General features: G+C 70.5%; 104 protein-coding genes and 3 tRNA genes (2 of these 107 running past the window's edge). 68 read left to right on the forward strand and 39 right to left on the reverse strand.

Annotation, left to right across the window (positions count from 1 at the left end; translation table 11 throughout):
* The 5 genes from OG303_RS33135 to OG303_RS33155 form a co-directional block, all read right to left on the reverse strand.
* Nucleotides 1-274, reverse strand: partial view of a hypothetical protein gene (locus OG303_RS33135; RefSeq protein ID WP_405873032.1) — the start only. It extends 641 nt beyond the left edge of the window; the window shows 274 of its 915 coding nt (coding positions 1-274); the start codon lies at nt 272-274; its stop codon lies beyond the left edge, outside the window.
* Nucleotides 271-930 (reverse strand): DUF6313 family protein, encoded by a 660-nt coding sequence (locus tag OG303_RS33140; protein WP_405873034.1) that lies wholly within the window; start codon nt 928-930, stop codon nt 271-273. Before OG303_RS33140 ends, OG303_RS33135 begins: the two co-directional genes overlap by 4 nt.
* 561 nt (nt 931-1,491) lie before the next feature.
* The gene (locus OG303_RS33145; RefSeq protein ID WP_405873035.1) at nt 1,492-2,037 is read right to left on the reverse strand and encodes a hypothetical protein; all 546 of its coding nucleotides are present in this window, start codon (nt 2,035-2,037) and stop codon (nt 1,492-1,494) included.
* Nucleotides 2,038-2,412: 375 nt separating this feature from the next.
* Nucleotides 2,413-3,033 (reverse strand): macro domain-containing protein, encoded by a 621-nt coding sequence (locus OG303_RS33150; RefSeq protein ID WP_405873036.1) that lies wholly within the window; start codon nt 3,031-3,033, stop codon nt 2,413-2,415.
* Between the two features lie 273 nt (nt 3,034-3,306).
* Complete coding sequence (locus tag OG303_RS33155) at nt 3,307-4,236, reverse strand: hypothetical protein (protein WP_405873038.1); 930 nt, start codon at nt 4,234-4,236, stop codon at nt 3,307-3,309.
* Between the two features lie 219 nt (nt 4,237-4,455).
* Here OG303_RS33155 and OG303_RS33160 point away from each other — a divergent pair, with 219 nt between their 5' ends.
* Together OG303_RS33160 and OG303_RS33165 are read left to right on the forward strand one after the other, a co-directional pair.
* The gene (locus OG303_RS33160) at nt 4,456-4,917 is read left to right on the forward strand and encodes a GntR family transcriptional regulator (protein WP_405873039.1); all 462 of its coding nucleotides are present in this window, start codon (nt 4,456-4,458) and stop codon (nt 4,915-4,917) included.
* Nucleotide 4,918: 1 nt separating this feature from the next.
* On the forward strand, nt 4,919-5,485 hold the full coding sequence (locus tag OG303_RS33165) for an HD domain-containing protein (RefSeq protein ID WP_405873040.1): 567 nt from the start codon (nt 4,919-4,921) through the stop codon (nt 5,483-5,485).
* Here OG303_RS33165 and OG303_RS33170 read toward each other — a convergent pair.
* Together OG303_RS33170 and OG303_RS33175 are read right to left on the reverse strand one after the other, a co-directional pair.
* The gene (locus tag OG303_RS33170; RefSeq protein ID WP_405873042.1) at nt 5,473-5,946 is read right to left on the reverse strand and encodes an NUDIX domain-containing protein; all 474 of its coding nucleotides are present in this window, start codon (nt 5,944-5,946) and stop codon (nt 5,473-5,475) included. The genes OG303_RS33165 and OG303_RS33170 overlap by 13 nt on opposite strands.
* 2 nt (nt 5,947-5,948) lie before the next feature.
* A complete protein-coding gene (locus tag OG303_RS33175; RefSeq protein ID WP_405873043.1) occupies nt 5,949-6,707 on the reverse strand; it encodes an XRE family transcriptional regulator in 759 nt (252 codons plus the stop codon).
* Nucleotides 6,708-7,678: 971 nt separating this feature from the next.
* Here OG303_RS33175 and OG303_RS33180 point away from each other — a divergent pair.
* The 12 genes from OG303_RS33180 (at nt 7,679) to OG303_RS33235 (ending at nt 18,343) form a co-directional block, all read left to right on the forward strand.
* On the forward strand, nt 7,679-7,972 hold the full coding sequence (locus OG303_RS33180; RefSeq protein WP_405873045.1) for a hypothetical protein: 294 nt from the start codon (nt 7,679-7,681) through the stop codon (nt 7,970-7,972).
* Nucleotides 7,969-8,298, forward strand: coding sequence for a hypothetical protein (locus tag OG303_RS33185; RefSeq protein ID WP_405873046.1), 330 nt, complete (start codon nt 7,969-7,971; stop codon nt 8,296-8,298). Before OG303_RS33180 ends, OG303_RS33185 begins: the two co-directional genes overlap by 4 nt.
* 87 nt (nt 8,299-8,385) lie before the next feature.
* On the forward strand, nt 8,386-8,589 hold the full coding sequence (locus OG303_RS33190; RefSeq protein ID WP_405873047.1) for a hypothetical protein: 204 nt from the start codon (nt 8,386-8,388) through the stop codon (nt 8,587-8,589).
* Nucleotides 8,589-8,972, forward strand: coding sequence for an RRQRL motif-containing zinc-binding protein (locus OG303_RS33195; RefSeq protein WP_405873048.1), 384 nt, complete (start codon nt 8,589-8,591; stop codon nt 8,970-8,972). Before OG303_RS33190 ends, OG303_RS33195 begins: the two co-directional genes overlap by 1 nt.
* Before the next feature lie 4 nt (nt 8,973-8,976).
* Complete coding sequence (locus OG303_RS33200) at nt 8,977-9,993, forward strand: hypothetical protein (protein ID WP_405873049.1); 1,017 nt, start codon at nt 8,977-8,979, stop codon at nt 9,991-9,993.
* Between the two features lie 207 nt (nt 9,994-10,200).
* A complete protein-coding gene (locus tag OG303_RS33205) occupies nt 10,201-11,904 on the forward strand; it encodes an FtsK/SpoIIIE domain-containing protein (protein WP_405873051.1) in 1,704 nt (567 codons plus the stop codon).
* 170 nt (nt 11,905-12,074) lie between these two features.
* Nucleotides 12,075-13,067: an NlpC/P60 family protein gene (locus tag OG303_RS33210; RefSeq protein ID WP_405873052.1), complete on the forward strand. Its 993-nt coding sequence runs from the start codon at nt 12,075-12,077 to the stop codon at nt 13,065-13,067.
* Between the two features lie 3 nt (nt 13,068-13,070).
* Nucleotides 13,071-13,346, forward strand: a complete 276-nt coding sequence (locus OG303_RS33215; RefSeq protein WP_405873054.1) for a hypothetical protein — start codon at nt 13,071-13,073, stop codon at nt 13,344-13,346.
* Nucleotides 13,347-13,352: 6 nt separating this feature from the next.
* Nucleotides 13,353-14,612 carry a hypothetical protein gene (locus tag OG303_RS33220; RefSeq protein ID WP_405873056.1) on the forward strand — a complete coding sequence of 420 codons (1,260 nt, stop codon included), beginning with the start codon at nt 13,353-13,355 and terminating at the stop codon, nt 14,610-14,612.
* 107 nt (nt 14,613-14,719) lie between these two features.
* Nucleotides 14,720-15,793 (forward strand): hypothetical protein, encoded by a 1,074-nt coding sequence (locus OG303_RS33225; RefSeq protein ID WP_405873057.1) that lies wholly within the window; start codon nt 14,720-14,722, stop codon nt 15,791-15,793.
* Nucleotides 15,790-17,955 (forward strand): hypothetical protein, encoded by a 2,166-nt coding sequence (locus OG303_RS33230; protein ID WP_405873059.1) that lies wholly within the window; start codon nt 15,790-15,792, stop codon nt 17,953-17,955. Before OG303_RS33225 ends, OG303_RS33230 begins: the two co-directional genes overlap by 4 nt.
* Before the next feature lie 169 nt (nt 17,956-18,124).
* Entirely contained in the window at nt 18,125-18,343 is a 219-nt protein-coding gene (locus OG303_RS33235; RefSeq protein ID WP_405873061.1) for a hypothetical protein, read from the forward strand.
* Between the two features lie 51 nt (nt 18,344-18,394).
* Here the strand turns inward: OG303_RS33235 and OG303_RS33240 are convergent, their stop codons facing one another.
* Nucleotides 18,395-18,964, reverse strand: a complete 570-nt coding sequence (locus tag OG303_RS33240) for a hypothetical protein (RefSeq protein ID WP_405873063.1) — start codon at nt 18,962-18,964, stop codon at nt 18,395-18,397.
* 23 nt (nt 18,965-18,987) lie between these two features.
* Nucleotides 18,988-19,932: an HNH endonuclease gene (locus OG303_RS33245; RefSeq protein WP_405873065.1), complete on the reverse strand. Its 945-nt coding sequence runs from the start codon at nt 19,930-19,932 to the stop codon at nt 18,988-18,990.
* Between the two features lie 100 nt (nt 19,933-20,032).
* Here OG303_RS33245 and OG303_RS33250 point away from each other — a divergent pair, with 100 nt between their 5' ends.
* The 6 genes from OG303_RS33250 (at nt 20,033) to OG303_RS33275 (ending at nt 25,690) form a co-directional block, all read left to right on the forward strand.
* On the forward strand, nt 20,033-20,734 hold the full coding sequence (locus OG303_RS33250) for an SAM-dependent methyltransferase (protein WP_405873066.1): 702 nt from the start codon (nt 20,033-20,035) through the stop codon (nt 20,732-20,734).
* Complete coding sequence (locus tag OG303_RS33255) at nt 20,731-21,405, forward strand: DNA cytosine methyltransferase (protein ID WP_405873067.1); 675 nt, start codon at nt 20,731-20,733, stop codon at nt 21,403-21,405. Before OG303_RS33250 ends, OG303_RS33255 begins: the two co-directional genes overlap by 4 nt.
* Entirely contained in the window at nt 21,402-22,253 is an 852-nt protein-coding gene (locus tag OG303_RS33260; protein ID WP_405873068.1) for a bifunctional DNA primase/polymerase, read from the forward strand. Before OG303_RS33255 ends, OG303_RS33260 begins: the two co-directional genes overlap by 4 nt.
* On the forward strand, nt 22,246-23,721 hold the full coding sequence (locus OG303_RS33265; protein ID WP_405873069.1) for an ATP-binding protein: 1,476 nt from the start codon (nt 22,246-22,248) through the stop codon (nt 23,719-23,721). Before OG303_RS33260 ends, OG303_RS33265 begins: the two co-directional genes overlap by 8 nt.
* Nucleotides 23,722-24,173: 452 nt before the next feature.
* Nucleotides 24,174-24,362 carry a helix-turn-helix domain-containing protein gene (locus tag OG303_RS33270; protein WP_405873070.1) on the forward strand — a complete coding sequence of 63 codons (189 nt, stop codon included), beginning with the start codon at nt 24,174-24,176 and terminating at the stop codon, nt 24,360-24,362.
* A gap of 92 nt (nt 24,363-24,454) precedes the next feature.
* The gene (locus tag OG303_RS33275) at nt 24,455-25,690 is read left to right on the forward strand and encodes a tyrosine-type recombinase/integrase (RefSeq protein ID WP_405873071.1); all 1,236 of its coding nucleotides are present in this window, start codon (nt 24,455-24,457) and stop codon (nt 25,688-25,690) included.
* A gap of 143 nt (nt 25,691-25,833) precedes the next feature.
* On the opposite strand, the gene OG303_RS33280 is transcribed toward OG303_RS33275, so the two are convergent.
* Nucleotides 25,834-26,280 carry a TIGR03668 family PPOX class F420-dependent oxidoreductase gene (locus tag OG303_RS33280; protein WP_405873073.1) on the reverse strand — a complete coding sequence of 149 codons (447 nt, stop codon included), beginning with the start codon at nt 26,278-26,280 and terminating at the stop codon, nt 25,834-25,836.
* Between the two features lie 141 nt (nt 26,281-26,421).
* On the opposite strand from OG303_RS33280, the gene OG303_RS33285 reads away from it, so the two are divergent.
* Nucleotides 26,422-27,348 (forward strand): oxidoreductase, encoded by a 927-nt coding sequence (locus OG303_RS33285; RefSeq protein ID WP_405873074.1) that lies wholly within the window; start codon nt 26,422-26,424, stop codon nt 27,346-27,348.
* 215 nt (nt 27,349-27,563) lie between these two features.
* Here the strand turns inward: OG303_RS33285 and OG303_RS33290 are convergent, their stop codons facing one another.
* The 5 genes from OG303_RS33290 to OG303_RS33310 all read right to left on the reverse strand — a co-directional run bounded on the left by OG303_RS33290 (nt 27,564) and on the right by OG303_RS33310 (nt 33,211).
* The gene (locus tag OG303_RS33290; protein ID WP_405873076.1) at nt 27,564-28,346 is read right to left on the reverse strand and encodes an SDR family NAD(P)-dependent oxidoreductase; all 783 of its coding nucleotides are present in this window, start codon (nt 28,344-28,346) and stop codon (nt 27,564-27,566) included.
* 75 nt (nt 28,347-28,421) lie between these two features.
* The gene (locus OG303_RS33295; protein ID WP_405873077.1) at nt 28,422-29,006 is read right to left on the reverse strand and encodes a TetR/AcrR family transcriptional regulator; all 585 of its coding nucleotides are present in this window, start codon (nt 29,004-29,006) and stop codon (nt 28,422-28,424) included.
* A 49-nt stretch (nt 29,007-29,055) separates the two neighbouring features.
* Nucleotides 29,056-29,406 (reverse strand): nitrite reductase small subunit NirD, encoded by a 351-nt coding sequence (gene nirD / locus OG303_RS33300; protein WP_405873079.1) that lies wholly within the window; start codon nt 29,404-29,406, stop codon nt 29,056-29,058.
* Nucleotides 29,403-31,997 (reverse strand): nitrite reductase large subunit NirB, encoded by a 2,595-nt coding sequence (gene nirB / locus OG303_RS33305; protein ID WP_405873080.1) that lies wholly within the window; start codon nt 31,995-31,997, stop codon nt 29,403-29,405. Before nirB ends, nirD begins: the two co-directional genes overlap by 4 nt.
* Entirely contained in the window at nt 31,997-33,211 is a 1,215-nt protein-coding gene (locus tag OG303_RS33310; RefSeq protein WP_405873082.1) for an NAD(P)/FAD-dependent oxidoreductase, read from the reverse strand. The genes nirB and OG303_RS33310 overlap by 1 nt, the downstream gene beginning before the upstream one ends.
* Before the next feature lie 215 nt (nt 33,212-33,426).
* On the opposite strand from OG303_RS33310, the gene OG303_RS33315 reads away from it, so the two are divergent.
* Entirely contained in the window at nt 33,427-34,209 is a 783-nt protein-coding gene (locus tag OG303_RS33315) for a sulfite exporter TauE/SafE family protein (protein ID WP_405873084.1), read from the forward strand.
* A 43-nt stretch (nt 34,210-34,252) separates the two neighbouring features.
* Nucleotides 34,253-34,774, forward strand: a complete 522-nt coding sequence (cpt, locus tag OG303_RS33320) for a chloramphenicol phosphotransferase CPT (protein WP_405873085.1) — start codon at nt 34,253-34,255, stop codon at nt 34,772-34,774.
* 12 nt (nt 34,775-34,786) lie between these two features.
* On the opposite strand, the gene OG303_RS33325 is transcribed toward cpt, so the two are convergent.
* On the reverse strand, nt 34,787-35,428 hold the full coding sequence (locus OG303_RS33325) for a class F sortase (protein ID WP_405873086.1): 642 nt from the start codon (nt 35,426-35,428) through the stop codon (nt 34,787-34,789).
* A 136-nt stretch (nt 35,429-35,564) separates the two neighbouring features.
* Nucleotides 35,565-36,083: a hypothetical protein gene (locus tag OG303_RS33330; protein WP_405873087.1), complete on the reverse strand. Its 519-nt coding sequence runs from the start codon at nt 36,081-36,083 to the stop codon at nt 35,565-35,567.
* A 279-nt stretch (nt 36,084-36,362) separates the two neighbouring features.
* Between OG303_RS33330 and OG303_RS33335 the strand changes: the two genes are divergently transcribed.
* Nucleotides 36,363-36,944, forward strand: a complete 582-nt coding sequence (locus OG303_RS33335) for an NADPH-dependent FMN reductase (RefSeq protein ID WP_405873088.1) — start codon at nt 36,363-36,365, stop codon at nt 36,942-36,944.
* Between the two features lie 173 nt (nt 36,945-37,117).
* Here OG303_RS33335 and OG303_RS33340 read toward each other — a convergent pair whose 3' ends face one another.
* Entirely contained in the window at nt 37,118-38,770 is a 1,653-nt protein-coding gene (locus OG303_RS33340) for a M4 family metallopeptidase (RefSeq protein WP_405873089.1), read from the reverse strand.
* Nucleotides 38,771-38,903: 133 nt separating this feature from the next.
* On the opposite strand from OG303_RS33340, the gene OG303_RS33345 reads away from it, so the two are divergent.
* Complete coding sequence (locus tag OG303_RS33345) at nt 38,904-39,314, forward strand: gamma-glutamylcyclotransferase family protein (RefSeq protein ID WP_405873091.1); 411 nt, start codon at nt 38,904-38,906, stop codon at nt 39,312-39,314.
* A gap of 25 nt (nt 39,315-39,339) precedes the next feature.
* Here OG303_RS33345 and OG303_RS33350 read toward each other — a convergent pair whose 3' ends face one another.
* From OG303_RS33350 to OG303_RS33360, 3 genes are all read right to left on the reverse strand, one after another.
* Nucleotides 39,340-40,053 carry a hypothetical protein gene (locus OG303_RS33350; RefSeq protein WP_405873092.1) on the reverse strand — a complete coding sequence of 238 codons (714 nt, stop codon included), beginning with the start codon at nt 40,051-40,053 and terminating at the stop codon, nt 39,340-39,342.
* Nucleotides 40,050-41,252: a hypothetical protein gene (locus OG303_RS33355; RefSeq protein WP_405873094.1), complete on the reverse strand. Its 1,203-nt coding sequence runs from the start codon at nt 41,250-41,252 to the stop codon at nt 40,050-40,052. The genes OG303_RS33350 and OG303_RS33355 overlap by 4 nt, the downstream gene beginning before the upstream one ends.
* Before the next feature lie 176 nt (nt 41,253-41,428).
* The gene (locus OG303_RS33360) at nt 41,429-43,576 is read right to left on the reverse strand and encodes a molybdopterin oxidoreductase family protein (protein WP_405873096.1); all 2,148 of its coding nucleotides are present in this window, start codon (nt 43,574-43,576) and stop codon (nt 41,429-41,431) included.
* 336 nt (nt 43,577-43,912) lie between these two features.
* On the opposite strand from OG303_RS33360, the gene OG303_RS33365 reads away from it, so the two are divergent.
* From OG303_RS33365 to OG303_RS33375, 3 genes are read left to right on the forward strand one after another with little or no spacing between them, the layout of a single operon-like run.
* Nucleotides 43,913-45,436: an amino acid adenylation domain-containing protein gene (locus OG303_RS33365; RefSeq protein WP_405873097.1), complete on the forward strand. Its 1,524-nt coding sequence runs from the start codon at nt 43,913-43,915 to the stop codon at nt 45,434-45,436.
* Nucleotides 45,433-46,680 (forward strand): hypothetical protein, encoded by a 1,248-nt coding sequence (locus OG303_RS33370; protein ID WP_405873098.1) that lies wholly within the window; start codon nt 45,433-45,435, stop codon nt 46,678-46,680. Before OG303_RS33365 ends, OG303_RS33370 begins: the two co-directional genes overlap by 4 nt.
* 24 nt (nt 46,681-46,704) lie before the next feature.
* Complete coding sequence (locus OG303_RS33375; RefSeq protein ID WP_405873099.1) at nt 46,705-47,472, forward strand: enoyl-CoA hydratase-related protein; 768 nt, start codon at nt 46,705-46,707, stop codon at nt 47,470-47,472.
* A 57-nt stretch (nt 47,473-47,529) separates the two neighbouring features.
* Here OG303_RS33375 and OG303_RS33380 read toward each other — a convergent pair whose 3' ends face one another.
* Nucleotides 47,530-48,216, reverse strand: a complete 687-nt coding sequence (locus tag OG303_RS33380; protein WP_405873100.1) for a vancomycin high temperature exclusion protein — start codon at nt 48,214-48,216, stop codon at nt 47,530-47,532.
* 330 nt (nt 48,217-48,546) lie between these two features.
* Here OG303_RS33380 and OG303_RS33385 point away from each other — a divergent pair, with 330 nt between their 5' ends.
* The 4 genes from OG303_RS33385 (at nt 48,547) to dnaG (ending at nt 54,179) form a co-directional block, all read left to right on the forward strand.
* Entirely contained in the window at nt 48,547-49,356 is an 810-nt protein-coding gene (locus tag OG303_RS33385; RefSeq protein WP_405877618.1) for a sirohydrochlorin chelatase, read from the forward strand.
* Between the two features lie 169 nt (nt 49,357-49,525).
* Nucleotides 49,526-50,806, forward strand: a complete 1,281-nt coding sequence (locus OG303_RS33390) for a deoxyguanosinetriphosphate triphosphohydrolase (RefSeq protein WP_405873102.1) — start codon at nt 49,526-49,528, stop codon at nt 50,804-50,806.
* Between the two features lie 161 nt (nt 50,807-50,967).
* Entirely contained in the window at nt 50,968-52,242 is a 1,275-nt protein-coding gene (locus OG303_RS33395) for an NAD(P)/FAD-dependent oxidoreductase (RefSeq protein WP_405873103.1), read from the forward strand.
* A gap of 38 nt (nt 52,243-52,280) precedes the next feature.
* Entirely contained in the window at nt 52,281-54,179 is a 1,899-nt protein-coding gene (gene dnaG, locus OG303_RS33400) for a DNA primase (protein ID WP_405873104.1), read from the forward strand.
* Here the strand turns inward: dnaG and OG303_RS33405 are convergent.
* Both OG303_RS33405 and OG303_RS33410 read right to left on the reverse strand, forming a co-directional pair.
* Complete coding sequence (locus OG303_RS33405; protein WP_405873105.1) at nt 54,150-55,169, reverse strand: nucleotidyl transferase AbiEii/AbiGii toxin family protein; 1,020 nt, start codon at nt 55,167-55,169, stop codon at nt 54,150-54,152. The two genes, dnaG and OG303_RS33405, sit on opposite strands and share 30 nt — an antisense overlap.
* Nucleotides 55,166-55,831, reverse strand: coding sequence for a hypothetical protein (locus tag OG303_RS33410; protein ID WP_405873107.1), 666 nt, complete (start codon nt 55,829-55,831; stop codon nt 55,166-55,168). Before OG303_RS33410 ends, OG303_RS33405 begins: the two co-directional genes overlap by 4 nt.
* Before the next feature lie 101 nt (nt 55,832-55,932).
* Here OG303_RS33410 and OG303_RS33415 point away from each other — a divergent pair, with 101 nt between their 5' ends.
* Nucleotides 55,933-57,234: an RNA polymerase sigma factor gene (locus tag OG303_RS33415; protein ID WP_405873108.1), complete on the forward strand. Its 1,302-nt coding sequence runs from the start codon at nt 55,933-55,935 to the stop codon at nt 57,232-57,234.
* Nucleotides 57,235-57,289: 55 nt separating this feature from the next.
* Here OG303_RS33415 and OG303_RS33420 read toward each other — a convergent pair whose 3' ends face one another.
* From OG303_RS33420 to OG303_RS33435, 4 genes are all read right to left on the reverse strand, one after another.
* On the reverse strand, nt 57,290-59,221 hold the full coding sequence (locus OG303_RS33420; protein WP_405873110.1) for an ABC transporter ATP-binding protein: 1,932 nt from the start codon (nt 59,219-59,221) through the stop codon (nt 57,290-57,292).
* Nucleotides 59,221-60,954, reverse strand: a complete 1,734-nt coding sequence (locus tag OG303_RS33425) for an ABC transporter ATP-binding protein (RefSeq protein WP_405873111.1) — start codon at nt 60,952-60,954, stop codon at nt 59,221-59,223. The genes OG303_RS33420 and OG303_RS33425 overlap by 1 nt, the downstream gene beginning before the upstream one ends.
* A gap of 115 nt (nt 60,955-61,069) precedes the next feature.
* Nucleotides 61,070-62,524, reverse strand: coding sequence for an FGGY family carbohydrate kinase (locus OG303_RS33430; RefSeq protein WP_405873113.1), 1,455 nt, complete (start codon nt 62,522-62,524; stop codon nt 61,070-61,072).
* A 174-nt stretch (nt 62,525-62,698) separates the two neighbouring features.
* Nucleotides 62,699-63,004, reverse strand: a complete 306-nt coding sequence (locus tag OG303_RS33435) for a YtxH domain-containing protein (RefSeq protein ID WP_405873114.1) — start codon at nt 63,002-63,004, stop codon at nt 62,699-62,701.
* Between the two features lie 158 nt (nt 63,005-63,162).
* Between OG303_RS33435 and OG303_RS33440 the strand changes: the two genes are divergently transcribed.
* From OG303_RS33440 to OG303_RS33450, 3 genes are all read left to right on the forward strand, one after another.
* A tRNA-Asn gene (locus OG303_RS33440) sits at nt 63,163-63,235 on the forward strand.
* 6 nt (nt 63,236-63,241) lie between these two features.
* A tRNA-Asn gene (locus OG303_RS33445) sits at nt 63,242-63,314 on the forward strand.
* A 190-nt stretch (nt 63,315-63,504) separates the two neighbouring features.
* Nucleotides 63,505-63,578, forward strand: a tRNA-Ile gene (locus OG303_RS33450).
* A gap of 204 nt (nt 63,579-63,782) precedes the next feature.
* Here the strand turns inward: OG303_RS33450 and OG303_RS33455 are convergent.
* Entirely contained in the window at nt 63,783-64,061 is a 279-nt protein-coding gene (locus tag OG303_RS33455; RefSeq protein ID WP_405873115.1) for an Atu4866 domain-containing protein, read from the reverse strand.
* A gap of 348 nt (nt 64,062-64,409) precedes the next feature.
* Between OG303_RS33455 and OG303_RS33460 the strand changes: the two genes are divergently transcribed.
* The 4 genes from OG303_RS33460 to OG303_RS33475 all read left to right on the forward strand — a co-directional run bounded on the left by OG303_RS33460 (nt 64,410) and on the right by OG303_RS33475 (nt 69,406).
* Nucleotides 64,410-65,168: an Atu4866 domain-containing protein gene (locus tag OG303_RS33460; RefSeq protein ID WP_405873116.1), complete on the forward strand. Its 759-nt coding sequence runs from the start codon at nt 64,410-64,412 to the stop codon at nt 65,166-65,168.
* A gap of 205 nt (nt 65,169-65,373) precedes the next feature.
* Nucleotides 65,374-66,765: an amidohydrolase family protein gene (locus tag OG303_RS33465; RefSeq protein ID WP_405873117.1), complete on the forward strand. Its 1,392-nt coding sequence runs from the start codon at nt 65,374-65,376 to the stop codon at nt 66,763-66,765.
* A 139-nt stretch (nt 66,766-66,904) separates the two neighbouring features.
* Complete coding sequence (locus OG303_RS33470; protein ID WP_405873118.1) at nt 66,905-68,146, forward strand: MFS transporter; 1,242 nt, start codon at nt 66,905-66,907, stop codon at nt 68,144-68,146.
* 651 nt (nt 68,147-68,797) lie between these two features.
* On the forward strand, nt 68,798-69,406 hold the full coding sequence (locus OG303_RS33475) for an FG-GAP repeat domain-containing protein (protein WP_405873119.1): 609 nt from the start codon (nt 68,798-68,800) through the stop codon (nt 69,404-69,406).
* A gap of 167 nt (nt 69,407-69,573) precedes the next feature.
* Here the strand turns inward: OG303_RS33475 and OG303_RS33480 are convergent, their stop codons facing one another.
* From OG303_RS33480 to OG303_RS33490, 3 genes are all read right to left on the reverse strand, one after another.
* Nucleotides 69,574-70,356: an SDR family oxidoreductase gene (locus OG303_RS33480; protein WP_405873120.1), complete on the reverse strand. Its 783-nt coding sequence runs from the start codon at nt 70,354-70,356 to the stop codon at nt 69,574-69,576.
* 139 nt (nt 70,357-70,495) lie between these two features.
* A complete protein-coding gene (locus OG303_RS33485) occupies nt 70,496-71,335 on the reverse strand; it encodes an SDR family NAD(P)-dependent oxidoreductase (protein WP_405873121.1) in 840 nt (279 codons plus the stop codon).
* Between the two features lie 528 nt (nt 71,336-71,863).
* Nucleotides 71,864-72,739 carry a helix-turn-helix transcriptional regulator gene (locus OG303_RS33490; RefSeq protein ID WP_405873123.1) on the reverse strand — a complete coding sequence of 292 codons (876 nt, stop codon included), beginning with the start codon at nt 72,737-72,739 and terminating at the stop codon, nt 71,864-71,866.
* Between the two features lie 323 nt (nt 72,740-73,062).
* Between OG303_RS33490 and OG303_RS33495 the strand changes: the two genes are divergently transcribed.
* The gene (locus tag OG303_RS33495) at nt 73,063-73,935 is read left to right on the forward strand and encodes a helix-turn-helix transcriptional regulator (protein ID WP_405873124.1); all 873 of its coding nucleotides are present in this window, start codon (nt 73,063-73,065) and stop codon (nt 73,933-73,935) included.
* A gap of 162 nt (nt 73,936-74,097) precedes the next feature.
* The gene (locus OG303_RS33500) at nt 74,098-74,664 is read left to right on the forward strand and encodes a flavin reductase family protein (RefSeq protein WP_405873125.1); all 567 of its coding nucleotides are present in this window, start codon (nt 74,098-74,100) and stop codon (nt 74,662-74,664) included.
* Between the two features lie 124 nt (nt 74,665-74,788).
* On the opposite strand, the gene OG303_RS33505 is transcribed toward OG303_RS33500, so the two are convergent.
* The 3 genes from OG303_RS33505 to OG303_RS33515 all read right to left on the reverse strand — a co-directional run bounded on the left by OG303_RS33505 (nt 74,789) and on the right by OG303_RS33515 (nt 79,464).
* Nucleotides 74,789-75,427: an RraA family protein gene (locus OG303_RS33505; RefSeq protein WP_405873126.1), complete on the reverse strand. Its 639-nt coding sequence runs from the start codon at nt 75,425-75,427 to the stop codon at nt 74,789-74,791.
* 32 nt (nt 75,428-75,459) lie between these two features.
* On the reverse strand, nt 75,460-78,138 hold the full coding sequence (locus tag OG303_RS33510; protein ID WP_405873127.1) for a WD40/YVTN/BNR-like repeat-containing protein: 2,679 nt from the start codon (nt 78,136-78,138) through the stop codon (nt 75,460-75,462).
* Nucleotides 78,139-78,219: 81 nt separating this feature from the next.
* Nucleotides 78,220-79,464 (reverse strand): MFS transporter, encoded by a 1,245-nt coding sequence (locus OG303_RS33515; protein ID WP_405873128.1) that lies wholly within the window; start codon nt 79,462-79,464, stop codon nt 78,220-78,222.
* A gap of 265 nt (nt 79,465-79,729) precedes the next feature.
* Between OG303_RS33515 and OG303_RS33520 the strand changes: the two genes are divergently transcribed.
* From OG303_RS33520 to OG303_RS33565, 10 genes are read left to right on the forward strand one after another with little or no spacing between them, the layout of a single operon-like run.
* A complete protein-coding gene (locus tag OG303_RS33520) occupies nt 79,730-81,307 on the forward strand; it encodes an amino acid adenylation domain-containing protein (RefSeq protein WP_405873129.1) in 1,578 nt (525 codons plus the stop codon).
* 55 nt (nt 81,308-81,362) lie between these two features.
* The gene (locus OG303_RS33525) at nt 81,363-82,751 is read left to right on the forward strand and encodes a citrate/2-methylcitrate synthase (RefSeq protein ID WP_405873130.1); all 1,389 of its coding nucleotides are present in this window, start codon (nt 81,363-81,365) and stop codon (nt 82,749-82,751) included.
* Complete coding sequence (gene acnA, locus OG303_RS33530; RefSeq protein ID WP_405873131.1) at nt 82,748-85,297, forward strand: aconitate hydratase AcnA; 2,550 nt, start codon at nt 82,748-82,750, stop codon at nt 85,295-85,297. Before OG303_RS33525 ends, acnA begins: the two co-directional genes overlap by 4 nt.
* Entirely contained in the window at nt 85,294-86,676 is a 1,383-nt protein-coding gene (locus OG303_RS33535) for a DUF6025 family protein (RefSeq protein WP_405873133.1), read from the forward strand. Before acnA ends, OG303_RS33535 begins: the two co-directional genes overlap by 4 nt.
* On the forward strand, nt 86,673-87,689 hold the full coding sequence (locus tag OG303_RS33540) for a mandelate racemase/muconate lactonizing enzyme family protein (protein ID WP_405873134.1): 1,017 nt from the start codon (nt 86,673-86,675) through the stop codon (nt 87,687-87,689). Before OG303_RS33535 ends, OG303_RS33540 begins: the two co-directional genes overlap by 4 nt.
* Before the next feature lies 1 nt (nt 87,690).
* Nucleotides 87,691-88,650 (forward strand): D-2-hydroxyacid dehydrogenase family protein, encoded by a 960-nt coding sequence (locus OG303_RS33545; RefSeq protein ID WP_405873135.1) that lies wholly within the window; start codon nt 87,691-87,693, stop codon nt 88,648-88,650.
* A gap of 46 nt (nt 88,651-88,696) precedes the next feature.
* Nucleotides 88,697-90,049, forward strand: a complete 1,353-nt coding sequence (locus tag OG303_RS33550) for an LLM class flavin-dependent oxidoreductase (RefSeq protein WP_405873136.1) — start codon at nt 88,697-88,699, stop codon at nt 90,047-90,049.
* Nucleotides 90,046-90,543 carry a flavin reductase family protein gene (locus OG303_RS33555; protein WP_405873138.1) on the forward strand — a complete coding sequence of 166 codons (498 nt, stop codon included), beginning with the start codon at nt 90,046-90,048 and terminating at the stop codon, nt 90,541-90,543. Before OG303_RS33550 ends, OG303_RS33555 begins: the two co-directional genes overlap by 4 nt.
* 4 nt (nt 90,544-90,547) lie before the next feature.
* Entirely contained in the window at nt 90,548-91,804 is a 1,257-nt protein-coding gene (locus OG303_RS33560) for an acetyl-CoA carboxylase biotin carboxylase subunit family protein (protein ID WP_405873139.1), read from the forward strand.
* Between the two features lie 22 nt (nt 91,805-91,826).
* Entirely contained in the window at nt 91,827-93,080 is a 1,254-nt protein-coding gene (locus OG303_RS33565) for an ATP-grasp domain-containing protein (protein WP_405873141.1), read from the forward strand.
* Between the two features lie 55 nt (nt 93,081-93,135).
* Here the strand turns inward: OG303_RS33565 and OG303_RS33570 are convergent, their stop codons facing one another.
* The 4 genes from OG303_RS33570 to OG303_RS33585 all read right to left on the reverse strand — a co-directional run bounded on the left by OG303_RS33570 (nt 93,136) and on the right by OG303_RS33585 (nt 96,990).
* Nucleotides 93,136-93,804 carry a response regulator gene (locus tag OG303_RS33570; RefSeq protein WP_405873142.1) on the reverse strand — a complete coding sequence of 223 codons (669 nt, stop codon included), beginning with the start codon at nt 93,802-93,804 and terminating at the stop codon, nt 93,136-93,138.
* On the reverse strand, nt 93,801-94,430 hold the full coding sequence (locus OG303_RS33575; RefSeq protein ID WP_405873143.1) for a sensor histidine kinase: 630 nt from the start codon (nt 94,428-94,430) through the stop codon (nt 93,801-93,803). The genes OG303_RS33570 and OG303_RS33575 overlap by 4 nt, the downstream gene beginning before the upstream one ends.
* Nucleotides 94,431-94,714: 284 nt before the next feature.
* On the reverse strand, nt 94,715-95,719 hold the full coding sequence (locus OG303_RS33580) for a ketopantoate reductase family protein (protein WP_405873144.1): 1,005 nt from the start codon (nt 95,717-95,719) through the stop codon (nt 94,715-94,717).
* A 68-nt stretch (nt 95,720-95,787) separates the two neighbouring features.
* On the reverse strand, nt 95,788-96,990 hold the full coding sequence (locus OG303_RS33585; protein ID WP_405873145.1) for an acetyl-CoA carboxylase biotin carboxylase subunit family protein: 1,203 nt from the start codon (nt 96,988-96,990) through the stop codon (nt 95,788-95,790).
* Nucleotides 96,991-97,186: 196 nt separating this feature from the next.
* Between OG303_RS33585 and OG303_RS33590 the strand changes: the two genes are divergently transcribed.
* The 16 genes from OG303_RS33590 to OG303_RS33665 form a co-directional block, all read left to right on the forward strand.
* Nucleotides 97,187-98,590: an LLM class flavin-dependent oxidoreductase gene (locus OG303_RS33590; RefSeq protein WP_405873146.1), complete on the forward strand. Its 1,404-nt coding sequence runs from the start codon at nt 97,187-97,189 to the stop codon at nt 98,588-98,590.
* Nucleotides 98,591-98,602: 12 nt separating this feature from the next.
* A complete protein-coding gene (locus tag OG303_RS33595; RefSeq protein WP_405873147.1) occupies nt 98,603-99,775 on the forward strand; it encodes a pyridoxal phosphate-dependent aminotransferase in 1,173 nt (390 codons plus the stop codon).
* Nucleotides 99,772-100,740: a 3-methyl-2-oxobutanoate hydroxymethyltransferase gene (locus OG303_RS33600; protein ID WP_405873149.1), complete on the forward strand. Its 969-nt coding sequence runs from the start codon at nt 99,772-99,774 to the stop codon at nt 100,738-100,740. The genes OG303_RS33595 and OG303_RS33600 overlap by 4 nt, the downstream gene beginning before the upstream one ends.
* The gene (gene ectB / locus OG303_RS33605) at nt 100,737-102,026 is read left to right on the forward strand and encodes a diaminobutyrate--2-oxoglutarate transaminase (RefSeq protein ID WP_405873150.1); all 1,290 of its coding nucleotides are present in this window, start codon (nt 100,737-100,739) and stop codon (nt 102,024-102,026) included. The genes OG303_RS33600 and ectB overlap by 4 nt, the downstream gene beginning before the upstream one ends.
* Complete coding sequence (locus OG303_RS33610) at nt 102,023-103,000, forward strand: diiron oxygenase (protein ID WP_405873152.1); 978 nt, start codon at nt 102,023-102,025, stop codon at nt 102,998-103,000. Before ectB ends, OG303_RS33610 begins: the two co-directional genes overlap by 4 nt.
* Nucleotide 103,001: 1 nt before the next feature.
* A complete protein-coding gene (locus tag OG303_RS33615) occupies nt 103,002-104,207 on the forward strand; it encodes an MFS transporter (RefSeq protein ID WP_405873153.1) in 1,206 nt (401 codons plus the stop codon).
* 110 nt (nt 104,208-104,317) lie between these two features.
* Nucleotides 104,318-105,190, forward strand: coding sequence for an NAD(P)-dependent oxidoreductase (locus tag OG303_RS33620; protein ID WP_405873154.1), 873 nt, complete (start codon nt 104,318-104,320; stop codon nt 105,188-105,190).
* A complete protein-coding gene (locus tag OG303_RS33625; protein ID WP_405873155.1) occupies nt 105,187-106,488 on the forward strand; it encodes an ATP-grasp domain-containing protein in 1,302 nt (433 codons plus the stop codon). The genes OG303_RS33620 and OG303_RS33625 overlap by 4 nt, the downstream gene beginning before the upstream one ends.
* Before the next feature lie 7 nt (nt 106,489-106,495).
* Nucleotides 106,496-107,050, forward strand: a complete 555-nt coding sequence (locus OG303_RS33630; RefSeq protein ID WP_405873156.1) for a pyridoxamine 5'-phosphate oxidase family protein — start codon at nt 106,496-106,498, stop codon at nt 107,048-107,050.
* 504 nt (nt 107,051-107,554) lie between these two features.
* Nucleotides 107,555-107,980, forward strand: coding sequence for an STAS domain-containing protein (locus tag OG303_RS33635; RefSeq protein ID WP_405873157.1), 426 nt, complete (start codon nt 107,555-107,557; stop codon nt 107,978-107,980).
* Entirely contained in the window at nt 107,977-108,642 is a 666-nt protein-coding gene (locus OG303_RS33640) for a hypothetical protein (RefSeq protein ID WP_405873159.1), read from the forward strand. The genes OG303_RS33635 and OG303_RS33640 overlap by 4 nt, the downstream gene beginning before the upstream one ends.
* A complete protein-coding gene (locus tag OG303_RS33645) occupies nt 108,639-109,400 on the forward strand; it encodes an ANTAR domain-containing protein (RefSeq protein ID WP_405873161.1) in 762 nt (253 codons plus the stop codon). Before OG303_RS33640 ends, OG303_RS33645 begins: the two co-directional genes overlap by 4 nt.
* Before the next feature lie 79 nt (nt 109,401-109,479).
* A complete protein-coding gene (locus OG303_RS33650) occupies nt 109,480-110,196 on the forward strand; it encodes a GAF and ANTAR domain-containing protein (RefSeq protein ID WP_405873162.1) in 717 nt (238 codons plus the stop codon).
* Nucleotides 110,197-110,858: 662 nt separating this feature from the next.
* Nucleotides 110,859-111,449, forward strand: coding sequence for a hypothetical protein (locus OG303_RS33655; protein ID WP_405873163.1), 591 nt, complete (start codon nt 110,859-110,861; stop codon nt 111,447-111,449).
* Nucleotides 111,450-111,497: 48 nt separating this feature from the next.
* Entirely contained in the window at nt 111,498-112,907 is a 1,410-nt protein-coding gene (locus OG303_RS33660; RefSeq protein ID WP_405873164.1) for a PP2C family protein-serine/threonine phosphatase, read from the forward strand.
* A 367-nt stretch (nt 112,908-113,274) separates the two neighbouring features.
* Nucleotides 113,275-114,471 carry the 5' portion of a ferredoxin reductase gene (locus OG303_RS33665; protein ID WP_405873165.1) on the forward strand. The gene runs 12 nt beyond the window's last position, so only the first 1,197 of its 1,209 coding nucleotides appear in the window; the start codon lies at nt 113,275-113,277; the stop codon falls past the right edge of the window.

The raw sequence follows: 114,471 nt of genomic DNA on the forward strand, positions 1-114,471 counted from the left end.
CCCGGTCCCGAAGGCGCGAGCTGGCTGCCAAGATAGGAGACATGCCGGCGTAGAAGCCGTATTCATCGTCTATGAATGGTTGGGACTCTTCGCCGCCTCCCGGGTCGCACCTGATGACGATCTCGCGGACGGTTTCGGCGGTAATCGCCCCGTCCTCTTGGACCAGGGAGGCGACTTCGGCGGCGAAGCGCTCGACGACTTCGGGATCGGCGTCCGCGGGGGCATGTCTCGCCACCAGCTCCCGGGCGATCTCTGCGGCGGGCTTCTTGGTCACAGCGTCTCCCCGGGCTTGGCCCCTGGCCTGTCGTTCTTCGGTGTGCACCACGCGCAGTAGGCGAACCGAGAGATGGCGGGCACCCACAGGGTCTTCATGGCCTTCTCCTCTGCCCAGGATCTCACGTATTGCCGCGGTATCTGTCCTGCCTCCGTTGCCCTATCTAGATAGCGATTGACGCACGCTCGCCAGCATTGGTCGGCTGCCTGCATTCCCTCCTGGTGTACCGCCACGAAGGCATCCGTGAAGTCGGCATTGAGCCCGGTAAGCATGTCCAGCGTCCGTTCGTACCTGGTGGGGAGCCCCGGATCACTCCCCACCCAAGACGGCCTGGAGACGCCTCCGTTCTCCTGCACCTCCTTGTCGATCTCGCGGGCAGGCGTGTTTCGTCGATCTTCGGCACGTGAAGTGAGCAGATAGGCGACGATGCCAGCAATCAGCGCCGGCAGCACCAGCCAGCCGATGACGGACAGCGGCCAAGTGCTCCACGGGTAGGAAGCGTTCTTTGGACTCCGCCGACCGACCAAGGTCTCCCAGGTGTCAGACCAGCCCACGAGGCACCACTCGGCCACGAAGGGGGCTACGACGATGACCAGGATCCACCATCTCGCTCGCCACAAAACGTGGCTCAGTTTGCCCAAGGTGTGTTCGTCCACCACCTGTGCCTCCGGGGGCAGAACGTGCAGTGCAGTCCCTCGGAGCCGGCGTACCGGCCAATGCGACCGTAAGCCTCCTCCGCACGGGTACGCGACCGGAGAGAGATCCTTCGTGATCACCAAAAGGCGCACATGGGTCTGTTTATGAGCATCGGCGCCGCCCGCCTCAGCCACCTTTGGACAGCCATGGCGCGGCAGACTTACTACGGGCTCCGTCCGTCACATACGACCTGCGATTTCTCCTAGACATGCCCTCCCAGGGGGACGCCTGGGGGCCGAAGGCTCCCCGAGTTGCCTGCACGGCGCGCTTCGTCCGCACTCGGCTCGCGACGCTGCGCACATCCGAGACTGCAGCGCTTCGTCAGGTGCCGGCAGCTTTACAGTCCCCCCAAGACCGCACCACCGCATGCCCTCTGACCTGTGCTTTTATACGCCCCTGCGAGGCCATCACCGAATCTCGTCCACGTATCGTCCTGATCTTGGAGGTCGCCGGACTGAGAGTGAAGGGTGCGGGTGCGGCGAAACCCCCAGCCTGTGATGGCAATCTCGGCAGGCTGATGGCTACTCCACTTCTTGAAGGTCATCGAACGTGAGTTGCCCTGAAGGCTCGGTGCGCTCACGCCACGGGCCTAGGAGGGGTCGAGGGACTTTCAGGATCCACCTGCTCCTGATCCTGGTTCCGTTCGTGAGTGTGGCGGTCAGCCGGGCGCGCTTGATGTCGTCGAGCCGAAAGATTCTGGCTGTATCGGTTTGGGCCGTCCACGCGATGCCGCCGAAGGGCGGGATTTCCTTCGCTTCGTCACCCTTGATGATCTTCAGTCGACCCATCCCCCTGGCTATCCGAGGGGAGCGCCTACGACCACGATCAAATTCCACCAAGAGGCTGGACACCGTCACCGCAGCCTGACTCTTGTTCATAAGGCGGACTGAGAAGTACCCGCGTTGCCCTGCACGGTCCCAGCGCGGAGGAGCCCAAGGGTTCCAGTACACACTCATGTAGACGCGCGGTCGCCCACGGCGGTACGTGGCGAGCGAGACAGTCATGTTGAGCCCCGTGAAGAGGGCACTAACCGACGCTACGACGATGGCGATGACCGGAAACGACATGGGCCAAGGATGCCCAGCAGCACGCCCGTTGGATCCTGACTTGAGCAGCTTCAGCGGTTGGTCATGGCGCTCGTCGTGCCCCAGCTGCCTGAAGCCAGCTAAGCCTCCACGCCACGGCGATGGGCACCAGGTTGCGTCGCCGCCTGGTCGGCGTTCGCCGCTGCTCAGGCACCATCAGCGACAGTTGCGGACGTCAGTGGATCGTCTCGGAGCGACATCTGAATTAGACCGCATGTGAGACCGCGAGCCGCAGCGTATGCCACCCAGGGCCGCAGCCGGCCGGACGGAAACTCCGTAAAGAATTACATTAGCCGCACTGGCACTACACTGGACGCCGCCCCAATCAAGCCACACAATCGCCAGATATTGCCAACCCTAGAGGGAGTAAAGAAAGGCTCGGACCTCATTCAAGTTAACGTATTCGACGTTATCTGGATGAACCACTACCGTGAGTTCGCGCGATACGACACCCTCTCGCGACCGTGCAACAAATGAAAGTATTACCATCTTGATCAGGCTTTCGTGGTCGAGGTTATCCACTCTTGCTAAATCTGATCCCAACACTGGGATCGCTACCGGATTCAGATGACCATGCTCCGCCACGGCCCCCCAAGTACCACCAAGGCAATTCCAGAGGTTATTGACGCTGGACTGCGCCGTAAGATTGTTGCCCATACGCGAGTATGCAACGCAGTAGTACTTTACTGACTGGCGGACTAGTACAGCGACCGTGCCGATCGGGTAGCGCTTTCGCTTACCTCGCGGTTTCGCTTCTTCGCTTTCAACAAAGGAGACTTGATGATTGCGCAGAGCCGCTTCGAGCGCACCTTCCAGACTTCCCTCATCTCCACCGAAAACATTAGAGAGGAGCTGACCTTGCACGCTCCTCGGCGATATAATATCCCCTCCGTTCGTAGTGGTATCAAAGACATCGGTAAATCCAACTATAAGATCAGCCCCTTCGGAGAATAAGTCTCCAACCTTCACGGTGACCATGAAGTTTGGATGCGCAAACCCACGACTAAACTCCCTTCGGGGTGCAGATTGGAGAAATGCCCAAATAGCTGCGATGGCAGAAATAGCGACAATGACCCTGCCCCCCTGAAGCAGGGATACGGGTCGAACCGCAAGGATAAGCTGAGTGAGCCCCGACAGGGCCGCAAATGGAATGGCGAAATTCGTCGAAATCAGCCGCCATCCCCTGCGCGTACACAGCGCCGCCCACAATTGCCCCACGACTGAGAGTACCTGTCCCGGCCTAGGTGGCCGCTAGAAGGGCGGGTGCCCAAAGATATCGCTACCGTCCTCCGACTTGAGGTAAATAGCCGTTTGGTTGGCCTTCGCTACAGTCGCTAGGGCTCCTTCAAATCCCCCCACCTTTCCCGCAGCTCGATCGTTCAAAAATACCTCGACCCCATATTTGTTCACGTTTGCGTTCCTGACGGCATCAGGACCTAGCATCTCCTCAAGTTGGCGAATGGTCGCCATGGCGCGCTGGTTTACATCAGCAGTAACGTCGGTGCTCATGAAAATCACCCTTCTCGAAGGGGCGATGTGAATCTCTCGCGGTTCATTGATCGTGTAATGAGCCGAAGGGCGGTTAACAGAATCGACTCTTCGCTCCAGACCCCCGAGGCGTGTATTCTGCTCACGGACCAGACCAACCAGTTCGTTCAAGATTTCTGAAGTATCCCGTTCAGGGACCTGAGCTTTTGGTTGCTGCCCCCTGATCTCACCGAGTTTACTTTCCAGGTCGCCCCAGAATTTTTCAAAGATCGTACGCAGACGGTCATGCTCAACCTTGTTTTCGCAATTATCATTTATAGATTTGACCATCGACCATACGTCTTCTCGACTCGAACTGTCGGTGGCTTGGAACTGCGTGAGTGGACCGATCAGATCCTTGATCGGCATGTCGAGGAGAAAGGGAGCTAGTGAACTCTCGCCCAACACCCGAGAAATGGCACCGGACTCAAAGTTGATCCATGGGGCTGATTGATTATCACGCGTAACACAAACAATGCCGAAGGAGCACTCCTGTAGTTGGGTAGCGATCGCGTATAGCCCTCGCTCCCCCTTTGAAATGTCCTGAGACGAGACAAATGGTGCGATCTCCTGGTTGATGAAGGGGAGCCACTCTCGAAGGGTCTCTGCACACCGCTTGGAGACATCTCCGGACCAACTGATGAAGACCTGCATGTGCCTCGATCCGTCCTGTGCCGCTCTGGTGACCAGACATAATGCCCCAACTGGTCAGGTGCTGGTTGCGCTTTGAGGTCAACGGCGGCGAACGCGCACGGATTGCGGCGGGTTGGGACCGCCCCCCGCGCTTGCGGGTCGCCGTCCGGACCCCTCCGCAGCGGGCGCGAGCCATGGGATTCTTGGGGGTGACGACCGGCGAACGGAGAGGGAGAGCGAGTGTCGCAGCAGGCCAGCCCTCGGGGAACCTTCCTGAAGATTGCCGACTCAGTGAAGGCACTGATCGAGGGCGACCCGGAGATGACAGAGCTGCCGTCCTTGACTGAGGTCATGCGGGAACACGGCGTCTCACGCGGCGTTGCCATCCGCGCGTACGGGGTACTGCGGCAGGAGGGCTTGGCCGAACCTGCGCCAGGCGAGCGGTGGCGCGTCGTGCGCTCGGGTGATCGAGTCGACCGGCGTCCGCTCGATCAGCGGATCGCAGACATCATCACGGCTGACGGACTCGAGGTAGGGGAAGCGTTCCCGAGTGCTTCTGTGCTCGCCGAACGGTTCGGGGTCTCCCGTCCCACGGTGACCAAAGCGCTGGAAAAGTTGGAGACCGCCGGCGTGCTGGCTGGCGGAGGACAGGGCAGAGTGCGGACGGTCCGCGCCGTGCCGACGCGAGAGGAGCGTTCGTAGCTTGCCGACGTTGACGGAGTGGGCCTATCCACTGGCTGAGTCCCTGCTCGCCGAGCCGCTGCCGCGGCGGTGGAAGCACTGCCTAGGGGTCGCCGAGAGGGCACGTACGATCTCCCTCGTTCTTGGCCATGACGCCGACCTGTTGGAGGCCGCGGCGGTACTGCACGACATCGGCTATGCACCGGACCTGGCCAAGACGGGATTTCACCCACTGGACGGCGCCCGCTACCTCCGAGACGTGGCCAACGCAGACGAACGTGTCGTCAAACTGGTCGCTCATCACTCCTGCGCCTGGTTGGAGGCGGAAGCGCGCGGCCTGCGTGACGAATTGGAGGGCGAGTTCTCCCGCGAGAGCGCCCACTTGAACGACGCGCTCTGCTACTGCGACATGAACACCACGCCGGACGGCACATCCACGAACCCGATCGACCGGATCAACGAGATTGCTGGACGCTACGGGCCCGACAGCCTCATCGGAAGGTTCATCCGACGCGCGGAGCCCGAGATCCATGCGTGCACGTCCCGCGTCCTCGAACGCGTCGCCGCCGCCAAGCGTCAGCCGATGTAGGGAGCGGTACGCGTTCGGTCCATGGCGTGCTCGATACGGAGCCGCATAGTGGGGTGGACGTCCAACTCCCGCAGGTCTGTTGGGTCAACCCAACGGACCTGCGTCGTCTCATTGCTCGTACGCAGTTCGCCGCCGACAGGCTGCGCACGGAAGCAGATGCTGAACTGCTGCCGCACTTCGCCGTCGTCGTACTGCATGACGTGACCAGGGTCTGTGTAGATCCCGGACAGGTCGAGGACTTCGGCCTTGATGCCCGTCTCTTCCCAGACCTCCCGAACCACCGTGTCGCTGATGGACTCGCCCACGTCGTGGCCACCGCCGGGTAGCGCCCAACGTCCGTTGTCGGATCGCTGAATCATGAGCACCTGTCCCTCATCGTTCTCGACGAACGCCACGACCGACGGAACGACCGAGTTGGCCGGCGGTGCATCCGGATCGTGCAGGTAGTCGATGCGTCCCATGCTCAAGCTCCCGTGATGTCGTGTTCGGTTACTGGCCTGGCGCCTTCCCAGGTCTGCTGAACGCTATTGGCAAAGGTGTCGAACAGCCCACCTCCGGGGAGCCGCCGCAGGTGGAACACAGGCGCCATGTAGGCGCCTATGCCGTAGACGTGGGTGTTGGCCAACATCTCGTCATCAGCGCGGTAGATCGAGTTGTAGAGCACCGTGTCGTGCAAGCGGAAGTCAATCTCGGGGTGGCTGGTGAACAGCGGACGGTAGTTCATCAACGCATTACGGATCTTGCCATCCATGATGCGATGCCCTTCGTCGATGCCGCGTCGGATGACGGCTTCGCACTCTGGATCACCCATGAGTACCCGGATGCGGACGCCGCTCTCGGACTTTTTCTTCAGCGTCGAGAAGAAGTGAGGATCTTCCGCCAGGTAGATGCCGGCATACACGAGGATGTCGATGCACTCCGTGGCACGCTCGCACATCTCGCGCCAGAGGTCTGACGGCACCGTGTGGCGATGCGGGTAGGCAGTGACGATCTCGGCCTTCGTCAGGTCCGATGCACTCTCGGCATTGCGGTCGTCGTCCCAGAGCGTCGTCACGTCGACCTTGAGAGCTGCCGCCGTTGCGTACTGATGCCGCCGATACGGCGCCTTGCCTTGCGTGATCCAGCGCTCAACGGTCTTCGGGTTGACCTTGATCTCCTCAGCGAGGCTCTGAATGGTCATGCCTCGCGCCAACAGAGCCGATCGCAAGCGCTCGTTGGACATCTGCCCCCTCCGTTGGACATCTAGGGAGCTCTTGACGGTAGCGAGATCAACCAGAGCTGTCCACGGGTGGGGTGACCAACTCCCCTGACCTGGGGCGATTCTGATTGTGCGCCAAGAAGTCCCGGCGCAAACACCAGTGGGTTCCGTGCAGTACTTGACGGACCCCTATGCAGTACCTGTAAAACAGGTACTGCAACGCGCAAGACCCCGCCTGGCCCGCTTACACGCGGCCCGTGCGGCAGGGGAGACGTAGAAGTCCGTCGTCTTCACGGATTGATCGGTGTCATCGGCTAAGCCGTTGGTCTGACCCTCGGGCGTAGACCCAGGGACCGGATCGGCGGGGATCCCGGTGGTTGGGCTGCACCCGGTCCATGACAGGTAGCCATTCCAGGGAGATCGACTCAGCGAGTGACGACTGAGTGACGCGGTGACCGCGCGCCGTCCAAAGGAGGCGGAGCAAGGCGCATACGGGAGCCGCGAGACGACAGTGACGGGCTTTCCCGTCACTCGTCATGCGGGCAGGGCGCCGGCGTCACGTCGGTGGCCTGCCCGTTTGATGAGGAATCAGAGCGGTCCCCCGGGTCGCACCCCGGGGGACCGCAGCCAGGCACCTGATGTGGAGGCACCTGTGATCACCAGTCTGACAGACGCGGAACGGGCGGAGCTGGCCCGGAAGGCGTCGGAGGCGAACAAGCGCAGCGAGGACAACGCACGTGCCCGGGGCGGCCGTTGATGGCCGGCAACGAGCACGAGAAGACGAAGGACCCGCTGCCGCCGCGTCCGCGCGGTCCGCACCCGTACTGACATCCCAACCGCCCCGATGGTCGCAGGCCGGGTTCGACTCCCGGCCGGGGCGCTCCGGCCCGCCGCCTCGCGCTGCGGCGCCGCACTTCCCGGACTGACCGCCGCCCTCGGGTGGGCGCTCGCGCGGCTTCCGGCTCTTCTCCTATCCCTTCGACATGGGAGCTCCCATGCTCAATTACATCGGCGGCCACCGTGCCGACACCCCGCAGGACTTCGCCGAACTCGCCCTCGGCACCCCCGCCGAACTCTGGCTCGGGGTCGACGGCGAGAGCGACGAAGAACGCGCGGCTCGGCTGGACGCGGCCCGTGACATCCTCGCCGACCCCGAGTACCGAGACCTCCCGGACACCTTGATCCGCTTGGCCGCGCGGGTCGTCGAGGATCACCCGGACCTGTTCAACGTGGTCCCGCTGGCCCGCCCCGCCCGCCGCCGTGCCGTGCACCGGGGAGTTGCCGCATGAGCGATGGTCTGACGCTGGACGACCTGTCCGTGCCGCTGCGGGCGCTGCGCCTGCTGACCACAGACTTCGGGCACCTGCCAGCGCCGTGGGTGCACGTGGACAGCATCTACCCCGACCGGTTGGAGCTGTCGTTCCACGACGACCTGGCCGGCTTCGAGGCATGGCGCGAGGCACTCGGCATCGCCCCGGACGCGGTGGCGCACGGCATGCAGAGCAACGGCGGTACGCGCGTACTCAAGGCGACCGCGGACTTTGCGGGCGCGGTGCTGAAACTGACCGGCTTCGCCGCGATCACCGACCCGACGCCGTCCGGGACGGCGGGCTGATGTCCGCCGTCTACGGCCGGTACTTCCATCCGATGGCGCGGGTTGCGGGACATCGGACTCCAGGCTTGTGAAGGGAGATGGCAGGCAATGTCCTTGCCGGATTGGCTCAACAGCCAGGTCGCGGCGGCCCAGGCCGAAGGTGAGGCCGACGGCACGACCTGGACCGTCTACGTGACCACGGATGACGGCCTTGCCCAGATCGCCGGTGCTCACGACCGAGACGATGCCCAGCGCTGGCTCGACGAGTCCGGGTGCACCGGCCTGGTGGCCCGAAGCCCCAAGGGCGCCTGATGTCCGCGGCGTGGGGCAAGTGCTTCGACCCGACGGGCGCCCGCTACGGGGTGCCCACCTACCCCTGGCGCCTGGCCCCCGACGGCCTGGCCACCCGCCGCCAACTCCGTTCCCGGGGCTTACGGCCGGGCGGGCAGCCGATCGCCGCGCAGGTGATGCGGGCCAACCGGCGGGCCAGCGGAGAACGCGTCAGCTACCTGTACCGGATCGACCGCGCCAAGCCCGTGCGGCCGATGACCTCGCGCAAGTGGGGCGCGCTCGCGCTGGCGATGCTGGCCCGCCGCACCTGCCCCCGCTGCCTGCTCGATGTCGGCTACTGCATCCCACGCTCGCACGGCATCTGCGGCATGTGCCTGGCCACCGAAGAACACGAAAGGAAGTGATCACATGGACATGGAATGGAAGCAAGCCGCCCGCAGGGCGGTGCACTGGAGTCTGCCGGTCGGTCTGACCGGCCTGTCCCTGGGCTGGACGGTCTACGCGGTGGGGGAGATCCTCGCCCACCAGGCCCCGGCGCCGCTCGCCTACACCGTGGCCGGGATCTACGACGCGGTGTGGCTGTACGCACTGGCCATGGAGACCGCGCACCGCCGGCAGGGATCGTCCGGGAAGCTGCCCGCCTCCCTCGGCTGGCTGTTCCTGGTCACCTCAGTCGGGGTGCTGGTCACCCACGGCCTGCTGTACGCCACGGCGGTCGTCGCGGTCATCGGCGCGGTGGTTCCGGCCGCCGCCAAGGCCACCCTGATCATGGCCGTGGAGCGGGACACCACCCGCATCTCCCCCGCGGCACAGCAGCAGATCGACGCCGTGCGCAGCGCGACACGGGATCAGGTGGCGATCGGCCGCGCGGTCACGAGGGCCAAGGCCGACCGGCACAAGACGGCCGCCCACTTGGAGCGCGAGGAGTACACCGCCCGCGGCAAGGCGCACAAGGTGCGCCACGCGGCAGCCGAGAAGCTGGCGGAGCTCACCTCCGAGCACCCGGCCGCGGACCTCCCCGAGGAGGTTCCGGCGCTGTTCTCGGATGAGGATCTGGCCCGGGTGCTGGGCCGGTGGACACAGGAGGGTGTGTCCCCGGGTGTGTCCCCTGTGTCCCCGCAGGTCGGCCCCGTGTCCCCGATCGGGGAACTTGCCGCCTCCAAGGGCGAGGGACACACCCCGCTCGACTGGCCAGCTCTGGCCGCAGTGGCCGCCGTGGCGGGCGTCGACACCCCCGAGCCGGGCGAGCCGCTGAGCGAGGAACAGCTCACGGTCGTGCTGCGGTGGCTGCGCCACTCGGACAACCCCCCGCTGTCCTATCGCAAGGCCCTGGCCGCCTACCGCGGGGCGGGCTTCTCCGCGAAGGAAGAACGGGTGCGCAAGGCGTACGCCGCCCTGATCGACGCGGAGGACGCACAGCCGTAAAACCGGCGTCCGGCACACACCAATGACGGCCAGCCCAGGACTAGTGGGCTGGCCGTCGTTGCGACTGCCGGAAGCAGTCGAACCCAAGTGAAGCAGACCCGGTGAGACCCGGTGAGCGGCACCTTCGCAGACCCGGCGAGCAGACCCCGGCGAGCACCACGCAAGCCAAATCCCATGAATCCGAATGGACGCGCGAGCCATGCCCGCGTGCCCACGATCACCAAGAACGGAGGGGGTGTGGGAAGGAAGAAACAGCAAGGTCCGGGCGAGGACACATACGGACAGATGGCAGGCGGAATCGGCGGTCTCGCCATCGCTTTCGGTTTCCTCGCCACCATCAAGGACAGGTTGGGCCTGTCCTGGCCGGCCACGGTGCTGCTCACCGCCGGCGGGCTGGTAGCACTCGGCTACCTGGCCTGGAGGATCCGTTGGGGCGTCCCGCGTCTGTGGGCGCGCCAACCGGAAACCTCCCCTGCGACCCAACAGACGGCCCTGCAACAGGAATCCCCTGTCCAGGCCATTGTGGCGCAGGCGCCCGGTGAGCCCGTAGGCGAAGCACAGGTGGCTGTCGAGGCATCCCCGAGCGGGGATGAGAGGCACGCGCAACTGACCATGGTGCTCAGTCGGGTTGGGGCCATCGGCAGGGATGAGCGAATCCGTGCCGGTGACGTCACGATCGAGACGCTGCCCGGTATCGGCACCGTCTACGACTTCCTGGTGCCGAAGGGCCGCACCCACGACGACGTGGCCAAACGGCTCGGTCCGATCGCGTCCATGTTCGGCGTCACCCGCCTGCACCTGAAGCTGGAGACAAGCCGGAAGACCGAGCGCCGTGTTCGCCTCCTGGTCCTGAACGAGCCCCCGTTCAGCAGCCCGTTCCCAGCACCGACCCGGCAGGAGATCCAGACGTTCGCGGGGGTTCCCCTCGGACACGAGGTCACCGGCCGACTCGCCGGGGTGCCTACCTTCGACAAGGCCTCCCTGCTGGTCGGCGGCATGACCCAGATGGGCAAGACGACGCTGGTCAACGGGCTCATCACGTGCCTGCTGATCGCGTACGGCGACTTCGATCTGTACCTGCTCGACGGCAAGCTGTGCGGGCTGACCAGGTTCGAAAAGCTCGCCGTGCGCTACGAGGCGTCCGACGACCCGGCCGTGCTGGAGAGCATGCTCGATGAGCTGCTGGTTCGCGTGGACGACCGGTACACACGGTTGCAGGACGCCATCCGCAACCGGCAGCCCGCACCGGTGTTCAAGCCGGTTTTCTTCTTCATCGACGAGGCCGCCGACTTCTACACCGACAACGGCACCAAGGAATCGAGGGAACAGGTTCGCCGGGTAGAGGACAAGTCGCGTTCCCTGGTCGCGAAGTCCCTGGAATCGGGGATCTCCACGGTGATGCTGACGCAGCGCCCGGCCAGAGACGCGATTCCGGTGAAGGTGCGGGATCAGTTCCTGTACCGGATGTGCCTGTACGTGGCGTCGGAGGGCAGTGCGAAGGTCGCCCTCGGGGATTCGTATTTCGATACGGTCGCCCCGATTCACCCGGCGCTTCTCGATCCGGACGTCAAGGGTCAGGGCGTGCTGTTCGCGAACGGCTCATCCACTCTGCTCCGGGGTTTCAATTTCTCGGATGAGTTCATCTGGGGTGTGGTCGACGAAGTCCATGCCCGGCGCGAAGCGGCGATCCCGGATTCTCCGCTGAAGCAGGCCATCGGCCTGTTGCGGGAGACCGGAGTCGATTTCATGGCCACACCCGACCTGGCCCCGCCTCTCGGGATCACAGAAAGCGATCCGGCAGAGCGCGGAAAGCAACTGAACCGGCTGCTCGGTGTTCCCGCGGTCAAGACGGCACAGGGCCGGGGCTACCGGCTGGCCGATCTCACCGCCGCCGCTATGTCCGGTTCGTGACCGCCAACCCGCACCGCCACCACCACCGCCAGGGCACCGCCACACCCGCTTACTCCGTGGCGGTGCCCTGGCGGTCACAGCCCCTCCGGCGGCGGTGCTCTGGCGGTCCGTCATGGCGGTGCTGACCAGCACAGACGATCAACAACCCCAGGAAGGAGGGAGGAGGCCCGTTGCGAGCCTCTACCGCCGTCACCGTCGGCGTGGGAGCGACCGCGGCCGTCCTCGTGGCCGCGCTCGTCCAGGGCGCCGGCGACGACCCGGTGTCCACGGCGCTCAGCCTGACCGTCCCGAGCCAGTACAAATCCCTGATCGAGGACGCGGGACATACCTGCTCCGAGGTCACCCCGAATCTGCTCGCCGCACTTTTGACCCAGGAATCCGGCTCAAACTCGAAAGCACGGTCCCAGGTTGGTGCGGAAGGCATCGCCCAGTTCATGCCGTCCACCTGGCAGACCCACGGAATCGACGGCAACGGCGACGGCAAACGCGATGTGTGGGACCCCGCCGACGCGATCCCCTCGGCAGCCGCATACCTCTGCGGCATAGCCAACGACGTCAAGGACGTTCCAGGAAACACCCAGAGCAACATGCTCGCCGCCTACAACGCCGGAAGCGGCGCCGTCCGCAAATACAGAGGCATCCCGCCCTACAAGGAGACCCAGAACTACGTCAAGTCCATTCAGGCACTCGCCGACCAGTCGTCCCGCGGAATAACCGCGAGCACGACGCAGGCCGAAGCCGCGATCAGCGCGGCGAAGGAAATGATCGGCAAGCCGTATTCGTGGGGCGGGGGAAGCGCCAGCGGTCCCAGCACGGGAACCTGCTGTTCTCCCAAGGGCCGTTCCGGGACAGACATTTCCGGGTTCGACTGCTCCGGGCTCACGCTCTACGCCTACGCGAAGGCGGGTATTTCCCTGCCCCGCACGGCGGCCGAGCAGTACGCGGCCTCGGAGCCCGTCAAGCCCGGTGACGTACGCCCTGGGGATCTCGTCTTCTACGGCTCCAGCCTCACGAGCATCCACCACGTCGGCATCTACGTCGGCGGCGGCTGGCTGATCGACGCCCCCCGCCCCGGCACCCAGGTCCGCTACGACCCCATGGACGTCATGACGGACCTGATCGCCGTCGCCCGCCCCACCTCCCACTCCAACAAGGAGATCTGATCCATGTCCAAGTTCACCGTGCTCGCCAAGCCCATCGACATGTCCGGCGGGTTCAAGGACTTCTTCGACACCATCGGCCTGACCGGCGGCGGCCTGGTCACCAAGGGCATCCCCGCCGTCATCGCGATCATCGCTCTCCTCATGCTGCTCAAGACGCCCAACGACCCCAAGGGGGCGCTGCGCAAGGGCAGCATGGCGCTCGGCACGCTGGTCGTCGCCATCGTGCTCGCCCTGTACGGCGACACCCTGTTCTCCACCGTCACCCAGGCCAAGGGCTGATGCCGCATGAGTGACCCGTGCGACGCCCTCCCCGGGCCCGGCAAGGCCTACTGCGAGCGCGGCACAGATGATCCCCCCGGCACGGGCGGCGGCGGAGGCGTCACCGGTGGCGCCTCCGACCATGTCCGTGCTCTTGCCGACAGCCTCATTGCGAAGATCAAGGGGCTCATCGCGCCGGAGCACGGGTGGGCGCCGGCGAAGTCGGACAGCGGGCTGTACGAGCCGTTCCTGTGGCTCGGTCAGCACCTGGCCGTTGCCATCTTCGTCTGCATAGTTGTCGTGTGCGCCCTGACCGCCTGGCAGGGCGTACCCCGACTGCGGCAGATGGGCGCATCGACCGGATGGACCCTGGTGGCCGTCGCCTGCATGGCGTCGGTCCCCGGGGCCGTCATGCTGCTGAACAAGGCCGTAAGCGGCGCGTTCACGGCCGCGTTCAGCAGCAACGAGTCCACGCTGTTCGGCGCGATCAGCGACGACATGCAGCACGGAGCGGACTCAAGCAACCCGCTCGCCATCCTGGTCATCTTCAGTGCTCTGGTCGTCGCCCTCGCGTTTGCTGCGCTGGTGTTCATGACCCGTCAGCTCGGCATCCTGGCGTTCGTGTGCATGGCCCCGCTGGTGCTGGCGTCACTGGCCCGCGGGGGCGACACGACCGCGGTCAAGGCCTGGGCGATGCGGTTGCTGGGGTTGATGTTCGCCCCGTTCGCGCTGCTGCTGGTCAGTCCCTTCGTCGAACTCGCCAAGGGTTCGCTCATCGTGGACGCTGTCCTGCTGGTCGCCGCGGACGCGGTGATGCTGCGGATGATCTTCCACGGTGTGCCGTACTTCGGGCCCAAGGTAGGCCGCGCCGCCCGGACTTGGGTGGAAGGCCGGACCCCAAGCCCGCTGGCTCACGCCGTGGTGCGGGCCGGTGTCCCCGACTTCTACGAGAAGGAGAACGCCCCGCGCGGTCACCGCACCGTGGACACCCCGGGCCGGGCCATGTCCCGGGATCGCGGTGTCCTGTTCGCCGCTTACGGCCTCAACAAGCCGGAGCGGTCTGGGCGGTTGACCACCACGTCGGCCGTTGCGAAGGAGCGGCGGGACGCGAGCGAAAGCGCAGCCCGCCGGCAGCAACTGCGGGAGGTACGCCAGCAGTACCGGACCACCCCGCCGCAGGCGACGGCCCCCGCAGGCCCGCCGGCCAATCCCCCCACCCCGCAGCCGAGCCCCCAAGGCCCGGCGCCGACTCCACGGCCGACCCCGGGCCAGCCGAACACCCCGTAGAGCCGGTTCCTGGCCCCCGGTGTCGCTCCCTTCCCCGCCCTCATGCGGCAGTAGCGGCGCCGGGGGCCAGGGGCTCACCCCCTCACAGACTTCAGGAGGTTGCTCCCGTGTACTCCCTGACCCCCGGCTACCGCATCCCCGCCGTGCAGCGCGGACTCAGCCGCGCCGAAACCCTGCTGACGAAGGTGAACGCCGGGCTCGGGAGCGCCGCACTGATGTCGGCGATGCTTACCCCACCCCCGGTGTGGACGTTCGGCGCCGTGGGCGCCACGGCCGCCGTGCTGAACCTCGCCCCGGGGCCGCGCTCGATCGCCCGGTGGGCAAGGGTCGGCTACCGGCACCTGCGCGAGCGCACCGTGCCCGACAGTATGGCCGCCCATCCCGGCGAGACCGCGAGTTGGGCGCTGTACCCGGAGCACGGCACCATGCAGGACTCGCAGCGCCGGGCCGCGTTCCACGACGCGTTCGCCCGCGCCCTCACGTTCGCCGGCGGGCAGGCCCGCACCGCGGGCGTCCAGGTCCATGTCACCCACCACACCACCGCCGACGACTACACCGACCACACGCAGACCGTCACCGTTCACGTCCCCAAGGGACTGATCGCCCACCCCGCCCGGGTCATCGACAGCCTGCACGGCGAGTTCGCCGGCCTCGGGACGCTGAGCCCCCTCACCCCCGAGCCGCTCCCCGCAGTGACCGAACGCGGTCCGGGCTGGGCCGGTCTGGACGACGGCCGTTACGTCGCCACCGCCAGGATCACGGCCTGGCCGGAGGAGACTGACGGCGACCTCATGCCGAACCTGCTCCTCGGACCAGGCACGGACCGGTCACTTGCCGTGCTGTTCCGGCCCCTTCCGTTGGGCTTGTCGCGCCGGTCCGCGAAGTGGCAGCGCGCCGCCTCTGAGGCCTTCACCGCCGACAAGGTGAAGGCCGACGCGCACGACCTCGCCAATGGGACCACGCACGGCGCGCTCGTCCAGGGCGCCACCCTCGTCGACCTGGACGCCTACCTCACGGTGTTCGGCGACGATCCCGAGAGCGTCACCGAGGCCCGCTGGCAGGCCTCCCTTGCGGCCGACCGGCACCGCATCCGGCTGGACTGGCTCGCCGGCCAGCAGCACCGCGCCCACGTGATGACCACCCCGCACGGAGCCTCCACCAGGAAAGGGGCCATCCTGTGATCCGTCTGCCCACCACCCACGCCGCGATCACGGCGCCACTGGTCGCCTCCAGCACCCGCTTTCCCGGTATCGCGATCGGCCGGTCCCTGCTGGACGGACGGCCCTTCCGCCTTTCCCCCGTCCAGACGTCGGCCGCGCTGCTGCCATCGACCAACTCCCTTGCGCTGGGCGGGCTCGGCTCCGGCAAGAGCACCACGGCCAAGACGCGCATCCGCCGCGAGATCCTCAATCATGGCCACCAGGCCGTGGTCATCGACAGCTTCGGCGAGGACAACAGCGGCGAGTGGGCGCCGCTGGTGCGCTCCCTGGGCGGCCGAGTGATCGAGGCTGGCACCTTCACCCTCAACCCCGTCAGCACCCTGTTCCCGCCCGAAGTGCGTGAACAGCTGGTGCGGTCGCTGATCCTGGCGGTCGAGCCCGGCGCGCTCACTCACCAGGCCACCCACGCCCTGCAACACGCGCTGAACCACCCGAAAGCCACCTCACTCAACGGCCTGGTGGACGCCCTGGTCAGCCCGGAAGACGGTCGCTGGCCGGCGGCCAAACTGACCGAGTGGGGCGAGGGCGCCGCGATCGGCCTATCCCGCTACACCGAAGGCAGCCTGCGCGGCCTGTTCGACGGCCAGGGCGCGAGCCTGCCAGAGACGGATCTGCCGATCATCTCCTTCGACTTCTCCCACCTAGACCGCAACTCTCCGGCGATCCCTTCGCTGATGGCCGCGGTCAGCTGCTGGGCAGAGCACGTGTGGCTGCTCCAGTCGACCGCCGTGCACAAGCACCTGGTGCTGGAAGAGGCCTGGCAGATCCTGCTGTCCCCGGCCACCTCCGAGCTGATCCAGCGGCTGCTGAAGAACTCCCGCAAGGCGGGGCTGTCGCTGGACGTGCTGATGCACACGCTGTCCGACCTGGGTGAGGGCAAGGCGCGGGACCTGGCCCGGCTGTGCGAGATCGCGCACGTCGGACGCCTGAACCCGGAAGAGGCCGCCATCGTCGGCGCCCTGCTCGGACTGCCCGCCTGGGCAGTCGACAGGATCCCCACGCTCGATCCGGGACAGGCCGTGTGGAAGGTCGGCCCGGACTACGTCGACATCGTCCAGACCGTCCTTAGTGACGAGGAAGCCGCGCTCACTGACACCTCGTCACGGCGCCGCATGGCACAGCAGGCCCTGGCCGTCGAACAGGACACCACCGCCACGGAAGAGCCGCTCACGGAACCGAGCGAGGACACCGGCGTCAACGCCGGCCCGAGCGAGGATCTGTACGCGCCGTTCACGGCCGCCGACGACACCTGGGACTGGGAGACGCTGCCGCCCAACGTCATCGGGGCGGAGCACTTCGACCTTGCCCGGCACGAGAGCGTCATCCAGGCCGCGATAGAAGGTCGATTCAGCGAAGCCGCTGAGCTGGCTGCCGTTCTTGAGCGCGAGGACATCACCAGCCACGGCCTCAACTCCCCCCAGGCCCTTGCCTGGTTGGAGACCCGAGCGCAGGTGGCGGATCTGGCCGGTGACCCCGGACAGGCGGTGCAGCTGCGCGCTACCGTCGCCCGCATGGGCAACGACGACGGCGAATGGTTCGAGAAGAGCGGCGACGGCACGTCCCCGGCCTGGCACAGCGTGCCCCAACCGCCCACCCCCGCACCGACACTGGACGACGAACAACCCGCCCGGCCCCGGCGGCGCACCTGGCCCTATGTCGCCGCGGTCGCGGGGCTGTCGATCGCGGCGGCTGGCGTGTGGACGAACGCCCAAAACGAACACCACACCCAGGAACGCCAGCAGAAAGCCGCCGCCTACAAGGGTCGATCGGGCGCAGCGCTCACCGTCGACGGAGTTAAGACCGACGTCGTGGCGCAGTGGACCACGGACAGGGACAACGTCATCGTCGAACTGCGCTCGTACTTTGACAAGAACGCCAGGTACCTGCGGATCGACGGGTCCGGCGAGACAGCCAGCAGTGTCCGGGAAAACGGATGGTTCCCCAAGGACCCCGAAATCAAGCTGCCGGTGACCGATCCCCTCGCCGACGTGACAGTCCATGTAGCGGTCGGCGGTCGTACCTGGAAGGAAGGCTCCCGAGCCGCCTCCCGGACCGTCCGACTGTCCCCGACCGGGATCGCCTACGACGCAGAGACCGGAGGAAAACTCCCCTCCGACCTCTGACGCACTACTGCCACTGAGGGCCCCCACCCCCGAGGGTGCGGGCCCTCACGCGTGCTCGCCTCCGGACGCTCCGTCCAGTCCTCGCCCACCCGCCCCGGCGTAGTGAGCGAGGACTGAACAGGCCGCCCGGCCACCCCGCAGCACCCCCGAGAGACAAGGAAAACCCGTTGTGGCGAACATCAACGGCACCAGCGGTACCGACTTTCCGTGGCGGCGCTTCCTGTACCCGTTCGCCATCGCCGGCGCGGTCGTCGTCGGCGCCTGGGGACTGGTCGCCGCCCTGGCCTGGCTGCTCGACATCGCCGCCCACACCACAATCGTCCTCGCGCACGCTGCCGGGCCCATAGGCGTCGGCGGCATCACTCTCAAGCTCTTCTCGAAGAAGTAGCTACCCTGAGGGCGGCCCCCTCGTCTCGCCTACGTCACGGGGCCGCCCATGTCAGCCAGCACCCGCGATCGGCGGGGAGTTGGGGACCCCCAGGTCCGCGCGCATGACGGCGCGCATTTCCTCCCACCGCTCCCAGATCCACTGAAGGTACGTCTCGATCACTTCGAAGGTGTCGCCCTCATCGGGGTGCCCTTCTTCCATGCACTTGGTCCTGCGGTATCCCTCGGACAGTGCCTTGGCCACCGCATCGAGCTGGGCAAGCACGTCGGGTGCGGCGACCATCTGGGCTTCGGCGAATGCGGCATGGTGCGCGTGGCGGGCTGCTTCCAGCCGCTCGCGGCCTGCTTCGGTGACCTCATTGCGGTGCACGTGCCACAGGTAGTTCATCAGCTCGGTGCGGTAGCGGCGGTAGGCCGCGTTCGTCTCGATGTAGCAGGCCCGCCGCACGACGAGTTCCGCGTGCTGCTGCTCGCGTTGCCACTGCGCGTGGGCTGCCTGCTGCTGGCGCTTGAACTCCGCCTGCTGCGCTCTCGCGCCGGACCTCTGCGCGAGGATCGGCGCGAGCAGGGTCCCGGTGACGCCTACGACCGCTGCAACCAGCGCGATAGCGGTGCTTCCCACGGCATCCCCCTGATGCGTGACGGCTATGAACCGGCCCGGTGCGCGTTCCAGTGCGCCGTCAGCCACACCCGGTGCTCGGGACGCAGGGCCAACGCGAGTGGCTTGCCGTGCAGTTCGGCGTAGACCGGGTAGGCGTCCAGCTCGGGGGCGACGTCCAGCAGGTCCGTTTCCGGGTCGACGGCGATGCGGCCGTTGTCGAACAGCCGGTGCACATCCCGGCGCAGCAGCAGCCCCCCGAAGTCGTGGTGCTCGCCGCTTCCGGCATAGCTGTACAGGTGCGCCGCCTCCAGCACGTCGGCAGGGGCCGGGCCGGTGATGGCGCACTGCTGGCCCTGCTCCTCCAGCAGTGCGGCCCTGAACTCGGCCTGTCCCACCCGGGCGCGGACCCTGGCGAAGCGGTGCCCGCCCGCGATGGGCGCCCGCCGGTACCTGGGGCCGGCCAGAGCGGACACCGCCGCGGCATCCGCCCGCCCGGTCGCCAGCAGCGCATCGCGCAGCTTCTCCCACCGGGCGGGGCGCATGCTCAGCTGCGAATTCGGTGAGTCGCACAGGGTGCGCAGCTGAGGGCCGGTCAGCAGGCCGCGCCCGTCAATCCAGCGTTGGCCGTAGCGGGACAGGTAGGTGGTGACCGGCTCCACCTTCTGTCCCGGCGTGTCGAAGGTGGCCCCGCACTGGTTGCAGCGGCAGGCCGGGGTCATCCGCGAACGCCGCTTGAAGTCGGCCTTCCCGCACTGGGGGCAGAAGTACCGGGTCTTGTCTTCGGTGCCGGTGTCGATGCCGTCGATGACCGAGACGCCGATCAGTTCCCTCTTGTCCCACAGCGCGACGACATCCCCCACCGCCAGACGGGCGTGGTTGGGCACCGTGCTGTCCCAGCGGTAGTACTCGCGCGGGTTGTCCTCATAGCCGTCATTCCCGCCGTGCTGGCGGGCATCGCCCACGGACAGCAACAGCCACGCATCTGTCATTGCGCCCCTCCTCATCCCACAGGCCGGGGCAGCCGCTCTCTCGGCAAAAGACCGCGGCTGCCCCTCACCCAGCTCAACCACAGAACTGGAGAGGTCAAGCATGACCCAACCCACTGACATCCGGCATCGTGCGGGCCAACTCCCGCGCCTGCTCGACCTGTTCTGCTGCCGGGGCGGTGCCGGAAAGGGCTACGCCGACGCCGGCTTCGACGTCACCGGCGTCGACATCGCTCCGCAGCCCCGCTACCCCTTCGCCTTCGTGCAGGCGGACGCGATCGCGTTCGTCCTCGAACACGGCACCGAGTTCGACTTTATCCACGCCTCCCCGCCCTGCCAGCACGACACGAACTGCCAGCGGATCCAGGGCAACCCCCACCCCGACCTGACCGCCCCCACCCGCGCAGCCCTGGAGTCGGCGGGGCGCCCGTGGGTGATGGAGAACATCGGGGGCGCCGTGCCGAAGTTGCGCGGTCCGGTGATGCTGTGCGGGCAGATGTTCGCCCTGGCCAACTACCGGCACCGGTTCTTCGAGCCCGGCGGCGGCTTCCGTCTGGACCAGCCGGGGCACCCGGCGCACCTGGTGCCGCAGGCCAAGATGGGCCGCCCCGTGCCGCCCGGCCATTACGGCCAGTTCGTCGGCAACTTCTCAGGTGTCGACCTGGCCCGACGCGTCCTCGGGGTGCCGTGGATGAACCGCGACGGCATCCGTGAATGCGTACCCCCCGCCTATACCGAGTGGATCGGCCGTGCGGCCCTTGCCGGGCTTGCCGTCCCCGCTCCGGCGCTGGGGGTGGCCGCGTGAACGCGCATCTGCTGCCGCTGCGACGGCCGAACGGCCTGCGGATACTGGACCTGTGCTGCGGTGCCGGAGGCCTGTCCATGGGCTACCACCTCGCCGGATTCGACGTGACCGGCGTCGACAACCGCCCCCAGCCTAACTACCCTTTCACCTTCCACCAGGCCGATGCCCTGGAATACCTCGCCGATGTCACCTCGTCGGGGGAAGTCGAGAAATACGCGTTCATCCACGCCTCTTGGACCTGCCAGTACTGGGCCCGCGTTACTTCCTGGCGCGGCGAGCGAACCGACCACCCTGACCTCCTCACCCCGGGCAAGAAGCTCCAGGAAGCCTGCGGCCGGCCGTGGGTCATCGAGAACGTCCCCGAAGCCTCCTGGTATGGGCCGCTGCGCCCGGACTACATCCTCTGCGGCTCCCAGTTCGGCCTGAAGGTCCGCCGCCACCGCGTCTTCGAAACCTCGTGGGCAGGCGGCGGCGAACTCCTCCCGCCGTGCTGGCATCCGAAAGGCCGCAACAAGCTCATGGCGTTCGAGCACAAGGGCGAGCGCGCCTACGCCGACGCCATGGGCTGCACCTGGATGACCAAAGTCGAAGCCCGCCAGGCCGTACCCCCCGCCTACACCCAGTGGATCGCCGCACAGTTCCTCGCCCTCGAAGGGAGCGCCGCCGCATGACCACCAGGATCACCCACCTGCGCACCGCGCTCCATCTGGCCGCGCGCGGTATTCCGCCGCTGCCGCTACGGGCGGGGAAGGTGCCGTTCGGCAACTGCCGTACCTGCGCGAAGAACGCGTGCAGCGGCCGGCCGAACATGAAGACCCCCGGCCCGTGCACGTGCCCCGCTCCCTGCCACGCGTGGGCCGCCGCCACCACCGACCCGCGCGTCCTCAACTCCCCTCAGTGGGCCGCCGCATGGCGGCAGGCGGCGGCGGTCGCCTACCACCCTGGAGGTGCCGGGCTGACTGTGGTCGACCTGGACAACGCGGCGGCCATCGCGTGGGCCTGCGCGACGCTGCCCGCGACCCGAACCGTGCCGACGACTCGGGGTCAGCACTGGATCTACCGGGGCGTCATGTCCTCCGCCAACGCGGTACGGCACGGCGTGGATATCAAGTCGCGGATGGCTTACGCCCGTTGGCTCGGACCGGGCACCGGGCACCTGACCGCGCTGCCGGACGTAGTGCGCGCGCTGATCGTGAAGGGGCCCGCCCTGGCCTGGCCGGTGGCCGTCGCCGTGCCTGCACCCGCTGTGGGCGGACGGTGCCCTCACCGCACGCCCGCCTATCTCGACCGTGGCATCGCCATGGCCGAGCAGCAGATCACCGAGGCCCGTGAGGCGGTGCACGCCACCGTCTACCGCACATTCCTCGCCGTGCTGTCCACGCACGGCCGGTGCGGCTGCCTGACCGAGACGCACACCGCGCGTCTGTTCACCGCGGCGCAGGCCAGGGGCGAATCGCCCCGCCACTGCACGGACGCGTGGACCAACGCCCTGACCACGTTGGGACTGAGCCATGTCTGAGGACGACAAGACTCCCGGCCGCGAGGTCATCGCGGACTATGCGCAGGAGCACTTCCGCTACTTCCGCACCGCTGACGGGACCGTCTACGCACAGAAGAAGGACCACCCCGTGGCCCGCCCGATCCGCTCCCAGGGCACGACTGGCAGCCACCGCCAGGAACTCATGGTCGGCCTGTTCAAGGACGGCATCGGCGTCTTCAACGGCTCCGCGCTCAAAGAGGCGTTGGACCTGATCGAAGCACTCGCGCTGACCGAGGCCGTCCAGCCGGTGCACATCCGCGTCGCCCCCGGCTTCGACGGGGCGACGTGGCTGGACCTGGGCCGCGACGACGGGCAGTCCGTCCGCATCCACCCCACTGGGTGGGACATCACCGTCCCCGACCCGCGCGAGGTGTGCTGGCGGCGCACCCAGCTCACCGGGGAACTGCCCCTGCCCGCCAAGGACACGGGCGGCAAGGGCATCGACCTCCTGATGCGGCTGTGCAACTTCGCCACCGCGGAGACCGAGTGCCTGGCCATCGTGTGGCTGACCGGCTGCCTCGGACCGTCCGTGCCCGTGCCCGCGCCGTTCCTCACCGGACCGCAGGGAGCAGGCAAGTCGACCGGCGGCCGGATGCTCACCCGGATCATCGAGGGCATGAGCGGCGACCTGCGCAGGGCCCCGAAGGACGAGGAAAGCCTGATCGCGGCCGTGGCGGCGGGCTGGGTCACCGCCCTGGACAACCTCTCCCACGTGACACCCGACCTGTCGGACGCGATGTGCTGCATCGTGACCGGAGCCGAAAGCGTCAAGCGCGCCCTGTTCACCGACGGGGACGTCTTCCGCGTCGGCTACCGCCGCCCCCTGCTCCTGACCGGAATCGACGTCGGCGTCATCCGCCCCGACCTCGCGGACCGACTCTTGCCCCTGCGCCTGGAACGCCCCCGCGTGAGGCGCACCGAGGCCGAACTGTGGACGGACTACGCGGAAGTCCTCCCCGTCGTCCTCGGCTCGCTCCTGGACCTCACCGTCAGGGTCCGTGCAGCCGAGGCAGAGACCCCGACCGACCTGCGGATGGCGGACTTCGCCCACCTGTGCGCGCAGTTCGACGCGGCAACCGGCCTGGGGGCGCTCACCGCGTACCGGGCCAGTCTGGACGACCTGAACGACGACGTCATCGAGGGCGACCTCCTCGCGCAGACCGTCCTCAAGTACGCCGAGACCATTGAGCCGGGCGGCGCGCAGCGGATGACGTCCACCGAGTGGCTGTCCTGCCTCAGCCGCCTCTACAGCGGCGACGACTGCCGTCCTCTGCCCAAGGGGTGGCCGACCACCGGCAAAGTCCTCTCCGACCGCCTCAAGCGCCTCCAACCGACGCTCGCCGCCCGGCGCGTCCTCGTCGACTCGGGCCGCACCAGCGCGGGCCGCTACCTCGAAATGACCCACACGCTCCCCCCGGCCCCGCACGAGCAGGCACGGGCGTTCTGACCGAACGCTCGCCCGGACAAGCAAGAGGAGCACCACCTCGCCGCGACGTGCTCCTCTTGCTGTTCGGCGCCTGCGCCGCCCCAAGGACGTGCCGCGCAGCGGCTCCTTCTTCGCTCTGTGAGCCGCAACTACGACAGGCAGCCCCTTCTTTGTCCTAAGAAGGAAGACGCTGCGTCATGCGCGTCATGCGAGCCGGGAAACGGCACGTGACCTGCGGCAACAGGCGTGACGCAGACGGCTTGCTCTGCGTCATCCAGCGTCACCTGCGTCATCCGATGACGCACCCCATGACGTCGGCATGACGCACGCCCTAGCCACTACGTCAGGCAAAACCACAGGTCAGAGGCCTAAGTGACGCTCATGACGCCATGACGCAGAAATCCATACCTCGGACACAGCCCGGAATACCGGGGCGGGATTCACTCCCTCCCCTTCCACGCAGGGAGGACGTCGTGAAGAAGTACCTGACGACTGCGGAAGTCGCCGAGCGCTACCGCACCTCACCCGCAACCATCCGCTACTGGCGATACGCCGGAACCGGCCCGCAGTGCTTCATCAGGCGCGGTCGACATGTTCTGTACGACGGTGAGGCGCTCGACAAGTACGACGCCGAAGAGATCCGAGGCCGACGCGCGGCCTGACCCGGAACAGCATGAACCCCACCAGGAGCCGGCCACTTTGTGGCCGGCTCCGCTAGCTCCCTGCTGCTTCCGCAACAGGCGAAGAGGAACTGATGGCTGACGTGTACGACCGCTGGCACCTGTCCCGCCCGCCGGCCGACGCCGAGCCGTGCGAGGCGCACAGCAGCAAGACCCAGACCGTGTTTCCCAGCTCCGAGCATGGCGTAGGGCAGCGATGGCAGGTGCGCTACCGGGATTTGTCCGGCAAGCAGTGCAAGGAGAACTTCGAGAAAAGGACGGCTGCGGATTCCCGGGCCGCGAAGGTGAAGGCCGAACTCGACGACGGCACGTTCGTGAACCGGGAGCTGGGCAAGCAGAAGTTCCGGGACATCGCTGAACGCTGGCGGGAGATGGCCATACACCGTGAGCGGACCGAGACGAACGTCGAGCGGGCCCTACGGCTGCACATCTACCCGACGTTCGGCAATCGGGAGATCGGCCGGATCCAGCGGTCAGACGGACAGAAGTGGATCAAAGAAAGGTCTGGGGTCATTGCTCCGTCGAGCTTCGCGACACCCTGGAACGTCTGCACCAGCATCCTGAAGATGGCCCACCAAGAGGGGATCATCCCGAAGTACCCATGGGAGGGGTTGAAGCCCCCCGAGGTCTTCTATCCGGAGATTCACCCGCTCCACCCGGAGGCAGTGAAGGCGCTGATCGTGACCGCGTCTCCCCGCTACCGCGCGTTGGTGAGGCAGGCTGCATCGACGGGTCTGCGGCAAGGTGAGTTGTTCGGGCTGGAGGACGAAGAGCCTGCCGAGACCGTGACGGTCAAGCAGCAACTGATTGGCCCCGACAAGGGGGTGCCCTACCTCGGGGAGCCGAAGACCAAGCAGAGCTACCGGTCTGTTCCCCAAGGGCGTTCAGTCGTGGACGAGATCGCCCGGCATCGAGAGGAGTTTCCGCCGCGGGTCGTCTACATCGAGGATCGGACGAATCCGAGAAAGCCTGTGTGGCGCCACGCTCGCTTGCTCTACACCAGCGCGACCGGTGGGGCGATCCGGCGTGGTAGCTGGGCGAAGTTGTGGGCCCGCAACGTGAAGCGGGCGAACACCTACTTGGAGAAGTCCGGCAGCAAGGTCCGTGTCCCCGAGGACACGACCCTTCACGATCTGCGGCACTTCTACGCCTCGGTCCTGATCAAGAACGGGGCGACACCGAAGCAGGTGCAGATGAGGCTTGGTCACGCCAAGCCATCAATCACGCTGAACGTGTACACCCACTTGTGGGAGGCGGAGGCGGACCGGACTGCCGACATGATGGAGGCGGTCCTGAGCAATGTGCCCTGACTGTGCCCTCTGACGCCTCGGTATGGTCGACTTCCCAGCTCAGGAAGTCGGCCATACACCCTGTGCGGGGGTGCCGCCCTCTTTGATCATGCTGTTTCGACGAGTACGGCCTCGTACGTACGCCCGTAGCCACTCGATGTGCGTCACCTCGGGCTCGGTCCCTCCGCGCCAGGCTGTTCGAAGGTCCAGCCGCTCCACCGCTCGACCCGGACGGCGACCACAGGGCCCTGGGGCGGGGATTCCTGGTACTGCTCGTACTTGCCGCACAGTGACGCCACCGCGCGGTGGCGCTCCTGCTCGTCCTCAAGCACCTCGCCGCGGCCGTCTGCTCGTGCCCACCACAGGTGCGACCAGTTCTCGTCGTAGTGGTCGACCAGGACCGCCACCGAGGGGTTCGCCCGGATGTTGGCCAACCGGCGCAGCTTCCACGTGCTTTTGGGCTTGTGGTCCACCGCGAAGTACAGGACCTCGTCCAGCACGACGAAGGTCACCGGTACCGCATGGGGTACGCCGTCGGCATCCGCGGTTGCCAGCCGGGCAACGGGGGACGCGACGAATCGGTCCCGAGCTTCGCGCGGTGCGAGTTTCATGGGTTCCACCGTAGTGAGGCGTCCGTGGCGCCCGAGTGCACCCGCGCCCACCTCTCGTAGGTTCCTGGGCTCCCGGCCCCCGGGCCTTCTACGCTGGACCACAGGACGGCACCGCACATGCACTCCGAAGGGAGTTCGGTCATGGCCGGCTGGAGCGTGGACGACATTCCCGACCGGGCCGGCCGCGTCGCCGTGGTCACCGGGGCCAACAGCGGGATCGGGTACGTCACCGCGCGGGAGCTCGCGCGCAAGGGGGCGCGGGTGGTGCTCGCGTGCCGGAGTGAGGTGCGGGGGAGCGCGGCCGCCGATCGGATCGTCGCCGAAGTCCCGGGCGCGGTGGTCGAGTTCGCCCGGCTCGATCTCGGGGACCTGGGGTCCGTACGGGAGTTCGCGGCCGGATTCCCGTACGACCGCCTCGATCTGCTCGTCAACAACGCCGGGGTGATGGCGCTGCCGTACGGGACGACGGCGGACGGGTTCGAGACGCAGTTCGGGGTCAACCATCTGGGGCACTTCGCGCTGACCGGCCTGCTGGCACCCTCGCTGCTCGGGACGCCCGGTGCCCGTGTCGTCACCGTTGCCAGCATGGTGCACGCCCTGGCCAACATCGACATCGACGACCTCAACAGCGGGCGCCGGTACCGGCGTTGGATCGCCTACGCCCGCTCCAAGACCGCCAACCTGCTGTTCACGCACGAGCTGGCGCGCAGGCTGGCGGCGCACGGCGCGGACGTGGTGGCGGTCGCCGCGCACCCTGGATACGCGGCCACCAACCTGCAGGGAGTCGCACCCCGCATGGAGGGACGCCGGCTTGCCGGGCGGGTGATGGAGATCGGCAACCGGGTCTTCGCGCAGTCGGCCGAGGCGGGCGCTCTGCCCACGCTGCACGCGGGGACCGCCCCCGACGTGTCGCCCGACTCCTTCACCGGACCGTCGTTCATGATGTGGCGCGGATCGCCCGCCCCGTCGTGGCGGGCGCCGTGGACGCTCAACGACGAGGCGGGGGAACGGCTTTGGGGTGCGTCCCAGCGGCTGACGGGTGTCTCGTACGAGCAGCTGAAGGCCTGACGCGACAAGGCTCCCGTCCCGGCCGGTGACCGACGGTCTGGACGGTCACCAGGACGTCGTATCTGACCAAGCTGGTCGTCGACACGGACGCGGTGGTGCGGGCGCCCGCCGGCAGGAGCCTCCCCCTCACCGTCGACGGCACGGTCACCGCCCTCGACCCGGGCGCCACGCACGCCGGGGCCCTCGTGCTCACCGTCGACTGAGCACGCCGCCTCTCAGGCCGTCGCCCCGCTGTCCACCACCAGGTCCGCGCCCACCACCGACGCCGCGTCGTCCGAGGCCAGGTAGAGGATCGCCGCGGCCACCTCCTCTGTGGCCGAGATACGGCCGAGGGGGAGCGTGGCCCGTGCGCGCTCGGTGCGGTCGGGCACCGTCTCGCCGGGGCGCAGGGACATGGGGGTGTCGGTCGCGCCGGGGCTGACCACGTTGATGCGGACGCCGTCGCGGATGTGGTCGAGGGCGGCGCCCCTGCTGAGCGCGGCGACGGCGGCCTTGGAGGCGGCGTACGCGGCGGCTCCGGGCACGCGCGTGTGGGCGCCGAAGGTGGAGGCGACGTTCACGATGGCGCCGCCGGACGGCTGGGCGCGCATCCGGTGGATCTGGGCTTTGAGGGCGAGGAAGACCCCGGTGACGTTGATGTCGAGTTGAGTGCGCCAGTCCTCCTCGGACAGGTCCGCCAGGGGGCCGCCGCGGAAGACGCCCGCGTTGTTGACCGCCACGTCGAGCGAGCCGAAGGCCTCGACCGCCGCCTCGACCAAGGCCTCGGCATCCTGTGCGCGCGAGACGTCGGCCGTCACCGCGAGCGCCTTGCCGCCCTGGTCCTCGATCAGCCGGACCGTCTCGTCGAGCGGTTCCCGCCGGCGTCCGGCCACCACGACCCGCGCTCCCTCGACGGCGAACGCGAGGGCGGTGGCGCGGCCGATACCGGATCCGGCACCGGTGACGAGAACGGTCCTGCCGGAGAAGCGGGTGCCTCCGGTGCGCGTGGTGATGGTCATGATCTCCCCTTTTCTTGACTGATCGGTTCAGTATGAGAGCAGAGAAAGGCGCCCCTCCTGGCGGGAGGGTGGGTGTCAGTCGAGCAGTGTCAGCGCCTGCTCCGCCGCGTCCCGGACGCGGGCCGGGTCCGCGGACGCCTTGCCGACGACGCGCAGGCCCTGCAGCAGCACCAGCAGCATGCGGGCGAGGGTGAGCGGATCGCGGCCGGCCGGCAGTTCGCCCTGGGCCTGCGCGCGGACCAGTGCCGAGTGCAGCACGGTCTCGAGCTGATCCCAGTTGCGCTCGACGCGCCGGGCGGCCGCCGGGTCGTGCGGGGCGAGTTCGCTCGCCGTGTTGGTGACCAGGCAGCCGTGCAGGCGCAGTTGCCCGTCGGACGCCTCGGCGGCATACCGCCGTACGACCGCTCGTACGGCGGGCAGCGCGGGGCCCGGCTGGGACAGCTCCCGCACGATCGGCGGGAGCCCTGCCCGGTCGTAGCGCTCCAGTGCCTTCAGGTACAGCTCGTGCTTGCTGCCGAAGGTCGCGTAGATGCTGGCGCGTCCGATGCCGAGGTGGTCCACCAGGTCGGACATCGACGTCGCCTCGTAACCGCGCTGCCAGAACAGCTCCAGGGCTGCCTGCAGCGCGGCGTCCGGATCGAACTCCTTGGTCCTGGCCACGTACCGCAGCCTAGATCCAACGAGAACGATCGGTCAATAAAAGGCTTCGTCAGCTCGCCCGCACCTCGTACGTCGCCACCCGCACCGACTCGTCGTCCAGGCACTGCCCGGAGCGCAGGTCGAAGCGCTGCTTGAGCAAAGGTGAGGCGACGAACGAGCCGCTCTGGTGGGTGCCGATCAGGCCGCGGGAGAGGACCGCCGCGCCGCCGAAGGGGTCGCGGTTGTCGATGGCGTACAGCTCTCCCGCGCGGTCGCGGAACAGGGCCACCTGGCGGCCGTCCGGCAGCAGGGCCGCGACGCCGCGGCCCGGCAGCAGCGCGCTCAGGTCGCAGACCGTGAACCAGCCGTCCTCAAGCTGCAGTTGGACCTTCAGGTCGGTCGTCTCGGGTGCCAGAGTCATCGCTGGGCGCTTCCTTCCAGGGGGCGGTGGCCGATGGTCAGCAGCGGCAGGTCGGGCTTGATCTGGTCGCGCTCCGGGACGAAGCCGACGACCGGGTCCGGGGTGTCCGGTGCGTTCACGAAGGACACGAACCGGGCCAGCTTCTCGGGGTTGTTGATGGTGGTCGCCCACTCGTCGGCGTAGTTCGCGACGTGCGCGGCCATCAGGGACTCCAGCTCCTCGCAGATGCCGAGGGAGTCCTCCACGACCACGTCCCGCACGTGGTCCAGGCCGCCGGGGATCCGCTCCAGCCAGGTCGACGTGCGCTCCAGGCGGTCGGCGGTGCGGATGTAGAACATCAGGAACCGGTCGATCAGGCGCACCAGTTCGGCGTCGCTGAGGTCCTGTGCGAGCAGGTCGGCGTGGCGCGGGGTGGCGCCGCCGTTGCCGCCGACGTACAGGTTCCAGCCGTTGGCGGTGGCGATGATGCCGAAGTCCTTGGACTGCGCTTCCGCGCACTCGCGGGCGCACCCGGAGACCGCGGACTTGAGCTTGTGCGGGGACCTGAGCCCCCGGTAGCGCAGCTCCAGGTCGATCGCCATGCGGACGGAGTCCTGGACGCCGTAGCGGCACCAGGTCTGGCCCACGCAGGACTTGACGGTGCGCAGCGCCTTTCCGTAGGCGTGGCCGGACTCGAAGCCCGCGTCCACCAACCTCGCCCAGATCAGCGGCAGTTGTTCGACGCGTGCGCCGAACATGTCGATCCGCTGGCCGCCGGTGATCTTCGTGTAGAGGCCGAAGTCGCGGGCGATCTCGCCGATCACGATCAGGCCCTCGGGGGTGATCTCACCGCCGGGGATGCGCGGGACGACCGAGTACGAGCCGTTCTTCTGCAGGTTGGCGAGGAAGTGGTCGTTGCTGTCCTGCAGGGAGGCCTGCTCGCCGTCCAGGACGTAGCCGCTCGCGCCGATCGTCGGGGCGAGGGAGGCGATGATCGAGGCGGCCGCCGGCTTGCAGACCTCGCAGCCGTCGCCGCCCTTGGCCTCGTCGCGGCCGTAGCGGTCCAGCAGGTCCTGGTAGGTGTTGATGCGCAGGGCGAGGACGATCTCGTAGAGCTCCTCGCGGGTCTGCGAGAAGCAGCCGCACAGGCCCTTGTCGACCTCGACGCCGCTCGCCTCCAGCTCGGCGGTGACCAGCTGGCCGAGGACCTTGACGCAACTGCCGCAGCCCGTACCGGCCTTGGTGCACTTCTTCACCTCGGGCACGGTGGTGCAGGAGTGCTCCGTCACCGCGCCGCGGATCGCGCCCTTGGACACGTTGTGGCAGGAGCAGATGATCGCCTCGTCCGGCAGCGCGGACGGGCCGAGCTGGGCGCCGCCGCCCGAACCGGCGGGCAGGACAAGGGACTCCGGCGAGACCGGCGGGACCGAGCCGGTGAACGCCTTCAGCGTGCCGTACGCGTCCGCGTCGCCGACCAGGATGCCGCCGAGCAGCGTGCCGTCGCGGCCGATGACCAGCTTCTTGTACAGGCCCGAGCGGGAGTCGGAGTAGACGACGTCCAGGCAGTCCTCGGTGGCGCCGTGCGCGTCGCCGAAGGACGCCACGTCCACCCCGAGCAGCTTCAGCTTGGTCGACAAGTCGGCGCCGACAAAGGCGGCTTCGTCGGACGCGATGGTCGCGGCGGCCGTCTCGGCCTGCTCGTAACCGGGGGCCACCAGGCCGTACACCCGGCCGTCGGAGGCCAGCGCGCACTCGCCGATCGCGAAGACGTGCGGGTCGGAGACCGTACGGCACTGCTCGTCGACGGTGATGCCGCCGCGCTCGCCGACCGTCAGGCCGCTGTCGCGGGCCAGTTGGTCGCGGGGGCGGACACCGGCGCTGAACACCACCAGGTCGGTGGCGAGTTCGGAGCCGTCGGACAGCTTCATGCCGGTGACCGCGCCGTCCTCGCCGACCACGATCTCCTGGGTGCCCACGCCGGTGTGGACGCTCAGGCCCATGTCCTCGATGGTGCGCAGCAGCGCGGCGCCGCCGCCCTCGTCGACCTGCACCGGCATCAGACGCGGCGCGAACTCCACGATGTGGGAGGTGAGTCCGAGACCCTTCAGCGCGCCCGCGGCCTCCAGGCCGAGCAGACCGCCGCCGACCACGGCACCGGTGGTGCGGGTCTTCGCGTACTCCTCGATCGCGAGGAGGTCCTCGATCGTGCGGTAGACGAAGCAGCCCTCGGCGTCCTTGTTCGGGACGGGCGGTACGAAGGGGTACGAGCCGGTGGCGAGGACGAGGGTGTCGTACGCGAAGACCTGGCCCGACCTGGCCGTGACGTTCTTCGCCTCGCGGTCGATCGTCTGAGCCGGGTCGCCGACGTACAGCTCGATGCCGTGGTCGTCGATGAACTCCATGTCGGTCATGGAGAGTTCCTCGGGCGTCTTCCCGGAGAAGTACGAGGTGAGCTGCACGCGGTCGTAGGCGGGACGCGGCTCCTCGCACAGGACGACCACGCGGTGCGTGGCGGTCAGGCCGCGTTCGGCGAGCGCTTCGAGGAAGCGCTGGCCGACCATGCCGTGGCCGACGAGCACGATCGTGGGGGTGGCCCCCAGGGTGGCGGTCATCAGGAGCCTCCATCGTTGGTGAGCAGGTGGAGCAGTGGCCCGCCGTCGGAGGGGAGCGGCTCTGCTCCCTCCCAGGCGCGGGCGAGCGCGCCGACGGTGCCGAGTTCGCCGACGAGGACCCCGCCGACCAGGCGGTCGTCGCGGACGACGACCTTGCGGTAGGTGCCGCGGGTGGCGTCGGCCAGCTGGACGACGTCGTCGCCGGGGCGGGCCTCCGTCTCGCCGAACGCGGCGAGGTCGAAGGCGCTCTGCCCGGCGAGCGTGAGCCGGGTCAGCGCACGGGTGCCGGTGTACCGGGCGTCCGCCGTACCGGACAGCAACTCGGCCAGGACCTCGGCCTGTTCGAGCGCCGGGGTGGCGAGCCCGTACACGTTCCCGTCGTGCTGCGCGCAGTCGCCGATCGCCCGGATGTGCGGGTCGGAGGTGCGCAGTTCGTCGTCGACGACGATTCCCTTGCGCACCTCGAGACCCGAGGTCTGCGCGAGACCGACACGGGGGTGGACCCCGCAGGCCAGGACCACGAGGTCGGCGTCGAGGGCGTACCCGTCGGCCATCTCGACCGAGCGGACCACACCGCCCACGCACCGCACGTCCCGCACGCGGCACTCGGTGTGGATCTCGACGCCGAGGTCCTTGAGGTGCCGGCGCACCAGCTTCGAGGCGCTCGGGTCGAGCTGGCGCTCCATGAGCCGCTCGCCCTGCTGGGCCAGGACGACCTGCGCCCCGCGCTGGGCGAGCGCGCGGGCCGCGGAGACCCCGAGGAGCCCGCCACCGATGACGACCGCCCGCACCCCCGGCCGTACGGCCTTGGACAGGCCCAGGCAGTCGTCCATCGTGCGGAACGCGTGCACGCCCTCGGGCAGCACGTGGTCCGGCGTGAACAGACCGCGCAGGGGCGGCAGTACCGGGTTCGAGCCGGTGGCCAGGACCAGCGTGTCGTATGCGATCTTCGAGCCGTCCGCGCAGTCGACGGTCCGCCCGGCGCGGTCGATGCCGGTGACCTGGGCGCGGGTCAGCTCCGCGGGCGACGGCAGCGCGATCACCTCGGGGCTGTAGCGTCCGGCCAGCACCTCGGCGAGCAGCACCCTGTTGTACGGGCGGTGCTCCTCCTCGCCGACGAGCGTCACGGGCGTGCCTAGCTCACCGAGCCGCCGGGCGAGACGGACGCCCGCGAGGCCGGCGCCGATCACCACCACACGCGTATTCGAGGTCATGTCCAGGAGCGTGCGTTGCCGGTGTTACCCGGCAGCATCACCTCTGTTTCCCGCGAGGAACGCTGCCCTCAGCGGCAGCCGGGCGAGGGTGTGAGGGTTCGGCGTGCGCGTCGGGGGCGTGGTGTGAGGTGGGCGGTGCCGGCCGTTTGCCGTGGACGGTGCGCGCCCACAAACGCGTGGACGGTGCACCCATCCCGTCCTTTAGGGTCGCGATCATGCCCGAGATATCGCTGACCATGCTCGCCGTCCTGTGCCTCGCCGCCCTGGCGGCAGGCTGGATCGACGCGGTGGTCGGCGGCGGGGGGCTGCTGCTCCTGCCCGTACTCCTCCTCGGGCTCCCGGGCGGCACCCCGGCCGCCTACGCGCTCGGCACCAACAAGGCCGTCGCCATCGTCGGCACCTCGGGCGCGGCGGTCACCTACGCCCGCAAGGCCACCGTGGACGTCCGCCTGGCCGTGCGCATCGGCCTGGCGGCCCTCGCCGGTTCCTCCGCGGGCGCCTTCTTCGCGGCCGGCATGAGCACCGACGTACTCAAGCCGGTGATCATGGTCGTCCTCCTCGCGGTCGCGGCCTTCGTGATCGTGCGCCCCGCCTTCGGCACGGCCCCCGCGACGGGCCCCGCCACCCGCCGCCAGATCCTCGCCGCGATCGCCCTCGCGGGCCTCGGCATCGGCTTCTACGACGGTTTCATCGGACCCGGCACCGGCACGTTCCTGGTGCTGGCCCTCACCGCCGTCCTCCACCTCGACCTGGTCACCGCCTCAGCCACCGCCAAGATCGTCAACTGCTGCACCAACGCGGGCGCCCTCGCGACCTTCGCCTGGCAGGGCACGGTGCTGTGGAAACTGGCCGCCCTGATGGCCGTGTTCAACCTGGCGGGCGGCACGGTCGGCGCGCGCACGGCGCTGAAGAAGGGCAGCGCCTTCGTACGGATCGTGCTGCTGACGGTGGTGTTCGGGCTGGTGGCGAACATGGCGTACGGACAGTGGCTCGCCTGAAAACGGGTGGAGGGCCCGCGCGCGGCCCCCTACCGTGACCCGCGTGACGACTCAGGTGATCGTGCTCAACGGCGGCTCCAGCTCCGGCAAGTCCGGGATCGTGCGGTGTCTGCAGGCGGTGCTGCCGGATCCGTGGCTGGCCTTCGCGATCGACGGGCTGGTCGACTCGATGCCCGTGTCCCTGCGGGACTCGCTGGTCGCGCCGGACGGCGGGGTGAGTGTCGGGCCGGAGTTCCGGAGGCTGCAGGACGCCTGGATGGCGGGGGTCGCGGCGACCGCGCGCGCCGGCGCCCGGATCGTCGTCGACGACGTGTTCCTCGGCGGCCCGCACTCCCAGGAAGGGTGGCGCAAGGCACTGACCGGCCTGGACGTGCTGTGGGTCGGCGTGCGCTGCGAGGCCGCGGTGGCCGCGGGCCGGGAGATCGGCCGGGGCGATCGCGCGCGCGGGATGGCCGAGACCCAGGCCGAACTGGTCCACAAGGGCGTCGTCTACGACCTTGAGGTGGACACCACCCACACCGAGTCCCTGGAGTGCGCGCGAGCCATCGCCGCACGCGTGGGCTGACGGCCGTACCGCTCAGCGGCTCCCCGTGAGGTGCGCGAAGACGACCACGTTCCCCTGGTAGCCGGTCGACCGCGAATAGCCCCCGCCGCAGGTGATCACCCGCAGCTCGGGGCGGTCGGCAGCGCCGTACACCTTCTCGTCGGGGAAGTGCTCGGCGTCGTACACCTCGACCGCGTCCACCGAGAAGAGCGCCGTCCCGCCGTCCCGCCGGTCCACCTCGATGCGGCTGCCCTTGCGCAGAGCGCCGAGGTCGTAGAAGACGGCGGGCCCGTCGGCGTTGTCGACGTGCCCCGCGACGACGGCGGTCCCCCGCTCGCCCGGGGTGGTGCCGGCCTCGTACCAGCCGGCGAGGTTCTTCTTCGCGGCCGGCGGTACGTCGAGACTGCCGGACGGGGTGAGGGCGAGGCCCGTGAGGGGGGCGTTCACGCGGATCGACGGGATGCGGATGCGGTCGGGCGGGGAGGGCGGCAGCGCGCGGGCGGCGGGCGGTTCGCCGTCCTGGCCTTCCTGGCCTCCTTGGCCCGCGCGGGCCGCCTGCGCGGCGGACGGCTGCGGCGGGGCGTGTGTGCCGGTGCCACCGCCGAGCAGCCATGCGCCCGAACACAGGGCGACCGCGGTGACGGCGCCTATCGCGGCGTTGCTGACTCTGCGCACGCGAGCCTCCTGCCTGGGGAAGCGGGTGGACCCTGGGGGAGTGGGTGGACCCGGTCCCCCTCCGGGCCGCGAGGGGCGTCGGACCCGGAGGGGGAGGGACTTGCGGTACCGGCGGACGGACAGCGGAGGGTGTCCGTCAGATCCCGTCGCCTCTCGCCCGGCGATGCAGGAGCCAGGTACCGCCCGCGGCGGCGACGGCGAGAGCCGCCACACCGGCCGCGGTCTGCACGGGATCGGGGCCCAGAGCGCCGCCGACCCCCGTCTTCACAATGCCCCGGGGCTCCTGCCCGCGTGCCGCGGTCAGGGTCACCACCAGGTCGCCCTTGACCTGCCGGCCGCCCTCGGCGCACTTCGCGACGATCTCGTACGTCCCCGGCTGCGCGCTCGGCGGCACCCGGAACTGCCCGATCGCCTCGTCCTCGTGTGTGCTCGGCGCCAGCGTGAAGGCACCGGCCCCCACCGCGCTGGCGTCGCCCGCGGCCGTACCGGCGTCGCAGTCCGCGGTGTTCACCGTGACCTGGCCGCCCGGTTCGGCAAAGGACGGGAACACCTCCAGGCTGCCGTCGCCGTCGTCCGCGTAGGCCGGCCCGGCCACGAGACCCGCGGCGGCGACGGCGAGCGCGGTACCGGTCAGCAGACGGGCGGTACGTCGCATCGGTGCTCCTTCGAGCTCTCTTCGGTGTCCTCTGCCCTTCCGAGGTAAGTCGCAGCGGCGCGAACCCGCTTCCTGAAGGTGCGTCAGAAATGTGGTGAATGGGTGTCAGATCGGCGCCCGGCAGGGGCGCTCGGGCGGACTTCCCGCAGGTCACCGGCGTAGCGCGAGGGCTTCGCGGAAGAGCACCCGAAGGGCGCAGGCCGCGCGTGTGAACGGGTGACCCGGCGATCGCGGCACGGGCTTGACCTCAAGGAAGGTCGAGGTACGAGGCTGTGGCGCATGGAGATCACAGATGCCCCTCTCGCCGTCACCCTGGTCGTCGGCAGCAACCGCCACGGCCGCTTCGGCCCCGTCGTCGCCGACTGGCTCCTGGACCGCCTGCGCGACCGGGACGACCTGGTCCCGGAGGTCCTCGACGTGGCCGACACGGACCTGCCTACGACCTTCGCCCCGACCCCCGAGGCGACCGCCGCCCTGACCGGGGTCACCCCGAAACTGGCGGCCGCGGACGCCTTCGTGGTCCTGACCCCCGAGTACAACCACTCCTACCCGGCCGGCCTCAAGAACCTCATCGACTGGCACTTCACCGAATGGCGCGCCAAGCCCGTCGCCCTCGTCTCCTACGGCGGTGTCTCGGGCGGTCTGCGCGCGGTCGAACACCTCCGCCAGGTCTTCGCCGAACTCCACGCGGTGACCCTCCGCGACACGGTGTCCTTCCACAACGCGGGATCGTCCTTCGCCGAGGGCAGGCTCAAGGACCCGTCGGGCCCGGAGGCGGCGGCGAAGGTGATGCTGGATCAACTGGTGTGGTGGGGGAGGGGGTTGAGGGAGGCTCGGGAGAGGCGGCCGTACGGGCAGTAGGCGGCTGCCGCACCTCTGCCGGCACCTCGACACCGCCCGCCGCCCCACATGCGGCTCCGTGGGGTGCGGACGGGAAGGCGGGTGGCAGCGGAGCCCAGCCATGCGCAGGACGCCGCTGCCACCGTATTTCCGTACCCGGACGGTCAGTTCAGGGACCGTCGGTTCACGGATGGTCAGTTCACATTGACGGCGCTCCAGGCCGCCGCGACCGCGTTGTACTCCGTACTGCCGGCCCCGTACAGATCCTTCGCCGCGCTCAGGGTCGCCGTACGCGCTCCCGCGTAGTTCGTCGACGAGGTCATGTAGACCGTCAATGCCCGGTACCAGATCTGGCCCAGCTTCTCCCGCCCGATGCCCGTCACCGTCTTGCCGTTGTACGTGGGGGAGTTGTAGCTGACGCCGTTGATCGTCTTCGCGCCGCTGCCCTCCGCCAGCAGATAGGCGAAGTGGTTCGCCACCCCGGACGAGTAGTGGACGTCCAGGTTGCCGACCGAACTGCTCCAGTAGTCGGCCGAGTTGCCGTCCTTGGACGGCTTGTCCATGTAGCGCAGGGCCTCACCGCCGAAGCCGGAGCGGACGATCTTCTCGCCGATCAGGTAGTCGCCGGGGTCGGAGGGGTTGCTCGCGGACCACTCCACCAGCGTGCCCATGATGTCCGACGTGGCCTCGTTGAGACCGCCGGACTCGCCCGAGTACGTCAGCGCCGCCGTCTTGGACGTCACGCCGTGCGTCATCTCGTGCCCGGCCACGTCCAGCCCCACCAGCGGCCCGAGCGTCGTACCGTCACCGTCGCCGTACGTCATGCAGAAGCAACTGTCGTCCCAGAAGGCGTTGTTGTACTTGTTGCCGTAGTGCACGCGGTTGTACGAGCCCTTGCCGTCGCCCGCGATGCCGTTGCGGCCGAACTCCTTCTTGTAGAAGTCCCAGGTCACATCGGTGCCGTACTGCGCGTCCACCGCGGCGGACGCGCGGTCGGCGCTCGTCCCGGTCCCCCAGTGGTTGTCCGCGTCGGTGAACACCGTCGACGGGGCGCGGGAGATGCAGATGCTGGTCAGGAAGCACAGGTCCGACTGGTTCGCCGCGTCACCCGTGTACGTGTTCCCGCGCGTCGGGTCCTTGAGCTGGTACGTCGACCCCGACAGCGTCGTGTTCAGCGGAACCGTGCCGCTGTACAGCGACTTGCCGTCGCCCGAGGCGGTCTCGATGTCGTCCCAGGCGTCTATCTGCGCGCCGCTGCGGGCGTCCGTGAGGACGGTGCGGGAGACCGGGTTGCCGAGGGAGTCCTTCGCCGCGACGCTCGTCCGCCACGCCAGCTTCGGTGCCCCGTGCAGGGCGTCGACGACCAACTGGGGCCTGGCCGTCAGCTTCTTCAGCGTCTCGCCGAGATTGACCGCGCGCAGGGCGTTCGCCGCGAGGTCGGCGGCCTTCGGGGCCGATATGGAGGGCACGATCGAGGCCAGGGATATCTTGGCTTTCGTCGCCCGGTTCGCGCTGCGGTACGCCCCGTCCGGCGCCAGATGGACCACGAAGTCGCCGCCGAGCACCGGAAGTTGACGGTACGTCCGGTCGTAGCGCACATGCTGGGTGCCGTCCTTGTCGACGACGACGTCCCGCACCTTCGTGCCCTCGTCGGAGGTGAGCCCGAGGCTCGTGGCGTGCTCCAGAAGCGCCGATGCCGCGTTCTCGATCGCGCCGGTCCTGGTCGGTCTGTCGGCCGCGACGGCGGCGGGAGAGAGCGCGGCGGCCAGCAGGGTGGCGGCGGTCGCGGCCACGCCGGCGGTGGCGAGACGACGGGAACCCCGGACGTCGATCCGTATCCGACTCAAGCGATCTCCTCGGGAAGGCGCCAACGGGCGCGTGGGGGGAACGGCGCTGGTGTTGACCATGATTTAAGGGGCCATGACAGACCAAGGTCCATAGCGCGTACGAGGAGGTATGTGAGGAGAGAGAATCGTTTTTGTGAGACTCCCGTTCTTCGTCTACGGCACCCTCCTCCCCGGCGAGGTCAACCACGACCTGTTCCTGCGCGGCCGCACGCGGACCGAGGAACCGGGGCGTCTCGACGGCGCGGTGCTGTACGACGGCCCCGGCTACCCGTACGCCGTGGAGGAGCGCGGCGGCGTGGTGTACGGGGAACTCGTGACCGCGCGCCCGGAGGAGTACGAGCAACTGCTCGGCGCACTCGACCGGTTGGAGGACTACGCCCCCGGAGACCCGCGCAACCTCTACGAGCGCGTCGAACGCGAGGTCACCCGCGACGGCGCCGGCACCGCCGTACGCGCCTGGGTGTACGTGGCCGCACCCACCGTCGCCGCCCGCCTGCGCGCCCACGGAAAGCTGATCGAGAGCGGGGACTGGCGGGTCGGGTGAGTCGGCCCGGGCGAGCCCCCGGCCGTCAGCTCTGCCGTCCGTCGCAGACGGCGGTTCCGTCCACCGTGCGCGGGACCCGCGACCCGCAGGCGACCATCTTCCAGTCGAGCCGCAGCGTGTACGGGTCTCCGTTCACGTGGTAGTCGATCCACGCGGTGTCGATGTAGCCGCCCTGCCTGCCCACGTCCAGGACGAAGAGCAGCTCGGTGAAGCCCGTTCCTTCCTTGTCCTGGTCGGCGCAGCTCTGGGTGATACGGCTGCCCGCCCGGGCGTCCTTGTAGTCGCCGGGTGCCTTGCGCTGCTGGAAGTGCGGCGGTGTCCCCAGGGCGGCGCCGATCTGGCCGGCGTCGACGGTCGCCTTCCACAACTGCGGGGTGACGGTGCGCAGTTTCAGTGAGACCGACTTCGGCTTCACCGGCGTGCGGTAGCGGATGCCGTCGATGGTGATCGGGTCCCCGTCGGTCGAGCAGAGCAGATAGCTGCCGAAGGTCACCGCCCACGGAGCCTTCTTCGGTGCGTAGACCGAGGTGGTGCCCGTGTCGGTGTGGGACTGCAGCGGGCCGTCCCCGCTGACGTGCTCCACGCGGTCGTCACCGAACGGCCAACCGGTCAGCAGGGACACGGTCACCGCCACGGCCGCCGCGGCGGCGGCCAGGATCAGCACGGTCCTTCCCCTGCGGCCGCGACGGAGCCGCCGTGCGGGCACGGCGGCTTCCTCGCGCGTGGAGCCGGTGGTCACAGTTCCTCTTGGATGCGGTTGTAGTACTGCTGCACCTTGGACGCGTAGGCCGGCTTGTCCGTGTTGCCGCACAGCGAGTCGTGCCCGGCGTCCATCTTGTAGCTGAGTGTGGAGCCCTTGGTGTAGGTCCGCGAGGTGCTCAGATCGATGCCGATCACCGAACTGAACTTGACGCCGCCGGAGGCGGAGTACGCCTTGCCGGTGGACTTCGTCCAGGTGCCGGCCGGCATGTCGAAGGTGCACTTCGCACGGGACAGCCAGTACGGCGGGTTGGCGTTCACGTGGATCGTCTTGACGCCGCCGGTCTCCGAGACGGCCTTCACCTTGCGGTTGATGATCACGCCGCCGCAGTCGTACTTGTACTTGAAGTAGCGCACCTCGGCCCGGTACGCGATGTTCGGGTTGGTGTCGGGGTCCCACTGGAAGTCGAAGCCCTTGGTGTTGGCGACCGAGGCGCTGCCGGACGCGGACCACTTCGTGCCGTCCGTGGTGATCCCCGCGCCGTAGGTGACCTCGGAGCCGTTGCTGTGGGTCATCCAGGCCGTGCCGCGCTTGGTGCCGAAGCCCGGGGCGGCCGGGAAGCCCTCCCCGATGGTGCCCCAGACGTCGTTCTGGCCGATCTTCGTGGTCGTGCAGGTGTCGGCGCGGGACAGGAAGGCGGCCCTCGCACCCTTGGGCGCCTTGCCCAGGTGCACCTTGACCTTGGGTGCCCGGCTCGCGGCGGAGCGGGCGGTCGCGGTCCGGCCGGAGGCGAGCGGGTCGGCCCAACTCCGGGCCGTGGCGGACCGGGTGGCCGCCGCGCTGCCGACGAGCCGCACGGACTGGGTCGTCCACGCGTAGCTGTCGCTCTGCGGGTCGTAGATTTCCAGTTCCAGCGACACCAGGCCGTTCGAGCCGATGTAGCGGTCCGGCACATCGGCGGGAGCAACCGCGACGCTGAACGAGTTGCCGGTGGTGCTGATCCCCGCCGTGGGCAGCTTCAGCATCGCCACCTTCGCACCGTCGGCGAGATCGGCCGTCTGCGTGGCCGGCAGGTCGGCGCGCAGCGTGAACCGGGCCCGGTCCAGCGGTATCTGCGTGTCGATCGTCCCCGTGAACGCCACCGGGTCCCCGGTCGCCGCCTGGGAAGCCGGCACGTTGACGAGGCCGGCGACGGCCAGGGTGCCCAGTGCGAGCGCAGCGAGTTTCCTCGCGGTCATGTGATGTCCCCCTTGAGGCGCACGTGGAGAAGAAGCGCGCCGGAAAAGTGCGCGAGTGCGCAGAAACCAGAAGGGTGGTCAGCCCTTCCGGCCATGTGGTCGTCGTGAACATATCAGGCCACTGTGACCACTTAGTGTGTCGCGAACCACATGCGCCCCGTGCGGTCGGCCCTCGGCTACGACGGCGTCACCGTCTCCAGCCGCACCGCGCACGTCTTGAACTCCGGCATGCGCGAGGTCGGGTCGAGGGCCGGGTTGGTCAGGGTGTTGGCGCGGCCCTCGCCCGGCCAGTGGAAGGGCATGAAGACGGTGTCGGGGCGGATCGAGGTCGTGATGCGGGCCGGTGCCACCGCGCGACCCCGCCGCGACACCACCGTCACCGGGTCGCCCTCCGCCGCCCCGAGCCGCGCCGCCAGCCGCGGGTGCAGCTCCACGAACGGGCCGGGCGCCGCCGCGTTCAGCTCGTCGACGCGGCGGGTCTGGGCGCCGGACTGGTACTGGGAGACGACCCGCCCGGTCGTCAGCAGCACCGGGTACTCGTCGTCCGGCTCCTCGGCGGACGCCCGGTGCGCGACGGGAACGAACCGGGCCCGGCCATCCGCGGTGGCGAAACGGTCGAGGAAGAGGCGGGGGGTGCCGGGGTGGGCGCCGTCGGTCCCCTCGTCCCGTGCGGGGTCGTCCGGCAGCACGTCGAGCGCGGCGTCCTCGGCGTCGTCCGGCCCCGCCGGGCACGGCCAGAACACCCCGTTCTCCTCCGCCAGCCTCCGGTACGTGATCCCGGAGTAGTCCGCGAGCCCGCCCGCGCTCGCCCGGCGCAGTTCCTCGAAGACCTCCTCGGGATCGGTCGGGAAGCCCTTCTCCACGCCGAGCCGGTCGGCCAGTTCGTGCATGACCTCCAGGTCGCTGCGGATGCCCTCGGGCGGCGTGATCGCGCGCCGGCGCAGCAGCACCCGGCCCTCGAGGCTGGTCGTCGTGCCGGTCTCCTCGGCCCACTGGGTCACCGGCAGCACGACGTCCGCCAGGGCCGCAGTTTCCGACAGCACAACGTCACATACCACCAGAAAATCCAGCGACTTGACGCGCTCCTCGATGTGCCCGGCCCGCGGCGCCGACACCACCGGATTCGACCCCATCAGCAGCAGGGACCTGATGTCCGTACCCAGCGCGTCCAGCAGCTCGTACGCACTGCGTCCCGGTCCCGGAAGGCTGTCCGGGTCCACGCCCCACACCTCGGCCACGTGCCGCCGCGCCGCCGGATCGTCCAGCTTGCGGTAGCCGGGCAACTGGTCGGCCTTCTGGCCGTGTTCGCGTCCGCCCTGTCCGTTGCCCTGTCCGGTCAGACAGCCGTACCCGGACAGGGGGCGGCCCGCCCGGCCGGTCGCCAGGCAGAGGTTGATCCAGGCGCCGACCGTGTCCGTGCCCTTGGACTGCTGCTCGGGCCCGCGGGCCGTGAGCACCATGGCGGCCTCCGGCTCGCAGAACAGCCGTACGGCTTCCCGGAGTTGGGGAACGGACACACCCGTGATCCGCTCCACGTACTCCGGCCAGTGCGCCATCGCCGCGGCCCGCGCGTCCTCCCAGCCGGCCGTGCGCTCTTGGACGTACGCCTCGTCGACCCGCCCCTCGGCCACGATCAGGTGCAGCAGACCGAGCGCCAGGGCCAGGTCCGTGCCCGGGCGCGGGGCCAGGTGCAGGTCGGCCTGCTCGGCGGTCTTCGTGCGGCGCGGATCGACGACGATCAGGGTGCCGCCGTTCTCGCGCAGCTCGTTGAAGAACCGCAGTGCCGGCGGCATCGTCTCCGCGAGGTTCGACCCGACGAGGATCACGCAGCCCGTCTTCGGGATGTCCTCCAGCGGGAACGGCAGCCCGCGGTCGAGCCCGAACGCCTTCATCCCGGCCGCCGCCGCCGAGGACATGCAGAAGCGCCCGTTGTAGTCGATCTGCGAGGTGCCGAGCACCACCCGCGCGAACTTGCCGAGCGTGTACGCCTTCTCGTTCGTGAGGCCGCCCCCGCCGAAGACACCGACCGCGTCCGGGCCATGTTCCGTACGCGTTCGGCGCAGTTCCCCGGCGATCCGGTCCAGTGCCTCGTCCCAGGTGGCGGGCACCAGCTCGCCCTCGGAGCGCACCAACGGGGAGGTCAGGCGCACCCGGGACGAGAGCAGGGCCGGCGCCGTACGGCCCTTGCCGCACAGCGCACCCCGGTTCACCGGGAAGTCCGCGCGCTCGCTCACCTCGACCGTGCCGTCCGGCGCGGGCGTCAGGTTCATCCCGCACTGCAGGGCGCAGTACGGGCAGTGGGTGGGCGTCACGGAGGTCTGCATGCCCTTCAGCGTGCTTCGGCCGTGTTACGTGCGGGACGGCTCCCTGTTACGCGGGCGCGACGGCGACCTCCCCACGCGGGCCCGGCCGGCGTGAGACGCACAGTGATCCACCCCTGAGTCGTCGCAGGCCGGGACGGAAGTTGCCCATGGGGCAGAAGACGCCACATGTGGCTCATTCCGTCCCGTGGTTGGCCGATCACGCCTTGTTGAGAGTTGAAGAGCCGCTACTACAGTCGTCCCGCGCAAGACCCCGCACGGCGTTCGAAATACCGGGCATGCGGCCGCTCCCCCCGGACATGTCACCGACTCTCGAAGCAGCCTGGAGGTCCCCCGATCATGCCTCTGCGCCATCTCACCCCCCATGATCAGCACCGCTTCCGGCAGTACGGCCGCGGCCCCGCCGTCCCCGTCCCGGACCCCCTGATCCACCGTGCCGTGGAACGCCGGGCCGCGGCCGCCCCGCACGCCGTCGCCGCCGAGCACCACGGCGGAACGATCACCTACGGCGAGCTGAACCGCTACGCCGACGCCCTCGCCGCCCGCCTGGCCCGCGAGGGCGTACGGCCCGGCGATCACGTCGGACTCTTCGTACGCCGCTCGATCCCGATGCTCGTCGGCCTGCTCGGCATCCTGAAGGCGGGCGCCGCCTACGTCCCGCAGGACATCGGCCTCGCGCCCGCGGCCCAGCTCACCCACGTCATCCGCACCGCCCGCACCCGCGTGATCCTCACCGTCGCGGACCACGCGTCCCGCGTGCCGCTGCCCGCCGGGCACCGCCTGATCTCCCTCGACACCGAGCCGCTCCCGCACACCCCCGGCCCCCGACCGACGATCCGCCCCGACGACGGCTGCTACGTCCTGTTCACCTCCGGCACCACCGGCCGCCCCAACGGCGTGAAGGTCACCCACCGCAACGTCGCCAACATCCTCCTCACCGAGCCCGGCGCCCTCGGCATCCGCCCCGGCGACCGCGTGGCCCAACTCCTCAACATCGCCTTCGACATGGCCGCCTGGGAGATCCTCGGCTGCCTCGCCCACGGCGGCACCCTCGTCATCCGCGGCAAGGACATCGCGGCCGCCGCCCGCACGGCGGACGTGATCGTCGCCACCCCGACCGTTCTGTCCGGCATCGACCCGGCGGCCTGCCCGCGCGTCCGCGCGGTCGCCGTCGCCGGTGAGCCCTGCCCGCGTCCGCTCGCCGACCGCTGGGCGAGACGGGCGGCCTTCTTCAACTGCTGCGGCCCGACGGAGACGACGATCGTCAACACGATGAGCCGCCACGACCCGGCAGCCCCGCTCCTCACCATCGGCCGCCCGACCCCCAACAACACCGTGTACGTCCTCGACGCCGACCTCCGCCCGCTCCCCATCGGCGAGACCGGCGAGATGTGGGCGGGCGGCGACGGTGTCTCGGCCGGCTACTTGGACAACGACCGCCTGAACGCCGACCGTTACGCTCCTGACCCCTTCCTCGGCCCCGGCCACCGCATGTTCCGCACCCGCGACCTCGGCCGCTGGACCGCCGACGGCGAGCTCGAACACCTCGGCCGCACCGACGACCAGGTCAAGGTGCGCGGCTTCCGGGTCGAACTCGACGCCGTCTCCTCGGTGTTGGAGTCCTTGGGCGGCTGCGTGCGTGCGGTGACCCTGAAGCGGGACGCGCGCAGCCTCGTCTCCTTCGTCTGCCCCGCCGACGTCGACCCGGACGCGGCCCGCCGGGCGGTGGCGGACGCGCTGCCGTACTACTGCGTGCCCTCGGAGGTTCTGCCGCTCGCGTTCCTCCCCGAGACCGACCGTGGCAAGATCGACAAACCGGCGCTGCTGAGGCTGGCCGAGGAGCGCACGGCGGTGGCCCGATGACGACGGCACCCGCGCGGAAGACCGTCGAGCTCCCGCCGCTCACCTCCGCACCCGGACGGCTCCTCAAACACCCGCGACTGATGCACCACAACCGGCTGGCGGCGCTGGTCCTGGTACTCAACGCGACGTACGCGGTGGTGAGTTGGCCTCTGTCTGCACGGGAGCTCGCGCACGCGTCCCTCGCCGGCCTCGCCCTCGCCGTCCTCGTCCGTCAGCAGTACGTCATCAACCTGCTGTTCAGGATGGCCACTTGGCCGTCGACGAACTGGCCGCTGAAGGTCCGCTGGACGCTCGGCAAGGTGTACCACTTCGGCGGGCTGCATGTCGGCGGGGCGTTGGCGGGGTCGGTCTGGTTCCTCGCGCTGACGGTGCAAGAGGGCAACGAGCCGTCGGCGGTGGTGGGTTGGGCCCTCGTGGCCCTCCTGGCGGTCATCGTCGCCACCGCGCTGCCGCCCTTCCGCACCCGCCACCACGACCACTTCGAGAAGATCCACCGGTTCGGCGGCTGGACGGCCCTGATCCTGTTCTGGGCGCACACCCTGCTGTCCGGAGCCGGCCCCGTCTCCGTGACCGTGCTCGCCGTGGTGACCTTCAGCGTCGCCCTGCCCTGGCTGCGTCTGCGCAAGGTCGACGTCCGCCTCGAACGCCCCTCCTCGCACGTGGTGTTGGCCCGCTTCGACCACGGCGAGACCCCCTTCGCGGGCTCGTCCACAGCCATCAGCCGCAGCCCGCTCAGGGAATGGCACTCCTTCGCGAACGTCCCCGCCCCCGGCCGGCCCGGCTTCCGGCTCACCATCTCCCGGGCCGGCGACTGGACGGGCTCCTTCATCGACGACCTGCCCGAGCGCGTCTGGGTCAAGGGCATCACCACCGCCGGGGTCGCCAACATCGAGACCCTGTTCACGAGGGTCGTATACGTCGCGACGGGCAGCGGCATCGGCCCCTGCCTGCCCCACCTGCTGGCCGCCGAGGTCCCCTCCCGCCTGGTCTGGGCGACCCGCGAGCCCCGCACGACCTACGGCGACGCACTCGTCGACGAGATCCTCGCCGTCCAGCCGCACGCCCTCATCTGGGACACCTCCCGGCACGGCAAGCCCGACATGGTGCGCCTCGCGTACGCCGCGTACCGCGACTTCGGGGCCGAGGCGGTGATCTGCATCTCCAACAAGAAGCTGACCTGGCAGGTGGTGCACGGCCTGGAGCAGCGCGGCATTCCCGCGTACGGCGCCATCTGGGACTCGTAACTCCCCCGTCCGGAAGGGAAGTCGATGAACAACCTCAAACTCGAACGTCATGGCGGCGTCGTCACCGTCCGCCTGCACCGCCCGCACGTCCTCAACGCGCTCAGCGCGGAACTGCTCGCCGAACTCCTCGATACCCTGCGCCCGTTGGACGAGAACCCGGAGATCGGCTGCTTCGTCGTCACCGGTTCGGAGAAGGTGTTCGCGGCGGGCGCCGACATCAAGGAGATGTCCTCGAAGACGGCTGTCGAGATGGCCGCGGAGGACTACTTCGCCGCCTGGGAGGACTTCGCCGATCTGCGCACCCCGAAGATCGCCGCCGTCAACGGGCATGCCCTGGGCGGCGGTTGCGAACTGGCGATGATGTGCGACCTGGTGATCGCGGGGGAGTCGGCGGTCTTCGGGCAGCCGGAGATCAAGCTGGGCGTGATCCCGGGCATCGGCGGCACCCAGCGGCTGACCCGGCTGGTCGGGCGTGCCAAGGCGATGGACCTCGTCCTCACCGGCCGCACGATGGACGCGAGGGAGGCGGAGCAGTCGGGCCTCGTGTCCAGGGTCGTCCCCGACGAACGCGTGCTCCCCGAGGCCCTGGAAGCCGCCGCCACCATCGCCTCGCATGGCCGTACGGCGATCCGGACCGCCCGCGAGTGCGTCGACCGAGCCCTGGAGACCGGCCTCAGCGACGGCATCCGCTTCGAACGCCGCGTGTTCCACGCCCTGTTCGCCACACACGACCAGAAGGAGGGCATGAACGCGTTCCTGGAGAAACGCGCCCCCCGCTTCAACGGGCGCTAGCCGTCGGCTTCGACGGACGGCTGGACGGCGGCTTCGACGGACGGCTGGACGTCGACCTCAGCGGGCACTGGCGAGCGCCTTCGACACCCCCGGTTCCTTCGGGCCGAGGAACCGGGGATCGGGGTGGAACACCGCGTCCAGGGCCGCCTTGCCCGCCGCGAAGATCTCGCGGGTACCGCCGTAGTACCAGGTCACGTCGTGCTTCGCGTCGACCCCGACGCCGTACGACGTCACGCCCGCCGCCTGGCAGAGCGCGACCGCCCGCCGGATGTGGAAGCCCTGGCTGATCAGTACGGCCCGGTCGACACCGAAGATCTTCTTGGCGCGGACGCAGGAGTCCCAGGTGTCGAAGCCCGCGTAGTCGCTGACGATCTGAGAGTCCGGTACGCCGTGCCTGGTCAGGTAGGTGCGCATGGCGTCGGGCTCGTCGTAGTCCTTGCGGCTGTTGTCTCCGGTGACGAGCACGACCTCGATACGGCCCTCGCGATACAGGTCGGCCGCCGCGTCGAGGCGGTTCGCGAGGTACGGGGAGGGCTCGCCGTCCCACAGGCCGGCGCCGAAGACGACGGCGACCTCGGTGCGGGGTGCGTCGGCCGTCGTGCGCAGCCGGTCGCCGGTCACGACGTACATCCACGTCGCCGGCAGCAGCGCGAGCACGCACCCGGCCGTCACGGCCTGCACCAGCTTCCGCTGCCCGGCACGCGTGCGTGGCAGGCGCGGTCTGCGCAGCTTGGGTCGGCGCATCGGACGGTCCCCTCCCGGTCGGCTCCTCAGCCCGTATTTCGACAGTCAGAGACGTCCTGTCAGGCCCCGCGGTTCGATGCGCGATACGTGACCAGATTCACTCCGGAGAGTGAAACCGCTGGTCACATCACCTCACACACCCCCTACGCCCCACCGTGAACCGCCGGAAAACACCCGTCATTCCCGCGCAACGGAGCGGCAACCTCCCGCCGCCACCATCGGTCCATGACGCCGACGCGTAAGTCTCAGGCTCCTCGCGACGAGTCCACGACCCAGCCCGGTGCGGCCCTGCCACTCCAGGCGGCCCACCTCGACAGTACGGCGCACCTCATGAACCGGATCAGCAGCCAGCTCGCCAGCCAGCTCAGCCTCGTCTCCCTCAACGGCAGACGGCGCCCCGGCCCGCCCGCGCTGGTCGTCGTGGCGCACGGCAGCCGCGACCCGCGCGCCCTGAGCACCGTCCGCACGCTGCTGGACCGCATCCGCGAGCAGCGCCCCGGCCTGCCGGTCCACCTCGGCCACATCGAACTGAACGACCCCCTGCTCCCCGACACCCTCGCGGGCCTCGGCACCGGCGAGGCGGTCCTCGTCCCGCTCCTCCTCAGCCGCGGCTACCACGTCAAGCAGGACATCCCCGAGATGGCCGCCGCGTCCGAGGCACGCACGCGCGTGGCCGCCCCGCTCGGCCCGCACCCCCTCCTCGTGGAGACCCTGACCGCACGCCTCGTCGAGGCCGGCTGGCGCACCCGCATGGACGCGGCGACCCGCCGCACCAGCGCCGTGGTGCTGGCCGCCGCGGGCTCCCGGGACCCCGAGTCCAAGATCGACACCAACCGCACGGCCCAGCTGCTGGCCGAGCGCCTGGGCGTCCCGGTGGTCCCCGCCTACGCCAGCACGGCCGCACCCAGGGTCGAGGACGCGGTCCGCGCCCTCACTGCGAGGGGCCGCCACCGGGTCGCCATCGCCTCGTACTTCACCGCCCCGGGCCGCTTCGCGACGGAGTGCGCGGAGGCAGCCCCCGGAATCGCCTCGGCCCCCCTGGGCACGCACCCCGCGATGGCCCAGCTGGTCCTCCACCGCTACGACCAGGCATGCGCAACCCCGGCTGCAATCACGGAGCCCGCACTGGCCTCGGCTTGAAACCCCGGTGACAGAACCGCCGGATCTCTTGAGGGGCGCGGGCCTGTGTCACCATGCGGCTCCGCCGCGGGTCGCGACCAGTCCAAGACACCCGCACTCGCCACACAACAGATCGCGGCAGACGAACGGGCGCACCCCAATTGTCAGAACGTGCCCGTACTGTCGAGGCATGGAAGGCACCTCACTCCCCGCTGCTTACGACCCGACGTCAGTCGACCGCTGGGCCCCCGAGCCGGACAAACGCCCCGGCCGCACAGCCTTCCAACGCGACCGCGCCCGCATCCTGCACTCCTCGGCGCTCAGAAGGCTCGCCGGCAAGACCCAGGTGGTCACCCCGGGAACCCGCAGCCAGGTCTGGGACGCCAGTCCCCGCACCCGCCTCACCCACTCCCTGGAGTGCGCCCAGGTGGGCCGCGAGCTGGGCGCGGCCCTCGGCTGCGACCCCGACCTCGTCGAGGCCGCCTGCCTCTCCCACGACCTCGGCCACCCGCCCTTCGGCCACAACGGTGAACAGGCCCTCAACGAATTCGCCGAGGACTGCGGCGGCTTCGAGGGCAACGCCCAGTCGCTGAGACTCCTCACCCGCATCGAACCCAAGCGCTTCACCGCCGAAGGCTCCGTCGGCCTCAACCTCACCCGAGCCGTCCTGGACGCCGCCACCAAGTACCCCTGGCCCCGGGGCACCCACCCCACCGACCCCGAGTCCCCCAAGTTCGGTGTCTACGAGGACGACCGCCCCGTCTTCGACTGGGTCCGCAAGGGCGCTCCCGGCTCCCGTACCACCTTCGAGGCCCAGGTGATGGACTGGTCGGACGACGTGGCGTACTCGGTGCACGACGTCGAGGACGGCCTGCACGCCGGCCACATCGACCCCAACTGCCTGCACGCGGAGCCCGAGAGACAGGCGGTCTTCGCGGTCGCCATCGGACGCTACGTGCCCGCGGACACCGACCCCGCCGAACTCGGCGCCGCCCTGGACCGCCTCCAGGACCAGGAGTGGTGGCCGCACGGCTACGACGGCTCCGCGGTCGCCCAGGCCCGCCTCAAGGACGCCACCAGCCAGCTCATCGGCCGTTTCTGCCTCGCCGCCGAGGCCGCCACGCGCGCGGCGTACGGCACCGGCCGCCTCACCCGCTACGGCGCCGAACTCGTCGTACCGCACGAGACCCGGCTGGAGTGCGCGGTCCTCAAGGCGGTCGCCGACCGGTACGTCATGCAGCGGGCCGAGCAGGAGCGGCTGCGCGCCGACCAGCGGATCGTGGTCGCCGAGCTGGCCGAGGCGCTCACGGCTCGCGCTCCGGACGGCCTGGACCCGCAGTTCCGGGCGCTGTTCGACCAGGCCCGCGACGACCGCGCCCGCAAGCGGGTGATCGTCGACCAGATCGCCTCCCTGACCGACGCCTCGGCCCGTTCGCTTCACGCGCGCCTGACGGGGCACCCGAGAAACTGAGGGGGCGCGGGTGACTCCGAACGAGCCCGATTGTGACCCTCCGTGGCCTGATCGGGCCACTCCCTCTTCCCCCATCACGCTGCGTGCGGGACGCTCGCATGTGGCGGCACCCGCTGTGTTCTCTGGGGAGACCCCCCCAGACCCCCCGTAGGAGGCATCAAGTGGTCGACGCGGATCAGACATTCATCATCGTCGGAGGCGGCCTCGCCGGCGCGAAGGCGGCCGAGACGCTCCGAGCGGAGGGCTTCAGCGGCCGCGTGATACTGATCTGCGACGAACGCGACCACCCGTACGAGCGCCCGCCACTGTCCAAGGGCTACCTGCTGGGCAAGGAGGAGCGCGACAGCGTCTTCGTCCACGAGCCCGCGTGGTACGCACAGAACGATGTCGAACTGCACCTCGGCGAGACCGTCGAGGCCATCGACCGCACGGCCAGGACGGTCCGCTTCGGCGGGGACGGCACCCTCGTCCGCTACGACAAGCTGCTGCTGGCGACGGGCGCCGAGCCGCGCCGCCTGGACATCCCGGGGACCGGCCTCGCGGGCGTCCACCACCTGCGCCGCCTCGCCCACGCCGAGCGGCTCAAGGGCGTACTGGCCGCGCTCGGCCGGGACAACGGGCACATCGTGATCGCCGGGGCCGGCTGGATCGGCCTGGAGGTCGCGGCGGCGGCCCGCGAGTACGGCGCCGAGGTCACCGTCATCGAGCCCCTGTCGACCCCGCTGCAGGCCGTTCTCGGCCCCGAGCTCGGCAGCATCTTCGCGGACCTGCACCGCGAGCACGGCGTCCGCTTCCACTTCGGCGCCAAGCTGACCGAGATCGTCGGCCAGGACGGCATGGTCCTGGCGGCCCGCACCGACGACGGCGAGGAACACCCCGCGCACGACGTTCTCGCGGCGATCGGCGCGGCCCCCCGCATCGGCCTCGCGGAGGCGGCAGGCCTGGAGATCGCCGACCGGGCGCACGGCGGCGGCGTCATGGTCGACGACCGGCTGCGCACCTCCGACCCCGACATCTACGCGGCCGGTGACGTCGTCTCCTTCCCGCACGCCCTCTTCGACACCCGCCTGCGCGTCGAGCACTGGGCCAACGCCCTCAACGGCGGCCCCGCGGCGGCCCGCTCGATGCTCGGCCAGGACCTCGCCTACGACCGCGTGCCCTACTTCTTCTCCGACCAGTACGACCTGGGCATGGAGTACAGCGGCTGGGCGCCCCCGGGGTCGTACGACGAAGTGGTGATTCGAGGGGACGCAGGAAAGCGTGAGTTCATCGCGTTCTGGGTGAAGCAGGGCAGGGTGCTCGCCGGGATGAACGTGAACGTGTGGGACGTCACAGAGCCGATCCAGCAGCTGATTCGTTCCAAGGCACAGGTGGACACCGAGGCGCTTGCGGACCCGCACGTTCCGCTGGACAGCCTGGGCAGCCCGGCATCCTGAGCGTCACTGCTGTCAGTCCACCACCGTAGAATCACCGCGTGGCAGGACGGATCAACGACGAGGACGTGAAGGCGGTACGGGACGCGGTCCCGATCGACGCCGTGGTGTCCGAGTACCTCCAGCTGCGCAACGCGGGCGGTGGCAACCTCAAGGGCCTCTGCCCGTTCCACGACGAGAAGTCGCCGTCCTTCCAGGTCAGCCCCAGCAAGGGACTCTTCCACTGCTTCGGCTGCCAGGAGGGCGGCGACACCATCACGTTCGTGATGAAGGTCGACCACCTCACCTTCTCGGAGTCGGTCGAGCGCCTCGCCGGCCAGGCGGGCATCACGCTGCGGTACGAGGAGGGCGGCTACAACCCCGCCCACCAGCGCGGCGAGCGCATCCGCCTGGTCGAGGCCCACAAGGTCGCCGCGCAGTGGTACGTGGAACAGCTGGCCACCAGCCCGGAGGCCGACACCGGCCGCAAGTTCCTCGCCGAGCGCGGCTTCGACCAGTCCGCCGCCGAGCACTTCTCCGTCGGCTACAGCCCGCAGGGCTGGGACCACCTCACCCGCTATCTGCGCGGCAAGGGCTTCACCGACAAGGAACTCCTGCTGTCCGGCCTCTCCCAGGAGGGCCGCCGCGGCCCCATCGACCGCTTCCGCGGCCGCCTGATGTGGCCGATCCGCGACATCGGCGGCGAGGTCGTCGGCTTCGGCGCCCGCAAACTGTACGAGTCGGACAACGGCCCCAAGTACCTGAACACTCCGGACACCGCGATCTACAAGAAGTCCCAGGTCCTGTACGGCATCGACCTCGCCAAGAAGGACATCGCCAAGGCCAGCCGCGCGGTCGTGGTCGAGGGCTACACGGACGTCATGGCCTGCCACCTGGCCGGCGTGACCACGGCGATCGCGACCTGCGGCACGGCTTTCGGCGGCGACCACATCAAGATCCTCCGCAGGTTGTTGATGGACAACGGATCGGCCCGCGTGATCTTCACCTTCGACGGTGACGCGGCCGGCCAGAAGGCGGCCCTGCGCGCCTTCGAGGACGACCAGAAGTTCGCCGCCGAGACGTACATCGCCATCGCCCCCGACGGCATGGACCCCTGCGAGCTGCGCCTCGCGAAGGGCGACGAGGCGGTGTCGGACCTGGCCGAACCCCGCACCCCCCTCTTCGAGTTCGCGCTCCGCCAGATCGTCGTCCGCTACGACCTCGACACCCCCGCCGGCCGCGCGGCCGCCCTGGACGAGGCCGCCCCGATCGTCGCCCGCATCAAGAACAGCGGCGCCCAGCACGAGGTCGCCGTCCAGCTCGCCGGCATGCTCGGCATCCTCGACACCCAGTTCGTGGTCAAGCGGGTGGCGCAGCTGGCCCGTTGGGCCCGCGACCGCGGCGGCAAGGGACCGGCCCCGACCCGGGGCCCGCAGCCGTACGACGCCGCCCCCCGCCCCACCACCTCCGGCCCGGCCCTCAACCTCCGCAACCCCGTCTACGCCACCGAACGCGAGCTCCTCAAACTCGCCCTCCAGCGCCCGGAGTTGGTCTCCCCGGCCTTCGACGCGTACGGCATCGACGAGTTCACCGCCGCGCCCTACGCCGCCGTACGCCAGGCGATCATGGAGGCGGGCGGCGCCGAGTACGGCGTCCAGGACGCGCAGGACTACCTGGTCCGGGTCCGCGAGGTGGCACCGGACGACGCGGTCCGCGCGATGGTCACGGAGCTGGCCGTCGAGGCGATCATGCGCCGCACGGTCGACGAGACCTATGCGGGCGACCAACTGGTGACCGTCCGCCGCCGCGCCGTGGAGCGTCGGGTCCGCGACGTCCAGAGCACCTTCACCCGCCTCGGCACACAAAGCGACCCCGCACAACTGGCCGCCGTACAGAACGAGTTGTGGGTGCTTCAGCAGTACGACCAGGCGCTACGGGAGCGCGGGGCCGGCGCCCTCTGAGCGTCCGGCGAAGGTCGGTGCCACGGCCCGGACCAGCCGATCCACGAAGTTCTGCTCGTCGTTCCTGTACTGCGGGTACTCGACGACGAAGTGGTTCCATTCGACGTACTGCACCAGCTCCACCACGTTGTCGAAGGTGATGTACTCCTGGTACGGGTAGGGCCACTCGCCGGAGAGCCGGAACACCTCGTGCAGCAGCTCGTAGGGCAGCGGGTACCGCTCGGCCAGCAGCACCGCGTCGTAGAGGTCCTTGCCCTGGGCGTAGGCGTCGTTGAGCAGCCACATCATCTTCCAGGCCAGCGACAGTCGCGGCGTCGCCGCCTGTACGACGGCGCCGCCGCGCAGCTCCACCGGCTCGGGCTCCTCGGGCAGTTCCTCGTTGAAGACGAAGTCCAGCTGGACATGGCCGCCGGGCAGCCCGGGCGAGCCCCAGGGCAGGACCATGCGCCGGCCCGGCACCCGCTCGTAGGTCCAGATGTCCTCCACCACCGCGCCCCGCGCCGAGATCCCGACCTCGTCCCGGCCGCGGGCGTCGGCCAGCGCCTGCGCCGCCGCCGCGATCCCCGCGAGCATCCGGTCGGTGCGCCCGTCCTCGATCCGCCACGTGTGCGGCACGACGACGAAGTCCAGGTCACCCGGCTCGCGCGCGGCATCGCCGAACCACTGCGACATCAGCACGCTGCCGCGCAGCACCAGCGCGTCCACCCACTCCGTGCCGGCGATCGCGGCAAGCACAAGATCCAGGGCCTTTCGCCGGGCCGCGCGCCAGGCGTCGCCCCGGACCGGGTCGGCGAACGCGGGATCCGTGGCCCGGTAGGCGTTCTGGTACTGCTTCAGCGCGGGCTCGAACACCAGCCGCTGTTCGGCGTCCTCGCCGGCCGTCGTCCGCAGCGTCCTGGGCAGCCTCTTGGCCTCGCGCGTCGCTTCGTCGAGCTCGTCGTGCGGGGCCGGAAACCCCGACCACACCGGCTCCTGCCACGTCCCACTCATCCCGGCACCCCCTGTACGCCCACCGTCTCCTCGATCCACCCGTCGTCCACCGACACATCGCTGTCGTAATGCACGAACTCCCGCTCCACGCTCACCACTTCGTACCCGGCCAGCTCCGCCAGCAGGGCTTCCAGCGCCTGCCCCGCGCCCTCGGCGTCCACCCCGCGGCACCGCTGGGTCACGAACCGCTCCGCCCGGCCGTCGGCCCGTACCCGCCGCGCGTTCCACGACAGATGCGCGCCGTGCCGTACGGCCCGCGCCGTCAGGGCGGCCACGTCGGTGCCCGCGGTGAGCCGCAGCTTCACGTGGTGCTCGAAGTACCGCTCCCCGTCGCACGGTTGGCGCGGTACTTCCGGGGCCCACGGCGTCGACTCGATCTTCACGCGCACGGCCTCGAAGCCGCCCGCCCGCAGCCGCGCCAGGACGTCTCGCGCCCGAGCCGATTCGACGGCGTAGGTCTGGGAACCCGACAGGGTGAGCATCGGCTGGTCGCGCATCCGCCCTCGGGCCAGCACGATGTGCGTCAGTTTGAAACCGGCGGCCGCCGCCCACCGGCGCAGCCGTTCCGACTCGCCCGCACCTTCACAGCGAACGGTCACGTGAGTTTCGTACAACGAAGCGGACACGCGGGGATCGTGCCAGATCAGGGCACGCACAGGCATCCGGGTTTCCGTGAGGGTAACCACCCGGTCACGGCCCGATTGCAAAAAGTCACCGCACGCCCCTCGTGGCGGCGATGTGTCGTACTCCACACTGGGTTCCGGTGCCTGAGTCCTCGGAGCGCGGCCGATCCGTCCCACACGGATCCCACACCCCCGCGGTTCCGCTCAACGCGTACGGGACGGACAGCGGTGAGGCCGCCGACTCCGCTCCCGAAGTAGCGCTGCCGCACACCTCAGCAGCGATCATCCTGGAGGTCGCCCCCGTGCAGACCCAGACCCTCACCCAGACCGACACCAGTACGGACGGCACAGAGCCGGACGCAGAGACCGACGTTCTCGTCGCGGTCCCCCCGCAGTCCCGTGTCGTGCACCACCCCGAGGCGGACCCCGAAGGTCCGCCCGAGCCGGCGGAACCGCCCGCAGAGGCGCTGGAGGCCACGGAGGCCCCCGAGCCGGTGGTACCGCCGCGCGCCCGCACCGCCGACACCAGCAGCCCGTCCTCCGACCTGTTCCGCCAGTACCTGCGCGAGATCGGCCGCATCCCCCTGCTGACCGCGGCCGAGGAGGTCGACCTCGCCCGCCGCGTCGAGGCCGGACTGTTCGCCGAGGAGAAGCTCAGCACCGCGCCCGACCTGGACAGCCAGCTCGCCCTCGACCTGGACCGCCTCGTCGTCATGGGCCGCATGGCCAAGCGCCGTCTCATCGAGGCGAACCTGCGGCTCGTCGTGTCCGTGGCCAAGCGGTACGTCGGCCGCGGGCTGACCATGCTCGACCTGGTCCAGGAGGGAAACCTGGGCCTGATCAGGGCCGTCGAGAAGTTCGACTACGCCCGCGGCTACAAGTTCTCCACGTACGCCACCTGGTGGATCCGCCAGGCCATGTCGCGGGCCCTCGCCGACCAGGCCAGGACCATCCGAGTCCCGGTCCACGTCGTCGAGTTGATCAACCGCGTCGTCCGCGTCCAGCGCCGCATGCTGCAGGAACGCGGCTACGAGCCCACACCGGAAGAAGTGGCCGACCACCTCGACCTGGCGCCCGAGCGCGTCAGCGAGGTCCTCCGCCTGGCCCAGGAACCGGTCTCCCTCCACGCCCCGGTGGGCGAGGAGGACGACGTGGCCCTCGGCGACCTGATCGAGGACGGCGACGCGACCTCGCCCGTCGAGTCGGCGGCCTTCCTGCTGCTGCGCGAACACCTGGAGGCGGTGCTCTCCACCCTCGGCGAACGCGAACGCAAGGTCGTACAGCTCCGCTACGGCCTGGTCGACGGACGCCCGCGCACCCTCGAGGAGATAGGCCGCATCTTCGGCGTCACGCGCGAACGGATACGGCAGATCGAGTCGAAGACCCTGAACAAGCTCCGCGACCACGCCTTCGCGGACCAGCTGAGGGGCTACCTGGACTGAGCAGGGGCCGCTCACCAAGGCGAGCGGCCCCCTGTGCACCCAACTGGCCGTGCGGCTAGTCGACTTCGGCGACCGCCTGAGCGAACTGCGCCTTGTACAGCCGCGCATACGCCCCGTCGGCCGCCAACAGGTCCGCATGCGTGCCCTGTTCGACGATCGACCCGTTCTCCATGACCAGGATCGTGTCCGCGTCCCGGATGGTCGACAGCCGGTGCGCGATCACGAACGACGTACGCCCGTCCGCCAGTTTGGCCATCGCCTTCTGGATCAGGACCTCCGTACGGGTGTCGACGGAACTCGTCGCCTCGTCGAGCACCAGGATCGTCGGATCCGACAGGAACGCCCGCGCGATGGTGATGAGCTGCTTCTCACCGGCGCTGACGCCCGTGCCCTCGTCGTCGATCACGGTGTCGTAGCCGTCCGGAAGGGTGCGCACGAACCGGTCGGCGTGCGCGGCCCGCGCCGCCTCCTCGATCTCGCCCCGCGTGACGTCCCGCGAGGCCCCGTACGCGATGTTCTCCGCGATGGTGCCGCCGAACAGCCAGGTGTCCTGCAGCACCATGCCGATCCCGGCCCGCAGTTCGTCCCGGGACATCGTCCCGATGTCGACGCCGTCGAGGGTGATCCGCCCGCCGGAGACCTCGTAGAACCGCATGAGCAGGTTGACCAGCGTGGTCTTGCCGGCGCCGGTCGGGCCGACGATCGCGACGGTGTGCCCGGGTTCGGCCTTCAGGGACAGGTTCTCGATCAGCGGCTTCTCGGGGTCGTAGCGGAAGGAGATGCTCTCCAGCTCCACCCGCCCCCGCAGCTCCTCGGGCTTCGCGCCGCGCAGCGGATCCGCCTCCTGCTCCTCCGCGTCCAGGAGTTCGAAGATCCGCTCGGCCGAGGCGACGCCCGACTGCACCAGGTTCGCCATCGACGCGACCTGCGTCAGCGGCATCGAGAACTGCCGCGAGTACTGGATGAAGGCCTGCACGTCACCGATCGACAGCGAGCCGGACGCGACCCGTAGGCCGCCCACGACCGCCACCAGCACGTAGTTGAGGTTCGACACGAACATCATCAGCGGCTGCATGACCCCGCTGTTGAACTGCGCCTTGAACCCCGCCTCGTACAGCGCGTCGTTCTGCTCGGCGAACTGCTTGGCCGACTCGTCCTGCCGCCCGAACACCTTCACCAGCGTGTGGCCGGTGTACATCTCCTCGACGTGGGCGTTCAGCTTGCCGGTGGAGCGCCACTGCTGCACGAAGTGCGGCTGCGACCGCTTGCCGATGCGAGTGGCGACCACGAACGACAGCGGCACGGTCACCAGCGCGACCAGCGCCAGCAGCCACGACACCCAGAACATCATCGCCAGCACACCGATGATCGTCAGCAGCGAGTTGATGAGCTGGCCCATCGACTGCTGCAGCGTCTGCCCGATGTTGTCGATGTCGTTGGTCGCCCGGCTGAGCACCTCACCGCGCTGCCGCTTGTCGAAGTACGACAGCGGCAGCCGCGACATTTTCGTCTGCACGTCCTCGCGCATCCGGAACATGGTCCGGTTGACGGCCCGGTTCACCATCCGCGTCGCCACCGCCATCAGCAGACCGGCGACGAGGAACGTACACAGCGCGAGCAGCAGTACGTGGCCCACCGCGTCGAAGTCGATGCCCTTGCCCGGCGTGAAGTCGGTGCTGCGGAGCATGTCGGCGACCTGACCCTCACCGCGCGCCCGCATGGACGCGAGGACCTGCTCCTTCGTCGCCCCGGACGGCATCTGCCGCCCGATGATGCCGGCGAAGACCAGGTCGGTGGCCTCGCCGAGGATCTTCGGCCCGACCACGTTCAGGCCGACGCTCACGACCACGCAGAACAGCAGCCCGTAGATCGTGAGACGTTCCGGCTTGAACTGGGCGATCAGGCGTTTGCCCGACACCTTGAAATCCATCGAACGGCTGTCGGGACCGCCGCCCTGGCCCATCATCCGTGCCATCGGCCCGGCCATCAGGCAGCCTCCGCTTCCGTCAGCTGGGAGAGCACGATCTCCCGGTAGGTCTCGTTGTCGGCCATCAGTTCGTGATGGCGCCCCGTGCCGACGACCCGGCCCTCGTCGAGGACCACGATCCGGTCGGCGTCCCGGATGGTCGCCACCCGCTGGGCGACGATCACGACGGTCGCCTCCGCGGTCTCCTCGGCCAGCGCCGCACGCAGCGCCGCGTCGGTCGCGTAGTCGAGCGCCGAGAAGGAGTCGTCGAAGAGGTAGATCTCCGGGCGCTGCACGAGGGTCCGGGCGATGGCGAGCCGCTGCCGCTGACCACCCGAGACGTTCGTACCGCCCTGCGCGATGGGGGAGTCGAGGCCGTTCTCCAGCTCCTCGACGAAGCCCTTGGCCTGCGCCACCTCCAGCGCCTGCCACAGCTCCGCGTCCGTGGCGTCCGGATTGCCGTAGCGCAGGTTGGTCGCCACCGTCCCCGCGAACAGATACGGCTTCTGCGGCACCAGCCCGACCGTCTTGGCCAGCAGCTTCGGTTCGAGGGTCGACACGTCCGTGCCGTCGACGAGCACCTCCCCGTCGGTCGCGTCGAACAGGCGCGGGACCAGCCCGAGCAGCGTGGACTTGCCGCTGCCGGTCGAGCCGATGACCGCGGTCACCTCGCCGGGGCGCGCCACCAGGTCGATCCCCTTGAGCACGGGCTCCTCGGCGCCCGGATAGCGGAACCCGGCCCCGCGGATCTCCAGATGCCCGTGCCGGCGCAGCTCCGTGACGGGCGCGACGGGCGGCACCACGCTGGACGAGGTCCCGAGGACCTCCTCGATGCGCTCGGCGCACACCTCCGCGCGGGGCACCATCATGAACATGAAGGTGGCCATCATCACGGACATGACGATCTGCATGAGATAGGCGAGGAAGGCGGTCAGATCACCGATCTGCATCCCGCCGCTGTTGATCCGATGGGCGCCGAACCAGACCACCGCGATCGACGACAGGTTCACCGTGGTCATGACCACCGGGAACATCAGCGCGAGCAGGTTGCCGGTCTTCAGCTGCATCTCGGTGAGATCGGTGTTGGCCTTACGGAAACGGTCCTTCTCGTACTCGTCCCGCACGAAGGCCCGGATCACGCGGTTGCCGGTGATCTGCTCGCGCAGCACCCGGTTCACCGTGTCCAGGCGCACCTGCATGGCCCGGAACAGCGGCCGCAGCCGGCGGACGATCAGCGTCACGCAGATGCCCAGCGTCGGCACCACCGCGACCAGCACCCCGGACAGCGGCACGTCCAGACCGAGCGCCAGCACGATGCCGCCCACGCACATGATCGGCGCCGACACCATCAGCGTGAACGTCATCAGGGCCAGCATCTGGACCTGCTGTACGTCATTGGTCGTACGGGTGATCAGCGAGGGAGCGCCGAAGTGGCCGACCTCCCGGGCCGAGAAGGACTGCACCCGGTCGAAGACGGACGCCCGGATGTCCCGGCCGAGCGCCGACGCGGTCCGGGCGCCGTAGTACACGGCACCGATGTTGCACACGACCTGAGCCAGCGAGATGCCGATCATCAGGGCGCCGAAGGAGAGGATGTAGCCGGTGTCACCCTTCACGACACCGTTGTCGATGATGTGCGCGTTCAGAGTGGGCAGGTAGAGGGTGGCGCAGGTCTGCAGGAACTGCAGCAGCACCAGCAGGGCGATGGGTTTCCGGTAGGGCCTGAGGTAGGTCCGCAGAAGTCGTATGAGCACGCTACGTCTCTCGGAGTCGGCGGTGGGGCGGGCTTGATGCCCCAGGCTCCTATCGTCGGACACTCCACCCGCGTTACCTCAACTGATTAAGCCGACAGCGTTGCCCTTTACCGTCTTATGGGCGGAACGCTCCAGGGTGTGTCTGATCTCTTACGGAAACGAACTGCTGCCGCACCGCCTGCCCCACCGCCAACTCGTCGCCGGGCTCCAGCACCTGCGCCGCGGCGCCCTGCCAGGCCGGCGGATTGCGCGGGTCGAGGGTGCCCTGCGATACGCCGAGCGCCCACGCGGCCTGCCGGGCGGCACCGATCGCCGCGTAGTCCGCGGGCTGCGGTACGACGACCTGCGCCCCGAAGAGCATGGGCGCCGCCGCCTGCACGGCGGGCAGCTCGGCGGCAGCCCCCAGCAGGAAGATCCGCCGCACCTCGACACCCCGGCCGCGCAGCACGTCCAGCGCGTCCGCGAGCCCGCACAGCATGCCTTCGAACGCGGCCCGCGCCAGGTGCTCCGCCTTCATCGACTCCCGGCGCAGCCCCGCCAGAGTCCCCGCCGTGTGCGGCAGGTTCGGCGTCCGCTCACCCTCCAGATAGGGCAGCAGGACGAGCCCGTGCGCGCCGGGCGTCGACTTCATCGCCAGCTCGGACAGGCTCTCCAGATCGGGCAGCCCGAGCAGCTCGGCACTCCCGCGCAGGGTCCGCACGGCGTTCAGCGTGGTGACGACCGGCAGGTGCATGCCGGTCGCGTCGGCGAGGGACGTGATCATCCCGGTGCTGTCGAAGAGGGCCTCGGGATGTACGGCCATGACGGACCCGGAGGCGCCGAGCGAGACGACCGCGTCGCCGAGGCCGATGCCCAGCCCGAAGGCGGCGGCCATGGTCTCGCCGGTCCCGGAGGAGATCAGCAGCCCCTCCGGGGTCGTACCGGCCGCGTCGGACGGGCCGATCACCTCGGGCAGCATGGCCTGGTGACCGAGCGCCAGCTCGACGAGATCGGATCGGTAGTTGCCCGTGGCCGCCGACCAGTAACCGGTGCCGGAGGCGCCGCCCCGGTCGGTGGTCCTCCTGACCGGCCTCCCCAGCAACTGCCACACCAGCCAGTCGTGGGCCTGCATGAGGATCGCGGCGCGCAGGGCGGCGTCGGGTTCGTTCTTCGCCAGCCAGCGCAACTTGGTCACCGGCTGCGCGGCCTGCGGCACACACCCCACGGCCTGCGCCCACGCCTCGCGCCCGCCGAGCGCGTCGATCAGATCGGCCGCCGCGACCTGCGCCCGCTTGTCACCGCCGACCATCGCGGGCCGCACGGTGTTGCCCTGGGAGTCGAGCGGCACGACGGCGTTCTGCTGCGCCGACACGCCGATGGCCTGCACGCCTTCGAGGAGTCCACCGCCGGCGGCCTCACCGAGGGAGAGCAGCCAGGCCTGTGGATCGACGTCGGAGGGCCGGGCGTTGCCTTCGGCGCCGTCGACCGGATGCGGGGCGTAGCCCTGCTTGAGCACGGCTCCGGTGTCCGCGTCGCAGACGACGATACGAGTGAAATCGGGCGCACTGTCCAGCCCGGCGACTATCCCCATGGCCAAAATTCTGCCGTACCGCTGCGCTTGATTGGGCCATGGGCGTCGTTGGGGTGCGTGCAGATTTGTGCATGCGGGTCGTTCGTGGCTGGTCGCGCCCACGCGGCGGAGCGGCAAATGTCACAGCCCCGCGCCCCTGGGGGAGCTGCTGTACCCGGTGCCTGAGACCTGCCGTTACGTGTTGCTTGTGCCCCAGTCGTCACTTGCTGCGCCGTTCGTGTTGCGTTCCCGCAGGGACCGTACGCGCTGGGCCACCGAGTCGGGGACGCGGTCGCCGACCTTGTCGCTCACCACGTGGTACGCCTTGCCGGCGAACTGGCGGCCCTGCTGGGCCGCGGACTCCGCGGTGTTGCGGACCGCCGGGTTCTGCGCGACCTGACGTGCCGACTTCTTCAGCTGCTCGTAGCGCTCGCGCCCGGCCCGCGTGCCCAGGACGTAACCCAGAGCCAGTCCGACGACGAACGTGAGCTTGTAGCGCATGACGGCCACCCTTTCCTCGTGCAGGTCTCCGGTGCGGCGTTGGTGTCGGGGAGAACCGATTGGCGGAGCACCCCCCTGCTTGCGCTAATGTATGTGTCGCAGCGAGCGCCCGCCCCCTGGCGAATACCCAGGTAGGTACGTTCGATGCAACGAGGCATTCCTCCGTAGCTCAATTGGCAGAGCAGCCGGCTGTTAACCGGCAGGTTACTGGTTCGAGTCCAGTCGGGGGAGCTTCGATCTTCCGTAGCTCAATTGGCAGAGCAGCCGGCTGTTAACCGGCAGGTTACTGGTTCGAGTCCAGTCGGGAGAGCAGAGCGAGGAAGGACCCCCGTGGGGGTCCTTTTTCATGTCCGTTCCGTGCCCGCGGGAACCGCTGGGCCTGCGCGGAAGTCCTCAAGGTCATGCGGGACCGCAGCAGCCGACCATCCCGAAGCAGGAGATCGTATGAGCGGCTATGCTGCGGCAGACGGCGCGCACACATGTACGCGACACGCCGCTATGGGGCGGTAGCTCAGCCGGTTAGAGCAGCGGACTCATAATCCGTCGGCCGTGGGTTCGAGTCCCACCCGCCCCACCTGTGCAGGTTTCTGACCTGCGGGAACGTTCATTTTTGGGTGTCGGATCGTCAACTTCGCCTGCACGGACTGAATCCGCTGCTCGTGACTGGGCGCCCGGTTCGGGACGTCGGCGGGACGCGAGGAAACGGAAGTGGTCGCTCCGAAACAGCGCGTCGACGCCGCCCGTGGATGGGCAGGGGTCGGCATCGTGATGGTCAGGCTCAATGCCGGGTGTGCTCGTCGCCCTCGCGATAGAGGACCAGGTGCTCGTGGAAGAGGACGCCGTCGCGGACGTCGCCGGTAGCGGTGAAGCCGGTGTCGTCGACGTAGTCGATGTGGTCGCCGGTGACGGTGTAGCTGCCGGTGTAGGCGCTCTGGCGGGTGCCGCGGGCCTCGTCGTAGCGGCCGTCGGGCAGTAGTTCCTGGCGGATGAAGCCGTCCGCGGTCACCCACATCCCGACGTACGGGTGCGGGGCGCGGGGCGTGTCGTTGCTGGTCATGGCTCTACGATCGCCGCGTCGGCGGGTGGCAACCAGGCCGCCGTCTCCCCAGGTGAGGGCTTCCTGGGTGCCGCGCACCCAGCATCGTGAGGGACGGGGCCCTTCTTGTCGTGCGGCAGCGAAGCGTGCCGTCCGGATCCTGCCCGAGGCCCCGCCGTCGTACCTGCCGGGGCGGATCGTGGGTGCCGGGCACCTGGGATAACGGCGGCCTGGTTCCGACTCCATCGCGCGACGAACCTGGTGGTCAGGCAGCCGCTGTAGCTGCCGAAGACTCGCCTCGAAACCTGCACCTGCGCTCATTTCGCGCAGTGGGGACACCGATGAGGCGACCCCACTGAGGAGCACGCAATGAGCATCACCGACACCACCGGCACCGCGGGCTGGAACGCCGAGGCCCTCGACGAGATCCTCTCGAACGACGAGGGACGTCCCGTCCTGTTCACCAACGCCCGCATCCTGACGACGGACCCGCTGATCGGGACCATGACCGGCGCCGACCTCCTGTACGTCGGCTCCCTGCTCGTGGGCGTCGGCCCGGGCATCATCACCGCCGCGGGCGACGACAACGCCATCGTCGTCGACTGCACCGGCCTGACCATCGCCCCCGCCGTCGTCGACACCGTCGCCCTGGCCGGCGGCCGCGGCCACCGCTCGGAGTACGTCGCGACGCTGACCCCGGGCAACACCACCGACTTCCTGGTGGTGCCCGACGCGCTCGCCGCCGATGTGCCGAGCGCCGTGACCGTGCTCATGACCTCGCCCGAGCAGGTCCGCGCGCTCGTCGCGGCCGGCCGGCCGGTCCTGTGGGCCGGCACGGACGTCCCCGGCCGGGCCACCGCTCCCGAGGCGGGCATCCCCGTCGCCGCGGACCTGACAGGCAGCCCGCGCGTCGGCGTCTGGATCGACAGGCACGACTTCCTGCACCAGGAGCTCACCGCCGGCGGCCGCTACGACGAGACCCGGGGCGGGCGCCCGCACGCCTACCAGGGCCGGTACTGGATCGACGGCGACCGCATCGACTACCTGGACGACCTCGGCTTCTGGGCCTACGGGGAGTTCCAGGGCGACGAACTGCACCACGCGGGCTACGTCATGAAGCTCGGCTGACCCTTCCCCTTCCGGTCGGCGCACGCGCGGTGTCGATCCTGGGTGCGCGACACCTGGGGAAACCGCGGCCTGGTTGCCGTAGCGGGCACGGCCGAGGCTGGCGTTCGAGCCGCCTCGGCCGCCCCGGCGACTCACCTTCCCAACCCTTTCCAGCGGGCGGCCCCTCCCTCCCGGCCCTGTCCGCCGCATCGAAGGAAGACCTCTCATGAACGTCAACACCACCAGCAGCGCCGCCGCGCTCGAAGAGGTCCGGCGTCGGCCCGCCGACCGGCGGCGCATCCTGTTCACCGGCGCGACCATCGTCACCATGGACCCCGCTGTCGGCGTCATCGACGGCGGCGACCTCCTCGTCGAGGGCGACACGATCACCGCCGTCGGCCGCGGCCTCGACGCGGCAGGTGCCGTGGTCGTCGACGCCACCGGCACCATCCTCACGCCCGGCTTCGTCGACACCCACCGGCACGCCTGGGAGGCCCAGTTGCGCCGGATCATGCCGGACGTCGACGACCTCGGCGGCTACGTCATGGCCACCCTGGCCGGCTATGCCACCGTCTACCGGCCCCAGGACATGTACATCGGCACCAGACTGGCCGCGCTGACCGCGATCGACAGCGGCATCACCACGATGCTCGACTTCTCCCACAACTCCCGCACCCGCGAGCACTCCGACGCCGCGATCGAGGCCCTCGTCGACACCGGCATACGTGGCGTGCACGCCTCCATGGGCCCGCACTTCGGCGCGTGGGACCGGCAGTGGCCCGGCGACCTCACCCGCGTCAAGGACCAGTACTTCAGCAGCGACGATCAGCTGCTCACCCTGCGCCTGGCGACCCTGGCCACCGACGAGATCGCCGGACCGGCGCTCGCCTACGGTCCCGAACTCGCCCGTGTCGCCAAGGAGTTGGGCATCGGGGTGAGCGTGGACGCCGTGTTCGGCACGTCCGGCTCCGAGGCGGTCCTGCGCTGGGCCGAGGACGGACTCCTCAGCCCCGACGTCACCCTCATCCACTCCACCGGACTGACCCCCGAGGCATGGAAGGCGATGGGGGAGACGGGCACCACGGTCGCCCTCGCCCCGACGTCCGACGCGCAGATCGGCCTGGAGACCGCGATCCCCGCCGTCGACGAGGCCCTCTCCGTCGGTATCCGCCCCGGCCTGAGCATCGACGTCGAAGTCGCCCTGGCCAGCGACATGTTCACGCAGATGCGAGCCCTGCACGCCATCCAACGGATGCGCGCGGTCAACGCCGCCTACGGCACCGACCAGCAGCCTTCCCGCATCACCACCCACGACGTCCTCGACTTCGCCACCCTCCAGGGCGCCCGCACCAACGGCCTGGCCGCCGTCACCGGCTCGCTCACCGTGGGCAAGAAGGCCGACCTGCTGGTCGTCCAGGCCGAGGACCTCAACAACATGCCGCTCAACGACCCGATCGGCACCATCGTGCTGGGGTCTGACGCCCGCAACATCAGCGCCGTCCTCATCAACGGCGAGCCCCGCAAGTGGGACGGCCGTGTCCTCGACGTCGACCTGGCCGCCCTGCGCGGTGAGGTGCACGCCTCGCGCGAGTACGTGCTCAACACCCCGGCCGACTGACCAGCCGTCCCCCCTCGTCCCCCGGCCGTCCCTCCACGGCCGGGGGCACCCCACCGCATCCCGGTGGCACCTCATCGGCCGATCGTGCCGCGCACAAACACGCGGGGCGGCGCCCGGACGTCCCCTTTCTGGAGTTCCCATGTCCCACCCCGCTCCTGCCACTTCCCCCCGGCACACAGTCGGGACCAGCACACCGGACCAGCCACCGACCTGGGCGCCCGCCGCCCCGACCATCGCCCTGCTGACCGCACTCGGCGTCCTGATGGTCGGCCAGATGTACACCGTGCTGGCCCTGCTGCACCCCATGGCCACCGCACTGGGCACCACACCGGAGCAGGTCACCTGGACCGCGACGGCGTTCGGCTTCGCCTACGCCGGCGGATTCCTCCTCGCCGGTCCGCTCTCGGACCGCTACGGATCGCGTGCCGTGATCACCGCCGGGCTCGTGGCCGCCACCGCGGCCACCCTGGCGGTCAGCGCCGCCCCCGACCTCCCCACGGCCATCGCCCTGCGCAGCGTGCAGGGACTCGCTACGGCGACCTTCGCGCCCTCCGCGCTCTCCTACGCCGTCCACCACATCGCGCCACAGCGCCGCGGCACCGCCCTGACCTGCATCACCAGCGGCATGTTCGCCGCCGCCGTGCTCCTGCAGATCGGCGCCCAGGCCGTCGCTGCCGGGCTGGGCTGGCGCGCGGTCTTCTGGATCGGTGCCGTCCTTATGGCCCTGGGCCTGATGCCGGTGCGCCGGGTACTCCGCCCCACCCTGCGCCATGGCACCGGGGGCGGGCTGCGTCAGGCGTTCGCAGCGATGCCGCGGCTGGTGCGCCGGCCGCGCCTGGTCGCCCTGTATCTGTCGACCGTGGTCCTGATGTCGGCCTTCGTCGCCGTATACACGGCGGTGGCCATCGCCGGACCGCCCGGCATCGCCGGGAACTCCTCCGCGATCCTCGCCCTGCGGGTCGGCGCGCTGCCCGCCCTGATCGCCGTCCCCGTGCTCGCCCCCGTGCTCCAGCGCCTGGCCCCACCCCTGCGCACGGTCCTCGCCTTCACGTCGGCGGCCCTGACCGTCGCGGCCGGGTCCTTCCTCGGCGGCCACACCGTGGCGCTGGCCATCGCCCTGCTGCTGTTCGTGGCAGCGGTCGCCGCCGCGGCGCCCGCCGTCGTCGAGACCATCAACGCCCATGCCCCGCAGGCACGCGGCGCGGCCGTCGCCCTCTACGGATGCAGCATGTTCATCGGCGCCAGCCTGGGCCCGCAGCTCACCGGCGCGCTGACCGGCCTGGGCTTCGGCGGCATCCTCCGTGTCGTCGCCGCCGCGCTCGTCCTGGGCGTCCTGCTGGCCCTGCCTTCGCTCCGATCCCCTACCTCGTCCGGATCCTGACCGGCGTCCCCAGCAACGGGAGCGCCGTATCACCGCCCCGCAGCGTCTGTCGCCGGCCTGGGCGGGGATGCGCGGAGCCATCTCCGTGGCCGCGGCGCTGACCGTGCCCGCCATGACCGTCGAGGGACACGTTGTCGGGCAACGCGACGCCGTCGTGTTCATCACGGCCGTCGTCATCGTCCACACCCTCACGCTCCTCGGCCCCGCACTGCCGGCCGTCGTCCGCCGCGCCCGCTTCCCCCAGGACGAGGCCAAGACCGCGGAACTCGCGCTCACCCGTTGCCACATGAGCAGTGCCGCGCTGCGCGCCCTCCCGGAGCTGGCACAGCAGTTCGGTATCCCCGAGGCGGACACCCTGCGCATGGTCCAGGACATCGAAGACCGTACGGCCCCCGCGCCCGCCACCGAGATCGGTCCTTCCTCGTGCCGTCCAGCCGCCTACGCTCGCAGCCTCAGCCGATCACCCCGGCCGCCTGAAAGGTGCCTGCCACACTCATGCAGACGCAGACAACGAGCCATCCACGCGGGCGTGCACCGCTGTTCATACGGTCCGCTGCCCTGGCGACAGCGGCGGTCCTGCTCAGCGCCTGCGGGGAGGCCGGTGAAGGGGCACCTCCCCGTCCCACGGGCAGCCCCTCGGTCCCTTCGTGCGTGACAGCGTCAGGCGATCTGCTGGCCGACATCGACGGCGACGGCCTCACCGACCGCGTCTTTGACCCCTCCCACACCGGTGCTCAACTCACCGTCGCGTTCGGCGAGAAGGCCGGGTACGGCACTCCGGTGGGAGTGAGGAAGCTGGTCGGCTCGTCCGGCAGCGACGAGAAGGACGTGCTGGCCGCGGTGGCCGACTTCGACGGCGACGGGTGGAGCGACCTGGTGGTTGTGGCCACCGGGCAGAAGCAGGGGGACGACGCGATCGAGCCGACCGTGGACGAGCTGATCTCGGGCCCCTTCTCGGCCTCCGGCAGGGGACAGCACATCCGGCAACTCGACCTCGGCGAGACACGCGGCATCGCCGTGGCCGACTACGATCACGACCCGTACCCCGACCTGGCGGTGTTCTCCTACGCAGGCGACGGCGTCTATCAAACGGAAGCGCGCCTCGGCGACAAGGACACAGGACTCGCCGACAGCACCGCCGACACCAGCGGGTACCGCGTCTACGCGGACCAGACCGACGACGAGACCCCGAGCAACATGCCCAAATCCGGCCTGCGCACCTTCTACCCGCAGTGCCCGAAGGCCGGTAGCCAGGGCTGAACCGGTGCCTGCGCCGGTGCGTGAGGGCGTGGCCCCTCCCTGCCCGGCATGGTCCTGCGGCTCCCTTCCCCGTCCCAGCTCTCCAGTCGTCCGTCTCCGCCAACGCGTCATGGCGGGGGGTGGAACAGCGTCACGCTGTTCCACCCCCCGCCATGACGGGACGGACCTCAGATGGCCTGCGCGGTGGGCATGATGGTGATCTCGGTGAGGTTGACGTGGCGCGGGACGGCGGCCATGAAGGCGACGGTCTCCGCGATGTCGGCGGACTGAAGGCAGTCGATGTCGTGGATGAGGTCGGCCATCAACTTGGAGGCGTCCGGGTCGGTGACGTGGTCGGGCAGTTCCGTCTCGACCATGCCGGGCTCGATGGTGGCCACTCGAACCATCTTCGGGCCGAGTTCGACGCGGAGCAGCCGGGTGAGGTGGCTGATGTACGCCTTGGTGCCGGAGTAGATGGAGAACTTCTCCAGGATGCGGGTGGCCGCGATGGACGAGGTGTTGATCAGGTCGGCGGGCTTGTCCTGGGCGGCGGACTCCGTCAAGTGCGGGAGGAACGCGGCGATCACGTTCATCAGGCCGCTGATGTTGAGGTCGATCTGGCGCTGCCATTCGTCGACCTTGCGTTCCTCGATGCCGGAGATGAGCTGAACGCCGGCGTTGTTGAACACGAGGTCGGCCTTGCCGAAGCGGGCGGCGACCTGGTCGGCGGCGCTCTGGACGGTGGCGCGGTCGGTGACGTCGACGGCCAGGGCGAGCGCGGTGCCGCCGGCGGCCTCGATGGCCTTGACGACACCGTCGAGCTTGTCTTTGCGGCGGGCGAGCACGACCACGGTGGCGCCGAGTTCGGCAAGGCGTTGGGCGGTGACGGCGCCCATGCCGCTGGAGGCGCCGGAGACGACGGCGACACGGCCGGCGAGAGGGGTACCGGTGAGCAGGGCAGCAGACATCACAAAACCTCAATCTCTTCGATCGGCAGGCCCGGAGGCGGGGGGAGGTGGTGCGGTGCCCGGCCGGCCAGGTCTCTGCGACCGGCCGGGCTGCTGGAGAGGGGGCTGCGGGACCCCGAAGGCGAGGGCGCCCGCAGGTGTGTCAGGCAGCGTCGTCGTGGGCGGTGGCGGCGGACTTCTCGCGCCACTGGGCGAGGTCGTCCTGCACCTGCCGGTACTTGACGTCCAGCCGCTCCAGGGTGTCGCGCCCGAGGTAGAGGTGGGTGGGCAGCTTCTCGGCGGCGGCGACCTCGACGACGAGCGCGGCGCCCTTGACGGGGTCACCGAGCTGGGCGTGGTTGGCCCGGTCGATCCAGTCCAGCGTCACGTGCGCGGGGGTGTCGTCGTAGTCGGCGATGCGGTCGGCGGCGACCGACAGGGAGCTGGCGTCGAGGAAGTCGGTGCGGAAGACGCCCGGTTCGACGACCATCGACTGGATCCCGAACGGCGCCATCTCGACGGACAGCGCCTCGCTGATGCCGGCGACGGCGAACTTCGACGCGCAGTACAGGCTGACACCGGGTTCGCCCTCGAAACCGGAGCGGGAACCGATGTGCACCAGCCGGCCCGAGCCCTGCTTGCGCATGACGGGCAGCACGGCACGGGTGACGTTGATCAGGCCGAACACGTTGAGGTCGAACAGCGACCGGGCCTCCGCGTCGGTGATCTCCTCCAGCGCGCCGAGCAGGCCGCGGCCGGCGTTGTTCACCAGGACGTCGATGCCGCCGAACCGGCCCACGGCGGCCTCGATCGCCTGCGGAATGGTGTCGTTGTCCGTGACGTCCAGGGCGACTGCGAAGACCTGATCCGAGTTCTTCAGATCGTCCGGCACGCGCTCCGGGTTCCGTACGGCGACCACGACATTGTTGCCTTCTGCCAGAGCGGCGCGGGCGATTTCCGCACCGATTCCACGGGAGGCGCCGGTGACAAACCACGTAGCCATGGGGAAAACCTCTTTCGTCGTTTCCCCGTTTTCGGGGATTTCCTGTTGACGTATTCGAGTGTGCCCTTTGGCCACGGAGCTATGAAGGCTGCGCTTTTCCTGGGTGTCCCACACCTAGGAAGACGAGGCGTACGTCCGGGCGAAGCACCGAAGGCTGAACAACGGCTCCGACGAGCCAAGGACCGGCGCCCGCAGGGAGCGCAGCCGACTGCCCCACCAGATCAACTGCAGGGAGAAACCGGGGGTCGTCGCACGCGAGGCGCGTGCCGCTGACGCCCTCGCCATAGCGCGCTCGCGGAAGGCCCGGGAATCGATCGGGCCTGCCGAATAAAAGCACGCGAAAAACGTGGATCGGCTGGGTTTCGATCCGCTGAAATCGAGTGACGTGTATTCTTCTGGCAATCTACCGGATGTGATTCTCGATGCCGCCGGCAGGAATACTCGAAAGAGCCCTGGGCGCGAAACGCGCCGGCCCCGCCGGGGCACGTCCGTGTCCCGGCGGGGCCGATGCTCCGGCGGTCTCCTGGTTCAGGAGCCGTGCGCGGGATCCTGCTGGTGAGGCACTTCAGGTGCGCTGAGGGAACCCAGCAGGGCCAGACCGTCGGCGGATGGGGAGCCCGGCTCGGCCTGCAGGATGATGAGCTGCTGTCCCGGCACGCTGCGGATGTTGAGGGCCTCGTGCCGCAACTCCAGGTCTCCCACGATGGAGTGGTGAACCTGCTTGACCTCGTACGGCGGGACGCGCGTGTACTCGCGTGCCCACAGGGCGCGGAACTCCCCACTGCGCACCGACAGTTCACCGACGAGCTCCACGATGCGGGGATCCTGCGGAGTGCCGGCCGCGGATTGCTGAAGGTCGGCCACCGCACGATGCCGGGCCCGCTCCGGACTCCGGTAGAAGTACTTGGCTGCGGGGTCCAGGAAGAGCATGCGCAGCACGTTGTCGTGCTGCGCAAAGTCACGGTAGAGGGCGTTGGCCAGCGCGTTGGTGGCCAGCAGGTCCTGGGCGTGGCCGATGATGAAGGCCGGCGTCCGGGGCCAGTCCTCGATCAGCTGCCGCAGGTGCGGGCGGACCCGCTCGACCCGGGAGGGGGACTTCGTGCGGCGGGCTGTCGGCCGGGCCAGCCGGAAGAGCTCCGCCTTGTCCGCGTCCCCGAGTTGCAGCGCGCGGGCAACGGCCTCCAGTACCCGGGGTGAGGGGCCGAGTTCACGGTCCTGCTCAAGTCGGCTGTAGTAGCTGAGGCTGACACCTGAGAGTGTGGCGACCTCGTCGCGCCGCAGGCCGGGCACCCTTCGCCGGCCCGTACCGGGCAATCCTGCTGCTGCGGGGCTGAGGCGTTCTCTGCGGGAACGGAGGAACTGGCCCAGCCCTCCAACCGGGTCAGGGTGTGTGTTGTTGTCCATGCTGCCAAGTTAGGCGGAAATCGCCGCGCGTAGTTCTGTCGACGGTGGGTGCATTGCACCCAGGAATGCGGGTACCACCCGAGGGGAACGTACGTGACGGACCGCGGCACGCCATGGTGGCTGCCTTGCGAGCGCGTCATTCGAGTAGCCGGCGCCCCTGAGCTGCTCCCTTTGCCGACGGCTCAGCCTCCGCAGCGAGTCTCGGAGCCGGAAAATCCCGCCAAACTGGGCGGATTTGCTACCCATTGTGAATGGCGCGCCACGTGGTGCCATAGTGCGTGACTGACGGTTCTCGTCGGCTGAAATGCATCTAGGCTTGCCGCATGAGCAATGGGACCCCTTTGGGTGATTTCCTCCGAGCCCGCCGAGAAGCCCTGAAGCCACACGACGTCGGTCTGCCCGAACACGGACGACGCCGGGTCCCGGGCCTCCGCAGAGAAGAAGTTGCCATGCTCGCCGGAGTCAGCTCCGACTACTACATCCGGCTGGAACAGGGACGCGAGAACAGCCCCTCCCCACAGGTCCTCGACGCCGTGGCACAGGCACTGAAACTCGACGCGGAGGCCACCGACCACCTCAACCGCCTCTGCCTCACCGCCTCACAGCGCCCGCGCGACCGGGGCGAGGCGGACGTCAGCCAGCAGCTGTTGCAGCTGCTGGACGGGTGGGAGCACACTCCGGCCTTCGTCGTCGGCCCGGCCCTCGACATCATGGCGGGCAACTCCCTCGCCACGGCCCTCCACAGCGGGTTCGAGAAGTTCGACAACCTCGCCCGTATGGTGTTCGTCGACCCCGCCGGGCGCGAGTTCTACCAGGAATGGGAGCGCGCCGCGCACTCCTGCGTCGCCGAGATCAGGGCCGCCTTCGGACACGACCCCGAATCGGCCCGTATCGCCGAAGTCGTCGCCGAACTGTCCGCCCAGAGCGAGGAGTTCGCCGGAATCTGGCAGCTGCACGACGTCAAGAGCAAGTCCCAAGAGGGCAAGCATCTCAAACATCCCCAGGTCGGGGACCTGCACATCAAATTCGCGGCGTTCACCGTCAACGGGGCCCCGCACCAGCAGCTGGTGGTCTATCAAGCCGAACCGGCCACCCCGACGGCGACCGCCTTCGAAACGCTGAGGGCCATGGCCACCCAGCCGAAGCACGCCCCGACGGCCGCTCCCGTGGCCGACCTCGCCGTAGGCGAGCAGTAAGGGCGAACACTTGGCCACGTAGGCCCGGATGGAGGCTGGTCCTGCCGCACCCAGGAACAACGCGGCCTTCATCACGGTGCTCCCGTCTGCCGACACTCGATGCGACAAGCACTGCGCCGGCCGACACGTCGGCGCGCAGATCGCACGGCGCCAGGAGCAGACATGATCACCGTCAAGGACCTTCAGCCCCAGCCCCTGGACCAGGTTCACCGACTGATCGAACCCGGCCCCGTCATCCTGGTGACCACCCAGCACCTCGGCATCCCCAACGTGATGACCAACGGGTTCAACATGATGGTGCGCCACGCCCCGCCGCTGATCGCGGCGACCATCGGCCCCTGGGACCACAGCTACCAGGCCCTGATCGAAACCGGCGAGTGCGTCATCTCGGTACCGACGGCGGACATGGCCGCCACCGTGGTCGACATCGGCAACTGCTCCGGCGCCGACGTGGACAAGTTCGAGGAGTTCGACCTGACTGCCGTGGCCGGCGAGAAGGTCCGGGCACCACTCGTGGCCGAATGCTTTGCCAACATCGAGTGCAAGGTCGCCGACAGCAGCCTCGTGGCCCCCTACAGCCTCTTCCTGCTGGAGCCGGTCAGGGCATGGACCGACCCCTCACAACCCGAGCCGCAACTCTTCCACCACCGCGGAGACGGAACCTTCACCCTCGACGGACCGACCATCGACCTCAAGGACCGCATGACCAAGTGGCAATACCTCCTGTAGGCGAATGCGAACCGGCGCGCAGGAACTGCTCGACGGCCCGGAGGGGCCTTCGTGAGCTGGGCATCGGCCTTTCGATTCGGCTCGACCCGGCAGCGTGCAGTGCTGCCGGGACGAACCGTCCGTGTCAGCCCTCGAAGCCCTGGTCGCGCAGGATCTTGTCGATGCGGGTGCGGTGGGCCTCCTCCCACGCGTCGAGGGTCTCGTCGGCCTCCTTGGCCAGCTTGGTCCGGGCGGCGGACAGGGTCTCCTGCGCACGGGCGGTGGGGACGACCACGACGCCTTCCTCGTCGGCGACGACGATGTCGCCGGCGTTCACCATGACTCCGGCACAGCGCACTTCGGCATTGAGCGGCTCGACGACCTTCTTGCCTCCGGGAATGGGGATCACCCCTCGGGCGAACACCGGGAAGCCCAGGTCCCGGACCTCGGCGAGATCGCGGATCAGCCCGTCGGCGACAAAGGCCGCGACTCCCCGGCGCTGCGCGACGGCGCACACGTTGCCACCCGCCAGCGCGTAGTCCAGGTCGCCGGACTCGACGACGATGACGGCGCCCGGTGCGGCGCGGTGGATGGCCGCGTGCAGCATGAGGTTGTCGCCGGGAGGGCACCGCACGGTGAACGCCGGTCCGGCCACGCGCGGCACCGGCGACCACAACGGGCGGATGCCGATGTCCATGACCTGCCCGCGGCCCAGTACATCGGCGAGGGTGGTGGTCGGAACGTCCGCGAACGGGGAAGCGGCGGCTTCGGTGGCGTCTGTCATGGCTCCTCTGTCCTTCATTCGTCGTTCATCGTTCAGTCCGTCGTTCGTCGTGGCCGTGGACGCGCGGGCGCGTCCTTCTCCGGGCTGTAGAGGTGCTGCTCCCAGGTCGCGCCGCCGTCCGCCGTCGACAGTACGGTGCCCTCGTCGCCCACGATCCACCAGTGCCGGTCCGAGGCGACGTGTACGGCCCACAGGGACATGCCCGAACCAGTCGCGCCCGTCTGCCAGTTGGCCCCGCCGTCCCGGGTGATCAGCACCGTGTCGCTGCGGCCCACGGCGCAGCCGACGCGGCCGTCGGGAGCGAAGTGAACGGCGTTGAGGTTCTGGGTGGTGCCGCTGTCGTGGCGGCGCCAGCCGGCGCCCCCGTTCTCGGTGCCGAGGACGGTGCCGTCGTCTCCCACGAACCAGCAGGTGCGGGCGTCGACGACATGCAGGCCGACCAGGTCGTCCGTGGTGCCGGTGGGCTGTGGCCGCCAGGTGGCGCCGGCGTCCTGCGTGGCGAGGACGGTGCCGCCGGTGCCGATGGCCCAGCCGGTCAGGTCGTCGGTGAACTCGACCGTCCACAGGGCGACTTGGCCCGGCGCACCGGCCTGGTGCCGCCAGGTCGCCCCGCCGTCGTCGGTGGCGAGGATCGTGCCCTGGTCGCCCACGGCCCAGCCGGTGCGCAGGTCGGGACGCAGGTGCACCGAGAGCAGGTCCCTGATGGTGCCCGTCTCCTGGGCCCGCCAGTGGGCGCCGGCGTCGTACGTGACCATGATGGTTCCGCCCCGGCCCGCCACCCAGGCCGTGTCGGCGTCCGGTGCCGTGATGCCGTAGAGGTTCGTGGCCGGGCCGATGGGCCGTGGAGTCCACCGTCCGTCGGCCCGCGAGGACAGGACGGTGCCGCCGTCGCCGACCACCCAACCGCCGTCGGCGTCCGGGAAAATGTGCACGCCGTACAGGTTCTTGCCGGTGCCGGAGACGTGCACCCGCCAGGTCTCTCCCAAGGCGTCGCTGCCGAGGATCAGACCGCCGTCCCCGGCGGCGCTGACCCCCTTGCCGTCGGGCGAGACCCACACGTCCTTGAGGGTGTCGGTGACCGTGCGGTCCTGGCGGTTCCACCGGGCGCCCGCGTCCGAGGTGGCCAGAATCGTGCCCAAGTCACCGACGGCCCAGCCGAGTTCGCCCGATTCCGTGAACGTGACGCCCCACAGCGCGGCGTCCGTCCCGCTGTCGCGGCGGGACCAGGTGGCCCCGCCGTCGGTGGTGGCGAGGATCGTGCCGGCGCGGCCGACGGCCCACACCGTGTCGGCGTCCACGGCGTGCACGTTGGTGAGGGTGGCGGTGGTGGGGGAGACCTGGCGGTGCCAGGTGTGTCCGCCGTCGGCGGTGGCGAGGACGGTGCCTTGGTCGCCGACCGCCCAGGCGTGCAGCCCGTCGTCCGGGCCGTGCACGGCGTGAAGGTCCTCGGTGGCCGGGATGTTCTGCCGGTGCCAGGTGGTGCCGGCGTCGGTGGTGGTGAGCACGGTCGCGGCGGTGCCGACGGCCCAGCCGCGGGACGCCGTCAGGTGGACGGAGTGCAGGTCCTCGGTGGTGGTGGAGGTCCGGCGGTGCCAGGTGTCTCCGCCATCGGTGGTGGCGAGGACGGTGCCTTGGTCGCCGACCGCCCAGGCGCGCAGCCCGTCGTCCAGGCCGTGCACCCCCCACAGCACGGTGCCGCTCGCGATGCCGCCGCCCCGCCAGCCGGCGCCCGCGTCGGTGCTGACCGCCACGGCGCCGTCCTGCCCCACCACCCAGCGGACCGGCCCCGCGCCGTGCACGGCGACGAAGTCCTTGTGCACGCCGTTGAGTTGAGGGTTCCAGGTGGCGCCCCCGTCCTCGGTGGCCAGCACCAGCCCGTCGTCGCCGGCCGCCCAGCCGCGCACCGCGTCGGGGGTGAAGGCGAGGGTCACGACGTCCTTGCCGGTGCCGCTGGACAGCGGCAAGAAAGTGCGGCCGCCGTCGGCGGAGGCGAGGATCATGCCGTCGTCGCCGGAGACCCGGACCGCGCGCCCGTCCGGTGCCACCCACACGCCGTAGACGTCCAGTTCGGTACCGCTGTCGGCCCTGGTCCAGGTGGCGCCGGCGTCCTCGGTCCACAGCACGGTGCCCCCGCGTCCCACGGCCCAGCACCGGCCGGGGGAGACGGCGAAGACGCCCCGCAGATCGGCCGCGGTGCCGCTCTCCTGGACCGTCCAGGTGGCGCCGGCGTCCGTCGTCGCGAGGATCCGGCCCTTCTTGCCCACGATCCAGGCCACCCGGTCGTCCTGGGCGAAGCAGCGGGTGAAGTGCGCGTCGGCGCCCGTTCGTTGCGGCTGCCAGGTGTGTCCGCCGTCGCGGGATGCGAGGACGGTGCCGTCGTCGCCGACGGCCCAGCCCGTCCGGCCCGAGGGAGCGAACGAGACGCCGTAGAGATTGCGTTCGGTGCCGGAGTCCTGGCGTCGCCAGTGCCGGCCGCCGTCCTCGGTGTGCAGGAGGATCCCGTCGCGGCCGGCGGCCCAGCCCCGCAACGTGTCCACGAACGAGACCGCCCGCAGATCCTTGTCCGTGTCGCCCTGGGGCGACCAGCTGGAGCCGCCGTCGCGGGTCGCGAGGATCATGCCGCCGTCCCCGACGGCCCATCCGTGGGCCTCGTCCACCAGGCAGACACCCTGGAGGTTCACACTGCGCGGCGCGATGTTCCACATGGTCATGGCGAACCCTGCCAACCCTTGCGTAAGTGGTGTTCGGAACGGGAACCGTGATCCGACGGCCGGGCGAAGCGGGCCGAAGGCTCAGCCGGCCGCGGTCACTTCCCCGGCGTCGGTCTCCTGGGCGACGGCGGAGGGCGAGCGCTTGCGCAGAGCGCGGGCGACGATGGCCGGCATCGCCGCGCCCAGCAGGGCGAACGCCACGGCCAGGACCACCCAGCCGAGCGCCCCGTGATCGAGTACGAGCCAGGTGAAGACCGCGGGGGCGATCATCTTGCCGATGTCGGCGCCCATCGCGTGCGTGGCCTGGTACTGGCCCTGGGCGTGGTCCGGGGCCAGGTCGAAGGCGATGCCCCAGCTGCCCGCCGCCTGGCGCACCTCACCGAGGGCGTGGGCGACGGCGCCCACCACGAGCAGCAGACAGGCCGGCACCAGGGCCGCCCCGTCGCTCAGCGCGAACACCAGACAGGCGGCCGCGACGCAGCCCGCCCCCTGGAAGCTGGCCCGCGCGGCGGCCGCCGGGTGGTCCGCGCCGCGGGCGGCCCGGGTCTGGACGGCCACCACCAGGATCGTGTTGACCAGCAGGATGGCCGCGCTCATCCACCGGGGCGCCCCCGTGTGCTGCAGTACCCACAGGGGCAGCACCACGTCGAGCAGGATGGCGTGCGTGGTCAGTAGCCCGTCCAGGGCGGCGAAGGTGAGGAACGGCACGTCCCGCAGCACCGCGAGGGCGGGGCCCGCCGAGGACGGGACCGGTGGCACGGGCGGTTCCTTGATCGTGAGCAGGCCGGTGACCAGGAAGGTGACGGCGATGAAGCCCACCGCCCCCTGGTAGGCCGCGCGCGAACCCACCGCGAGCACCAGACCGGCGAGGCACGCCCCGACCGAGACACTGGCATTGGAGGCAGCGCGGACCTGGGCGAGGATGCCCACCCGGTCCGCCGAGGGGATCAGGCCCGCGATCATGGCCTTGCGCGCGCTGCGGCCGGACCGGTAGGCGATGCCCTGGGCGGAGACGATGACCAGGTACGGCCAGAAGTCGGTGGCGAACAGCAGCGCGCAGGTCAGCACGGCCAGCACCAGGAACGACCACATCTGCACGGTGCGCGGGCCGGCCCGGTCGGCTAGATGCCCGAGCGGGATGCTGAACAGCAGGACGATCGCGGCGGCGACGCTCACGCTGAGGCCGAGTTGACCCACCGTCAGATGCAGCACGGTGACCGCGTAGATCGCGCTGAGCGCCATCCACAGCCCCTGGCCCAGCGTCATCACCATGGTGATGACGGTGAGCAGGCGCGCGGGTCCGGGCGGAGGCAGGAGGGATTTCATTCCGATGACGCTCCTCGCTCTTCTCTGCCTGCTCTTCTCTGCCCGCTCTTCTCTCCCGGCGAGGCTAGGCCACCTCCCGGGCCGCCGAAGCTTGCGCCCACAAAGGGACTTAACCGCGAAAAACCCGTTCTGCCCGTGAACCGCATGTCGCGCAGTACGAGAAGGGGATTTGCTCGTTTAAGGAGCAGTGCGGTCGCAAGGGACCTGCCCGTCCGGGCTGCGGCTAGCGTCGATCCGGCTTCCCGTCACCGGAGTTCGGACCGACATGACCACAGCACTCGACCGACGCCTGGGCGCCGGCCTGCTCCACCACGCGAGCGCCCTTCCCGACGGCGTCGCCCTGACCATCGGGCGCCGCGACTACACCTACGAGGAGACCGCGGTCACCGCGCGGCGCTGGGCCGGCGCCCTCGTCGAGGCGACCGGAGGCCGACCCCGCCGGATCGCGGTGTTCGCCCAGCGCAGCGAGGTCTCCTATCTGGGCGTGGCCGCCGCCCTGTTCGCCGGAGCCGCCTTCGTCCCGCTGAACCGGAAGTTCCCGACGGCGCGGACCCGCGACATGCTGGCCCGCGCCGAGGTCGACGCCGTCCTCGCGGACGCCGCCTCGGCCGCCCAACTCCCGGAACTACTGGCCGGGTTGGACCCCTGTCCGGTCGTTCTGCTGCCCGATGCGAAACGGGCGGAGGTGCCGGGCCTCGACGACCGGTACCGGGTGCTGGACGCCACCGACCTCGCCGGGTTCGCGGCGCTCGCCGAACTGCCCGAGCCCGCTCCCGACGACCCGGCGTACCTGCTGTTCACCTCGGGCAGCACCGGCGCGCCCAAGGGGGTGCCGGTCACCCACGCCAATGTGCGCGCGTTCCTCGACGTCAACCAGGACCGCTACCGGCTGACCCCCGAGGACCGGCTCACCCAGACCTTCGACCAGACCTTCGACCTGTCGGTCTTCGACCTGTTCATGGCCTGGGAGAACGGCGCCCGGGTGTGCTCCATGGACCCCATCGAGCTGCTCGCGCCCTTCAAGTACCTGGAGCGCAACGGCATCACCGTCTGGTTCTCGGTGCCGTCCGTCGCCGCCGTGCTGCGCAGGCGCGGGGTGCTGCGGCCCGGCACGATGCCGACGCTGCGCTGGAGCCTGTTCTGCGGCGAGGCGCTGCCCCGGGCCACCGCCGAGGCGTGGCAGGCGGCGGCCCCGTACTCCACCCTGGAGAACCTGTACGGGCCGACCGAACTCACCATCGCCTGCACCGCCCACCGCTGGGACCCGGCGACCAGCCCGGCCGAATGCGTCCACGACAACGTGCCGATCGGACGGCCCTACCCGGGGCTGAACGCCGTGGTCGTCGACGAGCGGCTGGCCGACGTGCCGGACGGCGAACCGGGCGAGCTGTGCCTGGCCGGACCGCAGACCACCCCCGGCTACTGGCGGGCGCCGGAGCTCACGGCCCAGCGGTACTTCGAGCGCGACGGACTGACGTACTACCGCACCGGCGACCTGGTACGGCACCGAGGCGGCCAGTACGTCTGCCTCGGCCGCAACGACCAGCAGGTCAAGATCGGCGGACACCGCGTCGAACTCGGCGAGATCGAGGCCGTACTGCGCCGGGCCGGGGCCCTGGAGGCGGTGGCGCTGCAGTGGCCGGACGACGGCACGATCACCGCCGTGGTGTCCGGCGCCGAGGACACGGCACCGCTGGCCGACGCCTGCACGGCAGGCCTGCCCGCCTACATGGTGCCGAGGTCCGTGCAGGTCATCGAGGAGATGCCGGTCAACGCCAACGGCAAGGTGGACCGCGCCGCGCTGCGCCGGTGGCTGGCGGAGCGGGCGGCCGACCACGGCTGACGCCCGCCGCACCGCCCCACGTCACCCGCACACGACCAATCGCAGGAGGGGAACCATGAGCAGCGTCGACGCCCTCGTCGCCCGCACCCTGGGCATCACCGAGGACCGGGTCACCGACGCCCTCGAATACCAGTCGATCCGGGAATGGGACTCGCTCGGCCACATCTCGCTGATGGTGGCGCTCGAGGAGGCGTACGGCGTGCCGGTCGACGACGAACTCACGCTCGCCCTGCGCTCGGTCGCGGCGATCCGTGAGTTCGCCGAGGGCCGCGCCCCCGTCCCGGCGACCGCCGCCGAGCAGCGGCACATAGTGCACCGCGGCCTGGACGGTGTCAGCTTCGACCAGACCACCATCACCCGCATCGACGGCGCCGAGGGAAGCCTGGAGTACCGCGGCTACAGCATCCACGACCTGGCCGAGCGCGCGTCCTTCGAGGAGGTGGCCCACCTCCTCGTCCACGGCGAACTGCCGGACGCCACCGCCCTGTCGGCCTTCGAGAAGGAACTGCGCGCCGCCCGCGCGCTGCCCGCGCCGGTGCTCGACCTGGTCCGCTCGCTGGCCGACGCCCACCCCATGGACGCGCTGCGCACCTGTGTCTCCGCGCTGGGCGCGTTCGAACCCCGGCGGGCGGCGGGCACGGACGAGACGTACGAGCAGGCCCGTGACGTCGGCATCGCGCTGATCGCCCGGATCCCGATGCTGGTCGCCGCCCACCACGCCGTCCGCAGCGGCCGCGAGCCGTCGGTCCCGGACGAGGAGACCTCCTACCCGGAGGCGTTCCTCACCGTCCTGCTCGGCGAGCGGCCCACGCCGGCCACGGTGCGGTTCCTGAACAAGGGGCTCATCGTCCACGCCGACCACAGCTCCAACGCCTCGGCGTTCGCGGCCCGCGTCGCCATCGGCTCCCGGGCCGGGATGTCGGCCGCGGTCACCGCCGCCGTCGCCACCTTCGCCGGTTCCGTGCACGGGGGCGCCGCCGAACGCGTCATGCGGCTCCTCGACGACGTGGGCTCGCCCGAGCGGGCCGGGCGGTACGTGGCCGACGTGCGAGGCCGGGGCGAGCCGGTGATGGGCTTCGGCCACCGGGTCTACCGCACGGAGGACCCTCGGGTACGCCATCTGCGGTCCACCGTCGTGGAGTTGAGCCGGGAGCGGGGCGACAGCGGCGGCCTGGACATCCTCGACGCCGTCGCCGAGGCCATGCGCCCCTACGGCCGGCACGGCCTCGCACCCAACGTGGACCTCTACGCGGGTCTCGCCTACCGGCTGCTGGGCCTGCCCGACGACCTCGCGGCGGCGCTGTTCGCCGTCGGCCGCAGCGCCGGCTGGGTGGCGCAGGCCCTGGAGCAGCAGTCGAACAACGTCCTCATCCGGCCGCTCCTCGACTATGTCGGGCCGCACGGCCGGGAGTTCCCGGCGGTCCGGGAGGCGGCGACCCGATGACCACACCGATCAGGACCCGGCTCGCCGGGCGCGCGGTCGAGCTGTACGGCCTGCCCGAGTGCGCCGAAGCGAACGGCTTCGACCTCGGGGCCGTCCCGTACACCGGCCGTGTGCTGATGGAGTCCCTGCTGCGGGCGGGCGACGCCACGGCTGCCGCGGCGCTCGGCAAACGGCTGGCGGCGGGGGAGGAACCCGGCCTGGAGATGCCGTTCCGGCCGGCCCGCATCCTCGTCCAGGACTACACCGGCATCCCGCTCCTGGTGGACCTCGCGGCGCTGCGCGACCGCGTGGCCGAGCCGGGGCGCGTCAACCCCGCGCTGCCGGTCGACGTGGTCGTCGACCACTCCGTACAGGCCGACTTCGCGGGGCGGCCGGACGCGCTCACCCGCAACGAGGCGCTGGAAATGCGGCGCAACCGGGAGCGGTACACGTTCCTGAAGTGGGCCGAGGGTGCCTTCGACGGGCTGCGGGTCGTCCCGCCGGGCAGCGGCATCGTGCACCAGGTCAACCTGGAACGGCTGGCGACCGTCGTCGCACGCGGACCCGGTGACCTGCTCCACCCCGACACCGTGATCGGCACCGACAGCCACACCACGATGGTCAACGGCCTCGGCGTCCTCGGCTGGGGCGTCGGCGGGTTGGAGGCGGAGGCCCTGATGCTGGGCCTTGCCCAGCCGATCCGTGTCCCGTCCGTGGTCGGGGTGCGGCTGACCGGCGCGATACGCCCGGGCACCTCGCCGACCGACGTGGTCCTCGCGCTCACCGAGCGGCTGCGCCGGGCCAACGTGCGTGGCCTGATGCTGGAGTTCACCGGACCCGCCGCAGCCGCGCTGTCGGCTCCCGACCGCTGCACCATCGCCAACATGGCGCCCGAGTACGGCGCGATGTCCGCGTTCTTCCCGGTGGACGAGGAGACCCTGGACTATCTGCGGCGCACCGGCCGCACCGGGTCCGACACGGCCCTGGCGGCGGAGTACTGCCGACGCCAGCACCTGCTGCGCGCGGGTGACGAACCCCGGTTCGGGCGGGTCATCGAGTTCGACCTGGGAGAGGTCGGGCCGAACCTGGCCGGGCCCAGCCGCCCCGACCAGCGGATCTCGCTCGGCGAACTGCCCGGCTCCTTCGCCGCCCTCCACCCCGCAGAGCCCCGGACGCATGACGGGGTCACCGACGGCGACCTCGTCATCGCGTCTGTCACCTCGTGCACCAGCACCTCCAACCCGAAGGCGATGCTGGCGGCCGGACTCCTCGCCCGGCGGGCCGTGCAGCGGGGACTGACCGTGCCCGGGCACGTGAAGACCAGCCTGTCGCCCGGCTCCCGGGCCGTGACCCGCTACCTGCGGGACGCGGGGCTCCTCGACGACCTGGAGAAGCTCGGCTTCCATGTCGCCGGGTACGGCTGCATGACCTGCAACGGCGGCAGCGGCCCGCTGAACGACGGAGTCGGCGCGGCCGTCGACGATGCCGGTCTCACCGTTGCCGCCGTGCTCAGCGGCAACCGCAACTTCGAGGCCCGTGTGCACGCCCAGGTCCGGGCCGGCTACCTGGCCTCGCCCGCCCTGGTCGTCGCCCTCGCCCTCGTCGGGCACGTCCGGATCGACCTCGACCACGAACCCCTGGGCACCGCCCCCGACGGCACCCCCGTCCTGCTGCGCGACCTGTGGCCGGGCGACACCGAACTGCGGGCCCTGGAGGCGGAGTTCGTCACCCCGGAGGTCTTTGCCGAGGACCCCGACGCGCAGGCGGGCTGGGCCGCCCTCACCGCACCGGACAGCGAGGTCTTCGCCTGGGACGAGGACTCCACGTACATCCGCCCCCCGGCCTATGTCGACGCCCGCCCGCGCTCCGGTCCCCTCACCGGCGCCCGCGCGCTGCTCGCGCTCGGCGACGACGTCAGCACCGACCACATCTCACCGGTCGGCGCCATCCCGGCCGACTCGCCGGCCGGCCGCCATCTGAGCGGACGCGGGGTGCGCGACTTCAACTCCTACGGCTCGCGGCGCGGCAACCACGAGGTGATGGCCCGCGGCACCTTCAGCAACCCGCGCCTGCGCAACCGCCTGGTCGGGGACGGCGACAGCGGCGGTACGACACTGCACCTGCCGAGCGGCGAGCGCCTGCCGGTGTACGAGGCCGCGCGCCGGTACGCCGCCGAGGGCACCCCGCTGATCGTGCTGGCCGGCCGCTCCTACGGCATGGGCTCCTCCCGGGACTGGGCGGCCAAGGGCCCCTGGCTGCTGGGGGTACGGGCGGTCCTCGCCGAGAGCTTCGAGCGCATCCACCGCGCCAACCTGTGCGCCATGGGCATCCTGCCGCTGCTGCTGCCCGAGGGCCACGGCTGGGCCGGCCTGGGGCTCACCGGGCACGAGGAGTTCCACCTGGCGCTGGAGCGGGTGCGGGAGACGGGCGAGGCGGAGGTCACCGCCGACGGCGTCTCGTTCACCGCACGGGCAGACGTACAGTCCGCGGGCGAGTGGGACGTCCTGCGGTCCGGTGGCACCCTGCCGTACCTGCTGCGCCGGCTGCACGACGGGGAGACGCGATGAGCGGGCACGTCCTCGACGAACTCGGTCTGCGCTCCGCCGTGGAGGCCGACGCGCTCGCCGCCGGCGAGAAGGCCTTCGCGCCGGTCCACGTCGGCACCCGGGACCTGCGGATCGGCACCCTCCTGGAGCTGCTCGGGCGGCACGAGGACCTGGTGCCGCCGCGCACCGGGCACCTCGGCAACTGGGAGGACATCGCGCTCGGGCGGTCCGGGCCGATGGACTTCAACACCGCCATCTGCGGCGGCGGCCACGGCTATCCGCTGATCTACGGCTTCACCCGCACCGAGGCCGACACCGAGGGCGGCGACGAGGCCTACCAGCCCGGCTCACTGATCGAGCAGGGCAAGCGGGACACCCTGGCGCTGCACACCTGGGACGGACGGCACTTCGTACGGCGGGACCGCAGCCGCCCGCTGTTCTGCCCGCTGACCCGGGCCGACGTGGACGGCGAGCTCGTCCCCCTGGTCGACCTGCACTGGCGGCGGATGCTGAAGATCCCCGGCTACCGCTTCCGGCAGTGGGCCACCGTGCTCGTGGACCGCGGCCCCCTGGTCACCGACATGCTCACGCTGCTCGTCGAGCAGTCGGACGCCACGGCCCGGCAGGGCACCCGGTTGTCGGAGCTGATCAGCCATGCCGTGCGGCTGGACGGCGAGGTGGCCCGCTGCGACGTGGTGCGGGAAGGCACCGGCTACCTGCTGGACGGGCACCGCTATCCCTCGGCCCGCGCGCTCGCCGAGGCCGCGCTGGTCCTGGTGCGCGCCCTGGTCGAGCCGGCCGCGTTCTTCGAGCAGCTGCCCGCGCTTCCGCCGGTGCTGCCGGTGATGTCGCTGCAGCTGACCAACGTGCTGTTCGGTCTGCTGGACACCCACCACCCGGACCGTCCGGCGGGCACCCGGGAGAGCCCCTTCGTCACCCACCTGCACTGGGGGGCGCGGGCCATGGCGGGCTGCCCGCCCCGGCGCGGCGGCTATCTCACCCGCCGCTCCACGGTCCGCTCGCTGCGGGCGATCACCGCCCCGCTGGTGCGCGGCTTCGACGAGGCCCACCCGGTGGCCTTCGTCCTGCTGCCCGCCCAGGTCTTCATGCTCTGCCCGCCGAGCACCTCGCCCGCCGACGGCGAACTGCTCACGGGCCTGTTCCGGACCGTCCGCACGGCCGACCCGGACGGCGTCCACGACGTCACGCTCGGCTGGCTGCGCGAGCACCACGACCGGCTCTCGCCCTATCTGCGGGGCCGCTTCGCGAAAGGCGCCGGGGTGCCCGCCGACGGCACCTCGCGCGATCCGGCGGTGCCCGTGGAGCCGGGCGGCTTCCGAGAACTGACGTTCCGTCAGGCATGCGCGGTGATCGGGGCGTTCGAGGAGGCGCTGGGATGAAGCTGCGCCACCACACCGTCCGCGTCGCGCTCAAGGAGCCCTTCGTCAGCAACACGGGCACCACCACCGAGGTGTGCCAGAGCGTCGTCGAGCTGACCTGGGAGGGCCTGACGGGCCACGGCACCGCACGCGGCGCCGACCCCGCGGACGTCGACGCCTGCGCGCCCGTGCTGGCCGAGGCGTCCTCACCGTACGAACTGCGGCATGTCCTTGGCGAGTTGGCGGACGCCGGTGTCGGCCCGGTGGCCCGGTCGGCCGTGGACATGGCGCTGCACGACCTGCTCGGCAAGGCCTGCGGTCAGCCGCTGCACCGCCTGCTGGGTCTGGACGGGCTGCCCGTCGGGCCGACGGCCCTGTCCATCGGCGCCTGCCCGGACGACGAACTCCTCGCCCGGGGCCGGGCGCTCGCCGACTGGCCGGTGCTGAAGCTGAAGTTCACTCCGGACGACGACGGCAGCCGTGCCGGGCTGCTGCGCTCGGTCTACGGCGGGCGCATCCGGGTCGACGGCAACGGCTCCTGGAGCCCCGGCCGGGCGCTGCACGTCGCCCGCGCACTGCACCGGCACGGTGTCGAACTCCTCGAGCAGCCCGTGCCGCCCGGCGACGTGGACGCACTGCGGTACGTCCACGAGAACTCGCCCGTGCCGGTCTACGCCGACGAGGACTGCACCGGCCCCGAGGACGTGCCGCGGCTGGCCGGCCGGGTCAGCGGCGTCAACGTCAAGCTGGTCAAGTGCGGCGGGCTCCTCGCTGCCCGCGAGACCATCACGCTCGCCCGGCGCGCCGGGCTGCGGGTCATGCTCGGCTGCAAGCTGGAGAGCGCCCTCGGGGTGACAGCCATGGCCCAACTGGCCCCGCTCGCCGACCTCCTGGACCTGGACGGCCATCTCGGCCTCGTCGGCGACCCGTTCACCGGTGCGACGGTCGACCGTGGTGTGATCGGCCTGCCGACGGCCCCCGGCCTCGGCGCCGTCATGACCACTGCGAACAGCACGAACTACGGAGACAACTGACATGCGACTGCGCTGTGCCGTGCTCGACGACTTCCAGGACGCCGCCCTGCGATCCGCCGACTGGACCCCCCTCCAGGACCGGGTCGAGGTCGTCGTCCACCGCGAGCACATCGTCGACGAGGACGAACTCGCCGCCGTCCTGGCCGACTTCGACATCGTCGTCACCCTGCGCGAGCGGGTGCCCTTCCCGGCCTCGCTGCTGGACCGTCTGCCGCGGCTGAAGCTGCTCGTGGCCTCCGGGATGCGCAACTCGGTCATCGACGTCGCGGCCGCCGAACGGGGCGGAGTGACGGTCTGCGGCACCGCGAGTTCCTCCACCCCGCCGGTGGAGCTGACCTGGGCGCTGCTGCTCGGCCTGGCCCGCGGCCTGGTGACCGAGAACAACTCCCTGCGTTCCGGCGGCCCTTGGCAGCAGACGGTCGGCGCCGACCTGCACGGCCGCCGCCTGGGCCTGCTGGGCCTCGGCAAGATCGGCAGCCGGGTCGCCCAGGTGGGCCTCGCCTTCGGCATGCACGTCAGCGCCTGGAGCCAGAACCTCACCAAGGAGCGCGCCGACGAGGTGGGCGTCGAACTCGCCGCCTCCAAGGAGGAGTTGCTGGAGAACAGTGACTTCGTCTCCATTCACCTGGCCCTCGGCGACCGCACCCGGGGCCTGCTCGGCGCCACCGAACTCGCCCTCCTCAAGCCCACCGCCTACCTGGTCAACACCTCGCGGGCGGCCATCGTCGACCAGGACGCGCTGCTCGCCGCCCTGCACGAGGGCCGTATCGCCGGCGCGGGCGTGGACGTCTTCGACGTCGAACCGCTCCCCGCCGGCCACCCGATGCGCACGGCTCCCCGACTGCTCGCCACCCCGCACCTCGGCTATGTCTCGCAGGCCAACTACGCGACGTACTACAGCCACGCCGTGGAGGACATCCAGGCGTTCCTCGTGGGCGAGCCGGTACGCCGCCTCGGCTGACCGTAGCCCCCCTCGAAGTCCGTATCCCCGTCCCACGGAGGTCCACGTGAGCCTGCAACGCCGCACGATGAAGCTCGGCGCCTTCCTGCCCGCACCGGGCCACCACGTCGCCGCCTGGCGGCACCCCAACGCCCGTCCCGACGGCGGACTCGACTTCGACTACTACCGCGACCTCGTGCAGACCGCCGAGCGCGGCCTGTTCGACATGGTCTTCCTCTCCGACGGGGCGGGGGTGCGCACCAAGTACCGGGACGCCGACGAGCTGAGCCGGCAGGGCCGCATGGTGCACTTCGAGCCGCTGACCCTGTTGTCCGCGCTCGCCGTGCACACCACGCACATCGGCCTGACGGCCACGTCGTCGACGACGTACAACGAACCCTTCACCGTGGCACGTCAGTTCGCGTCACTGGACCACCTCAGCGCGGGCCGCTCCGGCTGGAACGTGGTCACCTCGGCGACCGACGCGGAGGCCCGCAACTTCAATCTGGACCGGCAGCCGGAGCATGCGGCGCGGTATCACCGGGCGCGGGAGTTCATGGAGGTGGTCACCGGGCTGTGGGACAGCTGGGAGGACGACGCGTTCCTGTACGACAAGGAGTCGGGTCGTTTCTTCGATCCGGAGAAGCTGCACATCCTGGGGCATGAGGGGGAGCACTTCCAGGTGCGGGGGCCGCTGAACGTGGCCCGGGCGCCGCAGGGTTACCCGGTGATCGTGCAGGCGGGTTCCTCGCCCGACGGGCAGGACTTCGCCGCCCGCTGGGCCGAGGTCGTCTTCACGGTGCAGCAGACCCTGGACGGGGCGCAGACCTACTACCGCGGGCTGAAGAAGCAGGTCGCCGACCACGGCCGTGACCCGGACCAGGTGAAGATCCTTCCCGGCGCGTTCATCGTCGTGGGCCGCACCCGGGCGGAGGCCGAGGACAAGTACGCCACCCTGCAGGACCTGGTCGACCCGGTCGTCGGGCTCGGCATGCTGTCGTACCAGCTCGGCATGGTCGACATCTCCGGCCACTCGCTGGACGGCCCGCTGCCCGAGCTGCCGGCCACCGAGGGCTCCACCAGCAAACAGCAGCTGATCTACGAGAAGGCCCGCCGTGAGGGGCTCACCATCCGCGAGCTGTATCTGTCCGTCGCGGCCGGGCGCGGCCACCGCTTCCTGCTCGGCACGCCAGAGACCATCGCCGACGAGCTGGAGGAGTGGTTCGTGAACGAGGCCGCCGACGGCTTCAACATCATGCCCGACTACCTGCCGGACGGCCTCGACGCCATCGTCGAACTGCTCGTGCCCGAACTGCAGCGGCGCGGGCTGATGCGCACCGCCTACGAGGGCACCACCCTGCGCGAGAACCTCGGCCTGCACCGGCCGGCGTTCCGCTCCGCGGCGGGGGCCACCCCGTGACCGTCGAGGCGACCGCCCTGCGCTCGGTACTGCGCGCGCACGCCTCCGGCGTCGCGGTGCTCACCGCCCAGGGCCCGGCCGGACCGGCCGGTGTCACCATCACGTCGTTCACCTCGCTCAGCGCCCGCCCGGCCCTCGTCTCCTTCGCGCTGGCCGACACCTCCAGCACCTGGGCGCTCGTCCGGGACGCGCAGTGGTTCGGCATCCAGTTGCTGGGCGCCCACCAGACGGAGCTGGCCGAGAGGTTCGCGACGCGGGGTGCCGACCGGTTCGCCCCGCCCACCGGCTGGCACCCGGGCCCGCACGGGGTGCCGCTGCTCGACGGCTGTCTGGGCTGGCTGGTGTGCGCACGGCAGCACCAGGTCGGGGTCGGCGACCACCAACTGGTGGTGGCCGCCGTCGAGCACGTGCGTGAGGGGGTGCCCGGGGAGAGCCTCGTGCACCTCCACGGGCGGCTGCGGCCCGTCACCTCCACCACCGTGTCAAGGATCTGAACCCATGCCGAAAGTCCTGCTGTTCTCCCGTCAGCCGCTCACCGGCCGCCCCCTGCACGAATGGCTCGACGACACCGCCGACAGCGTCGTCCTGGTCACCACGCCCAAGGCCGTCGAGGGTGCCGAGGACGTGCTCGCCGAGGCCTTCCCGATGCACCGCCTGGTGCCCGACTACCACTCCTGGGCCACCGAGCAGATCGCGGAGGAGGCGGCACGCGCGTACGGCGTCGACCTGGTCGCCAGCACCAGCGAGAGCGACGTCCTGCGGGCCGCCCGGCTGCGCGCCCGGCTCGGCCTGCCCGGCCAGGGCACCGCCTCGGCCACCGCCTACCGCGACAAGGTCGTCATGAAGCGGATCGCCCGCGAGGCCGGGATCCGGGTCCCCGCATTCGCCGCGGTCGACAGCCCGCCGGACCTGTTCGACTTCCTCGACGCCGAGGGCCGGCCGGCCGTGGTCAAGCCCCGCTTCGGAGCGGGCTCCGAGGGCGTCGCGGTCCTGCGCGACGCGGAGGACATCACCGCGTTCCTGGCCCGGCAGCACGCGTCCGACGTGCCCTACCTGCCCGGGCAGTGGATGGCAGAGAGCTTCGTCCACGGCGACTTCTTCCACGTGGACGGCATGATGAGGGACGGGCACGCCCTGTACGCCTGGCCGTCGCAGTACAACACCGGCGGTATCGCCCAGCGCCTGCAGGACCACTCCCACATGAGCAGCGTCATGCTCGACCCCGACGACCCGCGCTTCGGCCCGCTGATGCGGCTGACGCACGACGTGCTCGCCGCGCTGCCGGGCTCCCCGACTGCCCTCGCCTTCCACCTGGAGGCGTGGATCGGCGCCGAAGGCGAGCCGGTGCTGTGCGAGATCGCCAGCCGGGCCGGGGGCGCGCTGATCGCCGAGGCCCACGAGCGGGTGTTCGGCGTGCACCTCGCCAAGGAGGGGCTGCGGGCGCAGTGCGGCAGCGCGCTCACCCTGACCGGGCAGCCGCCGGCCCCCGCGGAACTCTCCGGCTGGATCCTCTTCCCTCCGGGCCGCGGCGCCTTCGTACCGCCCGCGGACGCCTGCCCGGTGCCCGCGGCGGACCTGACCGTGCGGCTGGCGCCGGGCACGGTGGGCCGCGGGGTGGAGCACCTCACGCAGTCGGCCGCCGACGCGCTGGTGACGGCGGGGTCCGCGGCCCAGGTGCACAAGTACCAGGAGGAACTGGCCCAGTGGTGGTACGCCGCCGCCGACTGGGTGCCGACCGCGTCGGCAACGTCCTGATGCGCTACCGAAATGAGCTGCCATGACTGAGCACGTACTCGTCGTCGGGACGGGCCGCGACTTCCCGGCCCGGCTGCGCGCCGCCCGGCCCGGCACCGAGACCTCGGTGATCGTCCACCTGGACTACCTCCACAAGGTCCGCGAACCGGGCGGCAACGCCCGGGTGATCGGGGTGCGCGGCGACGCCCCCGACGACGAGTGGATCGCGCTGGCCGCCGCCGCGCACGCCCGGCACCCCTTCACCCGGATCGCCACCTTCGGCGAACGGGACCAGGACCGCTACGCGGCGATCGGCGAGGCCCTCGGCCTGGACTGCCACAGCGTCAAGACGGTGTCCCTGGTGCACGACAAGGAGGCCATGCGGGACCGGCTGGCCGAAGCCGGCGTCGACGCCACCGCGCACGCCCGCGTCGCCGACGTGGACGCCCTGCGGGCCTTCGTCCGGGCGCACGGGACCTGCGTGGTCAAGCCCGTCTCGGGGGCGGGCAGCGCCGGGGTCGCCAGGGTGGGCGCCGACAGCGACCTGGCCGGTGCCTTCGACCGGGCCGGCGGCAGCTATCTGGGCCTGACCAACCCGGGCGTCCTGGTGGAGGAGTTCATCGAGGGCACCCAGTTCAGCGTCGAGGCGGTCTCCGAGCGGCGCGAGCACCAGGTGGTGGCGATCACCCGCAAGTACTCCGACCCGGCGACCTTCGTCGAACTCGGCCATGTCTCGCCCGCCGAACTTCCCGAGGAGCGGGTGCGGGAGATCCACGCCTGCGTCGGCGGCGTCCTGGACGCCCTGGGCGTGACCTTCGGCGTCACCCACACCGAGGTGGTGCTGGGCGGGGCGGGCCCGCGGGTGATCGAGACGCATGTGCGGATGGGCGGTGACGAGATCCCGGCGCTGACGCTGGAGGCGACCGGCGTGGACCTCGACGAGTGCGCACTGCGCCAGACGCTGGGGGAGCAGGTGCTGCCGGGGGTGCGGGCCGTGCTCGCCGCGCCCCGCGAACCGCGCTGCTCGGCGATCTGGTTCGCGGCGCTCGCTGCCCGCGGAGTGCTGGGCGAGGTCACCGGGCTTCAGGAGGCCCGCGCCGTGCCCGGGGTGACCGAGGTCGAGGTGAGTGTTCGGGCGGGTGCCGAGGTCGGCGGTCTGACGTCCTCGGACTCACGGGTGGCGCACGCCCGTGCCCTCGACGGGAGCGCCGAGGGGGCCCTCGAAGCGGCCCGTAAGGCAGTCGCCCAGCTGGAGTTCGAGCTCCGGGTGCGCGACGCGGGTGGTCCGGCTGTGTGACGCCGGACCACCCGCACCGGGTGCCGCCCGCCAGGTCGACGGGCGGGCGGCACCGTCAGGCGTTGGAGTAGTGGTGCTCGGGGCGGCCGCTGTCCCCGTACTTCAGGGTGAGGCGCAACCGGCCCTGTTCCTCCAGGTACTTGAGGTACCGCTGGGCCGTGGACCGGCTGACCCGGGCCTGTTCCGACACCTCGTGTGCGGACACCGGGCCACCGGCCCGCGAGACGATCTGCCGGATCAGCTCGGCCGTACGCTCCGTGTATCCCTTGGGCATCGGATTGGCGGCGGCCGAGGCGCGCAGGGTGCCCAGGACCCGGTCGATCTTGCCCTGGTCCAGCGCCGTGTCGCCGAGGGCCCCGCGCAGCTGCGCGTAGGCCTCGAGCTTGCCGCGCAGCCCGTCGAACGTGAACGGTTTGACGATGTACTGCAGCACACCGGCCCGCAGGGCCTCCTGGACGGAGGCGGGCCGGTTGTTCGCGGTCACCATGATCACGTCGATCTCCGGGCCCTCGCGACGCAGCCGGCGGGTGAGCGACAACCCGCTCTCGTCCGGCAGGTAGTGGTCGAGGAGCAGCAGGTCGATGCCGCCGCGCTGCACGGCGTCGAACGCCGTGGCCGCGTCGTGCGCCCGCCCCACCACCCGGAAGCCGGGTACCCGTGAGACATAACGTGCGTTGATCCCGGCGACGTAGAAGTCGTCGTCCACCACGAGGACGTCGATCACGACGCCTCCCGTTCGCCGGCGCCCGCCTGCGAGGGCAGCAGCACTGTGAAGACCGCGCCGCCGCCCTCCCGTTCGGCGACCGTCACGGTGCCGCCCCGCTCCCGCGCGAGGCCGGCGACGAGGGCCAGGCCCAGACCCCGGTGGCGGTCGTCCGTGTGGCGTTTGGTGGAGGCGCCGTCGGCGAAGATCCACCGCCGTTTCTCCGGTGGCACCCCGGGCCCGTTGTCCGATACGCGCAGTTCGGTGAGGCTCCCCCGCTCGCGCAGGTCCACCTCGATCCGGGGCCCGTCCGGGGCGGCCGGGCGGTGGTCGCGGAGCGCGTCGGCAGCGTTGTCGATCAGATTGCCCAGGATCGTGACCAGATCGTCCGCCCGGTCCTGGCGTCGGTGCAGTGACGAGTTCTCACCCACCGACAGTCGTATACCGCGCTCCGCGGCCATCACGGTCTTGCCCACCAGCAGGGCCCGTACGGGCAGTGCGCCCACCCGGTGCGTGACGGTCGCCCAGTGGTGTCCGGCCAGTTCCAGCAGGCCGACGAGCGTGTGCAGGGCATTGCGTCGTTCGTGTTTGCGTATGTCCTCCCGTTTGGGTGGCGGTGTGCACAATGCAGGTGTGCGTTCGGACATGAAACCCCCGTTCCGGTCAATCCGATGCATGAAATCGGTCAGCGTGGCTGATTCATGTATCGCTCAGCAGGTAGGCGTGGAGCGGTGGTTGACCGTTTGACCACGCCAGGGCGTGGCTGTTGGCCGCACCCGGGATTCATTGATTCTGACGCCTGCGGGCAGCGGCAATCCAGCTTTGGTAAAGAGATTTGTTTACAAGGGATTTACCGGGGGGAGCTTCCGGGAGAATTCAGGTCACATTCCGTATCGGGGCCGTGGCGCGAGCGCGTCCGGCGGGCCGACTGTCACACCGGGGCGTCGAGCAGCGGAAGGACCTCGGCCGCCGACGTCGTGCCGGGGGGCCGTCCCTGCGCCGCAGAGGCGTTCGCCAGCCGCAGCAGTGTCTCGTTGACGGGCGTGGGCACCCCGTGCGTCCGCCCCAGGAGCACGAACTCCCCGTTGAGGTAGTCCGCCTCGATGGAGCCCGCACCGCGCGCCAGGCTCTGCCACGTCGAACCCAGCGCGCGCTCCTCGTCCGGCACCGGCCGCGGCTCCACGGCGCCCTTGCGCAGCGCGGCCAGTTCGGCCGCGTCGGCGAAGTCGATCCCGGCCGCCTTCAGCACCGCCGTACCCTCGGCCCGCACCCGCTCGGCCAGCTCCCCTGCGGGAGTCCCGGCTGCCACCGGTCCGCACAGGGCCTCGACGGTCTGGGTGAGATTTCCCAGCAGTTTGGCGTACTTGAAACGCATCACGTCCGCCACGACCGGTGCGCGGAACACCGACTCCTCGAGGTCGGCGGCGATGCGGTGGGCGGTGTCGTCGGCACCGGACGGGTAGCGGCCGAGAAGCAGTACCCCGGTGTACGGCCCGCACGCCGCGGTGACCGAGCCCGGGCGCAGGAACGAGGACGGCAGGACCACGCACACGCCGTACACCCGGCGGAACAGCCGCAGCGCCAGCCGCTCGTTCTCGACGCCGTTCTGCGCGCAGACCAGGGGCAGCGACTCGCCCGCCGTGCCGCCGCCCGCGACCGGCCGCCCCGCCCACCGGGCCAGCGCGGCCGCCGTGTGCTGTGTCTTGACGGCCAGCACCAGGACGTCGTCCGGGCGCAGTTCGACGTCCTCGGGGCCGTCGGCCACCGGGACGCGCAGGCACCGGGTGCCCTCGGGGGTGGTGAACCGCAGCCCGTCCGCGCGCAGGGCCGCGCCGTGGGCGCCGCGCGCCACCAGGACGACGTCACGGCCGCTCTCGTGGAGCCGCCCCCCGATCGAACCGCCTACCGCGCCGGCCCCGACGACGATGTACCGCATCGCTGCTCCTCACTCCTCCCCGGCGGACCTCTCCGCCGACGCCTCGCCCAACGTCCTTGCGCCCGGCGTCACTTCGTCCACCGGACCGAGGCCGCGTACCACTCGGCGAGCTCGCCCACGCGCCGCTCGACCTCGTCGGCGTCCTCGCCCGTCACGACGTAACCGGCCAGGTACACCCCGGACTTCTCGCCGCCCTCGTACCGCGTGCCCACGCTGCCGCGCACCCGCTGCTCGATGACGTACGACGGCGGGGCGGCGGAGGGCAGCCGGGCGAGCGTGCCGGACTCGGGGTAGAAGACCACCCAGCCGGCCGACCGTCCCGGGGCGGCCCCGTTCACCCTACGCACGGGGTGCGCGGTGCCCTTCACCTGGGCCAGAAACCACTCCTGGTCGAGGTCGAAGCCGGTGGCCGCGCGCACGGCCGGGTTGGTCAGGGCGCCGCCCGTGCGGCTCGCGACCTCGCACAGGACCAGGTCGTCCTGCGGTGTGCGGAACACCTCCAGATGGAAGGTGGTGCACCGCGGCGTCGGCAGCCGGCCGAGGACGTGCCGGGCGTAGTCGGTCAGCCGGTCCACCAGCGCGTCGTCCCGGGTCAGCTGCACCGACCCCAGGTGGGCGCCCGCACGGTAGGACAGACAGTCGTTGAGGTAGCGGGAGACGAACAGGGCACGCGGCTCGCCCTCCACCACCAGCCCGTCCACGACGTACATGGTGCCCTCGACGAACCGCTCCACCTGCGCGTGCTCGGGCAGTCCGGCGGCGAGCAGCGCTGCCAGGTCCGCGTCGTCGCGCAGGACGTGCGTTCCGGTGGAGCCCGAGCCGAAGGCCGGCTTCACCACCACCGGATAGGGGTGCTCACGCAGGAACGCGAAGAGGTCCAGCGGGATGCGCACCGGGGCGAACTCCGGGACGGACACGCCTCGTTCCCGCAGCAGCGACTTCATCAGCACCTTGTCCCGGAACGCGAGCGCGCTCGCGAAGTCCTGCCCCGGCACGCCCAGCACCTCGCGCAGCCGGGCCGCGCGCAGCACGTCGGCCTCCGATCGGGCCACCACCACCTCCGGCGCCCCGGCGAGCGCGGCCCGCTCGACCTCGCCGCCCGTGGCGTACGCGGTGAAGGAGCGCGCCCCGGGGATGTGGCGGTACTGCGGATACCGGCGGGCGGACACGAGCAGGGACGGTCGGACGCCGGCCTCGGCGGACCACTTGTCGTACGGGGTGTCGGCATAGTCGCTGTCTACGAAAACGAGGACGGAAGCCGCCTTGTCCATCGGTTTACCTCCGATTCGCAGGCCGCCTGAACAGTAGGTCAACGGTGCGATCCGCAAAGGGTTTTGGGAAAGGCCTCGGCGTAATGGGCACAACGAGTTTTTCGAGGGGAAATCTCGTTGTGCCCACAACCGTGGCCTCGTCCGGCCCCTTGGCTACCGTCCCCTTTCGGGTCGCGTATGCAAAGGGGGATTCGGAATGACGCGCACATCGCGCCGCACGCTCCGTCTCGGTGCGTTTCTGGTCGCGCCGGGCTACCACATAGCCTCATGGCGCCACCCGCACGCCCACGCCGACGGGGGACTGGACTTCGGGCACTACCGCGACCTCGTGCAGACCGCCGAGCGCGGCCTGTTCGACATGGTCTTCCTCTCCGACGGTGTCGGTATCCGCATTCCGTTCCGGGACGCCGACGAGCTGAGCCGGCAGGGCCGCATCGTGCAGTTCGAGCCGTTGACCCTGTTGTCCGCGCTCGCCGTGCACACCACGCACATCGGCCTGGCGGCCACCGCGTCGACGACGTACAACGAACCCTTCAACCTGGCACGGCGGTTCGCGTCCCTCGACCACCTCAGTGCCGGCCGCTCGGGCTGGAACGTGGTCACCTCCGTCACGGACGCGGAGGCCCGCAACTTCAATCTGGACCGGCAGCCGGAGCATGCGGCGCGGTATCACCGGGCGCGGGAGTTCATGGAGGTGGTGACGGGGCTGTGGGACAGCTGGGAGGACGACGCGTTTCTGTACGACAAGGAGTCGGGTCGTTTCTTCGATCCGGAGAAGCTGCACATCCTGGGGCATGAGGGGGAGCACTTCCGGGTGCGGGGGCCGTTGAACGTGGCCCGGGCGCCGCAGGGTTACCCGGTGATCGTGCAGGCGGGTTCCTCGCCCGACGGGCAGGACTTCGCCGCCCGCTGGGCCGAGGTCGTCTTCACCGCCGCGCCGGACATCGACCGGGCGCGCACGTTCTACCGCGGCATCAAGGAGCAGGCCGCCGGACACGGCCGCGACCCCGAGCAGGTGAAGGTGCTGCCCGGGATCTTCCCCGTGGTCGGCCGCACCCGGGCGGAGGCCGAGGACAAGTACGCCACCCTGCAGGAGCTCGTCGATCCGGTCGTCGGCCTCGGACTGCTCAAGCTGCTCCTCGGCGACGTCGACATCTCCGGCCACCCGGTGGACGGCCCGCTGCCCGAACTGCCCCGCACCGAGGGCTCCACCAGCCGCCAGCAGCTCGTGTACGACAAGGCCCGCAGTGAGGGCCTGACCATCAGCGAGCTGTACCGGTCGATCTCCGGCGGGCGCGGCCACCGCATCGTTATCGGCACCCCCGAGTCCCTCGCCGACGAGCTCGAGGAGTGGTTCACCACCGGGGCCGCCGACGGCTTCAACATCATGCCCGCGATCCTGCCCGACGGCCTCGACGACTTCGTCGCCCTGGTGGTGCCCGAGCTCCAGCGCCGCGGTCTGTTCCGCACCGCGTACGAGGGCGCCACCCTGCGCGAGAACCTCGGCCTGCACCGCCCGTCCTGGGGCGCGGCACGGGCCCTGCCGGGGACCGGCCGCGCGGTCGCCCACATCCCGGCCTCCTCCGCCACCGCCGACTAGGAGCCAACCACCATGCCCTCCTTCGGTCGTCCGCTGACCGAGATTCCCCCCTCGCCGCTGGTCGCGGTCGAGCGACTGCTGCGGGCCCGCGGGCACGAGACGCCGGTCGGGCTGCACCAGGGGAAGACCGTGTTCCCGCCGTGCGCCGAGCCCCGGGTCTGGGATCGCGCCGAGTTCGGGATCGAGCCGCACCAGCACGCGCCGCCCGTCGGTGTCACCGCGCTGCGCGAACGCCTCGCCGACACGGCGGGGGCGCGCCGCGGCACCCAGGTCGACCCGGACCGGATCCTGGTGACCGCCGGAGCCACGCACGCCATCGCCGTGGTGCTGCACGCGATCCTGCGGCCCGGCGACGACGTGCTCGTCCTCTCGCCGCAGTGGCTGTTCGCCACCGGCCTGGTCCACGCGGCCGGCGGTGTACCCCGCGAGGTCCCGGTGTTCCTGGAGCTGTCCGATCCGGCCACGGCACCCGGTTTCGACTTCGTCTCCGTCGTCGAGGCCGCCGTGGGCCCCCGCACCCGCGCGATCTACTTCAACAACCCCAACAACCCCACTGGTTACCGCCTCGACGAGACCCAGCTGGCCCGCCTCGTCGACCTGGCCGAGCGGCACGACCTGTGGCTGATCGCCGACAACGCCTATGAGAACTACGACTTCTCGCCCGACGGCTTCATCGATCCGGCCACCGTCGGCAGGGCCGACGCGCGCACCTTCTCGGTGTACTCGGGCAGCAAGACGTACGCGATGCCCGGCGCCCGCGTCGGCCACCTCATCTCCCCGCCCGGCTGCACCGAGACGCTGACCAAGTGGTCGCTGCACACCCTGTACTCGGTGTCCACGGCCGCCCAGTTCGCCCTGTACGAGGCCCTGTCCACCTCGCCGGCCGAGCTCGCCGCCCGCCGCCGGCTCGCCGCCGAGGCCGGCCGGCTCGCCGACGAGACGCTGGAGATCCCGCACACCGCACTCGCCGGCGGCCTCTACACCTTCCTCGATCTGCGGGCGTACGGCAGCGGCGAGGAGTTCGTCCGCCGCTGCGCCGAGGAGGGCGTCGGACTCGCGCCCGGCAGGGTCTTCGGCGAGCACTGCACGGACTGGGCCCGTCTGTGCTTCACCGCCGCGCCCCCGCAGACCCTGCGCGAAGCCGTCCACCGCATCAACAAGGTCTACTGGGAAGGCATCGCATGAGCGCCGATCTGACCGCGCCGCCCCTGACCGGCGCCCTCGCGCCCTACCTGTGGCGCCACGAGTCGCCGGCCCAGCTCGGCCTGAAGATCAACGCCTACCGGGGCTACGAGATCGAGGGACTGGCCAAGGCGCTGCGGGCGCCCGACCTGGTCGACAGTCCCGTCGAGTGCGTGATGGTCGGCGACTCCTACTTCATGACCCACCTCGGCCGCTCCACCACCGTCATGTCCGGGGCGGCCGAATGCGACTGGGCGCTGTCGACCATGGCCGGCCTGGTCGCCGAGGTGCGCGAGGCGATGGACCGGGAGTTCACCCCGTCCCGGACCCCGTTCCTCCTCGCCGACCTGCCCGACGGTGCCACCGCGAGCCCCGCCGCCGCCCGCGCGGCCGCCGCCCGGTTCGCCGGGGCCGGCGCCGACGCGGTGAAGATCGAGGTGGTCGGTGCGGACCAACTGCGCTGCGTGGAGGCGGTCGCCGCCACCGGCCTGCCCACCCTCGCGCACCTCGGCTACACGCCCCAGCTCACCGGCCTGGGCCGGCACGGGGAGGCCGTGGACGACGCGCTGGAGCTGTTCGCGCAGGCCCGCCGGGCGCGGGACGCGGGCGCCTGCGGCCTGATCGTGGAGATGGTGAGCGAGCCGGTCAACCAGGCGCTGAGCCGCCCCCACCCGGCCGGTCTGCCCGTCTACTCCGTGTTCAGCGGCCGGGCCCGCTGGGGCGGACAGAGCCTCAACCTGTGGGACGCGGTGGTGCGCCCCGCCAAGCAGGGCCGTTACTTCCCGCCGACGGCCACCATCGACGCCGCCGACGTGCCCGAGGCCTACACCCCCGACCTCATCGCGGACCGGATGCGCGAACTGATCCGGCTCACCCTCGCGGGCTGGTTCCCGCTCTCCCCGCGCACCGCGCTCGACGCCCGCCAGGCCGCGCGGATCACCGACACCGATCCCTGGAGCGTGTCATGACCGTCACCGACCCGACGCCCGCCACCACGGTCTTCGACGAGCTCGAATCGGCCGTACGGACCTACTGCCGCCGCTTCCCGGCGGTCTTCACCCGCGCCTCGGGCCACCGCATGTGGGACGAACAGGGCCACGAGTACGTCGACTTCCTCTCCGGCGCCGGCGCGCTCAACTACGGCCACAACCCGGCAGAGGCGAAGGCGGCCCTCGTCGACTACCTGCTCGCCGACGGCCCGGCACACGGCCTCGACCTCCACACGTCGGCCAAGGCCCGCTTCCTGGAGCGGTTCCGGGACGTCGTCCTCGCGCCCCGCGGGCTCGACCACCGCGTCCAGTTCACCGGCCCCACCGGCACCAACGCCGTCGAGGCCGCCTTCAAGACCGCCCGCAGGGTCACCGGCCGCACCGACATCGTCGCCTTCACCGGCGGCTTCCACGGCCTGTCGCTCGGCGCGCTGGCCGCCTCCGCCACCGCCTTCAAACGCGGCGCCGCCGGCGTACCGCTCGGCCATGTCACGCGCATGCCCTACGACGGCTACTTCGGCGCGGACGTCGACACCGTCGACCACCTCACCCGGCTCCTCGACGACCCGGGCAGCGGCATCGACAAGCCCGCCGCCTTCGTCGTCGAGACCGTGCAGGGCGAGGGCGGGCTGGCCACGGCGAGTCCCGCGTGGCTGCGCCGGCTCGCCGAGGCCGCCCGCGCACGGGACATCCTGCTGATCGTCGACGACATCCAGGCCGGCTGCGGCCGTACCGGCACCTTCTTCAGCTTCGAGGAAGCGGGCATCGTGCCCGACCTGATCTGTCTGTCGAAGTCCATCAGCGGCTACGGCCTGCCCATGGCGCTCACCCTGGTCCGCGCCGAGCTCGACCTGCTCGGCCCAGGTGAGCACAGCGGCACCTTCCGCGGCAACAACCTGGCCTTCGTCACCGCCGCCGCCTGCCTGGAGCACTGGGCCGACCCCGCCTTCACCGCCCGGGTCCGAGGCCGGGCCGCCCTGCTGGAGGATCTCCTGGGCGAACTGGCCGAGAAACACCGGGACCTGGGCTGCGCCGTCCGCGGCCGAGGGCTGATCCGCGGGCTCGCCTTCACCGACGACGGCCTCGCCGACCGCGTCTCCCGGGCCGCCTTCGACCGGGGGCTGCTGGTGGAGACCTCGGGCGCGCGGGGCGAGGTCCTGAAGATCATGCCGCCCCTCGTCATCGACGAGGACGGCCTGCGGCACGGCCTCGCAATCCTCGCCGGCGCGATCGAGTCGGCCTCACCGGAGGGGGAACAGCGGTGACCGTCCTGAACGAGCACACCCATGAACCGGACTCCGACGACGGCGAGTTCGGGCACATCGACGAGACCGTGCTGCGCCGCATCGCCGACGCCTGGCCACGCCGCGCGACCATCCGCACCGACCTCGACCGCATCGCCGAGCCCGAGGAGTACGACGAGTCGCTCCCCGACTACCCGGAACGGCTGCTGCCGTTCGCCCAGCACCCGCTCTTCCTGGCCGCCACTCCCGAACAGCGCCAGAAGGTGCTGACGATGGCCTGGCTGGTCTACAACGAGCGCGTCATCGCGGCCGAGGAGTACGTCGCCAACCCCACCTTCGCCATGATCATGCACGGCGCCTTCCCGGGCGCCGAGGGCGTCCACCTCAAGCGGGCCGTGCAGCAGACCCATGTCGACGAGGTCTGGCACACGTACATGCACATGGTCGCCATGCAGCGCACCCGCGAAATCCGGGCCGTCACCGGCGAGCCGCGCTACCCGCACACCGTCACCTACCGCCGGCTCCTCGAGGCCGATGCGAAGGTGAGCGAGCAGTGGGAGCGGGACCTGCTCAAGCTCGTCTGGACGACCGTCTCCGAGATCAGCGTCAACGCCTACCTGGAACTGCTCTCCCGCGACGAGTCCGTCCAGCCGCTGCACACGCTCGTCCCCCGGCTGCACGCCCGCGACGAGTCCGCGCACTCCTCCGTGATGGTCGAGGTCGCCAAGGCGCTGTACGTCCACCTCAACGAGGAGCAGCGTAGGGCGTTCACCGAGAACCTGCCCAAGGCGCTGCACGCCTTCGTCGCCCAGGACTTCGAGGTGTGGCCCGGCATCCTTGAGCACGCGGGCATCGAGCGCGCCGCCGAGATCGTCGCCGACTGCCGCGCCCAGGCCGGCAACGGGCTGCTGGTCCGCGACTTCTCCGGCGTACGGCGGATCGTCCGGGAGATGGAGCTGGAGGACCGCGTGGACTTCGACTTCGGAACGGACTGACGTGAAGCTGAGCCGACTCCCCGCGGGCGGTGGCCGACTGGCCGCGGCCGCCCTGGTCCAGTCGCTGGGCATCGGCCTGTTCATGGCGTCCTCCGTGGCGTTCTTCACCCGCCAGGTGGGCCTGACGGCGAACCAGGTCGGCGTGGGCCTCGCCAGTGCGGGCGCCGTTGCGCTCGCCGTGTCGCTGTTCGGCGGCGAACTCGCCGACCGGTACGGCGCGCGACGCGTCCTCGCGGTGCTGTACGCGGCCCGCGCGGCCTGCTGTGTGACGTACGCCTTCGTGACCTCCTTCTGGCAGTTCCTGGGCGTCACCCTGCTGGCCGTCGCGGTGGACCGGGCCGCGCCGCCCGTCCTCCAGGCCCTGGTGGCCGGATCCGTCCCCGCCCAGCGGGAGCGGACCCGGGTGCTCGCGATGATCAACGTGGTGCGCAACGTCGGGCTCGGCGTCGGTGCGATGGCCGCGGGCGCGGCCCTGGTCAGCGACACCCTGCTCGCCTACCAGGTCACCTTCGGGTTGATCGGCCTCGCCTTCCTCGGGGGCGCGGCGCTGGTGCTGCGGGTGCGGGAGAACGAGCGTCCGGTCGCCCGGGAGCGGGCCACGTGGGCGCTGCCGTACCCGCGCTATCTCGCGCTGACCGGGCTGAACTTCCTGCTGACCTTCTTCGACGCCCTGCTGCTTGTGGCGATGCCGGTCTGGGTGCTGGAGCACACGGACGCGCCGCGGGTCACCGTGTCCGTCCTGTTCGCGTTGAACACCGGGCTGGTCGTCGTCCTGCAGATCCCCGTCAGCCGGTTCGCCGACGGGCTGCGGCGCACCAGCCGCCTGCTGGCCTGCGCCGGAGCGGTGCTCGCCGCTGCCGGTCTGTGCTTCGCGGCGGCCGGTGGCGCGAGCGGCTGGGTCGCGATCGGCTGGCTGGGCGCGGCCGTCGTGGCGCTGTCGCTGGGGGAGGTCATGGCCAACTCGGCGGGCTGGGAACTGTCCATCGTGCTGGCACCGGCCGAGGCGCGCGGCCGCTATCTGGCGGTCTTCAACCTGGGGCTGTCCGCGGAGCGGGTGCTCGGGCCGGTGGTGGTCACCGGTCTGCTGCTCGGCGCGGGCACGCTCGGCTGGGTCGGGGCGGCCGCGGTCTTCCTGTTCGCGGGCGTCGCCGGTGAGCGGGTCGCCCTCGGCGCCGGGGCCCGCGCCCCGGCACCCGCCGAGACCTGAGCCGGGGACGCGGAGAACCGGGCGGCGCGAGGGCGCGCGGGACGCGGCAGCAGACGCGTCCCGGTGGAATGAACGAACTGGACGGAACGGACGGAAGGATGGGTCGGACCATGCGGGTGGGTTTCGCCGGACTCGGAGCGATGGGCGGCGGGATGTGCCGCCGGCTCGCGGACAGCGGGCACGAGGTGAGCGTCTTCGATCTCGATGTGGAAGCGGTACGCCGTGCGGCGGCACACCCCGGCGTCACGGCCGCGTCGGACGTGCCGGGCCTGGCCGCCCCGGTGGTCGTCACGATGCTGCCCGACGGCGCTGCCGTCCGGCAGGTGGCCGAGGCGCTGCTGCCCGCGCTCGAACCGGGCGCCCTGATCGTCGACACCGGCTCCTCGGCACCCGCCGACACGCTCGAACTCGGCCGCCGAGCCGCCGAGTTCGGGGTCGCCGTGGTGGACGCCCCGGTCTCCGGCAGCCCCGCCGCCGCCCGCGCGGGCGAACTCACCCTGATGGCCGCGGGCGACACCGACGCCCTCGACCTTGCCGAGGAGGTGCTGTCCGCCCTCGGCCGGCCGCACCGGGTCGGCCCGCCCGGCGCCGGCCACGCGCTGAAGGCGCTCAACAACCTGCTGTCGGCGGTCAACCTGGCCGCCGTGGCCGAAGTCATGCTCGCCGGGCGGGCGTTCGGCCTGGAGCCGGACGTCATGCTGGAGGTGATCAACGCCTCCACCGGCCGCAACCACGCCTCGCAGACCAAGCTGCCCGACCATGTGCTGCCCGGCACCTTCGACTCGGGCTTCGCGCTGCGGCTGATGCTCAAGGACATCCGTATCGCCGCCGGACTGCAGGCCGACGCGGGCGGACCGGCCCCGTTCGGCACCGCCTGCCGGGAGTTGTGGGAGCGGGCCGGGGCCGAACTGCCCGCGGGTGCCGACAACGTCGAGGTCGTCCGCTGGCTGGAAGACGCCGCGGGACGGGAGCTGCGGGCATGAGCGACACCATCAGGCGCATCGCGATCATCGGCGGCACTCCGGCCGCCCTGCGCAAGGCCCGCGCCGCGGGCTTCGAGGTGGTCTGGATCCACCAGCCGGGGGAGCTGGCCGCCGAGGGCCTCGCCGAGGTCTCCGAGGCCCTGCTGACGGACTACCGGGAACCTGACGCCGTCGTCGCACTGCTCCGTGCGCTGCACGACCGGCGCCCTCTCGAACGGGTCGTCTCGATGATCGAGGACGGGCTGGAGACGGCCGCGGCGGCGACGACCGCCCTGGACCTGCCCGGCGCCGGGCTCGACGTCGTCCGCATGCTCCAGGACAAGCTGGCCTTCCGAACCCTTCTCGGCGGGAGCGGAGTGGACGCCACCGCGGCCCGCCTCGGCCGCGGCGAGGACGACCTGCGCGCGTTCGTCGAGACCTACGGCCCCGCGGTGATCAAACCGCGCTACGGCTCCGGAAGCATCGGCGTGCGCCTCGTGCACGGGCTCGCGGACGTGCCCGCCGTGGCCGCGTGGGCCCGCGAGTTCGGGCTGCACACCTTCCTGATGGAGGAATACCTGGAGGGCCCGGAGATCAGCGTCGAGGCCTTCTCCTACGGCGGACGCCATGTCGTCCTCGCACACACCGCGAAGGAGATCCTCGACTCCCTCGTCGAGATCGGCCACGTCCAGCCCGCCGGGCGGGCCCCGGAGCTCGCCGCGCAGGTGGACGATCTCGTGGTGCGCATGCTCGACGCCGTCGGCCTCCAGGACGGCCCCTCCCACACGGAGATCAAACTCACCCCGGACGGCCCCCGCCTCGTGGAGTCCCACAACCGGCGCGGCGGCGACCGGATCGCCGACCTCGTCCACGAGGTGTACGGCATCGACATCGACGCCCTGGCCTACCTCTGGTACGCGGGCGCCACCGAGCCCGTGCTGCCCGGCGCCGCCCGGTGCGGTGCCGCCATCCGGTTCCTGACCGCCGAGCCGGGCGTCGTCGAGTCCGTCGACGGGGCCGAGGCCGTACGAGCCGACCCGGACGTCGTCGACCTGCACATCGGCGTCTCGCCCGGGGACACGGTGCAGCCCATCGCCTGGTCGTACGACCGCTGCGGGCTGCTCATCGTCCGGGCCGCGGACGCCGACGAGGCGCGGCACAGGGCGCGCGAGCTGGCCTCGTCGATCACCATCCGGACCACACCCCGCGAGACGGCCGGGCACCTGCGTCCCATCACGGCGGTGGCCCCCCGCCCGGATCGGCTGATCGGGCCGTCAGAGACGGAAGAAGACCGCATGGCGACGTCGGAGAAGGGCTGAACGGCTCATGGGCAAGCTCTACGCGTCACTGACCCCGGCGCTGCGGTCCTTCGTCACCAGGTCGCCGATGTTCTTCGTGGCCACGGCACCGCTCGCCGCCGACGGCCGTGTCAACGTGTCGCCGAAGGGCGGCATGGACACGTTCGCCGTGCTCGACGACACCACGGTGGCCTATCTCGATCTCATCGGCTCGGGCGCGGAGACCATCGCGCACCTGCGGGAGAGCGGCCGGATCACCCTGATGTTCTGCTCCTTCACCGCCCGCCCGAAGATCGTGCGGCTGTACGGCGAGGGCCGCTGCGTCTTTCCCGACGCCCCCGAATGGGAGGGCCTCGTCGGGCACTTCGGCAGCCATCCGATCCCGCGCTCCGTCGTCGTGGTCTCCCTCGACCGCATCGCCGACTCCTGCGGCTTCACGGTCCCGGAGATGACCCTCGTACGGGAGCGGGACCTGCAGGACAAGTGGGGCGAACGTAAGACGCAGACACAGCTGGAGGAGTACATGCGCCAGAAGAACTCCCTCAGCATCGACGGCCTCCTGGCCCGCCCGCACCTCGACTGATCTCTGCGCTCAGGCTGTCACGCAGGCGAAAGCGCCATGCAAAGGGCGGGATTCCGTGCTCTGGAAGGTGAATCCGCTGCGCGCGGGTTCGAGGCCTGTTGGCGAGTTGGAGAGATCGGCTCGGAAGCCGGCTGGGCTTGTCCATCCAGGACGCGTTCAACCCTCACGCAGCGGAGTGTCGAGGCGTCGCTCGAGGACGAGGAACGGTGGGCTTCCGGCCGTCTGCCGGAGCGGGTTGAGGGCTATGCTGCTGTACGGACGTCCCAGACCCCGGCGGCTTGTCGTTGCTCGATACAGATGGTTGCGGGGAGCGGATCTTCCGTCCGTCACCCGGCGCATCCCTGGAGGGAACTGGGTGGGTCCGCTGTCCTGTCGCACAGGTTGCAGGGCCGGTCGATGCTCCGCCTCCGTCGAACGTACGCCCCTGCCAGGAGCGCGCCGAGAGGGCCGGGAATGCCGGTGTCACCGCGTGCGCTGCCGGATGGTCTTCCGAACCGAGGCGTCATGCCTTTCCCACAGCTCACCATCCACCGCCGTGACCGAGGGAACCGGGCGCTGATCACCCTGGCCGGTGAGATCGACCTGGAATCGGCGCTGCTGGTGCGCACGGCACTGGCGCTGTGCCTGCGCGACGGCATCCGCACCGTCGATGTCGACCTCACCCCCGTCACCTTCTGCGACTGCAGCGGCCTCAACGCCTTCCTGTACGCCGCGCAGAAGACCGCCGAGGCCGGCGGGACCCTGCGACTGCACCACCCGCCACCGACACTGGGCCTGATTCTCGACTTCACCGGCTGCGGGTTTCTGCTCCGCGGCCCTCCGCCCGGGCATCTGGCACCTCCTCTCGGGGATGTCCCGGCCCCGACCACCGAAGCCCCGCCGCACCGGCCCGTTCCGCTGGGCTCCGTGCTCTCGGGTGATGCGCGGTGACGGCCCGGTCGGAGCGGGGGCGGCAACGCGAGCCCCGTGGCAGCGAGCCGGCCACCATGGACGCGGTCCTGTTGCGTCGGGTGAACCGTTGGCACGCGCAGGGCGTGAGCGAGAAACTCGTCGATCTGTACGTGGATTCCCGCGGTACGCCTCCCCGTGAGGCGTACCGCCCTCCCGGCCGCCATGACTTTCTGAACCGTCTCACCGCCGAGATCCGTCGGCCGGGGTTCGCCATGGTGATCGCGGAGACGGACGGCCTGGTGGGATGCGCTTTCGGATTCCCGGTGCGCAGCGACGGCTCCTGGTGGCTCGGGTTCGACGGGGCGCTGCCGCGCGGCATCGAGCAACTCACCGAGTCGGGCGGAGTCTTCGCGATCACCGACCTCCTGGTCCGCCCGCATCCGCAGGACCAGGACGTGGCTCGCCGGTTGCAGGAGCGGCTGCTGACCGACCACCAGGCGTCGCTCGGCGCCACCCTGGTGGACCGGGCCGATCACCCGGCCCTCGCCGCGCTCCGCTCCTGGGGATGGCTGGACGTGGGAGAGATCTGGAGGCCGGTCAGCGCCACGCTGCTCCGCGCGCTGGTCCTTCCGGTCGGGGAGCGAACCGCGGCGCGGCCGGCAGGACTTGCGCACGATGCCTGGACCCGGTGGCCCGGATGAGGTCCGACAGCCGCTCGGCGCGGATTCAGGCGCTGGTCGCCGTGCAGGCGGCGCGACGCGGTGCCCGGGTCGGTGTGGTGGACGTGTGCACCGCGGCCGTGGCCGCGCTCCCGGTCGGCGGGGCCGGACTGTCGGCGATGTCCCGCACCGCGGCGAGTCATCCGCTGTGCAGCACCGACGACATCAGCGAGCAACTGGAGGAGTTGCAGCTCACGTTGGGCGAGGGGCCCTGCGTGGACGCCTTCACCCATGGCTCGGCCGTCCTGACGCCCGATCTGCTGACCGGTGCACTGCAGGACCGTTGGATGGTGTTCGCGGATGCGGCCCTGGACGCAGGGGCACGCGCCGTGTTCGCGCTGCCCCTGCAGATGGGGGCGATCAGCCCGGGAGTCCTGGACCTGTACGCCGATGTGCCGACCGTGCTGGACGCCGAGGAACTGGCCGACGCGCTGGCCTTCGCCGATCTCGCGACGCTGCTCCTGCTCGATGCGCGGATCGAGGAGACGAGCGTGCCGGCCGGCGGGCCGTCACCGGACCGCGGGTTCGAGGACCTGGGTGCGTACCGGGCGGAGATCGACCAGGCGACCGGCATCCTCACCGTCCAGCTCGGCGTCGGCATCGACGAGGCCTTCGTCCGGCTGCGCGCCTACGCCTTCATGCAGGGACGCCGGCTCGCCGACGTGGCCGCCGACGTGGTGGCCCGTCGGCTCCGCTTCTCCCCTGACGCGGAACCCGGACGGTCCGACGAGGAGCCCTGATGTACCGGTGCCGTCCGACGTACGTCCCGCACTTCCCGCCCCTTCCCGGCGGGACCAGTCTCCATCGAGGGTGCTTACGATGAATCAGCAGCTCCTGGCCAAGACCTTCGTCGAGCTGGCGGACAACCTGGTCGCCGACTTCGACCTGATCGATTTCCTGCGCCTGCTCACCGACCGCAGCGTAGGGCTGCTCGGCGTGAGTGCCGCCGGTGTGCTGCTCGCGGACCGCGACGGCGAACTACGCGTGATGGCCGCCTCCGACGAACAGGTACGGCTGCTGGAGCTCTTCCAGCTCCAGAACGACGAGGGCCCCTGCCTGGAGTGCTTCCGCACCGGCACCTCCGTGATCGTCCCCGACCTGACCCGGGAGGTCGACCGCTGGCCGCGCTTCGTCACGGCGGCCCACCGCAGCGGCTTCGGGTCGGTCCAGGCGCTGCCCATGCGCCTGCGGGACGAGGTCGTCGGCGCCCTGAACCTCTTCCGCGCCGCCCCCGGCCCCTTCGACCCGGCGGGCACACTCGTCGCCCAGGCCCTGGCCGACGTCGCCACCATCAGCCTCCTGCAACAACGCACCGCCCAGCGCAGCAACGTCCTCAACGAGCAGCTGCAGAACGCGCTGAACAGCCGCGTACTGATCGAACAGGCCAAGGGCAAACTCGCCGAACGCCAGGGCATCGACATGGAACGGGCGTTCACCGCGCTGCGTGGTTACGCCCGCGCGCACAACCGCCGCCTGTCCGACCTGGCCCGAGCCTTCATCGACGACTCCGAACCGCTCCCCGGACTGGGGGCCTGACCCGGTCCGGGGAGGGGTTCGCGGTCCGTACGGCCGCCGCCGCACCGCGGCGGCGGCCGTACGTGGCGCGAGGATGGGAGGCCCCCCTCCACCGTGTCCTCGCGCGCTGCCCTCCGCGGCGGCGGGACTGGTGGGAACACCCCGTCTGGAAAATGCCGGGAGGACGGAGGCTGGAGCCGCGCACTCCGGCGATGCGGCTCCGGCCGGGCCTGGTTTCCGACTCAGGGGCTGGGAGCCTGGGTGGGGAGACTCGCTGGTACCTGACACGGTCGCAGTCCCGTCTTCCCTGCGTGGAGCCTAGAGCAGATACATGCGAAGCGGAACAGGGCGGTTCGCAGCCCCCTCTCGAACAGGCTCCCGCGACACAACCGCGGCTGCCCACGGAGGGCGTGCGGGGAAGGCGACGCGAGCAGCGACACCCGGTCGCACACTCACCGTCCGGCTGCCTGGGCCACAGCGGTCCCGCGCTCCCAACGGGCTCCGGCGAGGCGCCGATCCGGGGCTATGCTGCTGTACAGACGTCCCGGACCCAGGCGCCGCACCGCCCGTCGGCCACGACGGCACTCCCGTACATCTCCCGGTCTTCTGAACCGAGGCGCCCCATGCGCAGTCCGCGGCACCCACACGAACCCGAAGGCTCAGAGCGTCCCTTCCTGGACACGGTGCGGCTGCGACGACTGAACCGCTGGCAGGCCGAGGGACTGCGGGAGGACCTGGCGGATCTGTATGTGGAGTCGTCCGTCACCCCGCCCGGCGAGGAGTTCCGCGGCCGGCAGGAGTTCCTGCGCCGGCTGGAGCGCGACGTACAACTGCCGGGATTCGACATGCTGGTCGCCGAGGCAGAGGGTTTGACCGGCTGTGTCTCAGGGATCCCCGTGCCGCGCGACGGCTCCTGGTGGCAGGGGTTCGACGGACCGATGCCGCAGAACCTGGAGCAACTGACCGCGTCCGGGCACGTCTTCGCGATCCTCGAAACCGTCGTCCATCCGCACCAGCACGCCCGCGGGCTCGCCCGCCGGCTCCAGGAGCGGCTGCTCGCCGACCACCAGTCCTCGCTCGGTGTCACCTTGGTGAACCAGTCCGACCGTTCGGCCTGTGCCGCTTTCAAGGACCGGGGCTGGCAGGAGGCGGGGCAGATCCACCGCCTGCCCGGTCCAACGGCCCTGTGGGTGCTGGTTCTTCCTCTCGGCGAGCGCACGGATGATCATCCGGACGGCCTCGCTCACAACCCCCGGACCCAACGGCCCGAATAGCCGCCCGCAGCGGTGGGACACGGCGCGTACCGAGGCGTGGAGGAGCGGGTGGAGCTGTCGCCGGAGCAGGAGGCGCGGCGGATCGCCGCGGTGCGTCGCTACGACATCCTGGACACTCCGCCCGACGGTGCCTTCGACCGGATCGCCGCGCTGGCCGCCCGCCTGTTCGACGCTCCGTCCGCCACGGTGACGATCGTGGACACCGACCGGGTCTGGTTCAAGGCCGCGTACGGTCTGGCCGGGGTCACGCAGATCGGCCGGGACCCGGGGCTGTGCACCTCGGCGATCCTGACCGGCGGCCCTCTGGTCGTCCCCGACACCCTCGACGACCCGGTCGCCCGCGCCCACTGGCTGGTGACCGGTCCCGCTCGGGTGCGCTTCTACGCCGCCGCCCCGATCACCACCAGCGACGGTCACCGCCTGGGCACCGTGGACGTCCTGGACACCAGGCCGCGCCGCATCACACCGGACCAGGCCACCGCCCTGACCGACCTGGCCGCGCTCGTCATGGACGAACTGGAGCTACGGCTGTCCGCGCTGCGCATGCTCCGTGTCGAACGGGAACTGGTGGAGGTAGAGCACGCGGCACGGGAGCGCGCCGAGCGGGACCGGTCGGAGATCGCCGCGTATGCCTCCACCCTCCAGCGCACCCTGCTGCCCCCGGCACTGCCGGAGGTGCCGGGCCTGGAGGCCGCCTGCCACTACACCACCGCCTCGGTCCACGACGTCGGCGGCGACTTCTACGACGTCTTCCCGCTCGGCGCCGGGCGGTGGGCGTTCTTCCTCGGTGACGTCAGCGGCCGGGGCGCACCGGCAGCCACGCTCACCTCGCTGATCCGCTACACCCTGCGCTCCACCGCCCTGCTGGAGCGCGACCCGTGCGCCGTACTGCGGGCGCTCAACACCGCCCTGCTGTCGGCATCGTCCGACGGCAGCGGCTTCTGCACCCTGGTCTTCGGCACCCTCGCCCCCGAGCCCGCGGGCGGCTTCGCCCTCACCCTGGCCGGAGGCGGCCATCTCCCGGCCCACCATCTGCGCCCCGCCCGCCGCGACGGGCCCGACCGGGCGGTCGCCCGAACCGAGCCGGTGAGCCTCGACGGAGGCATGCTCGTCGGCGCCCTGCACCACGCGGACTTCGTCTCCCGGGCCGTTCAACTCCTGCCCGGCGAGGCGCTCTTCCTCTACAGCAAAGGACTCACCGAGGCCCGTACCTCCCAAGGCGCCCGGTTCGGCGAGCGTGGCCTGGCCGCCCACCTCACCCACCATGCCGCCACCAACCGGGCCCTGGGTGCCGCCGCGATCATCGGCGACCTGACCTCGCTGCTGGACACCTTCCCCGCAGGACCCGCCGACGACGTCGCGCTCCTCGCCCTCAGTGCGACCTCGGCAACACCCGCCACAGCACCCTCCGGAGCCTCGGGCACCGCGCACACCAGCCTGCCCTCACGAGCACCCTGACGGAACCGCGGCGCGTTCTCCGCGACCAGGCGTGCGCTCGAACGGGATTCGGCCATGGTGCGACGGACGGGCGCGGAACGCCTACGCCCTGCTTCCGAGGTCCTTGCGGGTGCGACCCGCGGGATCGTCCCTGTCGGCCGACGGGAGGGGGAGGAGGGGCGGGTGGGGTGGCGGAATCTGGTTCCGCGTCCACCACGGGCCATGTCGTTGTGGTTCTCTGGCGGGACGTCGGCCGCGGCCCCCCACCCGGGGGCCGCCGTACGTGACCGAGGCGATCCCGCGTACATGATGCAGGGATGCGCCCGACGAACCGACGTGTCCGCCGCGCCCTGTCCCCGCGTGCCCCGTGCGAGAGAAGGGTTCTCCCATGCCGGTTCCGCGCGCGCCGTCCCCGGCGTTGCCGTCGGCCGCCTCCGGTACGACGGCCGTCCTCTTCACCGCTCTCGTCGGTCTCGCCGACAGGCTCGCCGAGTGGAGCGGCGGCCGGGTGCCGACGGCGGCGGGCCGGATCACCAGTGCTCTCGTGAGCCCTCTTGCGAGTCCCCTCGCTCCGGACGACTACCTGGGCCTGATCGACCCGCTGCTGTCCGCCCGCCATCCCGCGGGCCGGGTGATCGCCGTGCGGCCGGAGTGCGCCGGGGCGGCCACGCTGGAGATCCGGCCCGGGCGCGGCTGGGCGGCGCACCGGCCCGGACAGTACCTGCCGGTGGGAGTGGAGATCGACGGCGTACGGCACTGGCGTACGTACTCGATCACCTCACCCCCGAAAGCGCCGGGCCGGACACTGACCATCACGGTCAAGGAGCAACCCGGCGGCCGGGTCTCCCCGCACCTCTTGCACCGGACCCGTCCCGGCACCGTGCTCCGACTCGGCCCCGCACAGGGCGAGTTCACGCTGCCGGAGGATCCGCTGCCGCGGCGGATGCTGATGGTGACGGCGGGCAGCGGCATCACCCCGGTGGCGGGGATGCTGCGCACCCTCGCGCGCCGCGGCTTCTCCGGGCCCGCCCCCGACGTCGTACTCCTGCACAGCGCACCCGGCCCGGACGCGTTCCTCTTCCGGGCCGAACTGGCCTCTCTGGCAGCCCGGTTGCCCTGGCTGAGCGTCCACGCGCGGTACACCCGTACCGCGGGCCGGCTGGTCCCCGAGCACCTGGGCGTGCTCTGTCCGGACTGGTACGACCGGGAGACCTGGGCCTGCGGTCCGGACGGACTGCTCGACGCACTGGAGCGGCACTACGCGGCGGCCGGTGCCGGTGAGCGGCTGCGCGTGGAGCGATTCCGGCTGACGCCCGTACGGCCGCAGGACTTCGACGCGTCGGGCGGCCGGGTCCGGTTCGAGCGCAGCGGCATCGAGGCCGACGCGTCCGCGTCCGTGCCCCTGCTGGAGACCGGGGAGGCGGCGGGGGTGGCGATGCCGTACGGCTGCCGCCGGGGGATCTGCTTCGGCTGCCTCGTCCCGCTGGTCCACGGCCGCGTCCGCGATCTGCGGACCGGTGAACTGCACGGTGAACCAGGTGAGTTGATCCAGACCTGCGTCAATGGTGCGGCAGGTCCGCTCACC

Source organism: Streptomyces sp. NBC_00005, from assembly GCF_045160215.1.
Classification (GTDB): Bacteria; Actinomycetota; Actinomycetes; order Streptomycetales; family Streptomycetaceae; genus Streptomyces.

Excerpts from the sequence above, each read along its gene's own strand:
- OG303_RS33145 (WP_405873035.1), bottom strand. The coding sequence starts at position 2,037 with ATGTCGTTTCCGGTCATCGCCATCGTCGTAGCGTCGGTTAGTGCCCTC.
- OG303_RS33150 (WP_405873036.1), bottom strand. The coding sequence starts at position 3,033 with ATGGTCACCGTGAAGGTTGGAGACTTATTCTCCGAAGGGGCTGATCTT.
- OG303_RS33155 (WP_405873038.1), bottom strand. The coding sequence starts at position 4,236 with ATGCAGGTCTTCATCAGTTGGTCCGGAGATGTCTCCAAGCGGTGTGCA.
- OG303_RS33170 (WP_405873042.1), bottom strand. The coding sequence starts at position 5,946 with ATGGGACGCATCGACTACCTGCACGATCCGGATGCACCGCCGGCCAAC.
- OG303_RS33175 (WP_405873043.1), bottom strand. The coding sequence starts at position 6,707 with ATGTCCAACGAGCGCTTGCGATCGGCTCTGTTGGCGCGAGGCATGACC.
- OG303_RS33180 (WP_405873045.1), top strand. The coding sequence starts at position 7,679 with ATGCTCAATTACATCGGCGGCCACCGTGCCGACACCCCGCAGGACTTC.
- OG303_RS33185 (WP_405873046.1), top strand. The coding sequence starts at position 7,969 with ATGAGCGATGGTCTGACGCTGGACGACCTGTCCGTGCCGCTGCGGGCG.
- OG303_RS33190 (WP_405873047.1), top strand. The coding sequence starts at position 8,386 with ATGTCCTTGCCGGATTGGCTCAACAGCCAGGTCGCGGCGGCCCAGGCC.
- OG303_RS33195 (WP_405873048.1), top strand. The coding sequence starts at position 8,589 with ATGTCCGCGGCGTGGGGCAAGTGCTTCGACCCGACGGGCGCCCGCTAC.
- OG303_RS33200 (WP_405873049.1), top strand. The coding sequence starts at position 8,977 with ATGGACATGGAATGGAAGCAAGCCGCCCGCAGGGCGGTGCACTGGAGT.
- OG303_RS33215 (WP_405873054.1), top strand. The coding sequence starts at position 13,071 with ATGTCCAAGTTCACCGTGCTCGCCAAGCCCATCGACATGTCCGGCGGG.
- OG303_RS33220 (WP_405873056.1), top strand. The coding sequence starts at position 13,353 with ATGAGTGACCCGTGCGACGCCCTCCCCGGGCCCGGCAAGGCCTACTGC.
- OG303_RS33245 (WP_405873065.1), bottom strand. The coding sequence starts at position 19,932 with ATGACAGATGCGTGGCTGTTGCTGTCCGTGGGCGATGCCCGCCAGCAC.
- OG303_RS33250 (WP_405873066.1), top strand. The coding sequence starts at position 20,033 with ATGACCCAACCCACTGACATCCGGCATCGTGCGGGCCAACTCCCGCGC.
- OG303_RS33260 (WP_405873068.1), top strand. The coding sequence starts at position 21,402 with ATGACCACCAGGATCACCCACCTGCGCACCGCGCTCCATCTGGCCGCG.
- OG303_RS33265 (WP_405873069.1), top strand. The coding sequence starts at position 22,246 with ATGTCTGAGGACGACAAGACTCCCGGCCGCGAGGTCATCGCGGACTAT.
- OG303_RS33275 (WP_405873071.1), top strand. The coding sequence starts at position 24,455 with ATGGCTGACGTGTACGACCGCTGGCACCTGTCCCGCCCGCCGGCCGAC.
- OG303_RS33280 (WP_405873073.1), bottom strand. The coding sequence starts at position 26,280 with ATGAAACTCGCACCGCGCGAAGCTCGGGACCGATTCGTCGCGTCCCCC.
- OG303_RS33285 (WP_405873074.1), top strand. The coding sequence starts at position 26,422 with ATGGCCGGCTGGAGCGTGGACGACATTCCCGACCGGGCCGGCCGCGTC.
- OG303_RS33290 (WP_405873076.1), bottom strand. The coding sequence starts at position 28,346 with ATGACCATCACCACGCGCACCGGAGGCACCCGCTTCTCCGGCAGGACC.
- nirD (WP_405873079.1), bottom strand. The coding sequence starts at position 29,406 with ATGACTCTGGCACCCGAGACGACCGACCTGAAGGTCCAACTGCAGCTT.
- nirB (WP_405873080.1), bottom strand. The coding sequence starts at position 31,997 with ATGACCGCCACCCTGGGGGCCACCCCCACGATCGTGCTCGTCGGCCAC.
- OG303_RS33310 (WP_405873082.1), bottom strand. The coding sequence starts at position 33,211 with ATGACCTCGAATACGCGTGTGGTGGTGATCGGCGCCGGCCTCGCGGGC.
- OG303_RS33315 (WP_405873084.1), top strand. The coding sequence starts at position 33,427 with ATGCCCGAGATATCGCTGACCATGCTCGCCGTCCTGTGCCTCGCCGCC.
- OG303_RS33330 (WP_405873087.1), bottom strand. The coding sequence starts at position 36,083 with ATGCGACGTACCGCCCGTCTGCTGACCGGTACCGCGCTCGCCGTCGCC.
- OG303_RS33335 (WP_405873088.1), top strand. The coding sequence starts at position 36,363 with ATGGAGATCACAGATGCCCCTCTCGCCGTCACCCTGGTCGTCGGCAGC.
- OG303_RS33355 (WP_405873094.1), bottom strand. The coding sequence starts at position 41,252 with ATGACCGCGAGGAAACTCGCTGCGCTCGCACTGGGCACCCTGGCCGTC.
- OG303_RS33360 (WP_405873096.1), bottom strand. The coding sequence starts at position 43,576 with ATGCAGACCTCCGTGACGCCCACCCACTGCCCGTACTGCGCCCTGCAG.
- OG303_RS33365 (WP_405873097.1), top strand. The coding sequence starts at position 43,913 with ATGCCTCTGCGCCATCTCACCCCCCATGATCAGCACCGCTTCCGGCAG.
- OG303_RS33370 (WP_405873098.1), top strand. The coding sequence starts at position 45,433 with ATGACGACGGCACCCGCGCGGAAGACCGTCGAGCTCCCGCCGCTCACC.
- OG303_RS33375 (WP_405873099.1), top strand. The coding sequence starts at position 46,705 with ATGAACAACCTCAAACTCGAACGTCATGGCGGCGTCGTCACCGTCCGC.
- OG303_RS33380 (WP_405873100.1), bottom strand. The coding sequence starts at position 48,216 with ATGCGCCGACCCAAGCTGCGCAGACCGCGCCTGCCACGCACGCGTGCC.
- OG303_RS33385 (WP_405877618.1), top strand. The coding sequence starts at position 48,547 with ATGAACCGGATCAGCAGCCAGCTCGCCAGCCAGCTCAGCCTCGTCTCC.
- OG303_RS33390 (WP_405873102.1), top strand. The coding sequence starts at position 49,526 with ATGGAAGGCACCTCACTCCCCGCTGCTTACGACCCGACGTCAGTCGAC.
- OG303_RS33405 (WP_405873105.1), bottom strand. The coding sequence starts at position 55,169 with ATGAGTGGGACGTGGCAGGAGCCGGTGTGGTCGGGGTTTCCGGCCCCG.
- OG303_RS33410 (WP_405873107.1), bottom strand. The coding sequence starts at position 55,831 with ATGCCTGTGCGTGCCCTGATCTGGCACGATCCCCGCGTGTCCGCTTCG.
- OG303_RS33420 (WP_405873110.1), bottom strand. The coding sequence starts at position 59,221 with ATGGCCGGGCCGATGGCACGGATGATGGGCCAGGGCGGCGGTCCCGAC.
- OG303_RS33430 (WP_405873113.1), bottom strand. The coding sequence starts at position 62,524 with ATGGGGATAGTCGCCGGGCTGGACAGTGCGCCCGATTTCACTCGTATC.
- OG303_RS33435 (WP_405873114.1), bottom strand. The coding sequence starts at position 63,004 with ATGCGCTACAAGCTCACGTTCGTCGTCGGACTGGCTCTGGGTTACGTC.
- OG303_RS33455 (WP_405873115.1), bottom strand. The coding sequence starts at position 64,061 with ATGACCAGCAACGACACGCCCCGCGCCCCGCACCCGTACGTCGGGATG.
- OG303_RS33460 (WP_405873116.1), top strand. The coding sequence starts at position 64,410 with ATGAGCATCACCGACACCACCGGCACCGCGGGCTGGAACGCCGAGGCC.
- OG303_RS33465 (WP_405873117.1), top strand. The coding sequence starts at position 65,374 with ATGAACGTCAACACCACCAGCAGCGCCGCCGCGCTCGAAGAGGTCCGG.
- OG303_RS33470 (WP_405873118.1), top strand. The coding sequence starts at position 66,905 with ATGTCCCACCCCGCTCCTGCCACTTCCCCCCGGCACACAGTCGGGACC.
- OG303_RS33485 (WP_405873121.1), bottom strand. The coding sequence starts at position 71,335 with ATGGCTACGTGGTTTGTCACCGGCGCCTCCCGTGGAATCGGTGCGGAA.
- OG303_RS33490 (WP_405873123.1), bottom strand. The coding sequence starts at position 72,739 with ATGGACAACAACACACACCCTGACCCGGTTGGAGGGCTGGGCCAGTTC.
- OG303_RS33495 (WP_405873124.1), top strand. The coding sequence starts at position 73,063 with ATGAGCAATGGGACCCCTTTGGGTGATTTCCTCCGAGCCCGCCGAGAA.
- OG303_RS33500 (WP_405873125.1), top strand. The coding sequence starts at position 74,098 with ATGATCACCGTCAAGGACCTTCAGCCCCAGCCCCTGGACCAGGTTCAC.
- OG303_RS33505 (WP_405873126.1), bottom strand. The coding sequence starts at position 75,427 with ATGACAGACGCCACCGAAGCCGCCGCTTCCCCGTTCGCGGACGTTCCG.
- OG303_RS33510 (WP_405873127.1), bottom strand. The coding sequence starts at position 78,138 with ATGACCATGTGGAACATCGCGCCGCGCAGTGTGAACCTCCAGGGTGTC.
- OG303_RS33515 (WP_405873128.1), bottom strand. The coding sequence starts at position 79,464 with ATGAAATCCCTCCTGCCTCCGCCCGGACCCGCGCGCCTGCTCACCGTC.
- OG303_RS33520 (WP_405873129.1), top strand. The coding sequence starts at position 79,730 with ATGACCACAGCACTCGACCGACGCCTGGGCGCCGGCCTGCTCCACCAC.
- OG303_RS33525 (WP_405873130.1), top strand. The coding sequence starts at position 81,363 with ATGAGCAGCGTCGACGCCCTCGTCGCCCGCACCCTGGGCATCACCGAG.
- acnA (WP_405873131.1), top strand. The coding sequence starts at position 82,748 with ATGACCACACCGATCAGGACCCGGCTCGCCGGGCGCGCGGTCGAGCTG.
- OG303_RS33535 (WP_405873133.1), top strand. The coding sequence starts at position 85,294 with ATGAGCGGGCACGTCCTCGACGAACTCGGTCTGCGCTCCGCCGTGGAG.
- OG303_RS33540 (WP_405873134.1), top strand. The coding sequence starts at position 86,673 with ATGAAGCTGCGCCACCACACCGTCCGCGTCGCGCTCAAGGAGCCCTTC.
- OG303_RS33545 (WP_405873135.1), top strand. The coding sequence starts at position 87,691 with ATGCGACTGCGCTGTGCCGTGCTCGACGACTTCCAGGACGCCGCCCTG.
- OG303_RS33560 (WP_405873139.1), top strand. The coding sequence starts at position 90,548 with ATGCCGAAAGTCCTGCTGTTCTCCCGTCAGCCGCTCACCGGCCGCCCC.
- OG303_RS33565 (WP_405873141.1), top strand. The coding sequence starts at position 91,827 with ATGACTGAGCACGTACTCGTCGTCGGGACGGGCCGCGACTTCCCGGCC.
- OG303_RS33575 (WP_405873143.1), bottom strand. The coding sequence starts at position 94,430 with ATGTCCGAACGCACACCTGCATTGTGCACACCGCCACCCAAACGGGAG.
- OG303_RS33580 (WP_405873144.1), bottom strand. The coding sequence starts at position 95,719 with ATGCGGTACATCGTCGTCGGGGCCGGCGCGGTAGGCGGTTCGATCGGG.
- OG303_RS33585 (WP_405873145.1), bottom strand. The coding sequence starts at position 96,990 with ATGGACAAGGCGGCTTCCGTCCTCGTTTTCGTAGACAGCGACTATGCC.
- OG303_RS33590 (WP_405873146.1), top strand. The coding sequence starts at position 97,187 with ATGACGCGCACATCGCGCCGCACGCTCCGTCTCGGTGCGTTTCTGGTC.
- OG303_RS33595 (WP_405873147.1), top strand. The coding sequence starts at position 98,603 with ATGCCCTCCTTCGGTCGTCCGCTGACCGAGATTCCCCCCTCGCCGCTG.
- OG303_RS33600 (WP_405873149.1), top strand. The coding sequence starts at position 99,772 with ATGAGCGCCGATCTGACCGCGCCGCCCCTGACCGGCGCCCTCGCGCCC.
- ectB (WP_405873150.1), top strand. The coding sequence starts at position 100,737 with ATGACCGTCACCGACCCGACGCCCGCCACCACGGTCTTCGACGAGCTC.
- OG303_RS33620 (WP_405873154.1), top strand. The coding sequence starts at position 104,318 with ATGCGGGTGGGTTTCGCCGGACTCGGAGCGATGGGCGGCGGGATGTGC.
- OG303_RS33625 (WP_405873155.1), top strand. The coding sequence starts at position 105,187 with ATGAGCGACACCATCAGGCGCATCGCGATCATCGGCGGCACTCCGGCC.
- OG303_RS33630 (WP_405873156.1), top strand. The coding sequence starts at position 106,496 with ATGGGCAAGCTCTACGCGTCACTGACCCCGGCGCTGCGGTCCTTCGTC.
- OG303_RS33635 (WP_405873157.1), top strand. The coding sequence starts at position 107,555 with ATGCCTTTCCCACAGCTCACCATCCACCGCCGTGACCGAGGGAACCGG.
- OG303_RS33645 (WP_405873161.1), top strand. The coding sequence starts at position 108,639 with ATGAGGTCCGACAGCCGCTCGGCGCGGATTCAGGCGCTGGTCGCCGTG.
- OG303_RS33650 (WP_405873162.1), top strand. The coding sequence starts at position 109,480 with ATGAATCAGCAGCTCCTGGCCAAGACCTTCGTCGAGCTGGCGGACAAC.